We start from the raw sequence: 115,343 nt of genomic DNA on the forward strand, positions 1-115,343 counted from the left end.
CCTCCGCTTTATCGTGGTACTGTAAGTTAAATGAAACTTCTTAAAAATTAAAACACTTACTATATTTGAAAAACAAAAGTGTCAACCATTTTCAGGACGAGACCTCCTTTGGCATTACGATTTTGTCATGCCGGTCTGCCTCGGGCAGGCTCGATTTCCTGATCTCTTATTTGATAAGCCTCTCCCATAACCAAAAATAGGCTATCCTTGAATGAATTGCAAATGAATGCTGCCCGAGGGAATTGTTGATTAGGATGGGGTCTCAAATTTCAGTATAGTATTCAAAATTTTGTCCATTTGTTTACATAAAGGGGGACTTCAGAAGCCATTGCAAATGGCATATAAAAGATTTCGACTTCAAAGTAAGTTAGGAATAAAAGGGTGTAGAGGATTCTACACCCAGCCGGGGAAGTTATGAAGTGTCCCCGAAATGGTTTTTGATCTACGGAGTCTTTTGAGTTGAAAATCAAAGCCTGGTACATTTTCACAGGCTTTTTCAAGGATAGATTGCTTTTTTTTCATAGCTTAAAATGTTGAATATTAACGATAAGTCTAATGTAGTAAGAAACGGCACTAAAGCCGGCTTCCTGCTTTAGCAGGATTCGTTCAACAAAATGAATAGTAGCATACCCTTCGGGATGCTATGACACCATACATGAAACGTTTCATGCTTAGCAAACGATGGACAGCATACCTTCACCAAAAAAGATATAATAATATGGATATCCCAAGTCATAATTATCTATTTTACAATACCTTTTTTATGGTTCTTAAGTTAAAAAACACCCCAAAACAATTTGTCTGTATATTTTTTGTCACAGTTTTATTTTCATCCTCCGTTTTTTCACAGCAAAACATTGAAAGCAAGGACACATATACTATTTATAAGAACTTAAAATTCATAGAAACAAAAGATGATCCTTTGTCCCTGGATTTATTTATTCCAAATAATATCCCTAAAAATGTACCATGCATTGTTGTAATTCAGGGAGGTGGCTTTAAGTCCCAGGATGGACAGAGGTTTCGGTATGTAGCAGAATATATTGCAGAAAACCATTATGCAGCAGCATTGATATCCTATAGAGGAAGGCCTGAATATACTTATGAAACAACAATAGAGGACGTTAAATCGGCAGTTTGTTTTATTCGTTCTGTAAGCAATAAATATGCGATCAATCCCGACAAAATTGGTGCGACAGGGCGGTCTGCAGGAGGTACTTTGGCGGCTCTTTTAGCAGTAACGGGAAATTTATCTTATGAGAAAAAGAGCGATTGCGATTCAACTTCCATTTTGGCTGCAGTGGCATTTGCAGGCGTTTTTGATTTTGTTTCTAGGTTTACAGATAGCGCTCAAATTGATCTACAGCCAAATATAAATTCAAAAATTGCCTCAAATTCAGAATGGATTGGTTCTCATTTTTCAGAGCAAAACCAAAGCTGGGAAAAAGTTAGCGCAATTAATTATGTAGATAAAAATGATCCTCCGATTTTGTTTATGCATTGTAAAGATGACCAAGTGGTTCCATGGATTCAATCTCAGGATATGTTTGACAAAATGAACGATGTTGGTATCAATTCGGAAGTGTTGTATTTTGAAAAGGGTGGACACGGATTCCTAATAGGTGAAAATGAAGATTATTTAAGGCCAATGATTTCATTTTTTAAGAAGCAATTTGAATAAGCGCATTGTAGCTATTCCTTTCTAAATTGACTTAGAGGACTTTAATGCAATATTTATTGACCTACTACGAGGAAAGGAAAAGCACGAAAACACAACATTTTGTATAAGTAATGTCAGGGAAAGTACTAAATATCAAGGTTTGTAGGCTGCCCAAACTGCGCTGAGGTTTGACAAGAAAGTACCGCGCAATCTGCCACGACTCATACCAATGCCGAGAGTAACGAAAAGAGAAGAGAAAAAGGAAGACAGATTTATTCAGCTCAGTAAAATAGCAAAGTCACAGTTAGCAACGCTAGATGACAAAGATTTAATTAAATCCTTAAAAAAGCTCTTAGAGACAACATTTTGGGATGTAGGGAAAAAGAAATAAACAATAAAACGCTAACATCACCTTGGATACTGCGGGCGGTTTCGATTAAATATGAAAACCAATATCTTTAAAAAGTCAGGAGTAGGCTGGAAGAGTACAGTTCCGGGTACCCGCCGCCAAGCTGAAACCCCTTGGTTACAATTTTAAAATTAGCATAATTATAAAAAACGTTGGAATATTTTAAACCTAAATATTTTGAAACATACAATCAAAAAACCATCTATGAATATTTGGGAATAAAGCATTTCAAAAAATATTTGATTACTGATGGTGATTTAGTTAGAAAATGGAGAAACGTAAAGCAGATTAATTTAACTCGAAACAGTAGGATATTAGAATTACAGAAAGCAGAAAAGGAAACAAGAAAATATGAAATAATACACTTGATTTTCATTTTGGTTAGTGTCCTGATTGTTGTTTTTAAGTACGACCAGTTATCGGTCCTACAATGGTTATTGATAATTGCAATTAATTTATATGCAAATGTTTACCCAATATTTCTGCAACGATATAACAGAATTAGAATATTGAGAATTTTAGAAAAAAATAAAAGTGTTAGTGGAACTAAAGCGGAATTGAATATTGAAAACTAAAATCAAAGCAAAATTCTAAACCGAACTAAAAAATAAATCCGAACGGAACTGAAAAAAATGAAATTAAAAAACTGTAGCAACCTCACTTTGGATACAGCAGACGGTACCGAGTAACTATAAAAACCAGTATCTTTAAGAAGTTAGGAGTAGGCTTAAAGTGAACGTCTCCGAAAGCCCGCCGTCTTCAAGCTGAACCCCGATTGGAATCAGGCCCAGAGGAAGGACACGTAAAGGGGCCGACGTCAATCTGCCATAACCTTACAGGGAAGTTTAAGAAGAACCAAGTAGAATGGAAATCAGTTTTTTGATATAATTTCATATATTTATTAAAATTTAGGCTCTGACACATGCAGAATGCCATATTGTGGAAACCTATTCGGAGCTTTTTGAAGTTTGAGTTCGGTAAGCAAATTTGAGTTGCTGGAACGGCTCACAAAATCTATTAGGAAAGGAAGAAAGTCTAATGAAAAGGATTTATTTAGTTCCTTCGGAGGATTTTCTTCAGAAAATCCAGCCGAAGAAATCAGAAAAGATATTAGGGAAAGCAGGAAATTCAGATCAAAAGACTTGAAAATTTGATATGTGCAATATTTGCTTGGCACGAGTATATGTGCATTTTTTTTGAGAGGTAAACTCGATCTCGAGTAAATCATCAAGGAAAAAGGTCTTGCTTCGAAAAAATGGAACACCTATGCATGATAAATTTGACTTGATAATTGGTGTTACTGCACAAACAAATGAAATTATTTTAGTAACCGACAACATTAAAGACTTCCGGTACATCAAAACATAAAACTAGAAAACTGGGCAGAAAGAAAATAACCTCCCGGTAACAGCACCTAAGAAAACATGGGAAGGGCAGTGGTATCCGAAAGGTTTGTTCTCCGTAGCAACTTTCGTTTCGGTGGAAAGTTAATCGCTCCGAAATGCCCCAGTTTCATTTCCGAGGCCTTTGTAGCAAATAATAGATAATCATGAATTTCGACCAGATTAAAGAACGAACAAGACCATTAGTCAACAAAGTGTCTCCTGTATCGGAGGGGGCATTAGATCTGATGTGTGACTTGATTGTAGTTGAAGTTTATGAAAAAGGAGATGTGTTTATTGATAGAGGGAAAAAAAATAACAAGGAATACTTTGTTTACGAAGGTATCTGCCGGAGCTTTTTGCTAAGCCCGGAAGGTGAGGAAGTAACCATATCTTATTTTCTTGAAGGGGGTGTACTCTCTCCAAATAAAACGAGAACAGCGAACCAAATATCTCACCTCAACTTTCAAGCGCTTACAAAGGTTACCGTAGCCAGTTTAAACGCTGACAAGTTTGAGCAGCTGATGATAAATCACATTGACATACGCGAGTTTGGAAATATGGTTTTACAAAATGAACTCCTTGCAAAAGTCGAAAAAGAAATAGCACTTGCCTCCCTGAACGCTAAAGAAAGGCTTATTCTTTTTAGGGAAAAATATCACTTTCTGGAGAATCTAATTTCACATGTTGACATCGCCTCCTATTTGGGAATTACAAATATTTCCCTAAGCAGGCTCCGAAAAGGGCTCTTGGAGTAAAATGCCATCCTTTAACAAATGTTAATGGATTCGAAATTCGCATCATCAATCTTTGTAGTGAACTTAAAAACAAAGAAAGATGAAGAACTTCTCAAGTACCACCACACAAGGATTTAATGTAAATAAAATCAATCCACTTTGGTATCTCGCAATTGGAGTAGCTACCATGGCACTAACGCATATGACCTTTAGTATTGAGGTTATGGCTTGGGTTTCAAGTGTTCCATTTTTAATTTATCTAAGTCTTACACAAGGTTGGAAGTCAAGATTAACATTTTTCCTGGCTTTGGTTATGGCCTGGTCCTTTGTTGTAACGAAGATTATTAGCGATCCAATTCCACTAATGCTGGTCTTCCTCTACTCCATTCCAATAAGTTTATTTCATTTACCGGGATACTTGATTTGGAGTAAATTTAAAAACCAAAAATATGCACTGTTGCTATTTCCGGTCATCATGGTTATTATGGAATGGATTCAATACACCTTTACACCTCTTGCCAGTTGGGGAGTAGCTGCATATACCATGCATGATAATGTATCATTGATTCAAACAGTATCCTTGTTTGGCTTGGCCGGTCTAAGCTTTCTGATTTACTGGGTTAATGTATCAATTGCCAATATCATTATTGAACGAAAAACCACCATTCCCACATTTCAGCTCCCGTTAATTATGCTGTTCCTTTTAATTGCTTTTGGCTCCATCCGATACGATAGGAGTAAAGCCAATGGTAGTGACACTGTAACTGTTGCTGCAGTTGGAACAGACTCGGAGGCAAGTGGTTTACCATTGCCAACCAAGGAAAGAACTGAACAGACTAAAACTTCATTATTTAAACGAACCAGAACTGCCGCAGCCGGAGGTGCAAAAATAATTTCATGGAACGAAGCTGCCATATTTATTATGCCTGAAGATGAGAAGGAATGGATTAACTCCATCAGGGAACTAGCCGCTGAACTTAATATCACTTTGGTAGCTTCTTATGTGTCACCCATTTCACAAACTCCCTTGAGGTATGAGAACAAGTACCAATTTATCGATTCGTCAGGAAACATTACGCATACCTACCTCAAGCATGAACCCGTACCAGGAGAGCCAGCTGTGCAAGGTAAGTCGCCTTTAAAAGTGGCTGATATAAAAGGAACAAAAGTCGCAGCAGCAATTTGTTATGACTATGATTTTCCGTATCTGGCAAAAGGATATGGTGAATTAGGAGCAGATATGGTTATGCTACCGTCAAGTGATTGGAGAGGCATTGACCCTGTTCATACAGAAATGGCAGCCTTTAGAGCAGTTGAGCAAGGTCACTCGGTTCTTCGTTCAACGCGTTTTGGGCTCTCTGCAGCAATTACACCCTACGGTGAAATGGTTTCACAAATGAGCAGTTTTGATGATAATGATAAAATCATGTATTCACTGCTACCTACCAAAGGTGTCACTACATTATTCTCTCTTATTCAAGATAGCTTCGTCTACCTGTGTATAGGGTTCTTACTGTCGTTTATGGCTATTGTGTCTCGATCAAAAAATAAATCAAAACCCGGTACATTTTCACAGGCTTAACCCCTGACTATTGTCAGGGCGGAGAATGCTTATAACCTAATCCGGGTAAAAATAATTGTGGGACTAAGCATCCATAAAAAAAGTGCCGATTTAAAAACCGGCACTTTAAATATAGGTACTGTGTCTATGCTGATGGATCAGCAGTAGGCACTATAAATTCGCTTTCAAATCTTCCCAGTTCCAGTCATTGTTGATTTGAGCAATGGCATGGTGTGCCGTCATATCAAATTGACAAGGCACCACGGAGACATAATTGTTAGCGATGGCCCACTCATCATTGTCTTCTCCTTTGTCAAAATTGACGAAATTCCCTGCCATCCAAAAGTATTTCCGGCCATTGGGATCGTATCTTTCTTCAAAATCTTCCTGCCACTTGGCCCTGGCTTGCCGACAAATTTTAATGCCTTTTAAGGGTTCATTCCTTTTGGGTGGAAAGTTTACATTTAATGCTACCCCTTTAGGAATTCCATTTTCCAAGACTTGGCGGGCAATCTGTGCTACATATTCCTTAACATGGGAGAAATCTGCATTAGAACTGTAATCGCACAAACTAAAACCGATAGAAGGAATACCTTCAATGGCTCCCTCTATGGCAGCAGACATGGTGCCTGAATAAAGCACACTAATGGAGGTATTGCTTCCATGATTGATTCCACTGACCACCAAATCAGGCTGTTTGTCTTTCAAAACATAGTGCTTTGCAAGTTTTACACAATCCACAGGTGTGCCACTGGATTTATAGGCAACAACCTCAGGAAAAATCGTTTCTTCTGATAGCCTTAAAGTATTACCAATGGTGATGGCATGTCCCATGCCCGATTGAGGGCTGTCGGGGGCCACAACAATGACTTCCCCCAATTCCTTCATCACTTCTACCAACACGCGAATTCCTTTGGATGTTATGCCATCATCATTGGAAACTAAAATTAAAGGTTTTGACATTAAGAATTACTTTTTAATTGATTGTAATAGGCTGTGATTCTCAAAAGATCCCCTCTTTTGTCATGATGAAGCTTGTGTTTTCTCATGTACAATTTCATTTCGGAGGATTTGTCGTCCATAATCTCTTTGAGTAAAACACTTTTCTTTTGATTGTATTTATATATTTTTTGGTCTTGAAGGAAATAAAAGTTGAAGTCCAATCTACTGAAACCTCTACCCATCATTGGCATTCCCCACATGGGATTCATGTACATTCCTCTCATGCCATAGGAGTTATAACCTCGATTGTCTGTGGTAATAAACTCCCTACATAGCAGGGTGATTTCTTCTCCCTCAGTTAGCACCTCAAAGAATATTGGGGTTTTATAATCTGAATTTAATGCATAGGGCAGACTATAGAAAGTTCTGATTCCACCATATACTTCGTCAAAAATTTCGAAATAGGTGATAGAGGCAGAGCTAAAGGTTTCCACAGTATTAGTTTGTACCAATACAACATTTGCATCCAAATCATATTTCACCTTTCCTTCAAACATTTGCCCGGAGGTCAGGAAGACTTTTCCCGGATGCCAAACCTGGGAAGGGAATTCCTGCGCCATGGAAACACCGGTGATAAGAAACAAGCACAAAATTAAATTTATGGATCTTTTCATGACAGATTCTATTTTGATTCTACACTAATAACGAAAAAAAATCATTTTGTGTTGAATGACCTATGAAATAATATCACCAAAAACTATTTTTTCAGAATCTGATGCCCCATTTTATCTCTCTTGGTCATCAGGTATTTTTCATTATGTGGATTGGAATTAATCTCTAGAGGCACCGTATCCACAATTTCCAAACCATAACCTGAAAGGCCCACTCTTTTGGTTGGATTGTTGGTAATCAATTGGATTTTGCATACGCCTAAATCCCTAAGAATTTGAGCCCCTACACCATAATCCCGCTTGTCCATTGGGAAACCAAGTGCCAAATTTGCTTGCACGGTATCCATTCCTTCTTCTTGCAATTTATAGGCTTTTAACTTATTGATTAAACCGATGCCTCGTCCTTCCTGATTCATGTAAAGTACCAAACCTTTGCCGTTTTCTTCTACCATCTTCATGGCTTCATGCAACTGTGGTCCGCAGTCACAGCGGCAAGACCCAAAGATATCTCCTGTAATACAAGAAGAATGAACCCTTACCATCACCGTATCGCCCTCTTTCCATTCACCTTTGATTAAGGCCATATGGGTTTCATTGGTATTGGTTTGTTTGTAAGCAATCAATTTGAAATTGCCAAATTCGGTAGGCATTTCCACGCCTATCTCTCGCTTTATCAGGCTATCATTCTTCAGTCGATAAGCAATTAGGTCTTTTATGGATATCAGTTTTAAATCAAATTTTTTGGCCACATGCACCAAGTCAGAAAGACGGGCCATGGTGCCATCCTCATTCATGATTTCTACCAGTACCCCGGCAGGTTGTAAGCCGGCGAGACGGGCCAGATCAATGGCTGCTTCTGTATGCCCTGATCTTCTCAATACCCCACCTCTTTTTGCCTTCAATGGAAAAATATGTCCGGGTTTACCTAGCTCATCAGGATTAATCTCAGGATCGATCAAAGCCTTGATGGTCTTGGAACGGTCGCTTGCGGAAATGCCTGTGGTACAGCCATGTCCAATAAGGTCTACAGATACAGTAAAAGGGGTTTCGAAAGCTGCAGTATTGGTACCAACCATTAACTCCAAACCTAGCTCTTCACATCGGTCTTCTACCAAAGGAGCACAAATTAACCCACGACCATGAGTGGCCATAAAATTGATGATTTCCGGGGTAACTTTTTCTGCTGCACAAATAAAATCCCCTTCATTTTCGCGGTCATCGTCATCTACCACAATAATGATTTCACCGTTTTTTATTGCCGCAATCGCGTCTTCTATTGGATCAAGATAAACTGTATCTTTCATTTTATTCTTTAAAGTATTTAATATGTAATCACAAAATTACGATTATTTATTTACTAACCCTTTTTACAAAATATTAGTTTAATTTCTGGAAGGGATTACATTACCTAATTCACGATCTATTTTGGATTTTAACTGCGTAAGTTCCATATGCATGGTCAATAATTCCTCTAATTCCTCTTCTTTCCCTAACTTGATTTTTTCCTCAAGCTCATCACGCATCCTTTTTAAATAGGCACTTTTAAGCTTTAATGAGGTTTTATAGGTGGTTTCCGGAAGATCATCGGCTTCCCTTCTGGAAAAAATTTGATGCTTTGATTCCCAGTTTTGAGAAATTTCTCTGGTTGGGGCCACCATGTTTATCACTTCAGTCTTCAATTGAGGGTTTTGAATTTTTAAGAAATAATCGAATTTGGGTATGGTGCCTTCCCTCAAAGCATTTTTATAATGGTTGAGCAATTCTTGGTAAATGGGTGTACCAAAGTTCAGGTCTTTTATTTCCTCCAGCAGGTATTCACACACATGCATTTCCTCAGAAACCATCTCAAAACCATAGTTGATTAGAATCCTAACAAGTTCGCGCTCTTCCTTTATGGTTCTTGGTCCTGTTTTCTTCGTTTCTTCCGCCGGTGTGCCGGGAAGTAGCTGCTCAATAGGGCTGGATTCAGGCGCTTTCTGGAATTTTGATGGGCTTTTCTTTTGTTGATTTTTTAGTAATTGGCGATTGAGTTCTGTGAGTAAGATGTCCTCTTCCATACCCAGGAGCCTGGCGGATTCTTTTGCGTATACGGAACGAATAATCGGATCCGGAACCTTGGAAATACTTAATACCACCTGCCGAATGGCTTCTGCTTTTTTTATGGGATCATCTGCCGCCCCTTTGGTGAACAGGTCAATTTTAAAATGAATAAAATCTTTTTCTTCGGCTTCAAGAAACTTTTGGAAACCCTCTTTTCCGGCTTTTCGGGAAAAACTATCCGGATCTTCATTGGGGGGGAAGACCACCGCCTTCACGTTCAGCCCACCTTCCAACAACATGTCTATACCCCTCAAAGAAGCATTGATACCGGCATCATCTCCATCATACAATACAGTGACCTGATCAGAAAATCGCTTGATTAACTTTATTTGATTCTCAGTAAGTGAGGTGCCTGAAGAAGCAACCACATTTTCCACACCAGCCAAGTGCATGGAGATTACATCGGTATAGCCTTCTACGAGGTAGCAGTTTTCCTTTTGGCGAATGGCTTGTTTGGCCTGATAGATTCCATAGAGTACATCACTCTTATGGTAAATGGCCGTTTCAGGAGAGTTGATGTATTTGGGTTGCTTTTTGTCCTGAGTCATTATCCTCGCTCCAAAAGCAATGGCCTTTCCGCTCAGGTTATGAATAGGGAACATCACTCGCCCTCGAAACCTGTCATAATAATTGCCGGGCTTGTTCTCACGTTCGAGGATCAGCCCTGCCTTCAGGAGATTGGTCTCCTCAAAGCCCGAGGTTTTGGCTTTATTCAATAAATGATCCCAACCATCTAGTGAATAGCCCAGTTCAAATTTCTCTATGGTGGCGATATCAAACCCACGTTCTTTTAAATAACTAAGACCAATGGATTTTCCTTCCCCGGATTGAAGGTTTTCATGAAAAAAATCTTTAGCAAAATTTAGGGCAATGTAGAGGCTCTCTTTTTCATTGTATGCTTGAATATCTATGGGATCAATATTCTTGTCTTCCTCTATTTCAATGCCATACTTTGTGGCCAGATGCTTGATCGCTTCCGGAAAGCCCACCCCTTCAATGTCCATGATAAACTGTATAGGGTCCCCGGCTTTACCACAACCAAAGCATTTGTAAATTTGTTTGGCAGGGGAAACGGAAAAAGAAGGGGACTTTTCCTGGTGAAAAGGACAACAAGCCCAAAGGTTTTGTCCCTTTCTTTTCAGGGTGACATAGTCATTGACCACTTCTTCAATGTCTACCCGCTCTCTTACCTTGTCCGTTGTTTGATTAGATATGGCCATAGTTTTTTATCGAAGTGTAAAGATAAGCTTTATGAACGAGAATTCTTTGGACAGTACTCCTTCAAAATTAGAAACTATTTTGGCCTTTTAATAGTTGAGAAGTTAAGTGAATTTCGCTACAAAGGGTTAAAAGATCTTAAAACTAACACAATACAGGCACTTGCTGAAACGTCAACCTTTGGCTTGATACAAAAGCTGGCTATCTTCAAGACAAATTGTACTTTAAATAATAAAGGCATATTGTGACGGTGAAAAATTTCTCTGAAGTGATAACGGTAAAGGCAAGATCTTTTAAAAGTAAAGTAAGTTTAGCAAGGACAAATCCCGCCATAAAGCATGAAAATATTTTATTAACGGAGGATTAGCTATAAATTGCATAAAAATCAAAAATCAGGAATGAATATTTCTAAGGAAAAAGTTTTACAGGCCCTATCTACAGTGGAGGACCCTGATCTAAAAAAAGATTTGGTGACCCTCGGTATGATTCAGGATTTGGAAATTATTAGTGACCAAAAGATTTCTTTTAAGGTGGTGCTCACCACCCCGGCTTGTCCCTTAAAGGAGTTGATCAGGATGAACTGTGAAGAGGCATTAAAAAAAGCACTTGGCGAGGATGTAAAGGCAGATATCTTGATGACTTCAAATGTAACTACAGTCAGAAATGATGCACCCTTATTGCCAAATGTTAAAAATATCATTGCCATCGCCTCAGGCAAAGGCGGGGTAGGGAAAAGTACTTGTTCCTCTAATCTAGCCGTTGCCTTGGCCAAATCAGGGGCCAAAGTAGGTTTGATAGATGCAGATATTTTTGGTCCCTCTGTTCCTACAATGTTTAATGTAGAAGGGGAGCAACCTGCCATCAAAAAAGTGAATGGCAAAAACATTATCATTCCCATAGAGCAGTATGGTGTAAAATTGATGTCCATAGGTTTTTTGACTCCTGCAGAAAATGCAGTTGTTTGGAGAGGTCCGATGGCAAGTTCTGCTTTGAAGCAGTTTATTGGAGATGTGGAATGGGGAGAATTGGATTACCTGCTGATTGATCTGCCTCCGGGAACTTCAGATATCCACCTTACTATGGTTCAAACCTTACCCGTTACCGGTGCTGTAATTGTTACCACACCCCAGAAAGTGGCCTTGGCGGATGCTACCAAGGCGTTAACAATGTTTAAGCAAGCCCAGATCAATGTGCCTATATTGGGAGTTGTAGAAAATATGGCTTACTTTACACCTGCCGAACTACCTGACAATAAGTACTATATATTTGGACAAGGAGGCGGACGCAAACTTTCTGAAAAATATGACGTTACCTATTTGGGGGAAATTCCTTTGGTTCAAGGCATCAGAGAAAGTGGAGACAGTGGTTATCCGGCAGTGTTGAAGGAGGGAGTAATGGCAGAAGCTTTCGGCAACTTTGCAGAAGGTGTAGCAAGACAAGTAGCCATCAGAAATGCTGCTGCAAGTAAAACAGAAGTAGTACAGGTTAAAGTTTAAAGACAATGTTGGATCAATACAAAGATCAAATTGAAAAGGCGCTGGATACGATCAGGCCCTATTTAGAAGCAGATGGTGGAAATGTGAAGATCGTAGACCTTTCCAAAGATATGGTGCTTCAGTTGGAACTTACAGGGGCTTGTAGTTCTTGTCCCATGTCTACCATGACGCTTAAGGCCGGTGTAGAAGAAGCGATAAAAAAGGCAATACCTGAAATCATTAGGGTTGAAGCCGTAAATATTGAAGTAGCCTGACTTATTATTTAAAATATGATTAAATATTATAATGCACTGATATTATGTTTAGTATCAGTGCAATTCTTTTTTATAGGGGGTGGAAATATTGCTTTAGGTCAAAATGAAGCAATTACCGACAGTATAGGCCGATCATTGGAACAATGCGCCACCGTTTTTTTTGAAGAAAAGCAAGCACAGTCTCTGGGCTATTTTGGTTCCAAAGCTTATTTTGAAGGATGGGTAGCGGCCAAAGGAGAGCAATTAAGGTTGGAAAGTGAGGGGAACCGCACACTTGCCGATGAAATTAGACAGCTACCCGTGGTTATTCATGTGATCCATCATGGAGAAGCGATTGGTGTAGGGGCAAATATCTCTGATGCACAAATTTTAGATCAGATAAGAATATTGAATGAGGATTTTCAAATGCAAAATTCTGATTTCACTACCAATACCCCAACGGAATTTTTAGATGTTGCCTCAAGTGCAGGGATTGAATTTGTTTTGGCCAAACAAGATCCCCAAGGCATGCCGTCTAATGGGATCAATAGGGTGGAAGGACCAAAAGATACTTATGGATTAAATGATGCGGCTTTGGTAGGTCAACTTGCCTCTTGGGCACCTGAAGAATACATTAATATTTGGGTAATGCCGCTGACCCCACCCACAATAGGCTTTGCCAGTTTCCCTATTTCCAACGAATTGGAAGGTTTAAGCAACCCTACTGTGACCCGAGAGACCGATGGGGTTGCCATTGATTATAATTATTTCGGAAGCATTGGCAATGTTTCTCAAAACTCCAAAGGAAGGACCGCCACTCATGAAATGGGACATTTTTTAGGCCTCAGGCATACCTGGGGTGATGGAGGTTGTGAAGTTGACGATTATGTGGCTGATACTCCACTGCAAAGCCAATCTAACAATACTTGTATTGTTACTCCTAGATTTACTTGTGATTCCAGAGATATGGTGGAAAATTTCATGGATTATACACCGGATCGATGCATGAGCCTCTTTACTGTAGGGCAGGTGGAACGCATGGATGTAATATTGACCTATAGCCCCAGGAGAGCATCTTTGCTCAGTAGCAGGGCACTATCAGACCCACAAATTTATAGTTATGATATTGAACTTACTGAGATCATTTCACCGTCGAATTATCGCTGTAGCAATACCATTACTCCTGTCATCGAAGTAGTAAATGCAGGACAGGAAACGGTCACCAAAATTAAGGCTAGTATTCAGCTAAATGGGGCAGCGCAAGAAACGAAAGATTTTGAAGTAAACATTGCCTTGGGAGAATCTGCACAACTTGCCTTTGATGAAATTTTCTTAAGTGGCAGCAGCAATACATTTGGAGCAGAGATTTTATTGGTGAATGATGCCGAAGATGAAGACCAGTCAAATAATTTTCAAAGTATTACTACCAATTTGCCGGCCACGGCAGTTCTGCCTTATTCCTACCCCGGACACCGTGTGATTTCCGGTTGGGAATACATCAACGAGGACCAATCCTATACCTGGTCGCCAATTGATCTTCCGATCGACGGCAGCTCCAGCGAGGTGTTTCTGCTCAATGGTTTCGATTACAATGGTCAAGGTGAATTGGATTATTTGATTAGTCCGGTTTTTGACCTGTCCGGTTTACAAAATCCACAGCTGTCATTTGATTTGGCCTATTCACCTTTTTCAAATAGCGCCTACAGTGAGTCGCTTATTGTTGCTGTTTCCACTGATTGTGGCAATACATTTAATCTATTGACAGCTCCTTATAACAAGTCAGGCAATATTCTTGGAACAGTCGGTGTTTCCTCCAATGAATTTGTACCAAGTACTGAGGAACAGTTTAGAAAAGAATTGGTCAACCTCAGTGCCTATGCCGGAGAAAGTGATGTGCGCCTTGCTTTTGTGTCAATCAATGGATATGGAAATAATATTTTCATTAAAAACATCAACCTGAACACTGAGGAAAACTTAAATTACCAAGTAGAGATAGATGCTGTGGAAGAACCTTTGCCAGTAGTAAATGGAGCACAGGTATCGGATATATTGACCTTGTCCAATAATGGGAACCTATCCGTGTCCAGTTTTTATCTAAATAAAGGTGCAGGAGATTCCAATTTGATAGAAGGTGTCAGCCTTTCACCGGGATCCTCCATCTCCGTGGAATTGGACAATTCCTTTGATCCTGGTTTAAATCAGGTAACCTATGAGGTTTCAATGCCTAATTTTGACCAGAACGACGACTCCGGAGACCAAATGACCAGGTATTTTATTCAGAATGAGGTAAGTATATTAGCTCCTTGGCGTCAAAATTTTGATTCCGGCCAACTTGATGACTGGCTAAGCATCAATCCTGAAAATAATTTGCCTTCATGGCAAGTGTCTTCTATATCAGGAGAAAATCAAGCTGTATTGTCCGGAATGGAATCCAACAATGCCTATTGGTTGGTTTCACCTGAATTCTCACTTGATGGAACAAGTAGGGCCGGTTTAATATTTGATTATGGAGGAGATGGTTTTTCCACAGAGGGTATTTCCGGTTTTTCAATTTTGGTGAGCACAGATGGAGGTCAAACGGGACAAAAGGTGTGGGAGGTGACAGGTGAAGGGCTCAATAAGGAAATAGGTTCCAATGGATCGGATGAAGCAAGCCAACACAGCTTTGTCAACTTGAATGACTTTGCGGGGGAAGAAAAAGTTAGGATATATTTTAAAGTACAAAATGAAGAAGATTCTGAAGGAGTACTACAGGTAGACAATATTTCATTGTACTTGTCCGATAATCCTGACCCTGTAGTACCTGAAATAAACCAGAGCTTGATTTACCCAAATCCCGCTCAGGATGTATTCAATATTACCTTTAACCTACAGGATTATGAAGACATAACCATTCAATTCTTCAGTACATCCGGGCAGAAAGCTTACGATATTACCTTTCCCAATACATTGAATCAAACGTATAGTTTTGGGAAGGAACATTTGAGTAGCGGTTTGTTTATCGTAAAAATCATGGGAGAAGATTTTCTTCTGACAAAAAGATTGGTTTTACAATGATGATAATGAAATAGGAAGGGATAGTTCTTTTAGAAAAATTTGAGCTGTAATTTATAAGATATAAATTATAGCATTAATTTGCATAAGTATTCAAATGAAAAAAAGGTGACATCCTAAAAAGTTGGATCAAATCTTGCATTAGACAAATTATGAGTGATTTTAAAGTAGGTATTAAGAAAATAGGTATTCACCTGTTGATCATATTAGCCATTACCTTTGGGCTATTGTTTACCTTTTTCCAAATTTATTTACCGAGTTATACCCATCATGGGGAATCGGTTACTGTTCCGGATTTAGAGGGCTTTCATTATGATGAAGTTCAAGGATATTTAGAAGGAAGGAACCTTATTATGGAGGTTACTTTAGACAGTGGGTTTGTAGCTGAAGCTGAGCCTCTAGTGGTATTAAAGCAAAACCCAAAGCCGGGGGCAAAAGTAAAACAAGAGCGTAAAATATATGTTACCCTGAATGCAAAAAATGCACCTTTGATCAAGATGCCTAACTTGGTCAATACACCGCTGAAAAATGCCCAAGAAATAATAGCTAACTTTGGTTTGGTGAGGGGAGATATTGTATATGTTCCGGATATTGGCCACAATGCGGTATTAAAACAAAAATACAGGGGCAGAGAAATTAAGGAAGGTTTGGAGATTCCCAAAGGCTCCAAAATTGATTTAGTGGTAGGTGATGGCCTGGGCAATCAGGTATTGACCATGCCAAATATTATAGGAATGGATGATCTTGAAGCTGAGTTTTTAATATTAGGCTCTGGTCTTACCATGGGGGAAATCAATTATGTGGAAACAGATACTGTTCCTAAGGGTACAGTTATTAAGCAACTTCCTCCTTCCGGATTAAGCATGAGAACTGGAGAGCGTGTGGATGTATGGGTTTCTGAACTTGCCCAAGAAATAGATTTTTAGATGGAGAAATTCAAGGTATCGGTTCTGATTTGTGTTTTGTTGTTAGGGCTTTTATTAAGTTTTAATAGTCAAGCGCAGTTTCGGCAACTTCCGATACCTCCCCAACCGGTAGCTACAGAGGATGGATCAACCTATCACCTTAAGACCGCAGAAGAGGTGCTACAGCTTCCTTTTTGGGATGATTTCTCCTCCGGTGAATTTTCGGAATTATTGTGGGAAGCCAAGGGAGTAAATGCTTCCTTTACTACCGGAATTTCAGCCCCATCTTTAGGGGTTGTGGTGTTTGATGGGGTGGATGAAACCGGGCAACCATATAGCTCTACCAGATTGGAAGAAGGGGAGGGGGATCAATTGCTCTCCAAGCCCATTGATTTGACTTCCACAGTTGATACTTACCTTAGCTTTTATTGGCAGGCAGGAGGCAAAGCAGAACGCCCTGATGATTCAGATGCCCTTGAGTTGTATTTTTTAGATTCAGAGGGTAATTGGGAATTGGCGTGGAGCCAAAGTGGGGAGGCTGATTTGTCAACCGATGATTTTATTCAAGTTTTATTGCCTGTGGAAGATAAGTTTTTGCATGGTGCCTTTCAGTTTAAATTTCAACAATCCGGAAGGATTTCCGGGCCTTTTGATTCCTGGATTTTAGATTATATTTACCTGAACAAAGATAGGAGTATTATTGACAGGTTTCCAGAGGACAGGGCAATCACTCAAATTCCCGGCAGCCCTTTTGCACCTTATTTTGCCATACCCTATTTTGAAATTACCGAGGAAAAAATCACCGGCCCAATAAGCAACGAATTCAATAATTTTGCGAATAGGTTTAGGGCCATGGAGTATACTGTCAGCTTAAAAAATAATGCTACAGGTGAGCTTTTGGATGAACCCAATACCAACACTCCTTTTAACCCGGTTCCACAGGCCTTGGAGCGAAGAGCTTTTAGTAGCAGCAACTTAGATGTCAAAGAATTGGTGGAGGCGATTGATGAGCCTATGGATGTGGAAGTGTCCATGTACCTAATGGCAGGGGATACGTTTCTTGAGGAAGAAGAGGGAGATGGACAGGCTTCCAATGTGGATTTTAGGGTGAATGATACCAGTAAAATTGTCATCCCCTTTCGAGATTTTTATGCCTATGACAATGGAATGGCAGATTATGCGGCCGGAATTAACCAAAGAGGTGGTATTTTGGCCCTGTCTTTTGAGTTGACCAACCCTTCTTACCTTGCAGGAGTAAGCATTCAATTTGTCGACCCTGCCCAAAGGAATAATGCCATAGAATTGATGGTATGGGACACCGTTAGCCGTGAACCTTTATATCAAAAAGAGGTCTTGATACCGGCCGATGCCGGCTTGGGTGTTTATTCTTATTTTGAATTGGATTCCAATGTACTTGTTGAGGACCACTTTTTTGTTGGTTTCACTCAGTTTTCAAATGATTACCTACCGATCGGTTTAGACAAAAGTGGAGATTCCGGGGACCGGATTTTTTATAATGTGGTGGGAGCCTGGCAGCAAAATGAGCTTGTTAGAGGTAATTTAATGATGCGGGCACATTTGAGTTTAGACCCGGTGGTGGAAGAAACCGAAATACCGGATGAAGAATTGGTTTTTTACCCTAACCCGGTAACGGAAAGGTTGTATGTGGTAGGAGAGGTCACTGATATCAAAGTTTTTGATTTTCAGGGAAGATTGATAAATATACCACAGGAAGTGGATAAAGCAGGTAAAATGCTTAATTTTACAGAAAGTCAAAAAGGAATGTATCTGATCAAAATGGTAAAAAACGGTCAGATTTTAACTCATAGAATTATTGTTCAATAAGTAGCGATGAAAGACATAGAAGTAGAAGAATTAAAAGAAAGATTAGACAAAGAGGAACAGTTTGTTTTTTTAGATGTCCGAGAAGTTTATGAATATGAAGACGACAATCTAGGCGCTAAAAATATCCCTCTAGCCCAGCTTCCTAATAAGCTATCTGAAATAGAAATACACAAAGATGATGAAATCATTGTCCACTGTCGATCAGGTGCCAGAAGTGGTAATGCCAAACAGTATCTGGAAAGTCAAGGCTTTACAAAGGTCCGAAATGTTCTTGGAGGTATTTTGGCCTACAGAGAATTAGAAGAAGAGTAATTATAATTTTACTAGATTTTATTCTTCAAAAACGAATGGTTCAGGGGTAAAGCATAGGATAAAAATGACTATGGCTATCCATCCCAGAACGATTCGTTTTTGATTTAAATTTCTCCCATCAATTACTTCCGGGTGCTTGATACCTAAGATCCTGCCCACTAGGAAAGCAAAGAAAAGCCATCCGGAATAACCTTTAACATCCGGCCAAATACTTACCAGACTGTATTGAATGGAGGCAATCATAAGTGCCATTATCCATTTGTTGGTATTGGACAGGTCTGATTTTCTATAGCAGATGTACAGAAAACCTATATACAGGGGCAAGGCCAGTGCCAGATAGTTGATGTCCTCAAAAGGGCTGATTATCCCAAGTCCGGCATAAAATAAAAATGCAGTGTAGACCACTAAGGAGATAACCTTGTGTTTTTTGGGAAAAAGGCCAAAGACCACATGGCCTCCATCCAATTGCCCAATGGGTAAAAGGTTAATGGCTGTAAAAAACAAAGCCAAATATCCTGCAAATAGGTAAGGGTAATGGATTATTTCGGACATGGCCGGCATCCTCTCAGGATCTGCCAGTGTTTTTTCCATGGTCCAAAACAATAAATTATAGCCCAGTTCAAAATCCATAACTTCTTCATCCTCTCCCAGCACATAGTCCGGATCTGCATATTCAGGGTGGACCTCATAGATGTAGTCAGCTTCCGGCAAATTTGTGAAACCGAAGAACAAGACGGCCAAGGCTACCACAAAGCCGGCAATTGGGCCTGCAACACCAATGTCGAAGAATTTCTTTCTACTGCTAATTAGCCCTTTTATTTGTATAACGGCACCAAAGGTTCCTATGGAGGGTGAACCTAGGAAACCTAGCCAGGCAGGAATAAAGAAAGGTAAGGATGACCTTACTTTATGGTAAATGGAAGTAAACAAATGCCCCAACTCATGAATCAGTAGAATCCCTATAAAGGGAAGAGAAAACTGCAGAGAGAGGACAAAATATTCCCAGGTAAGCGGTTGCTCGGAGGAGAGTATGCTCCTTCCATAGAGCCATTCACCGCCTGCCAGGGTAGTTGCAACAATTGTTAATAGGAAAAGGGTACCGTGTTTTAAATATTCTTTGGTACTATACATTTTGAAAAAAATTGATTAATGCTTTTGGGTGGTCAATATGGTATGTTTGTATGCCAACTTTTTTCGCGCCCAAAAGGTTCTCTTTGAGGTCATCAAAAAATAAACATTTTTCCGGAGCTGCCCCAATGCCTTTGACCACCTCTTTGTAAATGGCTTCATCCGGCTTACGCAAACCCATTTCCTGGCTTAAGAACAAATGGTCAAAAAGCTGAGGCCAGGTGTCTTTGGGTAATTTTTGTTTAAAGGTTTCTTCCACCACCTTAAAATGTATGCTATTGGTATTGCTCAGCATAAACAAAGGGTATTTTTTCTTTAGCTCCATTAGCAGCTCCAATCTTTCCTGAGGAATATCCACCAAGATACTGTTCCAAACCTCATCGATCCATGCATCTTCCCAGTCTGAAGAAAAGAAATCCCTCACTCCATTTCTAAAAGTATTTTCGTCTGATTTCCCTGTTTCAAGGTCAAAGTGAATAGGGGAGACCATAAATTCTTTAATTAAATGATGTTGGTTTTCCGGCAGGCGACTATTTATTTTTTCAAAAGTCCGTTGGTAATCAATGTCATAGATAACATTGCCTAAATCAAAAATCAAAAATTCAATTTCTTGCCAATTTTTCATTACAAATTATGTTGTGATTTTAAAATCAAATATGTAACATTGCATTCCCAAAAGCAAGGTAAAAGCTTCAAAAGACTTTTAAACTTCATATGGGAGCCGAGTTGAATTTGAAATAATTTTGGACTTGGACGATTACTTTCTTTTATTTGTGGTCAAATAGAGGAGAGTATAAAATCTTAAAAATAGTGGGGCCTATAACTCAGCTGGTTAGAGTATCTGACTCATAATCAGAAAGTCCCTGGTTCGAGCCCAGGTGGGCCCACAAATTAGCCGAGAGCAATCTCGGCTTTTTTTATGCCTAATTTTTTATATTTGACACCGGTGGCTGAGCCTGTCGAAGCCATAGGTGTTTGAGACCTAAGCTATTGGTTAAGGTTGCTATATATGAAAAAATTTTACGCTCTAAATTTCGGCTAAAGCCGGTTAAATAGGTTATTGCTTTAATAAATGGGCTAAAGCCCATTCCTATTGAGAGGGATTTGTTTATAAAAAAACGTGGTGGATATTAGGGTGGGTTAAATGGATTTGATTGTTTCTATTTTCAATGGTGATGAATTTAAATTATCAATAGCCCCCAGCTTTAGCTGGGGGATCTCAATAATTTGTACGTTTATATGGCTTTAGCCAAATTTTTCAGGTTAAAAGCTTTCCACCTTGATTTAAGAGATGATAGCAAAATGAACCTATCCTACAAAAGTTGAAAGCTTTCCCATTTTAGGTCCAAGTTACGCTTCGCTAAACTTAGACCAGGTAGGGACATAGGATTTTAGGCATTTACCTTCGGGAAATTATGCTATAAACCCTTAACCGCTCTAAATTTCGGCTAAAGCCGGTTAAATAGGTTATTGCTTTAATAAATGGGCTAAAGCCCATTCCTATTGAGAGGATTGTTTAATGTAAAAATCTAATGGAATTTGGAATCTATTTATGGATTACGTTTCTCAATAGCCCCCAGCTTTAGCTGGGGGTTTTGAATATTATCTCATTTCCTTGGCTTTTGCCAAAAGATTGCCCGGTTATCGGTCATAAAACTTTTGAACTCGAATGCCGGGCTCAGCCCGTCTGTAAGCAAAAGTCCGTAGGAGTCATTTTTATTTAAGATCCTACATTGCCCAAAAGCAATAGAAGTGGTAAAGAGGAAAAGGCAAGTAAAAAAGTAAACGGATTTACCCTTGAATTAAGATATTGTTTAAATAGTGAAAATTGAAATTTCTCTTACAAGAACCTCAATCCACCTACTAAAAATAATTTGTAGCAAAAATACTTAGTTTATAATTAATATTTCCAACTAAGTCTTAATTATTTTCAACTGAATTTTAAGAAACTAAGAATTCTGATTTAACCTTTAATTGGTTTTTGTCTAGTCATTGATTACTTTAAATTCCCATAATTGATCCCTTCAAGGTTCAACTTAATGCTATTACATTGCTATGGTATTTTGTCTGATGGTTTGCAGGGGGTGTTTCCCTCAATTGGAGAGGATAAGATGCCTTAATTTAAGTAGGTTTTTTTACAAAGAAGTATTGGATGTCCACCATAATTAGTTACGGGAAAAATTAATTAAGCGGCCTTTAGCACAGACTTTGTTATGCTTGGCTGAATGGTTGATGATTCAATTGTCACTAATAATGTTTTATGCAAAAAATAATTTTAGGAAAACAAGTGAAGGAGTTAGATGCATTGTATGTCAATGAATCGGGTATTAGCTCCTATCAGTTGATGGAAAGGGCTGCCAATGAATTTTGTCATTGGTTTGAAGCCAAATATAAGAAAGCCAGTACAGTAAACATTTATTGTGGAACGGGTAATAACGGGGGAGATGGCCTAGCCATCTCAAGGATATTGTCCGGTATGGGGTATCAGGTAAATGTTGCTATAATAGGCAATCAAGAAAAAGGATCTGTAGATTTTACCAAAAACCTAAAGGTTTTACCGGAAAAAATAAGAGCAAGCAGCTGGAGCCAATTGAAGCCTTCTGACATCTGCATCGATGCTATTTTTGGTGTAGGAATAAACAGACCCCTGGAAGGGGAGTACGATGCCCTGGTGCAAATGCTAAATAATAGGGAAGGGGTAAAAATCAGCGTAGACATGCCTTCAGGACTTCCATCTGATGCTCAGGCAGAGGGGGAAGTTTTTCATGCGGATTATACCGTCAGCTTCCAATTTCCAAAATTGGCCTTACTATTTCCTGAGCATGCGACTTATGTAGGCAAGTTGGTGGTGAGAAAAATAGGGATGGAACCAAAGCATTTTAAACCTTTTTCTTCCGAATATTGGTTTTTTTCAGGAGAGAACATGGCTTCCTACCATAGGAAGTTTCCTGTTTTTAGCCATAAGGGCGATTTTGGTCGCATCATTTTGGCTGGAGGAAGTTATGGTAAAATGGGCTCTATTTGTCTGAGTACCATGGCTTCATTGCGAACAGGGTCAGGGCTTGTGTTTTGCAAAGTACCGAGATGTGGGGTAAATATTGTTCAATCTACTATCCCTGAGGCCATGGTATTGCCACCATCCTCGGAAAGGGAAGTTGATGCAGACCTAGATTTTTCAGGCATAGATGCGATTGGGCTGGGTCCCGGTCTGGGCAAAGGAAAAAATGCCAAGGAGCTGGTTCACCATGTTCTTAAAAATTATTCAGGGCCTACTGTACTGGATGCTGATGCCATCAATATCCTAGGGGAAAAACAAGAATGGATATCTTTATTACACCCGAATGTTATCCTTACACCGCATTTAAAAGAGTTTGAAAGATTAACGGGCAAGGCTTGTGACAATCACCTTAAGCGAATTAATTTGGCCAGAGATTTTTGCGAAGAAAATAATTGTAGTTTGGTTTTAAAGGGAGCATTTAGTCTGCTCACTTTTCCTGATGGAAGCCAAATATTTAACAATTCCGGGACGGTTTATATGGCCACAGGAGGTTCCGGAGATGTGCTTACAGGAGTACTCACCTCCTTTTTGGGTCAGGGGTATTCAATGAAAAATGCGGCCATATGCGGTGTTTTTCATCATGGACATGCCGGAGAACTTGCCGGAGAAAAAAATGGAAGGGGCACATTGCCTACAGATATCATCAACAGTATTCCACAAAGTTTATTGGCTTTTGGGATAGAATAAGTATACCGGCTTATTTCGGTAGCAGGAGAAAAGATTTTCTATGGTGAGGGCAAGGACCCAATGTCTGTATTCCTAGGCGGTGGGCTTTGGTTGGATAACCAACATTTTTCTCCCAACCATACCCCGGATATTCCAGTGCTAGCTTGGCCATTAATTCGTCTCTATGTGTTTTTGCCAAAATGGAGGCGGCGGCTATGCTTGCATATTTGGCATCTCCCTTCACGATACATTGGTAAGGAATATCGTAGACTGGGTTAAACCTGTTGCCATCAATCAATAAAAACTCAGGCGTGACTTTTAATGCATCAATCGCCCTGTTCATGGCTAGAAAGGATGCATTCAAAATATTGATTTCGTCTATTTCCTCGACTGAGGCACTAGCAATGGCCCAAGCCAAGGCATTTTCCTTTATCTCATTGTTAAGCCTTTCCCTGTTGCCCTTGGTTAACTTTTTTGAATCGTTGATCCACTCATTGGCATAGTCTTCCGGAAGAATGACTGCAGCGGCAGTCACAGGACCACAAAGGCAACCCCGGCCTACCTCATCACAGCCGGCTTCTAATCTATTAGGAGCTAAATTCGGTAGCAGCATTGGGGTAAAATTCCTGTTCTTTATGGTATTTATGAATCAATTCGGCAACCAAGCCTGTCCAGCCGGTTTGGTGGGAGGCGCCCAGTCCACGTCCATTGTCCCCGTGAAAATACTCGTAGAAAAGAATCAAATCTTGGAAATGAGGGTCTTTCTGCATTTTCTCATTTTCTGCATAGATGGGTCGATTCCCATCCTTGTCTTTCATAAAGATGTTGATCAATCTGAGAGACAATTCTTTTGCGATCAAATCCAGGGTAATGTATTTCCCTGAACCCGTTGGATATTCTATGGAGAATGTGCCGCCGTAATAGTAATCAAACTTTTTCAGTGACTCAATGATCAGGTAATTGATAGGAAACCAAATGGGGCCTCGCCAATTACTATTTCCACCAAACATAGAGGTTTCTGATTCTCCTGGAGCATACCTGATGGAAAATCGATTGCCATTGATTTGTATAGAGTAGGGGTGTTCCAGATGATACTTGGACAGGGAGCGAATGCCATATTCTGATAAAAACTCTTTTTCATCAAGCATTTTGTTAAGAATGCTTTTCATTCGATGTCCTCGCAGCAATGAAAAGAGTCGCCTTTTGTCTCGCCCTGGATGAATCCAGTTGGATACCAAAGCAGCCAATTTAGGTTTTTCCTTAAAGAAAAAATTCAATCGCTTTTTAAATTCAGGCAGGTCATCAAACAACTCTTCCCGAATAGGTTCTACAGCAAACATTGGAATGATGCCCACAATGGATTTTACTTTCATGAGCTTAGGTTCTTCTCCGGAAAGGTGCAGGACATCATAAAAGAAATTGTCCTCATCATCCCAAAGGCTGATGTTTTCTTTAGAAATATTGCTCATGGCACCTGCTATATTCAGGAAGTGCTCCAGAAATTTAATGGCTGTATGCTGATAAACTTTATTGAATTCACATAGATCCAAGGAGATCCTAAGCATATTGAGGCTAAACATGGCCATCCAAGAGGTGGCATCTGCTTGTTCAAGTTTACCAAAAAACTTGTCTACATGGCTTCTATCAAAAACACTGATATTGTCAAGCCCCAAAAAGCCACCTTCAAAAATATTCTTGCCTTCTTCATCTTTTTGATTGACCCACCATGTAAAGTTAAGAAGTAGCTTATGAAAGGCTCTTTCCAGAAATTCCTGATCTCCTACCTTGTTTTCGTTATTTTTTTTATCAATTTGATAGACACGCTGGACAGCCCAGGCATGGACAGGAGGGTTGACATCGTTAAAATTCCATTCATAGGCAGGCATTTGACCATTGGGGTGCATGTACCAATCATTTAGCAAGACAAGCAACTGATCCTTGGCAAAGTCCGGGTCTAAACGGGCAAGGGGGATGGTATGAAATGCCAGATCCCATGCCGCATACCATGGATATTCCCATTTGTCTGGCATTGAGATAATGTCATAATTCTGTAGGTGGCGCCAATTGCTATTTCTCCCGGATTTTCTCTCTTGTGGAGGTTGATACCTTCCCGGGTCACCTTCCAGCCAACGTTCTACATTGTAGTAATAAAATTGTTTGGTCCATAGCATACCTGCATAGGCTTGCCTTTGGATCATTTTCATTTCGTCGTCTTTAACCCTTTCTTGGATATTTTCATAGAAATTGTTGGTGTCTTCTATGCGGTTTTGAAGAATCCTTTCGGCATTTTCAATAGGGTTTTCAGTTTGCAACTTTTGCATCCTGAAGAGTACTTCGGACTTTCCTCCGGCAGGGATGGTCAGTTTATAAATGGCAGCTGACTTGGTGCCGGTGTTTTTAGGGTTTAGGTGAGTACTATCCCCATGAAGCACATAGTCATTAATGGCATCTTTAAGGTATTTTTTTTGATTGCCAATATGGTATAGCCTTTCCCGGTTGGTTTCATTGTCACAAAACTTAAGTTCAGGCTCCCCTTGAAAAATAAAGCTATAATTCCCTGATTTTGGAGAGTAGGCTTTAATTCTATTTTTGCCACTTTTTCTGAGGGTGGGCATAAAAGGCTCATCTCCTGTAAACCATGTTTTTCTAAACCAAATGGTAGGCATTACCCATATATCGGCTTCTTCCGAACCTCGGTTATGGATGGTGGCTTTGCAGACAATGTCCTCTATGTCTTCCTTCCCATATTCCAGGTAAATATCAAAATAAGCGTTGTTATCAAATATACCTGTATCTAATATCTCGTATTCTCTATCAGTTTTTCCTCTTCTTAGATTTTCATCCAGTATTTGCTGGTAGGGGAATTTGCTCTGTGGGTATTTATAGAGCATTTTCATATAACTATGCGTGGGAGAGGAATCCAGGTAATAATACAATTCCTTAACATCCTCACCGTGATTTCCTTGATTTCCTGTGAGACCAAACAGCCTTTCTTTAATCATTTCATCCTGACCGTTCCAGAATGCCCAAGAAACACATATTTTTTGTTTGTTGTCGCTGATACCGCCAATACCTTCTTCTCCCCAACGGTATGCTTTACTTCTGGCATCATCATGGGTTACATTCTCCCAGGCAGATCCATCTGGACTATAATCTTCTCGAACGGTACCCCATTGCCTTTCCGTAAGGTAAGGGCCCCATTTCTTCCAGTGCCGGGTATTTTCCCGGTCTTCCTTCAATCGCTTTAGCTCTATATTCATGGGTAGTTCTCGCCGAATTAATAAAGAGCGAATTTAAGCTATTTAGATTTCTTTATGCTAAAAATTCATGCTTCAATTTGATTTTTTTTCAATTTGTTTCAATATTATTATGGATTGAATCACCAACCTCTCTTTATAAAGCCTTAAATAAACCTTTATATGTATGGTTTTAACTTGGTGTAATGGGAAAAAGAGGTTCATTCGATATAGGCTGGCCTCAAAAGGCCATGGTCCATTATTGCGGAGGACTAGAGAAGATCAGGGCCTCAGGCTTAAACTTTAAGGCTTCTTTGACTCGATAGTTCTGCCACCATTTCCGTGATATGGTTGTCCAAAGTACTTTGCCAGTTTTTAAAAGTATAGCCCTTCTGAAAGTTTTTGGCTGGTTTTTGCATATAATCTTCCAAAACGGATAGATCAAATGTATCCGAGGCTTTGCCGGCACCGGCCATTTCTGCGTCCAGCGCATTGCAACGCTGTTCATACTGTCCCTTTACCGGAACCATAAGGATTGGTTTGCCCAGAAACATGGCCTCACCTATGGATTCGAAACCTGCTGTGGTAAGAAAACCTTTGCAAGTAGCCATTTTTTCTAAGAATAGTTGTTCATTTATCAGGTGAAAAGTAAGGTTTGGCAATGCCTGATAAGGGTTCTCAAAGGCAGTATTGTCCCAAAAAGCTTCAATTTTTGCCTCCGGGTTTTTCTTGGCAGAATCTATGATTTCTTGAGCATAGCCCGGGTTAACCACATAGGCCAGGTAAAAATCTTCTTGTGCAATTGCTGATTTTTTTATGCTTTCTTTAATTAGTGGGGGCCAAACTTTTAGTCCTCTACCTGGCGTTTCCGGTGAGGGTTGCCAAAGGGACAAAGCAATTTTCATTTGGGCACCATAACAAGTAAGCAGGGTGTTTAGCTTAAATAAATAACTGTTGATTTTTCCCTGTTTGGCAAAGATGAAATCAGGATGAAAGGTAAGGTACTGATGTCCTATGGCAATGAATTTTGCCTTAGGTTTATAAAGCAAGTTGTATAAGCCTCCCAAAATGTCATAAAAATTTATGATGCCATCCGGCTTATGGTATTTTACCCGTTGGTCTATTTGTTTTAATGTACGCATAAAAAGTGCAGACTTTTTCAAGTTCTCAATAATTGTTGCACTGATGCGGATAGATTTATTTTCTTTATCTGTGATAAAATTGGGACTGGGGAAACTGTAAATAGGGCAATTGAAAGTATTTAAAAAATAGGTGGGCACTTTCCTTCTTTGACTAGTTCCTAAAATCACTGCTTCTATGCTGTGTCCCTGCTTTTCTAAAATCCCTTTAAGCACCTGAGCTTGGGTCATGTGCCCCCTTCCTTCACCCTGAACGATAAATAAAAATTTCATTTTTCGCTTTTAATAAAAGTTCTTGGCCTGATTGATTGTAATGTCCTTCATCTTAACCACCTTGTTTTTATCGGTTTGGCTAAAATCCAGTTCATTGTAGTAAATCAGTTGCCAATTCCCTTCGTGATCCTCAGCAAGGGCACTAAGAGATTCCACCCAATCTCCGGAGTTATAATAGTCAATGCCATCAATATTTCTAATTTCTGCCTTATGAATATGGCCACAGATTATCCCATCACAATTCTTTGATTTGGCAATTTTACATAGCTCTTTTTCAAAGTCATCAATATAAGTAACAGCCGATTTAACTTTGGATTTTACATATTGGGAAAGGGAAAAGTATGGCAAGCCTTTTTTGCGACGATATAGGTTAACTTGAGTATTGAGCCACAGCAAAAAGGTGTAACCTATATCTCCCAAATAAGCTATCCAGCGAAGGTTGGTGGTGATATTGTCAAAGACATCCCCATGTGTGATGAAATACCTTCTACCATTGCTCTCATAAATCATGTCTTTCAGAATAGAAAGCCGACCGATTTCAAGGGGAAGGACCTGATCTAAAAAATCGTCATGATTGCCACGGAGATAATAAACCTTTGTTTTATTTGAATCTATCATTTTCAAGATTCTATTGAAAACCCTGGTATGTTTTCTCTTCCAGCTGCCTGACTTTTTTAGTTGCCATCCATCGATAATGTCGCCATTTAGGATCAAGTTTTCACATTCGTGCTGCTTTAAAAACCTGACCACTTCTTTGGCTTTGGAACCTTTGGTTCCAAGGTGGATGTCAGATAGAATAATCGTTTTAAAATTTGTCTCCAAAATGATTTTATTTTGGAAGCAATTTAATCATGCCAAATAAACTGGTAATGAAGCCCTTATTATTTAAATGCTAATTTGGAGGGAGGATCCTCTGTCTATATGAAGGAATTGTTAAAAACCGAATTATACCAAAGAGAAAAGTAGTGTTTGTGCTACAAAGAAGAATTATGCATTGAAAATTAATTTAAAAACAGTTCCTTCACCCACTTTTGATTTAACTTGAAGGTTGCCTTTGTGCCGACGCATGATTTGTTTAGAAAGGCTTAGCCCAATACCCGAGCCTTTTTGCTTGGTAGTGAAAAAAGGAATAAAGATTTTATTCAATGCCTCTTCTTCGATTCCTTTTCCGGAATCTTCCAGTTCAATGATTATCTTTCCATTGTCATCAATGAAAGCCCGCAAGGTTATTTTCTTGCTTGGTGTTTCTTCCACTGCATGGATGGCATTCTGAACCAGATTGATCAATACCTGTTCAATTAAGGAACAATCAGCAAATAAAAGCAGGTCGTTGGGATGAATTTCTTTATTAAACTGGATGGATTTTTCTTCATTTTGGTTTTGAAACAAGATGTCTAGCCTGTCAAAAAGCTCTTTTAATTTTATAGCAGTAAATTTTGGCAAAGGCACATGGGCCAGACTTCTAAAATCGCTAACAAAATTGATCAAGCCTTCACTTCTTTTCTCTATCGTGGAAATCCCCATTTGATAATCTTGTAAATCATCCTGTTCTACCTGTCCTTTATTTTTGATCTTGTCTTTTAAATCAGTGCTTATGGTGGCTGCTAAAGAGGAAATGGGGGCAATTGAATTCATGATTTCATGGGTAAGTACCCGGATAAGGTTTTGCCAGGCTTCCATTTCTTTTTCCTCTAGCTCACTTTGAATATTCTGTAAGGAAACCAATTTAAACTTCGTATCCCTCAATACCAGTTCTATGGCATAAACGGACAATTGCATGATTCCATCTGGATGGGCGATTTTTATAAGTTCACTTCCTCCTGTCCGTAGTTGGTCTATGGCTTGATACAATTCCTTATTGATACCTGAAATCTCTCGAATGTGATTGAGTTTATCAATGTTGAGCATCCGCTTGGCAGCCGTATTGAGTATCTGTACACTTCCATCCGCTTCAAAGGTGATTAGTCCGATGCTGAGGTGCTGAAATACTGTTCTGAAATATTGAAAGTTGGCTTCTTTTTCCAGTTGGTCTTCTTTGAGTTTTGCCAGGATGGCGTTGAACTCAATATGGAGGTCATCTGTTTCTGTGCCATCAAACTTCACCGGATATACTGTAGCATAATTGTTTTGCTTGATATTGTCCAGAAACTGTCTGACTTTTTTGAAACTGCTTTCTGCATAGCGGATAAGCAGTATCAATTGAACAAAAGTAAGAATGATAAATAATGAGATGGCAAATACTCCTGCATCATTGCCGATGATATATGCCAGAAAGAAAAGACTTAATGCAAGCACAAAGACCCTTCCCAGTAAACCTATTTTATAATCCATATTTTTCTAACCTTCTGTATAGGGAAGCCCTGGTCAACCCCAATTCTTTCGCTGCTTTAGAAATATTACCACTGTTTTTGTCGATTGCCTTTTGGATCATGTTTTTTTCCACTTCATCGAGATTTAAGGTGTTGGTACTTATTTTTTCGTTAGCAGGTTTTGCTGATAGAAAAAAGAAATCCCGACTGTCTAGTTCCTCTCCTTCGGCCATGATTATGGCCCTTTCTATGGCATGCTGAAGTTCTCTGATATTTCCCGGCCAACTGTACCTTTGCAGCAATTGATGTGCGCTATGTTTCAGACCTTTAAATTCTTTTCTGTATTTGCTTGCATAGACTTTAAGAAAATGTTCAGCCAATATAGGGATATCATCCTGTCGGTCTCTGAGTGGCGGAAGAAAAATTTCCACCGTATTAATCCTATACAATAGGTCTTGACGGAAAGTGCTTTCCATAATCATATTGTGAATGGGCATATTGGTCGCACATATCAGTCGAATATCTATGGGCAACGATTTGTTGGAACCAATTCTTGTAACCTCCCTTTTTTGAAGGGCTGTTAATAGTTTGGATTGTAAGGGCATGCTGAGGTTACCTATTTCGTCCAAGAATAAGGTGCCATTGTCTGCCACCTCAAATCGCCCTGCACGGTCTTCTTTTGCATCCGTATAAGCCCCTTTTTTGTGTCCAAATAATTCGCTTTCAAACAAGCTTTCTGTAATAGCCCCCATGTCTACCCCAACAAAAATCTCATCATTTCTCTCAGATTGGTCATGAATGGCACGCGCAATCAATTCCTTTCCTGTTCCATTTTCACCCAAGATCAAAACGTTGGCATCTGTTTTTGCCACTTTTTCAATTATAGAGAATACATTTTTCATGGAAGCACTGCGGCCAATAATTTCCGAAAACGGTTTTTTCAAGTCTGCTTGAAGTTGCTTCTGACGACTTGAAAGCTTGTCCACTTGATTGTAACTTTCTTTTAATTTGATGGCGGCTGATAAGGTAGCTAGCAATTTCTCATTTTGCCATGGCTTTAGGATGAAATCTGTGGCTCCTTCTTTAAGTGCTTGCACCGCCATTTCCACGTCTCCAAAAGCGGTTATCAGGATTACCACAGCCTTGGGATCGATTTCTTTTATTTTTTTAAGCCAATGAAACCCTTCCTTACCGGAGGTGGTGTCCTCCGTAAAATTCATGTCGAGAAGAATGACATCGTAAGTGTTATTGTTGATCAAAAAAGGAATTCTTCTTGGGTCTTTTTCAATGTTTACTTCTTTGGCATGTTTTTTCAATAACATTTTGGCTGCAAAAAGCAGGTCTTCATTGTCATCTACTATCAAAATTTTACCTAAATTTTTCTCCTCCATTGTTTTTGATTTTTAACTGCTGAAATTATGCCAAGCTTTAATACCCCAAAATAAGAAAAATTGTGTGTATTGGTAGAAAAAAATGTTCGAAAGTGAACAAATTCTTTTCGAATTTGAACACAATGACATTCGTGAGTTCTAATTTTTTAATAGCCTGATATTTCTGTTACCTTTGTGCATCAAACAAAAAAAACATAAATTATGTCTGTAGCAACTAAAGGAAATACCGTAAAGGTACACTACACAGGAAAACTTAAAGACGGAACAATATTCGATTCTTCTAAAGACAGAGAGCCTCTTGAGTTCGTTTTGGGAGATGGCAAAATGATAAAAGGATTTGACGTGGCCGTAGAAGGCATGAAGGTAGGCGACGATAAAAGTGTAACAATTCCAACTGACGAAGCTTATGGTCAGAAAAGAGAGGACATGATGTTAGACGTACCTTTGGATCAGGTGCCTGCAGAAATTAAACCTGAGGTTGGAATGGACCTATCCATTCAAAACCAACAAGGACAGCCCACTCCGGTAAAAGTGGTACATGTAGACGAAGCTAAAATCACACTTGATGCCAACCATCCTCTTGCAGGAGAAGATTTGGTATTTGATATCCAACTTGTTGAAGTAATCTAAATTTGGATCATATAATCTAACAATAAAAAAAGGACTTGTTATTCAAGTCCTTTTTTTTATTCCTTTGTTTTGGTTTGTTTATCAATTGTGCCAGGAGGGTTGGCATAAATACTTTTTGTTTTGTTGTATTTGGCATTGCCAACTTCCACAACAAATATTTTGCTGTTTAGATGGGTGAAGTCATAGTTTTTTTGAAGGCCTTCATCAGGTAAAAGCTGGTCTTGCAAAATAAGGTTACCTAAGATATCAAAGATTTTCACTTCCGTTGACTGGGTATTCGGTTTATCTAGGATAAGTTTAAACTTTTTATTTCCCAATGATTGCAAATTAAAGTTTACGGTAGGGGTGTTTAAATCCTTTGGAAATGAAATTTCTGTTTCAAAGGTTCTGCTAACGTTCTGAGCCTCTGCAGAAAATCTCCCCAATTGGAAAAGTGCTAAAAAAAGGAGTACAGATACTGTAAATTTTAAGGTGTATTTTTCTACATTCATTAATGTGCAAATAGCAAAGATCGATCCGAATAATTTTAAAAATTCAACTTTAATTAATATAATTTAACAAAATTATAACTAATAAACGAATTATTGGCCCTAAAGCAATAAATATTACTCTGTTTTATGTAAATGGTTGTATGGTGTTTTATTAGAAATTTTCAGGGCGTTTATAAACAGCCAGGATCTTTTCGTTGGCCAAACACAGTTGTAAGGAAGAAAGGCTTATTTTTTTAAAGTTTTTATTTTTAGGAATAGCAAATGATTGGGATTTTTTGGTCAAGTAATTGATCTTGATCAATTGGTCATCTTGAATCACATAAACATAATCTCCTTCTACTACCGACCTGTTTTCTGTGGTAAGAGAGATTTTCTCTATAAAATTGGCTTGATTGTCAAAAATATACAACCCATCTTCAGCAATTTGAAGAAACAACATATTATTTCTTTCAGTTAGCAAGATCACTTTCAGGTCATTCTGTTGAATCAGCGTATTTAAGGCCTGAGCTTGCAAAAGCTCATTGTTGATAAGGCTAAACTTAATTAAATTAAGAGCTGACTCATCGTACAGCCACAGGCTATTGTTGTTGCCGGGGCAGGCTTGACTTACCCAACCTGAGGAAATTGACGCATCGATGGAAAGTTTACTAATCGGGTTTAGAAACCTGTCCAAAAACTCAAATCGTTGCAGAGCTGAGCTAAAGAGAAAAACATTTACAGTATTGTAGGCATCCAAATTTGTGACGGGTGCACTTAATGATGTAGCCAATTGATTGATTAAACTTCCTTTTGAATCGTACTGAAAAAGATAACCTTGATTATCTGTCACAAAGATATCGCCTCTGTTATTGGTGGCCAGCTTATCTATTCCCGATAGGGAAAGCTCCCATAATTGGTTAAGGTCATCGTTTTGTCCATAAACATTTCCTCCCATACAAAGCAACAATAGGCTCGCTGAAAACGTCTTAATTAGCCTTAATTGCATAGCCATTGTACTGCTTAAGTTGAAAGCTTATTCCGTCAAATTCACCGTAATAACATTGATTCACCCATTCTCCCAGATTGAAATACACTGAAGTGTCATTGATGGGTAAATTTAAAGGTAAGTGTCTGTGGCCAAATATATAATAATCAAAATGAATTTTGTTTTCAATATCTCTGCTGTATTGAAAAAGCCATTCCTGTTCTTTACCTTTAAATTCATCTTCCTTCTTCAACTCGTTCGAGAGGCGACTGTTTTTGGACCAGGCTTGAGCTATTGCGATTCCAATATCCGGGTGTAGCCATTTGAACAGCCATTTACATAAGCTGCTGGTAAAAAACTTTTTGAGCAATTTGTATTTTCTATCTCCCGGCCCCAAGCCATCACCATGTCCAACGAGGAAACGTTTGTGATTTATTTCAATCTCTTGAGGGTGGTGAAATACGGGTATTCCCAATTCTTCGGAAAAGTAATCCTTCATCCATAAATCGTGATTACCCGTGAAAAAAAACATAGGTATTCCCTTGCTTCTCATCATGGTGATCTTGGCGAAGAATCTAAAAAATCCTTTAGGTATTACTTTTTCGTATTCAAACCAAAAATCGAATATATCCCCTACAAAAAAAATTGCAGCAGCATCTGCTTCAATTTCGCTTAGCCACTTAACTATTTTATCTTCTCTTTGTCTACTGCTAATGTCATCCGGGGTTCCAAGGTGAAAGTCTGAAACAAAATAGACCTTTTGAGATTGCTGTAATGTGATGTTCATAGAATTGTTGCTATTTGTAGCAATTTGAGATGGCGGCATGCTTTGGAAACGATCTGTTTTACTTACAAAATTACTGTTTATTTATAAAAATAGCTTATAGACCACCAATATATCAAAAAAGGAGGGTTTCCCCTCCTTTAATTATTGTGACTGTATCGTTTGACTTAGACCTTAGTCTTTGTTTTCCACTACATCTTCTTTTTTATCATCCGTATCTGTTCCATCGTTCTTTGGTGCTTCGATGGCTTTGTCATCGGTTTTTAACTTGGTAAACTTTTCGTAAGTTGTTTCCTTGTCAAAAGGCCGCTTACCAATAAGCTCCTCCAAGTCTGCTTGGAATAATATTTCCTTCTCCAAAAGCTCTTTGGCTATTTTAACCAATTCATTTTTCCTCTCCCTTAAAAGGTCAAGGGTCCTGGAATAAGCAAACTCAATAAGTTTGCGCACTTCTTCATCTATGGTCTGAGCCGTATTGTCAGAGTAAGGTTTGTCAAACTTGTATTCACCACCTTTGCTGTCATAGAAAGAAACATTACCTATTTTATCATTCATTCCATACACAGAGACAATGGAATAAGCCATTTTGGTGATTCTCTCAAGATCACTTAATGCTCCGGTTGAGATTTTACCGAAGATAATTTCTTCAGCAGCTCTTCCTCCCAATGCCATACACATTTCGTCGATAAGCTGTTCGGTTTGGTAAAGGAATTGTTCTTTTGGAAGGTACTGAGCATAGCCCAAAGCAGCAATTCCTCTAGGGACAATACTTACTTTAACCAATGGATCGGCATGTTCTAAGAACCAACCGGCTACAGCATGTCCTGCCTCGTGGTAGGCAACTATTTTTTTCTCCTCAGGAGAGATGATTTTATTTTTCTTTTCCAAACCACCAATTACCCGGTCCACTGCATCTTGGAAATCTTGCATGTCCACCGCGTTTTTGTTTCTTCTCGCCGCTATTAAAGCAGCTTCATTACAAACATTGGCAATTTCTGCACCTGCAAATCCCGGGGTTTGGGCAGCTAGTTTTTTCGGCTCTATATCATCTGAAGTTTTGATGGGCTCTAAGTGAACCTTAAAGATAGCTTCTCTACCAACAATATCGGGCTTGTCAATGCTTATCTGGCGATCAAAACGGCCTGCTCTTAGCAATGCGCTGTCGAGTACATCCGGGCGGTTGGTTGCCGCAAGGACAATTACTCCTGAATCCGTTCCGAACCCATCCATTTCTACCAAAAGGGAGTTAAGGGTGTTTTCTCTCTCGTCATTGGATCCGGGCATCTGTCCTTTTCCTCTGGATCTGCCTATGGCATCTATTTCATCAATAAATATAATACAAGGCGCTTTTTCTTTGGCTTGTTTGAATAGGTCACGAACCCTCGCAGCACCTACCCCTACAAACATCTCCACGAAGTCGGATCCGGAAAGTGTAAAGAAAGGAACACCTGCTTCCCCAGCCACTGCTTTGGCAAGTAAAGTTTTACCTGTACCCGGAGGGCCTATTAGTAAAGCTCCTTTTGGTATTTTACCCCCCAGTTTGGTGAACTTGGCAGGGGTTTTTAAAAATTCTACAATTTCTTCAACCTCTTCTTTTGCTTCGTCTAAACCTGCCACATTGTCAAACGTGATTTTAACTTTGTTTTCAGCATCAAACAGTTGGGCTTTTGACTTGCCTACATTAAAGATTTGTCCTCCCGGTCCACTTGGTCCGGACATCCTTCGCATCATCATCCAAAAAAGGAAGAAAATTAAAATCAAGAAGCCGAAACTTGAAATCCAGTTGCCCCAGCTCTCTTCTTCTTTAGCTGAATAACCTATTCTTTGCTCTTCAGGTAATTTTTCTTCCAGCTGTGAATAATTTTCTATAAAATTATCAACAGAGGCGATCTTAATTTTATAATGTGGTCCCGTAGGATTTGAAAACCTGTTCTGACTCTCCAGTTCATCTTTATACCTTTGGTTTTCGAGTGCCTCCTCTTTTAGAGTGACTTCAACATAATTTTGATTAAATATGACAGTTACTTTCTTTACGTCATTGCTTAAAACCATGTCCTCAAAACGCTTCATGGTAATTTCAACAGTGGCCGTGTTTTGATTAAACCAGGTGACGCCAATAAGGACAATGACCGCGGTTATGATCAACCAAAGTTGAAAATTCGGCTTTTGGGGAGGTTTTGGAACAAATTTTTTAGATTTATTATTACTCATGTCGGTATTTTATAATGCTTGAATTTTTTTAAAACGAATTAGATAAAAGAAAGTTTCTACCTAAGGTATTATTACGAACTGATTTTGGTAATCTTAGCATCCCCCCAAAGTTCCTCCAATTGGTAAAACTCCCGCGTGTCTTTTAAGAAAATATGAACAACAACATTTGCATAGTCAAGTAGGACCCATTGGCGCGTGTTTTTTCCCTCACTCATCCATGGTCTTTCCTTATTCGTTTTATAAACCTCTTCTTCGATTGCGTTGGAAATACCATCAACCTGTGTGTCGGATGTGGCTGAACAAATCACAAAAAAATCAGTCATCGTGCTAAAGATATCTCTCAAGTCCATCAATACGATGTTAGAAGCTTTTTTATCTTCCATTCCTTTTACAATAACCTTGCACAGCTCTTCTGCCGTCATATATTTATTTATCGTGTAATTTAAATTTATTTATTTTGTTATCCATAACTTGAGATGAAACATTAAATATCCAGATTATGGGGTGAAATAACTAATAATACATGCATAAAATCCTTGCCAATACTGTTTTTTTAGGAAAAGAAATTATAAACCTGACAGACTGTCACTCTACCAACGACGTTGCGCTTTCGATGGTTCGGTCAGGACTAATTAATGATGGCGCAGTTGTCATTGCACACAATCAAAGTAGGGGCAAAGGGCAAAGAGGGAGCCAGTGGGAATCATTGCCAGGGCTAAACCTGACTTTCTCCTTGGTCTTATTTCCTTCCTTTTTATCTATCAATGATCAATTTATCTTGAACATGGCCATTGCCATTGGGGTTAAGCAAGGCCTCAATCGATATGTAAATGACGTAGCAGTGAAATGGCCGAATGATTTTTATTATCAAGGCAAAAAGCTGGGAGGGATGTTGCTTGAAAATCGTTTAAAAAGTCAATATCTGGACCACTCTATTATTGGTTTAGGTATCAATGTCAATCAGACAGCATTTAAGACGAAAGGAGCCATCTCATTAAAAGGCATTTTAGGAACTGATTTGGATTTGAATGAAGTCCTGAGCGAAATTTTAAAGAATATTGAAAAATGGTACCTTCATTTGAAAACCGAATCATTTAAATCCATTAAAGAAACCTATCAAAACAGCCTTTATTTGTTTGATAAGTGGGCTACCTATGATGATGGAGAGATTTTTTCAGGTAAAATTACCGGAGTGGGGAATTTTGGCCATTTGGAAATGCTTAAACAAAATGGAAAACATATTCGTTATGAGCTAAAACAAATTAGGCTAATTAGAAATGACTAATTTTCATTTGTGTTCACTTATACCTAAATTTGACAAAATTTTCCTAGAAACTATATAATTTCAAATATGTCAGCAACGAAATCACAGGAATACGTTCAATATAAAGTAAAGGATATTTCTCTTGCCGATTACGGTCGAAAAGAAATAAGACTTGCTGAAAGTGAAATGCCCGGATTAATGTCCCTTAGAGAAGAGTTTGGAGATTCCCAACCTTTGAAGGGGGCAAGAATTGCGGGTTGTCTTCACATGACAATTCAAACTGCAGTATTGATCGAAACTTTGGTCGCTTTAGGGGCTGAGGTTACCTGGTCTTCTTGTAATATTTTTTCCACCCAGGATCATGCTGCAGCAGCAGTGGCGGCAGCAGGTGTGAGCGTATATGCATGGAAAGGGCTTTCCGAAAAAGACTTTGATTGGTGCATAGAGCAAACCCTATTCTTCGGTGAAGAAAAAGAGCCTTTGAATATGATTTTGGATGATGGCGGAGACTTGACCAATATGGTATTGGACAAGTACCCTGAATTGGTAGGCAATATCAAGGGGCTTTCTGAAGAAACCACCACAGGGGTGCATAGGCTTTATGAAAGGATGAAGAATGGAACCTTGCCAATTCCTGCGATTAATGTAAATGACTCTGTAACCAAGTCTAAGTTTGATAATAAGTACGGTTGTAAGGAGTCTTTGGTGGATGCCATTAGACGTGCAACAGATGTAATGATGGCCGGGAAAGTAGCCGCCGTAGCAGGTTATGGTGATGTTGGAAAAGGGTCTGCAGCCTCTCTTCGTGGAGCCGGTGCTAGAGTCATTGTTTCGGAAGTGGATCCAATTTGTGCTTTACAGGCGGCCATGGACGGTTTTGAAGTTAAGAAAATGATTGACGCAGTTAAAGAAGCGGATATCGTAGTTACAGCCACCGGAAATAAAGACATTATTACAGAAGCACACTTCAGGGCACTTAAAGACAAGGCCATTGTTTGTAATATTGGTCATTTCGACAATGAAATTGATATGGCCTGGTTGAATGGAACTTATGGCAATACCAAAGACGAAATCAAACCTCAGGTAGATCTATACAATGTAGATGGTAACGACATCATCGTTTTGGCTGAAGGAAGACTAGTGAATTTGGGCTGTGCTACAGGTCACCCTTCTTTTGTGATGTCCAATTCATTTGCTAACCAAACTTTGGCCCAGCTAGAATTGTGGAACAATACCGACCAATACAAGCCGGGAGTCTATATGTTGCCTAAACATTTGGATGAAAAGGTAGCTGAATTGCACCTTAAGAAATTAGGCGTTGAATTGGATCAATTGTCAGAAGACCAAGCAGAATATATTGGAGTGGCTCCTCAGGGACCATTTAAGCCTGATTACTACAGGTATTAATAGATCCTATTTTTCTCATTAAGAAAACCTCAACCATTGTATTATGGTTGAGGTTTTTTGTTTTAATGATTGCTAAAGCATGGAAGAATGTAGCAAAGCCTTAAGTAGCTAGTACTAAAATAAGATAGCATGCTTTACCTGAATAAGGTAAGCCTTTATTATTTTTAGATGCTTTCTGCCAATATTTATTTATTCTCCTTAAGAATTACTTAATATTAGATGAGAAAAGATTGGTGCTGTATTTTGGCCAACTATTTTTAGACGGTTTCGTGAAAAATGTAGCATTATTAGTCTTTCTTTAAAGCCAAAGAAAAAAAATACAACTTAGGGGACTGATTAGAAGTAAAACTTTGTTAATTACACTTCATAGATTAAATAATACAGGCAATATGAAATCAGTATCTTATTTTATGGTTAGGTTAGGCATTGGCATTAGTATGCTGGGCCATGGCTTGGTAAGGATTCCTAAACTTAAGGCTTTTAGCGAAGGGATGATCAATAATTTTCAGGACTCCTTACTTCCCGAGTTCTTACTTATCCCTTTTAGTTATGCGCTTCCATTTGTGGAACTTTTACTGGGTGTACTTCTAGTTATCGGATGGCAAACGAAAAGAGCAGCGATAGTAGGGGGATTTTTAATGCTGGCATTAATTACAGGCACATCATTGATTGAAAATTGGTCGGCTTTGCCTTCTCAGATGATTCATTTATTGTTTTTTGTTGTGGTTTATGAATTCAATAAAGCCAATGCTTTTGCATTGGATACTTCAAAGGAATAAGTAAAGAGAAATGATTACAAAAGAAAACTTAAACAGTTACTTGACATTTTTTTCTGATTCTAAACTTTTAGCTGCTTTGGGTAGTGAAGGGAGAATTTTAGAAGTTAAAAGCGGGGAGGCAATAATTGAACCCGGCCAATTCATCAAGATGGTTCCAATTTTATTAAGTGGAAGCATTAAGGTTTTGCGCTTGGATGAAGAGGGGAGGGAGTTATTATTGTACTATATAGATCCGGGAGAAACTTGTGCCTTATCTCTAACTTGTTGCTCATCTTATAGGCCTAGTGAGATCAGGGCGGTGGCAGAGGAGGATTGTATAATTCTTAGTGTGCCGGTGGATAAGCACGAAAAATGGACAGAAGAGTTCAGACAATGGAAAGATTATGTGACAGATTCTTATCGAATAAAATTTCAGGAATTGCTTAGGACCCTTGATGCAGTTGCTTTCAAACGCATGGATGAAAGATTGATGCGGTATTTGGTTGCCAAGATGAAACAATTAAAAACCAACGAACTTTCAACAACCCATCAGGAAATAGCCAATGAATTGGGGACTTCCAGAGAGGTGGTTTCAAGATTGCTTAAACAGCTGGAGAAAAAGAAATGGATTGAATTGGGTAGGAATGTCATTTATATCAGGGATGACTTTGAGGAATTGATTACTCATATGAATTGATCAATTGAAGCGCTTTTTTTTTGAGTAAATCCTTCTGAAACGGATGCAAAGGATATTATAAATCCAACGGAAAGGCCCCGGCTATAAATGGTTGTAAATAGTCAGGGGCTATATCGGTTTCGGTGATTTTTATTTTACTTTATAGTCATTATCTTAGTTTTATGATTCGATGGCATCTATTGCTCTTTGCTGTATGTTCTGCATTTTCAAATCTTTTGGCGCAAGAGTATAATTTAAGAAAACTTCAAACGGAACAAAAGCTATCTAACGATCATGTACAGGCGATTTTTAAAGATTCTGATGGATATATGTGGTTTGGGACCAATAATGGGTTAAACCGATATGATGGATCCACCATAAAAACCTTTTTTGCAGATCAGAGTGATTCAAGTGCATTATATCGCAATGATATTTATGATATTTTTGAGGGGATTGGAGGGGACCTTTGGTTAAAGAATGAAGATTCTATTTTTAATGTTTATAGTAAAAACAAAGGTGTTTTTATTAGAGATTTTAAGGTTATCAAAGATCGGTACAAATTAAAAAGTCAGGAGGTTAGTAAAATATATGCGGATTCACAAAAGAGGTTATGGTTTTTGCACCCTTTTGATGGAATGACATTGTATTTTCCGGAAAAGGATGAGTCAAAATTTATAATAAGTAAGCCTTCAGAAACGGCTAGTTTGAGTCACAATAATGTTTCGGATATTCAAGAAGATTTAAACGGTAGTATCTGGTTGGTTTATGACAATGGTTCAGTAGACATTCTGTCAGGAGAGTCATTGAAAATCACAGGTCATTTTGAAATAGCGGATGTAATTGGTCAAAACCAGAGATTTAATTTTAAAATTAAGCTTGATAAGCAAGGAGATGCTTGGGTTTACTGTCCTAATTTTGCCTTGGGTGTCTTTTATATAAACCATAAAGCAAAGACAATAGAGGCAATCAATGAAAATTCCCATGGTTTGAAATTGAATAATTCATTGGTGAAGGCAGTCATGCCCCATTCCAATGGTGAGGTTTGGATTGGGACAGACCATGGAGGAATTAATATAATCAATGCAGATAAAACTAAAGTTCGTTACCTGTTAAATCAGCCTGATAATCCCTACTCCCTATCCCATAATGCGGTCTATGCATTGTTTGAAGATGATCAGGGCATTGTTTGGATAGGCACCCACAAAAAAGGTGTAGAGTTATACCATCCGGATTTTAGCAGATTTGGACTGGTAAAAAGAGAAATAGATCTTAGTAAGCCCTACCCCATGAACGATGTCAATGCCTTTGAAGAAGATGGCGAAGGAAACATTTTTATCGGAACCAATGGGGGAGGCCTATGGCAATATTCTCCCGAAAATGGTGCAATTACAGATGTTGTAAAACTAGGCAAAACCTTGCTTCCTAAAGATTTGGTGGTCGTTGACTTATTGACAGATAGTGAAGGAGTGTTATGGATAGGTACTTATCAAAATGGTTTGTATGCTTATGATGGTGAATCCTTGAAACACTTTGATCCGGGTATGGAGAGAAATGCCGGGAAATTGAAAGACAATAATGTTTGGAATATCTTTGAAGACAGCAAAAAGCGATTGTGGATAGGTACACTTAGGGAGGGGCTATTTTTATACGACAAAGAGAAGAATAGCTTTTTACAGTTTACTGAAGCAGGAGAAGGTATGGCGTTGGAAAACCTCTACATTACCGGAATAACTGAAGATGAGCATGGTAATATTTGGTCTGCGGGTATTAAAGGAATTGATGTCTTTAGCCCTGAAACCGGGTATTACCGGTATTTCCCAGGAGGCATAGGAGACGATTCAGGCTTAAGTAGCAATGAGGTTTCAGACCTTATCAAAGATAAGTACGGAAAGATTTGGGTAAGTACCCACAAAGGTCTTTGCTATTACGATGAACAGGCTTCCCAATTTGTCGTTTTTGATCAGTCAGACGGTTTAAAAAATGAATTCTTGGTTAGCTTGGTAGCAGATTACCTGGGAGACTTATGGTTAAGCTCCCAAGACGGAATCATTCACGCGATGATCGATAGGTCGGAGGCTAAGCTGAAAGCTGATTTTAGACTATTTAATGCAAGGGATGGTCTTCAAGGAGATTATTTCAATAAAAATGCAATGTTCATTGCTGAAAAAGGAAACATTTATTTTGGGGGTTCAGATGGTTTCAATTTTGTAGATCCCTCTACTTTTTCATTCCATGAGGATGAACCCAAGGTGGTCTTTTCAGCTTTTTCGTTGTTCAACCGATCGATATCCGTCAATGAGGATGTAAATGGCCGAATTTTAATGAAAGAACCTCTGGATAAATCTCGGAGCATCCAATTGAACCATGATGAGAACATTTTTTCTGTTTCATTTTCTTCAATGAATTACCTTAATCCGGAAAAAAGTAGCTTTCAATATAAATTAGAAGGGTTTAGTAATGATTGGACCAATCTTTCCGAACCTCCATTTGAGGTAACCTTTACAAATTTGGATCCCGGTAAATACCAATTATTGGTAAAAGCTTCCAGCATAGATGGCATTCCGGGTTCAGAGGCAGCATCCTTAGCTATTGAGGTTTTGGCTCCCTTCTGGAAAACCGGTGTAGCCTATCTTATTTATTTAATTTCATTGTTCCTGTTAATGGTTGTCTTATGGCGGTGGTTTGTTAACAAAGAAAGGCTAAGGCTTAGAAGACAGGGTGAAATCAAAGAGATCCAAAGACGGGCCGAGTTAGATCAAATGAAAAGTAAGTTTTTCACCAATGTAAGCCACGAATTTAGAACCCCGCTCACCTTAATTTTGGCCCCTTTAGATAAATTAAAAGAAGAGTATGGTGAAGGTCCTACCAATTTTCATCTGAAAACAATTCAGCAAAATGCCCATAAATTATTGACGCTTGTTAATCAATTAATGGACCTAAGAAATATTGAAACGCAGACCCTGCAAATGGTAAAGGCAGAAGGTGATATTATTGCTTTGATTGGGGAGCAGGTACTTGCTTTCCAAAGCCTAGCTATTAATTCCAATATTGAATTGTCTTTTAGTACTGAGATTGAAAAATTACCTTGTTCTTTTGATTCAGATAAAGTTGAAAAAATCATCAATAACCTATTGTCTAATGCCTTTAAATTTACTTGTGAAGGGGGGAGAATTGAGGTGAAATTAAGTTTTAAGCAGGAAGAATCCCATCAAGGAGTTTTGACAATGCTTGTAAAAGATTCCGGAATTGGTATACCCAAACATCTACAAAAAAGGGTCTTTGAGAGATACTATACCACCAATGCCAACCAAAATCAGGGAACAGGAATTGGTCTATCTTTGGTAGATGAATTTACCAAAATGCATGGTGGCAGTGTTTGTTTAGATAGTGAAATAGGATATGGAACAACGTTTACAGTAAGGCTTCCTTTAGAGCTAATGAAAGGTTTCAAACCACCGGGCGATGAACCTTTTCTTAACGATAGGGAAGAGCCGGAAGAAAAAACACAGAAAGAGCTGTTAGAACAAAAGCCAAGACTTCTTCTGGTGGAAGACAATGCAGACCTTCGCCAATACCTCTATGAGGTTTTAAAGGAGGATTATTTAATTGACCAAGCAGCCAATGGTGAAAAAGCTTTAAAAATAGCGCAAGAAAAATATCCGGATATTGTTCTTTCCGACATTATGATGCCTGAAATGGATGGTGTAACCTTGTGTAGGCATATCAAAAATAACCTCAAAACCTCGCATATACCTGTGGTTTTATTGACCGCCAAAACTGCTGAAGAAGCCCATTTATCGGGAATGGCCTCCGGATGCAATTTATACCTTGAAAAACCATTTAACCTGGCACTCCTTCGTTCGGGTTTACAAAATCTTCTGAAGGAAAAAAGTAGACTACAGCAACATTACCAGAAAGTCATATCCGTACAAACCAGTGAACCGGAGTTGGAGTCACTGGATGATAAGCTGATACAAAGAGCCATAGCTTTGGTAGAAAAAGAAATAGAAAATCCTGATTTTTCTGTGGAGACCCTTAGCCGAGAGCTAGGGATGAGCAGAATGCATTTGTATAAAAAGTGCAATGCGCTAATCGGGCAAAGCCCCTTGGAATTTATTCGATCCATTCGCCTGCAAAGGGCTGCTCAACTGCTAAAACAAAACCAATTTTCGGTTTCAGAGGTGGCTTATCAGGTTGGGTTTAATAATGCTAAATATTTTTCTAAACACTTTAAAAGTTATTTTGGTACTTTACCTTCTCAATTTCAAAAACAATATAAAAATGATGCGTAACCAATTACTATTTGTTCTTGCTCTTGTGCTTTTGGTCGGCTGTCGCCAAGGTGAAACTGAGCCCATTTCTCCCGTCCATCCTATTCCGGATGAAAGGCAACTGGCTTGGCAGGATTTGGAATTTTATGCCTTTGCACATTTCAACATGAATACTTTTACCAATATGGAGTGGGGCATGGGGGATGAAGATCCTTCTTTGTTTAATCCCACAGATTTTGATCCAAAGCAATGGGCGAAGGTATGCAAGGAAGCAGGGATGAAAGGGATAATCATTACGGCAAAGCATCATGATGGTTTTTGCCTTTGGCCTACAGCTACCACGGAGCATTCGGTAAAAAATGCAGCATGGAAAGATGGTAAAGGGGATATTATCAAGGAGGTGTCTGAAGCATTCAGGGCTGAAGGGCTAAAATTTGGAGTGTATCTTTCCCCTTGGGACAGGAATCACCCTGCTTATGGAACTCCGGAATATGTAACAGTATTTAGGGAGCAACTGAGAGAACTTTTGACCAATTATGGGGAAATTTTCGAAGTCTGGTTCGATGGTGCCAACGGAGGTACCGGCTATTACGGTGGGGCCAATGAGGAGCGAAGGGTAAATAAAAAGAATTATTACGATTGGCCCGGAACGATAGAAATTGTAAGAGAACTTCAGCCCAATGCCGTAATCTTCGGAGATGCCGGGCCGGATGTTAGGTGGGTCGGCAATGAGCATGGCTTTGCATATCCTACCACCTGGTCAAATCTTATGAGGGACTCTATCTATGGCGGGATGCCCGAATACGCAAAGAAGTATTCTTCCGGACAAGAGAATGGCACCCATTGGGTACCTGCAGAAGCCGATGTTTCCATCCGTCCCGGCTGGTATTACCACCCCTATGAAGATCATAAAGTAAGGTCACTTCCTGAATTGTTGGACATATATTATAATAGTATAGGTAGGAATAGCTCCTTATTATTGAATTTCCCTGTGGATAAAACAGGACAAATCCACGAAAACGATGTGCGACAGCTTAATAAATTGGTGGCAAAAGTTAAAGAGGATTTTAGCCGGAAGATTGCTTTAAGTGGAAGCAATTTATCCGCATCTTCTGAAAATGGGGAGTACCTAGTAGACAATTTGCTTCAACCGGAAATGGAAACATTTTGGAATCCCAAATCGGGTGAACTGCCGGCTACAGTAACCATAGATTTTGGTGCCGAACAAACATTTAATCGCTTTTTGGTGCAAGAGAATATTTCTCTAGGGCAAAGGGTAAAATCTTTTGCGCTTGAAATCAAAAATGAGAATGGCCAATGGGAAACTTTAGCCAAGGAGACCACCATAGGTTATAAAAGAATTCTTAGGCTTCCGGATACCAAAACATCAGCAGTAAAATTTACCATTCATGATGCCAAGGACAGCCCGGTTATCAGTCACCTAGCCTTTTATAATGCCCCCAAATTATTATTACCCCCTACAATTGCCAGAGATAAAAATGGTCAGGTAAGTTTTGACCTTAGTGAGGAAGGATTGCAGGCCTTTTATAGTTTGGATGGGAGTGACCCCAAATCCGGAGGTATTGCTTATAAAGAAAGCTTTGAACTCCTTCAGCCCGCTACATTAAAGGCAGTCTCCAAAGATCCGGTAACAGGAGAATTTAGTGAGCCGATCACCATCGCTTTTCCTTTGGCCAAGAAAAAGTGGAAGGTAATTGATCCCGAAAAAGATGCCAATCAGCTTATAGACGATGATCCTTACACCAATTATACCAGCAAACAAAACAGAGCAAGCATAGATCTGGGAGAAAATCAGGAAGTTTCAGGCTTTACTTATTATCCCATACAAAACAGGTACATGTCCGGATTGATCAAGGATTTTGAATTTCATACCAGTATAGATGGCAAAAACTGGCAAAAAGCAGTGTCCGGGGAGTTTGGAAATATAGCCAATAGTCCCATCGAACAGCAGGTGGAATTCGAACCCCGAACCGCAAGGTATATTCGATTGATTGCAAAAAGTACGACTGATGGTCAATCCGCTACTTTTGCTGAAATAGGAGTGTTATTGACTGAATAAATCAAAAAAATAGCTTAATCGCACAAAATATGCCGCAATAAGGGCTTAGCTGGTGTTACCCGGTTTAATGGATTGGTTTTTGTAATGAGTTGATTAAATAAATTTTAAACCAAAAACCACTGATATTATGTTGACATGGGTAATTACATTTCTTGTTGTAGCTTTAATCGCTGCGGTATTGGGTTTTGGAGGAATAGCCTCCGGACTGGCCTCAATTGCTAAAGTAATCTTTTATATTTTTGTCGTTTTATTATTGATAAGCCTTGTGGCTGGCGGCGTGAATGGCTTTTAAATATTTATCTCACCCGTGAAATTTTTCCGGGTGGGATTTTTTTTATGCTGTTGGGAGAATGGGTAGATAGTAGAAAGTTTCGGCTTTTAATTTTTTATTACATCACATACTCTTCAAATAATTGCTGAAGGGTTTTGTTAAGGTCTTTACTCAGTCCGGGATGGGGTCTGGAAGTCTGAATTACTGAACTTCTTACAGCCGTAAGCCATCTAAACCTGGAAGCAAGGTCCATATTGGCTATTGGGCCACCATCGTTTTCCCCTTTACAAATCTTCTCAAAAGATTTTAAATTTTCATTAATCATTTCCAAATCTGCATCTGGATCCAAAGCCCTTATTTTTTCTTGGCAAAGGTGGATTTTCACTCCCAGAAAATCACTTTTGTGGTCGCACAAAATGACTCCGACATTTACAAATTCCTCCCGCTCCACTCTTGGGACAACCCGAAGGATGGCATATTCATATAAGTGATTTTCTTGCATCATTGGCTTCTTTGGTGAATTGATCTGCATACGACAATCTTAACTTTAGAAAATCGGCATAAACTGTTCTTAATTCCGCTGCATTGTCCCCATCTCTTCCGGCCAGCAGCCATTCCTCAGGAATCAGAGAAACGATGGCATCTATTTTCTCCTCACTTAAGAGAGCGGATAATTCTTCATTGACCTGATCCAGATTTTCTGCTTGCTGGAGCAAAACATGATTGGCAATAATAGGAAAAGGTTTGGTTGCATTTTCTTTCCATCTCGTCCATCCATGCTGAAATAAAAATGCAGCCCCATGGTCAATGAGCCAAAGCTCTCTGTTCCACATCAGCATATTTGTGTTTCTAAAGGTCCGGTCTACATTGGTGATAAACAGATCTAACCATACAATTTTGGAGGCTAAGAGCGTCTCAACTTTTGATGCTACCGGATCATAGTTTATCGCTCCGGATAAATAATGCAAAGCTAAATTTAATCCTTGGCTTCCTTTTAGCAAATCCTGGATTTCCTCGTCTCCTTCAGATCGACCAAAAGCAGGATCCAAATTAGCAAAAACTAATTCAGGTACTTTAAGCCCTAAAGTTCGGGCAATTTCCCCGCCAAGTAACTCGGCGATCAGGGCCTTTTCGCGTTGACCTGCCCCACGAAACTTAAGCACATATTTGAAGCCGTCATCTGCAGCAGCAAGGGCAGGAAGTGAACCACCTTCCCTGAGTGCTTGCATGTATCTGGTTACATTGACCGTTCGCAATTGAAGTTTTTGTTCCATAAATTTTGAATAGCTGGGATTTTAAAAATTAATCCCTTTAACCATGCAATTTCGGAAATTTAACAGAACTTTAATTAGTACTTAGAAATAAAAAAAATAGCGGATTTCATTGAATCGCATCAATAGCTATTAAATTTGCTTGAATCAGTATTTTACTATCCAATAGATTTATATGAACCTTTTTGACTTTTTAAAAGCCTTGGTGCCGTTTACTAAAGAAGAATTAGAGGACATTCTAAGACACTTTAAGAAAGAGACGGTTGCTAAGAACCAAATCCTTGTCCGACAAGGAGAAGTGTCCAAATCCTTGTATTTTATTGAGAGTGGCTTGGGTAGGAGTTATTATCTTAATCAAGCAGGAAAAGAGATTACCCAATGGTTTTTTGGTAGTGGGAAGTTTATGGCCAGTGCAGATAGCTTTTTTCAGCAATGCCCAAGCTTGTATTATATAGAGATCTTGGAAGATGCTGTGATATATAGTATAACAAAAGAGAAGTTGGATGAATTATTCGATACCTATCCCAAAATGGAAAAGTTGGGCCGGCTTGTCACTACAGAAATGCTTACCAAGGTAGTGAATAAATTGAATGCCATTCAGTTTCAAACAGCCAAAGAGCGGTATGAATACATGTTGGCTGAGTTTCCTGACATTGCTTATCAGGTTCCCTTAGGACATATCGCATCTTATTTGGGAATGACCCAAGAAACCTTAAGCCGTATCAGGAAAAGCAATTCGAGTAAATAGGTTATAATTGAAAAGCTTTTATCCAAATCGGTCACTCTTGACAAAATAAAATACCAGGCTTTTTCGGGCCTTCAAAGGTTATGGTTTTTGGAGCAGGGTGGAAGGCGTTAAAAAAAAGAGTTAGCTCCTTAAAGAGATCCACTCTTTTTTAGCCTGTAATCCTGCTCCAAAAATCAAATGATGGAAACGTAAATGGACTTTAATCCTCATTTTTATCCATCATTTGAAATAAGATTTGACAGCCTTGATTTTTTTGGTTCGTTTTTTCATCATAGCCTGCCCTGAAGCGTAACAACTCAGGGGAAAAAATGAACAGGTCAAACAAGCTTTAACTGCATGTTTGACCTGTTGATTAATAGTTAATAAAGAAAAGATACAATTTTAGAATATTCGCCCGACATAATTTAAATTTCACTTTTTGATATAGGTCAAAAGAAAGCTGCTTCTGTTCCAAGATCTTTGTATGGTAATTATTAAACGATTTACCATGAAACCATACAAAGGAGCATTAGTAATGCTATTGATATTGCTTGTAGCGGTCTTGCCTTCGGTAACCAAGGGCCAGCAGTTAGATCCTATCTTGAAAGATTTGATCAATAAAGGGCTTGATAAAAGCCATGGTCTCAATAGCAATGGATTTGATGTGGAACAAGCGAAGGTGGATCAGCAATTGGCGAAATCGGTATTCTTGCCTAAAATCACTTTGAATGGAAGTTATACCCACCTAAATGATGACATTACTTTTGATGAAAATACCAAAACTTTATTGACCGAAACCCAAAAGCTGGTTATCAAAGATGCCATAGGACTACCTTTTAATTCAACTTTTCCAAATACCATTCCACTTCAAGAAGTCCCTGTTTTACAGAATCAAAATATTTTGAGGTCTTCTGTTGATTTAGATTGGGTTTTGTTTAGCGGTTTAGAAGCGAGCAATGCCCTGCAGGCGAGCAAACACAAGGAAGCATCTTTGAATTATGCAGGAATGGCAGAAGAAGATAAAATTGCCTTAAAGATCATCGAGACCTATGATAAACTTGCCTTAGTAAAGGCTTCTAAAAAAGTACTTGAAAGCTCTGAAGATTACCTAGATGAGCAAGTACTATATGTCAATAAAGCCATTGAAAATGGTCTGGCAACACCTATTAGCAGGAATAAAATAGCCTTGGAAAAGCAACAATTGGAGGGTAAAAAGCTTGAGTTTGAACATAATAATACACTGTTGATCGAAGCCCTTCACCAGCTTACGGGTGAAAGCAGAGGGGATTTGCAAATGCTGAATCCACAGTTGTATTCTTTTGCTGTGGATGCTGAAGTGAGGGGTGAAAAACGCAATGAAATCAAAGCTTTGGAAGAAGCTGAAAAGGCCACCCAATACCAGGCAAAAATGCTGAAGAGCAACTTTATTCCTAAGGTTGCTTTAAAAGGACATTATGAATTTTTAGAAGAGAATTTATCGCTGCTAGACCCCAAATGGTATGTGGGTGTAGGACTTAAATGGAATGTGTTTGATGGCAATCAATCCCGGTTAAAAAGAAGAAAAGTTCAACTGGAGTCTGCTAAGTATAGGGAACAAATAGCAGAAGCAAATGAAATGGTTTCTTTAGGCATATCCAAAGCTGAAATAAGCTACGAATCGGCCTTAATGAATACCAAAATAGTTCAAAAGGAAGTTGACCTGGCCAATGAAAACTATGAGATGGTGAATACGCAATACAAAAACAACTTGGCTTCAATCAATGATGTGTTGGATGCTTTGAATGATGTAGAAAAAGCCAATTTCAAGTTACAAGAGTCCTACTTTAAGGAGAGAAGAGCAGTAGCAGATCTGCTTCATGCCAAAGGAATACTTAATTACTAACCCTTCAAAAAACAAAAAAATGATTAATTATAAAAATACAATATTAGGCTGTTTTGCACTCCTCGCATTAAGTTCTTGCCAAAAGGAAGAGATCACTCCAAATAGAGGAAAAGTTAAATTTGAAACCATTTCAGTAAGCAGCAAACTTGCGGGAAGAATTGATAAAATTTTAGTAAAGGAAGGTCAAACCGTCCAGAAGGGCGATACTTTGGCTATTATAGATATTCCTGAAGTGCAGGCTAAAATGCTTCAGGCAGAAGGGGCCATTATGGCTGCCAAAGGTCAATTAAATATGGCCTTTAATGGGGCAACTGCAGAACAATTGAATCAGATTAATGAGCAATTGAATGCTGGAAAAGCACAGCTGGATTTTGCCCAGGAATCGTATAATCGATTGGAAGCCATGTACAAGGATTCATTGGTTACCCAACAACAATTTGATGTGGTGAAAATGAAATTAAACATGGCCAAAGCCCAAGTGGCCGCTTTGTCTGCCAAACGGGACGAGGTGAGAAAAGGCGCCAGAGAAGAGCAAATAGAACAAGCCAAAGGACAGCTTGACAGAGCTAAAGGAGCCAAAGAAGAGGTTGTTTCTGCCTCTAGGGAACAGTTTGTTATAGCTCCTGCCGACATGTCAATAGAAACCATCAGTTTGGACAAAGGAGAATTGCTTAGTCCAGGATTTACCCTTTTTAATGGGTATAAAACCAACAGCCTTTATTTTAGATTTACAATTCCTGAATCAAAGATTTATGATTTTCAATTGGGAGAAACCTTGACTCTGGTAAACCCTTATACAAAGGAAGAGGTAATGGCAAAAATTGTTGCCATAAAACAACTCGCCAAGTATGCGGACATTACAAGTACAGCACCTTTGTACGAATTGTCTGAGGCTATATACGAATTAAAGGTAGTGCCCACTTCAGATGTGTCCGCACAAAAATTATACATCAATGCGACATTCCTTATAAAATAAAAAAGATGAAAAAATTCATAGGTTTATTGAAGCTGGAATTTAAGCGTATTTTTTCCAACAGTGTCTTAATGGCCATCTTCTTTGGGGCACCCATAGGCTACGGTATCTTGTTTGGTTATGTGTATCAACAAGCCAAAGTTAAGGATTTGCCCATTGTTATTGTGGATCAGGATCAAAGTCCGGCTACGGATAAGATAATTGATGCTTTTGAAGACAATGAGGGATTGCATGTGAAAGATGTGCGACCGGTGCCGGGAAATATTAAAAGCGAAATGCCAACCAATCAGTATATCGCTGTCATTACTTTTCCAAATGGTTTTGAGAAAGACCTTTTGCAAAAAAAACATCCTGAAGTTCGGGTTGACCTAAATATGGCAAATATTTTAAATGCCAATACGGCGAGCAACCAAATCAATACCGTATTGATGACCATCAATGCCGGAATTGAAATTGAGGGGCTTAAAAAACAGGGACTACATCCGGATCAAGCAAAAGATACATATGAAAGTTTTAAAATAAATTTCAACAAGCTTTACAATTCTACGGGTAATTACGTGACATTCATGCTGCCGGGATTACTTGCGGCCATTATGCAACAAATCATCTTTTTGGCAATGGCCTTGGTGTTTTCCAGAGACTTTGAAGATGGGTATTTTGGTAAACTAGTAAAAGAAAGCAAATCTTCAATTTACTACATCCTCTTAAAAGCAACGCCATTTTTGCTAATGCTTCCTTTTATGTGGTTGACTATAAGTTTGTTATTGTCTTTTTTTAATGTTGGAGTGGATATTTTAAATCTTCCCATGCTGGTGTTGACCATTTTGTTAACTTTTGCTTCCATGTTTATTGGTATGTTATTTTCCATAGCTATTCCAAGCCAGTTGAAAGCGACAGAGTTGTTAATGGTGATTTCTACACCGGCATTTATCTTGAGTGGATTTACCTGGCCTACCTCAGCGATTCCAGAGTTAATTACCAATTTAGCCCATTTTATTCCCGTAACTCAATATTTGAGTGGCTTTAGAAAAGTGGCCTTTTATGGAGGGGACTTAGTTTCAATTGGCCCTGAAATAAGGGTGTTGGTAGGTATAATTATAGTGGCCATTGTAGCCATGGCTGTGCTCTTGCAGGTTAAAATAAACCGATTGGCGAAAATCAGCAATAATCAATTGGATTAATTGACCGTTTTTTGAATTCCAGCCTAGGAAAAAGAAATGGGGGTATCGGCGCATTTTGCAACAATACCCCCAATGGCTTATTACTGCATACTGCTAAATTTTTCATGCTTTTCTAAATTCTTTAATTGGTCTTCCCTTTTGAGCCACACCTTTCTAAGCTTCTTTTTTGAAAACAGCTCTAATTGGTCACCTACATGTGGGTTGCCGGGTTGAGTAGCATTGCCATAGGACATAAGGGCCTTGGCGGTAATCTCATCACCAAATTCAGTTGCGCAAACGTAGGTCTCACCATGGGCGGCAAAGAATTGTCCATTTCCCTTCGGGGAAAAATTCATGGTTCTAAAAATCCCTAAACTTCCTGCGCCACCGTTGGCACCAAAGCTATGTTTTCCCACTTCCAGACGGTAAACCTCTCCATAACTTACGGCCAAGGATCCGTAAACGTCCTGATGCTTTGCTGCAGCTATTTTAAGTGAAGAAATAACATAAGGTAAATTTTTAAGTTTTGCAGGAGTGTTGAGGGGATCATTAAAATCCCATTCTTCAGCGAAAACGCCTTTGCTTCCAAGTTCCTTTGCGAACATGCTAAACAATACCGGTCCGGTACTACTTGCCTCGAAAGCACCATCCCAACTGAGCAATATTTCTAAAGCTTTCTTCGTCAAGCTATCCAGCTCACTGGGATCGATTTTGCTTAAATCTTCTTTTAGCCTTAAAAAATATTCTGATTTTGTATCGTGTTTCAACGCTATAAACTCGTCTAAACTGAGGTTTTCAGCATCTTTAATCAATAAAGCTGAACGCTGGGGTCTGAATCCCATGGCGTTTGGAGCCATATGAGAAGGGTAATCCTTAGGGCTAATGGCGGCAGGAATGGTGCTGGTATAGGGAGGGTCATTGGCATTTTGAATCCAGCCACTTTTTGGGTTAAGGTAGGAAGGAACTTCTTTTGAGGAATAGTAGCCCTGCCACAAGTCATCGCTGGAAGTACTGGAAACGATGTTTTGCCATTTTCCCCAATCTCCATTTTTCTTAGGGGCATTTCCACCAAAATGATAAAGGATATTGTTTTCCTTGTCGCTATAAATCACATTAAACAGTGGGAGGCCATTCATTTTTAGTGCTTCTTGAAATTGCCCGAGAGATTGAGCCTCTCCCATAGCAAGCCACTGCCCAATGATATTGAGTTTTCCGTCACTATTTGGCCACTTCATGGCAATCGCTTTGTTTTCGCCTTCCTTCACCACCATACCAAACTCAGACTGCTTCCTTACCACTACAATTTCCCTACTTCCTGTCTCTGTTTTTTCAGTTATTAGGAGACTGTCTATGGTGAAATCGTGAAATTTATTATCGAGTTGATACTGCCCATTTTTAAGGGTAAGTTCATATAGATCCACATTGTCCAAGGTGTTGACGGTATGGGTCCAGCCCAGGTTTTTATTGAAGCCTATACCAATGGTTGGTAGGCCCACTAGGGTGGTTCCATATAAATCATTGGTACCGGAAATTAAATGTGCTTCAAAAAACAACCAGAAATCATTCCAGTTTAGGTGTGGATTGGCCATTAGCATGCTGTTTCCTGAAGCAGTTTTACTTCCATTGATGGCCCAACCATTTGATCCAGGGGTCCAATTATTGGCTTTTCGAATATTGCGGTTGACGAGAAATTCAAGGTAAAATACCCTAAAGGTATGTTGAAGGATGTCCTCAGGTTTTACCGGGAGAACAACTTTGAATTTTTCCTCCAGCTCATTGAGATTTTTTTGGGCATAGGCATTAATCCCGTTGGCAAAGGCAATTAAAACGTCTTTTTCCTTTTGTGGTAATTGGGCAAAAGATCGTCTGGAAGCAGCCAATACCCCTAACTGATGCAATAGCTTGTCTCGTTCAATATTTTCACCCCAGTATTCCCCAGATTTTGCCCGGCCTTCTCCATATAGTTTTAGCATCAAATTGCCATGGTTGTGCATTTGAGCCCAGCCCATCATATAATAAAGGTTGTTGTCCGTGCTGGCATAAATATGAGGGATACCCCATTTGTCCCAAAGAATCTCATCACTTTGCGGTTTTGAGCCGGTTAAAGCTGTACCTATAACAAATGGAACAATTAGAATAAGGAGTTTCTTGTACATGAAAATTTAGCGTTTATAATAATTAGATTCTTGTCAATATTCTTTCACTAATGGAACCAATCTATATAAGAATTGACTGCTGCTTAATCGAATTTTACTGAAGTCATAGACAAGGAGCCCCCCACGGGTTGGTCATTAAACAAGCTTGTATTGTCTCGATTATGTTTGAGTGCTAAAGTATAGAGCAAAGGCAAATAATGTTCTGGAGTTGGTATAGCCAGATCAAAAGCTGTTCCCTGTTTTTTAAAATTTATCAACTTTTGAAAATCTCCATTTAAAATCCAGGTTTTCATTTTTTCATTGGCTTCCATGGCCCAATCGAAGGCATATGGCTCTCCCTGTAGTTTGTCCCATGCAACCTTACCTAAATTATGAACCATATTCCCACTACCAATGATTAATACACCTTTTTGACGCAACTGAGACAACTCCTGCGCCAATTTGAAATGGTATTTTGGCGACTTGGAATAATCCAAACTCATTTGAATGGTGGGTATTTCTGCATTGGGGTAAAGGTGTTTAACGACACTCCATGTGCCATGATCTAGTCCCCAGTTTTTGTCCAGTCCTATTTTAGTTTTTGTGATTAAATCTTTTGTTTCCCGTGCAAGGGAAGGGCTTCCGGGGGCCGGGTATTGTACGTCAAATAATGCCTGAGGAAAACCGCCAAAATCATGAATGGTTTTAGGCTTCTTCATGGCAGTCACATAGGTGCCTTTGGTTTCCCAGTGGGCAGAAATACATAAAATAGCCTTTGGCTTAGGGATTTCTTCTCCGATTTTTTTAAAGTTTGCGACAAAGATGTTTTCTTCTATGGCATTCAGAGGGCTGCCGTGTCCTAAAAATAAGACAGGCATTTTTTGCGCATTGGAAAACGAGCCGGAGAGTTTGTTTAAAGCTTTTAAGTGCATTGATTGAATGATTATTGGGTGGCATTTAAGTATTCATCGGGGTGAGGATTGCTTTGAAAAAGAGCTCCCCTATAAATATACTCCTAGTTTCCAATAATGGGTTACTTGGGTTTTGGAATATGTAGAAATAGTAAGATAAAAAATGATAAATATGAAGCTTTTTTTGTTTAAGGTAGTGTTAAGATTTTGTCAGTATTGTTGCAGAAAAAAAAAGCAACAATACAGCCAAAATCAGTTGGCGTACTTACCATTTTGCAGGGGCTATTGCCCCTGCCTACAAAAATGTCACCCCTGACCGGGGTTTTATGCTTTCATGTATTTAAAGAGTAGGTTAATAAGAAAGCAACAGTTTTCCAAAAAAAAATAATGTGGAGGAAAAGAAGTAATTTCTAGTTTGAATTTTAGGTGGTCGAAGTTTTGTCAGTAATGTTGCAGAAAAAGGCAACAATACCGCCAAAATCAATTTTCGTTAAAACATTTAGCCAGGGGTTATTTACCCCTAGCTAAATAAATTACCTATGAACGTAATTTTATGCATTGAATAAGGCTCAATATTAAGCGCATTCAAAAGGTTGGAATGAATAGTAGTGAGCATGAAATAGAATTTCCCCTGATTCTTCAGGGGAAATTACACAGGGTTTTATTTTTTCTTTGTCTTCATAAGCGAATAATTACAGACTCCTTTGCGCTCGTATTTGATTTTATTTTCGGATAGGAGCAAAGCCAATATAGCTTGGGTTTCTTGCTCATCAAGACCAATTTGTTCTCCCAAATCTATTTCATTGTGCTTTCCTCTGTTTGCTGACAATGCTTGGAAGTATTGTACTTTATTTTTCATAGGGCGATTTTTTTTTAATTGCGATCATCATGTGTGGACTAAAAGGCAGTAGGTTGCCATCCTTTTCAGTGAGCTGAATAAGTTCTAACAATGTTTTTCTTCTTTCACTATTTTCCATGTTGGCAAAATAATTCTTGTCTAACCAGGCCATACCTTCCACTGCATAAGTATTCAAATGGATAAATCCCTGACTCAAAAACTCTTCTTTGAGCTGCGGGGGATTGTGATAATAAGCTTCGGCCAATAACCATGGTAAATCAAGGGGTGGGTTGTGTATTCCTGAAGTTAATTCTTCTTTGCACATTTCGAAAAATGATTTTTTGTGAATCAAACCATTTAGTAGGCCTACTAAAGTTGAGGCCGTATAGTTGATTGCAAAACCCAAAACAATACCGTTGTTTTTTAAAACCCGTTTTGCTTCACGAACCGTTAATTCCCTGTCTTCCTTTTTTTGAAGGTGGTAAAGTGGTCCGTGGAGAATGATTAGGTCAGCGAAATTATTTGGGAATTCTAATTTTCGAGATTCTCCTTGATGTACATGAAATTTATTGCCCCGTTTATTGGCTCTTTTTAAGGCGATTTCAATGTGCTTATCAACCGGTTCTACCATATGAACTTTATGTTCTTTTTGCGCAAGCCATGCTGAATACTTTCCGGTACCGCCACCTATATCTAGGATACGGGAAGGGGTTGAAGTCAGGTATTTGGCTATAAGTGATTTTGTTCTTTCAAATTCAAATAAGCCCATACCTTTGTCCAGCCGGGTTTCTTCAGAAGCTTTGGTGTAGAAATGGTTGATGCTTTTATTGATGAACTGTTTACTTTTCATTTTAAATATAAATGTCCTGCAGATCTATAAATGTTGAAAACATTTAAAATCAATGCGACAATTGATTAAATAATTAAAAAGGGTGTGATTATCATCTGTTCATAGGAGGTCAGGAGATTCCCATGGAGCAATTACTCGTTAGATGAGTTTGCCTTTTAAAAAAGATACAGATGATATGTTGATTTCAGTAAAACAGATGATAAAGGTAGGGGATTAGATTTAATTTTTCCTGATTTTCCTGGTTTTTTTAAGATGGCGTTACTATTCGATTTAGGTTAAGATTTTGTCAGCATTGTTGCAGAAAAAAGAAGCAACAATACCGCCAAAATCAGCTGGCCTACAGACCATATTGCAGGTCCTATTGCCCCTGCCTACAAAAATGTCACCCCTGACCGGGGTTTTATGTTTATTCGAAATTATAGGCTATCAATAGTTAAATTGGCTGAGTTAAAAAAAGAAAACCAAGTCCCTTGACAATATTCAAGGGACTTGGTTTGTTGATTTTTTTTTCTTCGAGATAGCTTTACGCTTTGTAAGTAAATTGATTTTAGATAACCTCAGGGATGACATTCCTGTTTTTTATGTCCATATAAAATTTAGCCAGGGTCACATTGGCAAAGGGGATAAACCACAAAAATCCAATTCCCAAGGTAAGGATACAAAGCAAAGCCATACCAAGAAACATCAAGAACATAAGGAAAAGCTTCATTTTGTAACCATTCATCATTTGCTTGCTTTTGTCAATGGCATCCAGTGGGCCGATGTTTGGGTCATCAGCGATGATATAGAAAGTCATGGCATAGGAAAGGGCCGCAATGATTCCGGGTATTATCAGCAAAAGCATCCATAGAAGTATAAAAATGAACATCAATAAATAGGCCCCTAAAGCTGTACCAAAGTTATTGAAGCCATCAAATATTTGTTGCAATTGGGCATTTTGGTCTCGGGCAATACTCAAGGAGAAATAGGCCAAACCTAGTGTCATAGGTCCTGTAATTAACAAGGTCCCCAAGGCTATCATAGGATAGTAATCTGCCATTCCTTGTAAAAAGCCCATGATAAACATATATAAAAGAAAAGTACCTATGGCCAATCCCCAATTTCCTTTTAAAGAGGCTTTTGCCATTTTCATCAATTCTACATTCTCAGTTCCCATATTTTATTTTGTTCAGGTTTTAAGTGGCTAGGTAGCATTTGTTCTTTTATAATAGTTGAAATCCTATCACAGGGCTAAGCCCTTAGGATTGAATATAGGTTAAATTTTAGACGAGACCAATAGTTTGAAATATTATTTTCGATTTTGGTGCGTTTTGATATCATACCGGATCCTGAGCGGAGTCGAGTAGGTAATACGGATACATCACCCTTTGGCTTCGGCTCCGCTCAGCCGCCGGGTTTTCTATTTGCTTAATAGTTTTTGAAATTCATGATTAGGATTAAATAACTTTGTTTTTAGTTTTATTATTATTATTATTATGAATAATTAAAATAATCCTAAAGAAAATTGAAAAGAATAGTATTCATACTGACAATGTTTGTTTGCTCCTGCTCAGAAAAAGTTGCGTCAGATCAAGAGCTTGTAACAATAGAGATAGATCTGGATCAATCGGTTGAAGGGAAATTATCAAATCATTTTGAAAAACCCGAATATATTATTTTGGATTACCCGGACAGCAACCCTGTAATTAACCTCTATAATGTTGTTTTTAGAGATGGGTTGATATTTATTAGAGACAATAGATCCCATAATTTATTTGTCTTTGATGAAGAAGGCCAAGTTGTCAATACGATTAACGCCAATGGTATGGGGCCGGGAGAGTATATCCAAATGGATGACTTTCAGGTTACTGAAGATCGGATTTTTATTCAAGACACTCATTTACAAAAACAACTTGAATTTGATAGAAATGGCGAATTCATTAAAGAAATAAAAAATAGCTACCAAAACACCAACTTTTATGTAGCAGATACTTATTCTATTTACTTTATGTCCTATAAAGCTGATTTCCAAGGATATAATTTTGTTAGAAGGGATAACTCAACAGATGTAGAAGAATTTTTTTATAAGATAGACAAACCATTAGAGTACATTGTAAGGGTCGATAACTTAAACGGATTTAAAGAAATAGAATCAAAAGGTCTTCTATATTTTTCAATGCCACACGCTACAAAGGTTGTGTTTATAGATAAATTTTCAGGGTTTTTGAAGGATACTTATTTTTTTGATTTTGGAAAACACAATGTAGCTGATGAAAAAAGAGGATTTGAAAAAAGAGAAGAATTAAAAATTTTAGTCAGAGACCGAAAATTGGTTAGTAGGATTGATTTAATTCATTCGTATTTGGATAAATATGTATTGTTTATTAGGCAAGGTCTTGATCAAAGACATTATATTTTTATGGACCATGATTTTAATATTCTTAATCAATGGAAAAATCTAGAAAATGATATAGATGGAATGCCATATGTTTTCCCTTGGACAGGAACAGATGATCATTTAGTATTTAGGTTTCATTCATCTAACTTCTTTAATAAATATGTGGAGTTGTATGGAAATAAAAAAATTAAAATAATGAAAGGAAATATTCATGCCTTTTTTCAAATGAATAAACAAAGACTAAAAGAGGATACATGGGTTTTGGTTAAATTAAAGTTTAAATGAGCTTTTTAAAATTTTGTAAACTATTAAGTACCCTTAATTGCTTGTGAGAATGAGAATATTTTTTCCGTTATTGATATTGATAGCTACCGGATGTAATGGTTCGGTAGAAGAGAAGACAATTGATTTTAAGACCAATCTTCTTGAAATTAAGCTTTTAGAAACCACTCCGGTTAATCCTCGATATACCCAGTTGATTGCCTCTGACTCGGGTGAATACCTTTTACTATTAAACCACTTTAAGGATAAATTCCAATCTCTTGAACTTCCCTCAGGAAAGATAGCGCATGAAATAACAATTCAGCGAGAGGGAGAAAATGGGATTTCAGGGTTAAATGCCGGAACAGTTACCGGATGGGATTCTCTTTGGGTAACCAACAGGCCTCCAAGCTTAGTTTTAACTAACTTTAGCGGAGAAGTATTAAAAAAGGTGACTATTATTGACGATCAAACACCACTTACCGTAATAAGGTCTGACTTTGATCGGCGAATGCATCAATATGGAAACAAAATTTTCGGCTCACAGCCACTATTCATGGATCATCATGGGATGAATAAAGATGCCATTCAAAAGCAAAGATTGGTCTTTAGTTTAGATATTAATACAGGAGATGTGGAGTGGTACGATGTATTTTACAGAGAAGACTATTGGGATAAGGGCAAAAAACCTTCCGGTTACTCATGGACAGAAAAGGATGGAAAGCTATACATTGCACCTTGGCATGACCATGAGATTCAGGTTTTTGATTTGGCCTCAGGTACAGTTACAAATCGAAAGGAGGTTAAATCATTCCATGTCAACAAATTTAATTATGTTAACGAAATTCCTCCTATTGAAAAAGCTTGGCTTAATAGGTTTTCCTCAGACCGTTATGAGAACTTTCTTTATGATAAGTACAGGGACGTTTTTTACCGAATATTTTTACCTTCCTTTGATCCTGAAAACTTGGAGGAAGAATACAACCATAGAGAGCTCGAATTCTCAAGACCCTATTCGGGTGTGATGGTTTTGGATAGCGAACTGAATATTATCGGAGAACATATTTTTGATAAATTTCAGGTTTATACCACAAACAACCATTTTGTGGGTGAGAAAGGTTTGTACATTTCTGCAAACAATCCCTTTAACCCTGAATATAATGAGGATATGTTAAGGTACTTGATATTTACCCCGGAGTTGGGGGAGAGATAAGTTTATCAGAATTATCGCAAAGAATATTGCAAGTCCTCTAAATGGTGTCACCTTAATAATTAAAATACTTTAGTGGGTTTACAGTTATGTAAAAAATCCCAATTTGAATTTCCAATTATAGCAACCTTATATTTTAGAATGTTTACGTTAGAAATCCCCCTTAGTCCCCCTTTGGAAAAAGGGGGATTTTGATATTTCCCCAATTGACGATTGCGTAACTGACTTTTATTTATTCCTCCATCACTTCCATACTTTCCGCCGGGCTTAGCTGGACTACTTCTTCCAGAAACTTTATGCTTTCCCCTAGCACCTTGTCCCAACTTTCCGTTTTCAAACTTGAAGCAATCACATGGTCACCGGCCTCAGGGAAAGCTACTTTCCGCTTTTTGTTGTCAGAAGTACTTACACTGGCATACATGTCCAGCATGGCTGGAACGGATACCACCTTGTCCTGCTCTTCCTCATTTTTGTAATAATAGGCCAGAAACAGTGGTTGTTTTACCTTTTCAAAGGTTTCCTTGTTCATTTTACTTTTTAGCAGCACAGCCAGACTTGTGTAAGCATTGATATGATAATTTGTTGCCCAATATTTTCCTTCTTCGGGTTCTCTTTCTACCACCTGCACCCCATTTTCATTGGTCATGGTCATTTCCATTAATTGCTTCATCCAAGGCTGAAACAAGGGATCAAGTCGATCACCATAGATTCCGATACAGGGGGAGTACAAAACCAAGGAATGAATTTCCGGTCTTTCTTCCGCCAGAATCAATGATAAGGCACCCCCCATAGAGGTCCCTATTACAATTACACTATCCCCCAATTGCCTGCTGATCATATAGGCCCTTCTTGCCCCATCCACCAGACTTTTGGCATCCAAGTGTTCAAAGGCATTTGCTCGCTCTATGCCATGTTCCGGTAGCCTGGCCAAGTAGAGGTTGGCACCAAAATGTTTGGCCAATTGCTGATGTACAGGATCACCTTCCATCTGGCTGGCACCAAAACCGTGTACGTAGAGAATGCTGAAATTCGTTTTTTCCTTTTTTTCAGGGTCAGCCCAGACTATCCTGGCTTCATTGTTAGGTTTAAGGCCTTGCACAGTGTCTTCACCCTGCTGTATATAGGCTTCCAGTTCATTGAGATTTGATGGCACTTCAGGATAGGTACCGGATAGGTCCTGAATGCTTTCTTTTGGTCCGAGCATATAAAAGATGACAATAAAAATGGCTGAACCCATCAGCCAGGGAAGGACTCTTTTCATGGTTTTATTTTTTGATGTCTTCGTAAGAGGCAACTACTCCTCGAACCATAGCAGAACTGAAGCCATGGTGCTCCATTTCATTCAAGCCCTTGATGGTAGAGCCTTTTGGCGTTGTTACCTTATCTATGGCTGCTTCAGGGTGAATCCCTTTTTGCATCACCAATTCGGCTGCACCTTTTACGGTTTGTGTTACAATTTTATTGGCGGTTTTGGCATCAAAACCTATTTGGATACCTCCTTGTGTCATGGCGCGCATAAAACGCAAAACAAATGCAGTGCCGCAAGCCCCCAATACCGTAGCGGCTTCCATCAAGTGTTCTTCTATCGTTATGCTTATGCCTACACTATTGAATATTTCCTTGACTGTATTCTCGGTTTCCGGGTTAAAATCATCACCACAAATACATGTGATAGATTCTTTAATATCTGCAGCTATATTGGGCATAACCCTGAAAACAGTAGTGCCGGGTTCGAGTTCAGCCTTGATGGCCTGGAGGGTGATGCCAGCCGCTAGTGAAGCAATAACTTGCTTGTCTCTCTTTAAAAATGGCTTAATTTCCTGTAAAATAGGCTGAATATTGTAAGGTTTTACACCTAAAATCACAAAATCTGCATCTCTTACAGCTTCCTTATTATCAGCCAAAACGGTGACTCCTCGCGATTTAAGATAAACCAAGCTTTCCGGATGCCTTTTGGTAACGATAAGTCTTTTTCCGTCAAAACCCTCAGTACTTAATAAGCCATTGGCTATAGATAACCCTAGGTTTCCGCAGCCTATAATGGCTATTTTTTTATTATTGTCCATTGATATAGTCCTTATTTAAAATCAAGCGATAAATTTACTCATAATTTATGAGATTTCGGGAATGACCATTTATTTGATGGCCTGGATTTGTTGTACATAAATATAGAAATTAGGATCTACTTCAATGGCTACATTTGCTCCTAATTTTTCAGAACTTTTCCAGCCTTTCTCCGGATCAATCCAATGTGTCTTTTCATTTTGATTGATTTTAAGCGGCATGGCAAAATCGGCAACGCTGTTTTCCCACCGGTAATACAATTTATCCCCTTTCCAGTAATATTGAAAAATAGGAACCTTTTCTGTACGAAGATATTGGTCAAAGAAAGCCTGAAGATTCAAACCACTTTCTTCAGCCAAAAAAGTCTCTATTTCAACAGATGTTACCGTCTGATGATAAAAAACCTTGTTCATTTTCCTTAAAATGCCTCTCCATTTCTCATCATTGTCAATCCATTGCCGTAGGGTATGGAGGATATTGGCTCCTTTGAAATACATGTCCCCGGAACCCCTTTGATTTACTTCATAATCCCCGATTATAGGCCCATCGTTTCTGATAATTCTCCTTGCTCCTTGAAGGTATTCATTTCCGGCAATGACTCCATAGTGATAGTCCAAGAAAAGACTTTCCGAATAGGTGGTAAAGCTTTCATGAATCCACATGTCGGCAATGTCTTTATAGGTAATATTATTGGCAAACCACTCATGTCCCGCTTCATGAATGATGATATAATCAAAGGTTAGTCCCCAGCCTGTTTCACTAAAATCCTTGCCCTTATAGCCATTGGAATAGCCATTTCCATAGGTTACAGCAGATTGGTGTTCCATGCCAAGATAGGGGACTTCGATCAGCTTAAAACCATCCTCATAAAAAGGGTAGGGGCCAAACCAGTGTTCGAAGGCCCTCATCAGCCTTGGAGCATCCCTAAATTGGACCTTTGCTTTTTCGAGGTTTTCCTTGAGTACATAATAGTCCAAAGTCAAGGGGCCTTTTTCACCCTGATACATTTCAGAAAAATGTGCATAATCTGCTATGCTTAAGTTTACCCCATAATTGGCTATCGGATTGCTTACAAACCAATGGTAAGTACTTTTCCCATCCTGGTGTTTTTCTATATTACGAAGCCTTCCATTGGATACATTCATAAGCGGATCGGGTACTTTTACACTGATGAGCATACTGTCAGGTTCGTCGTACATATGGTCCTTACATGGCCACCAAAGGCTTGCCCCATCCCCTTGGTTGGAATTGGCGATAAAAGGTTTTCCCTTTTTGTCTTCTTCCCAAGTCAGGCCGCCAGACCATGGAGGATTGGGGCTTATTTTTGGCTTCCCTTCATAGCTAACCTTTAGGGTATGAACAGTCCCGGTTTGCTGGTCGGCCTCCAATTGGATGAAATAAGCGCTTCCTTCCTTTTTATATTGAAGATTTTGTCCATCTTGGTTGAAACTCAAGACTTCCATTGGCTGTTGCAAGTCTATTTGCATGACCTTCCCTGGCTTCAATACCTTATAATAAATGGTATTGCTTCCTTCAATGGACTTTTGTTTGGGCTTGACCTCGATGTCGAGGTGATAATAAATCAGGTCCCACCATTCTCTCTCAGAAGTGATACTCCCACGCAAGCTGTCCTGTCTGGAATAAGATTGTTTTGTATGTTGTGCCATGCCTGAGCTTATGGACAACATGGTTAAAAAAAGCAGGCCTAGGCCATAGGTTATTGTTCGCAAAGGTTTTTTCATTAATTGTTACGGGTTTATTCGTACCTGTCATTGATATCCAACTTGGCCAGGTCAATCATTAATTCGGCAATTTTCTCACTAGTATCTTTAAGGAAACGTTCGCCTTTTTCCGGTGAACTCGCTTTAGGGTTTCCAATTCCTGTATCTTCCGTGACCATGGACCACTTTCTTTCTGCCCATGCCCAGCCTTCTCGAATGGCTTTTACTTTTGATTTCTTGTCTTTTCCGTCACCGGCTTCTTCGAGAGGTAAAACTAAATGACTATGCAAATGCATAATCAGGCTGGTTTCCATTTCGTCTGCATGGTCTCCCATATGTTCGAAATACTTGGGTTTGTCCATGGCCTGAAACCAATTGCAGGTGCTGAAGAACATATCAGGAAATAACAGGCCTATTTCTCTCAGTATGGTTTTAAAATCATTGCCGCCGTGACTGTTTAAAATAAGCAGTTTAGGAATACCTTGCCGATGTAAAACCGTAACAAGATCTTTCAAGATTGCCAGTTGTGTGCTTGGGTTTAGGTTCATGTCCAGATAGATGTCTGATTGTCCGGTGTTTACGCCAAAAGGTATGGTTGGCAGTATCATCACTTTCGCACCGGCTTCCCAAGCAATCTTTCCGGCCGCTGCTCCAAAGGCATCGGCTTCATAGACATCTGTTCCATAAGGCAGGTGGTAATTATGGGCTTCTGTGGCCCCCCAAGGCAGTACCGCCAACTCAATTTTTTCTTCTTTAAGTGCTTTCCAGTTCGTTTCAGCCAGGATATAAGGTCTCATTGATAAAAGGTTTTGGATGAGGCAAATTTTCTAAAAATGTAAATAAACCATAAATTTTTAGAATTCCCATCCCTAAAATTCCTTACTTCCCTTTATATTGCGGGAATAAAATGTCACGCTGCCAATAAACAATAGAATAAAATAAACCATCTTATCATGTCACAAACACAAAACAATAGAAGAGACTTTGTCAAAAAAAGTATCTTAGGAACAATGGGAGGAGTCGTTCTAGCCGGATCTAACCTAAAAGCAGCTCCTGCAACTTTGGCCAAGCCATCAGATCTTAAATTGGCATTTGCGGGCTATACTTTTAAAAATTTCGATCTTGATGAAACCATAAAAATGATACAAAAAGTAGATGTAAACTACCTTTGTATCAAGGATTTTCATTTGCCTTTGGAAAGTACAGATGCAGAAATTGCAGCTTTTCACAAGAAATTGGCAGATGCAAACATAAAAGGTTATGCAGTAGGCCCTATCTATTCTAAAACGCAAGTGGCCTTAGACATAGCGTTTGATTATGCCAAAAAGGTTGGTGTAGATATGATTGTAGGTATTCCAAGTATAGAAGATTTACCTTACCTAGATGGAAAAGTAAAAGAATACAATATTAGGTTTGCCATACATAATCATGGCCCTGAAGATAAATTGTATCCAAATGCCACCGTTATCATGAGCCATATAAAAGATTTGGATGATCGAATCGGGATGTGTTTTGATATTGGACACAATATGCGTGACGGACATGATCCTGTAGCAGACATTAAAAAATACAAAAGCCGCATCTTTGATTTGCACCTGAAAAATGTTTCTAAGGCAGAGGCTGATGGCAAAACAGTTGAGCTTGGAAGAGGTGTTATTGATATTCCAGGGGTGGTGAAAATGCTTGCCAAAACCAATTATGAAGGACATTTAGCCATGGAATATGAAAAAGACATGAAAGCACCAATGGCCGGTATTGCAGAATCTGTAGGGTATTACCGTGGAATCGTCGATACTTTAGGTTAATTTATAGCTTAATTTTTATCCCAAATAGCCCGCATTAAGTGGGCTATTTGTTTTTTTTGGCGATTTGCTTGAGTTTCTCTTTGATCATTTCTTCACTTATCCATTGCCCCCTAGCCATCACGCCCAGTGGGTTTTTCATGTGACTTAAATCTTCCAAAGGGTTTTTCCTAAGCAGTACCAGGTCTGCTTCCAATCCTTCTTCAATAGATCCGAAGTTGCCATCAAAAAATACTGCCGGATTAATTGTACCTGTTTGTAATATTTCCAATGGTCTCAAGCCTGCAGCCAGCATTCCTTTCATTTCATGATGAATAGAAAACCCGGGTACATTGAATACTTGGGGTGCATCAGAACCCAATAGTAAACCTTGTCCATCTTCATGCAAGGCCTTGATCAATTGATATCGGATTTGATTGAATTGCTTCCATTTTGCTTCATCGAAATTGTCAGCTTTGGTCAAGTTGGTTTTACTATTTACCCAGTTTTCTCTGGTTTTGGGGCTCATGTATTGCATTTCTTCCTGACTGACCAATTCCTCTGCAGGAATAGGAGAAAACCAACGCTCAAAAAGAGACTGTGTAGGCACTACCCAAACCTTGTTTTTTTTGCTTAAGTCAACCAATTCCGGAATGGTGTTTGGGTCGGCTAATTCCGTGAAATTGTAACCAAAGAAACCATTCTCTGTAGGATTTACACCTGCCTCTTTTGGTACCAGCCCTTCAATAAAACCATCTACATGGTCTATGGTCTGGTAGCCATTTTTTAAGGCATGCCTGATACCTACTAAATTAGAGACGTGGCCGGCGAATGGGATCCCATATTTATTTGCTGCTGCCACAATGCTGTCAAAAACATGCTTTCGGATGCCCGGGTGAAGTTTTAGAAAATCGTAACCTGATTCTGCATAATTTTTAACTTTTTCGGTTGCTTCCTCGGTTGTGCTTACAGTATTTCCATTTAAAGAAGGACTGGAGGTAAAGATTCTTGGAGAGAGGATTTCCTGAGTGGCAGCTTTCTCCCTCAGTGGAAGATGAGCTTCGTTACCTAGCATTCCTCTTATTGTGGTTACACCATTTGACAGGTATAAAAACAATGTTTCTTGCACCAGAGGGTCATCCCAGGGCTTATCCGGAATATGGGCGTGCATTTCTGCTAAGCCCGGAATTAGGTAATTTCCCTTTCCATCAATTACTTTCGCCTTGGCAAAATCAACTTCTTCATCCGGAGAAAGGATTTTTTCAATGGTTTTCCCTTTGACGATTACGTGCGCTTTATTTATAGCTCCTGTTGATACATCTACGATGTTTACTTCCCTAAAAACTGTCTGATCAGCCGTTAAACTTTGTTTAGCTTTTTTTGCGGTGCAACTAAATGCGATTCCTATAAGAATAAAAATGAATAAATGATTTTTCATGATCTTGTTGGTTTGGTTGACCTGAAAACAAATGAGACATTAAACCAATAGTAAAATTTTACCAATATGCTTGGAACTCTCTAATAACCTGTGTGCTTCAGCAGCTTCTGCCATAGGGAAAGCTGTATGGATAACGGGTTTTATTTTATCCGGAAATAACGGCCAGATTTCTTCCATCAACTGGGTGGCAATATGCCCTTTGTATTCCTTTGATTGAGGCCTTAAAGTGGATCCGGTTATTACCAGCTGATGCGTCATTATTCTAAGCAGATCCACTTCTCCCATTCTATTTTCCATGGCATTGATCATGATCAACCTTCCTTTTCTATTCAATAAGCGAAGATTTTTCATGGTATAAGAACCACCTACCATATCCAAGACTATGTCAACTCTTTTGGATCCCAAGTGCTCTTTGATTTTGGTCTCAAAATCTTGCTTTTTGTAATTGATAGCCAGGCTTGCTCCAAGCTCCAGGCAGGTTTCACACTTTTCTTCAGAACCTGCAGTAGCAATCACTTGTCCATCCATGGCTTTTACCATCTGAATGGCTGCAACACCAATCCCACTGCTACCACCATGGACAAGGACGGTTTCATCTTTGATGAATTTTCCTATTTGAAAAATATTGTTCCAAACGGTAAAAAAGGTTTCGGGAAGAGAAGCTGCTTCCTCCAGACTCAGCCCCTCAGGAATCGTTAGACATTGTTCTTTGGGTGCAGCCACATACTCAGCATATCCACCACCTGCCAATAAGGCACATATTTTATCCCCAATTTCCCAAGTTTTAACGTCTTCACCCAGTTCGGCTACCCATCCTGAAACTTCCAGTCCCGGAATATCCTTAGGGACACCTTCGGGAGCGGGGTATTTTCCTTCTCTTTGAGCGATATCAGGTCTGTTGATTCCAATGGCCCGGACTTTAATTAAAATTTCATTCTTTCCAATTTTAGGTTTACTTCTTTCTTTAATTTTTAAAACATCCGGTGCACCTGCTTCGGTAATTACTACTGCTTTCATATGCTATTTGATAACCAATAGAGGAATATGTGTATGATAGACCATTTTTGCACTGTGGCTATGTTTGAAAATAAAATCAAGAAAACCCCGGTCTTTCGAAAACATCACTAATAAGCTATCTGATTTGTTTTTCACATAATTTTCCAGCCCTTTGTCAGTATTTATTTCCTGAAGCATCTCAAAACTAAAATCGCAATCAGGAAAATTTTCAGTTAAGTAGGATTCGAGTCCTTTAAAAATGATTTTTTTACTGAAATTAGGTTTGTTTTCTATATGAATAATTTCATAAGGTAGGTTCCAAGTTTCAGTGAGTTTAATCAATTTCCTAAAAATGCCTTCTTTATCATGTTGAAGATCTACAGCAACTTTAATTTTTTCAATGCTTTCAAATGATGAACCAAAAGGCACTGCAATTACCGGAATGCTACTTTCCTTGATAACTTTAGCAGTGTTGGAACCAATAAGGTTTTTTTTAATCCCACTGGCCCCTTGGGTTCCCATAATGATCAGGTCATAATCATCATTATTGGCCGTAGAAAATATAGCATTGGCCACTGTGCCTTGAATAATTTTATAATCTATCTCTACCTCCCTACCTACTTTGCTAATTATTTTATTTAACTCAGTTTTGGCATTGTTCTCAATTGTTTGTGCCATTCTTACAGCTTCTGCAGCGAAATCATATACTGCAAAATAGGAAAAAATTAATGTTATGGTAGCACATTGCTGCTGGGCATAGGCCACTGCGAAATTTAGTGCCTGGTCAGCATTGTCAGATAGGTCAGTTGGAACAAGTATCTTCATATTAGGCCTTTTAGTTTCTTTAAATTAATGAATATTTATCTAAATTACACAATGATTTATATCATATATCTTTGAAGAATATAGGTATCAAACTCAAAAATTATGTTCGAATATAATAAAGACAAGCACTATCCGAAAGAGACAGAAAGTAGGGTAGTCATCAGGTTTCAGGATTGTGATCCATTGCAGCATCTCAATAATGCGAAGTATTTCGATTATTTCTTCAATGCCAGAGAAGATCAGGTGCCGAAATTGTATGGGGTGGAAATGATGGATTTTATCCGTAAATACCAGGCCGCCTGGGTGGTATATAATCATAGTATTTCCTATGTCAGGCCTGCCAGAGTTGGAGAATGGGTGAGAATCATGAGCAGGGTGATTTGGCATGATCACCATTCAGTAATTGTAGAGTATTATATGACTGATGATAATAAAGAGGAACTGAAAACATTGATGTGGACCACCATGCGTTATGTGGATATGAAATATGGGAAGTCTAAGGACCATGAAGGTGCGGTCAAAGATTTCTTATTGGCTACAACAGATGAGGTTAACATGGCTGAAACTACCCTACAATCCAGGATTAAGGATATCAAAGCAAGCCTGTTAAAACCTTAATTTTACATACGATTTAATTCGGTATTGAAGAAATAATAAGCATCTTCCCTCCAAAATCGTGTTCTTTTTATTGTGTAAAATCAAGAATTTTCTTTCTGAGCCATTGAAATTGATCTGGTGGGATTAGCTGAATAAATTGTAGCGAATAATCAACTTATCATTTGATTTCCATTTTATCCATCCTTGACCAAGGTTAAAGAATTCTTTGTCAGTCAGGTTTACCTTTAGCCAATCCCCCTGCACAGCAATGGGTTGCAAAAAAACATATGAGATACTGTTTACCGCAGCATTTTCTAAGGGTTTAATCAATACTTTTTGTGGAAACGCTTCCATAATTTCTACACTATTGGTATTGAGAATAAATTCCGGCCAGTAGATAAGGTTGCCACTAAATTTGTCTACAAGTACGGATTGCCCAGTTTCTTGATTGATCTCAACCTCCAGCATATATTTACCGGAGATAATGACCTTTATCATCAACCACTCATAATCCATTTTAACTATTTCAGGAAAAAAATAGGGGGGAGCATATTGGATATCGTATTGCCCATTCCGGTTTTTATAAAACACCAAACTGTCTATAGCTTCTCCAACACCATTCCAAGCATTTGGATCAGAAGGGGAATAAAAATACAATTTGTCATTTTCTACAAAGTTAGGGCTAAAGAAGCCCTGGCCCATTCCATTTTCAAATTGTATATTGTGAATGGGCTGGGCCGGGGCGGTAGGTTTCGGAGAAATTAACCTTTCTTGGGCAGGAACCTTGTTTTTCTCCATTTCCAAGTGTCGCCGGTACCCAAGAAAGATAAATAGGGTCAACACAATGAAGAGAATAAAATTGGTATAAACGATGATTTTTGTTTTCAATTTACCTGCCAAAATTATGGCTACGATTAAGGCTCCGAAAGCATACATGAGGGCATAGCCTAATACGATGGCCCCACCGGCTAGTCCTTGATTTTTTCCTACCTCCATGTAATTTGAAAAGAGTCCTCCCGAAATAAAAAACACAACGATGGTAAGAAAGTAGAATAAGAAACTGGATCCTTTAAGTGCTTTTTTCATGGATCAATTTATTATTTAACCTGAAGATGTAAATGACTTTTTTAGCAAGTACAGTAGCTGGTTGGCGCAATAATAACCAATCTGATCAGCGTAATTACAACTAAGCAATGGTTGACAATTACTGAACTGGAAAGGTAGTGTTGGATTTGTCCTTATAAAATTAAATATATTTAATAAAAAACAAAATAAATGACCAATTTATATTAATATATGGTAAATGTATTTTGAATTGAGGCAGGCAGTAAGTGATTGTTTAAAATTAAGGTTATTAAGAAGCCTTGAATTTACACCCATTGGTTTCATTGAATTACAAAAGTTTGATTTCCAATTTTACATCAGTTAATAATGTGTATTTGTTCGTTTACTACCTCCTTTAAAATGGTGTCTGACCATTGGTAGGCTGGAGGGATTTCACCCAGAAAATAGGTTTTTGTTGGATGAATCAAGGCCGGAAGCTGATAGGTGTCGGTAATCCGAAGTACATTCAATAATTCTAAAGCGAAATCCCTTCCATTTTTTGGGCTGGGTTGGTCATGCGTTTCCGGTGGATTGCTCAGGTAAATACCTTCACATTTTTCATCCATCAATGCTGCATACATGGCTATGGAAGCCATTCCATCCCTTCCAAGAACGCTTATTTTACTTGGAGCTACCTCAGGCAATGTTCTACAGAATTCCAAAGCCCGCATGGTGTCATAAATTTGCATGGAAGCAATGGTTTTGCCTAGCCAAGCTGCTGAACGCCTCACATGCCAATTGAGCTCTGGAGCCCAGCCGGCTTCCCCCACACCTCTTACTTCCAGATAGGCGATGTTATGTATTCCGGGTACTTTATTTGCATAGCCTTCACTTTCCCATCTTTCCTCTCCCGGGGTTCTTAGTACCAAGAGCAGAGGCGATTTCTCATCTTGAGGCTGTCGGTAAAAGAAATTTACTTTGAGTTCCCAGCCCTCTTCACTGTTAAAACTGTAGGTTTTATTGCCATGTTTGGCCAGGTCGGCTGTTCTATAAATCATTTTGCCTCCCAAATCAATCGCAGAATCCGGAAATGCCCCAAAAGTTCTCGATTTAAGGTATTCTTTCACCTTGTTTTGATGGTTTTTTAGGGCTTCTCGGCTATTGATATCCGGTATTTTAGCGGTTTTGATAAAGGAGTGCTGTATTGTTTTGGTAATGTCTGTAGGAGGGGGTGTGCCATTATAAACATTAAGGCTGTCAGCAGGAAGCAATTTTTCTTTGTTGGATTCTATATCCATTATTTCTTCAGCGGGAACCTCTTTGCCCATTAAATGCTGAAGGAAAAATGAAAAAATGGCTTTTCTGGATTTTGGATGGTAAGAGTGTCCTCCGGGGGTTTCTACCAGTGAAATATTATTTTCTGCATCAAATTTTTTGTAGAAGTTGCTCAAGGTCTGGTAAAACTGCCGGGTGGACTCGATGCCATAAAGTTCATCTCTATCGGACTGGGCAATAAGCAGGGGTTTGGGTGCAATTAAAGCTCCGATATCTGTGTAATCCATTTGGAAGCCATTGTTGACCATCATGCAATCACAGTGGCCATCTATTCTTCTTTCACCCACCTGAGAGTCCATGGTTCCTGCGCCACAAACTGGGGCTGCAGCTTTTACCCTTGGGTCGGCCGCGGCAAAATACCAACTTTGGGAGCCGCCTCCGGAAATCCCGGTGATGCCTATATTTTCCTTGTCTACGTCATTTCTTGTTTCCAGGTAATCCAGTCCTCTAATGGCATTCCATAATTCTACAGCTGCGGGGTTGTAGCCCCGGGAGTACCAATTGAACCAACCCTTATTATAAGGTCCCCAATGGTGTCCCCAAACTTCCCCAAATTGGATGGTATCAAATATTAGAGTGATAAACCCAAGTTCTGCCAATCTTCTTGCATGCGCTTGGTAATTTACCTTTTGCCCATGAGAATGACCGGAAAGATAAATTACAGTTGCCCGAGGCTTAGAAATATTGTCGGGTACATAGAGGTTTGCAGGAACAAATAAATTGGGAAGGGATTCATAGTAAAATTTTTCAATGTGAAATCCTTCTTGTTGCAATGTACCTTGGAAGTAAGTTTTGGGAGGGTTTCTTTCTTCCTCCAAATTGAAACCCATCATTTCTATAAATTGATGGTATTTTTCAGGGCGAATTGTGTTCCATTCTTCCAATGAAAGGGAGTTTGAAGAAAAATTTTTAGTCAATTTCTTGGCCTCTTGGTTAAGGTAATGCATGATATTGTTAGAAGGAGTAGGTTCTTTGACAGTCTTTGCTACATCTTCATTACATGAACAGGTTAGTATAATAAGAAGTCCTAGAGACAGAAAGTTTAAATTTTTCATTTTTCTAATTTTAATGACGAAGTAAGATAATCATAGGATTTTTTTTAAGCCAATGGTTTTTAATATTGATTAGAATTTGAGAGGAAAAACCAGTCAATATTTACATTTTACTTGATTATGAAGCGAAATAAAGGGATATTGATAAAGGTTTTGTTGGCTTTAGTGGTAGTATTTTTTTACTTGACCACCTAAGTGTATGGAATTTAGTTGGGAAATGATTAACCCTCAGCGTTAATTAAACTGACTAGAGGCCAATTTGAAATCTAATATAATCATAAGCATATAATTGTTGATAATCCTATGAAATTGACTGATGAACAAATTGCCCAATACCATAAAGATGGCTATGTACTTGTAAAAGGATTTTGTACTCAGCAAGAGACCGATAAGCTTTATAAAGTTGCTATAGAGGATGAGGCAATGGGCAAAAATGCCATGGACCTGAATGACCAATCGGGCATGAAAACCAAGCTTTCTTTATGGTTTAAGCCGGGGAATGATGTGTTTGGCTATTTGACTAGGAGTAAAAAAATGGTAAATGCTGTGGCGCAATTGCTGGAAGGAGAAGCGCCCGTATGCCATTTTCATTCCAAGTTAATGCAAAAAGAGCCCAAAGTAGGAGGGGCATGGGAATGGCATCAAGACTATGGCTATTGGTATAAAAATCAATTTATGTTTCCTGATCAGTTAATTAGTGTAATGGTTGCCTTAACAGAGGCGAATAAGCAAAATGGCTGTTTGCAGGTGATTAAAGGCTCTCATAAACTTGGCAGAGTAAACCATGGATTTGCCGGTGAGCAAGTTGGGGCTGATATGGTGATGGTAGAAAATGCCTTAAAAACCATGGAACTTGTCTATTGTGAAATAGATCCAGGAGATGCACTGTTTTTCCATAGCAATTTATTACACAGGTCTGCGGCCAATCTTTCGGACAAACCCAGGTGGTCCATCATATCCTGTTTCAATTCCCAATCCAATATTGCCTACAGTGAGACTTCAACCGCTTGGAAAGAGGCCATAGATCCTATACCAGATGAAGCCATATTAAATTGGGAAGCGGATTCTTTATCTCAGGCAGACTTCCTTAAAAAGGAAGATGACCCGGCATTAAAAGACACAGGCTGGGAATAATTGATTCTTAGGGGGGGGAATTGATTCAATCAGTTGGCCACTTCCATTTTTACTTTCAGCTTTTTTAATTTCTGATTTTGGGTATTGTTAAGTAGGTCGTCTACTCTTTCTGTAGGGATGGCTACGTAACTGGCATTATCAAGGATATTGATCATGCCTATTTCATTGCCTTTCAAGCCTCCTTTTTTGGTGAAGAACCCAACGATATCTCCCTTACTCACTTTGTTTTTCTTCCCTACACTCACATAAATACAAGTCAAAGGGGAAGGTTCAGGGGTTTTTAATTCTTGCGGAAGTTCGTATTCCGGTAAATTACTGTCTACATAATCCGGGAAGGTTTCCTCATGAGCAAGCAGCAGATAGCTTTGTCCTTCGGCCATCATTCGCGCCGTTCTACCATTTCTATGAACAAAGGCATCTTTTTTTGGAGGCAATTGATAATGGACAATATGCTTGATTTCAGGTATGTCCAGACCTCGAGAGGCAAGATCAGTGGCAATCAATAAGGAGTGTGTGCCGCTTCTGAATTTTATCAGGTTTTTTTCTCTATCAATTTGTTCCATGCCTCCATGCAATACCACATGCTCAAAGCCAAAATCAGTTAAGAGTAGACTGATGCGGTCTACAGCATCCCTATGGTTACAAAATACCAATGTGCTTTCCTGACCAAAATCTGAAACAAGACGCATAAGACTGTCTATTTTTTCTACACTTGAGGTCCTTACCAGTTGTAACAATAAAGTCAATACTTCACCTTCTTTCAGAAAATTTACTTTCTCGTAAGTCTTAAAAGGCAGGAATTCTGGTAGGGTATTGAGGGTAGTTGCAGAAGTAAGAAAATACTTTTGTTCCTCTGAAAGGTCTTTGAAAATCACGCTTAATTGCTCATGAAAACCAAACTGTAAGGATTTGTCAAATTCATCCAAAATGACCAAGTCTATGTTTAAATTTGATAGATTACCTTTCTGAGCATGCTCTGAGAGCCGTCCCGGGGTGCCTATAATCACTTTTGGCTTTTCCATTAATCTGTTCTCTTCCGTTCGCATGGAATGACCTCCATAGCAAACACAAGCATGAAAGCTTGTCTTCAAGGATTTGAAAACGTCAGTGATCTGCAGAGCCAATTCTCTAGAAGGAATGATGATCAATGCAGTAGCATCCGAGGTGGAGCCCTCCAAGTGTTGGACCATTGGAATAAGGTAAGCAAGGGTTTTTCCGGAGCCTGTAGGGGCCAATAGCATGATGGGAGCATCTTCAGAGGCCTTCTCCATAAATTCCAATTGCATTTTATTGAAATTTTTTAATGAAAGCCTTTCCAAAAAGGTTTCCTTACTTGTCTGCTTATTCTTATCCATGCTACAAAGATAGGGATAGGCAGTGAGACAAGAGTGTTTTATACGAAGAATTTAAAAAATGACAGTCTGTAGATGATAAATACAGGCAGACTGTCATTGCTTATTTTGACAGCGTAAGCAAATAAAAGGCTCGCAATTAGCGGTTAATTTCTTGTCAATATCTTGAACTGATCCATTACCTTATAGGTGGCACGGGTTAGATCAATGTGGATATTTGGTGAGTTGTAATCAAAATAGGCTGAAGTATATCCTTGCCAAATGGTGTTTCCTTTTTTATGGTCAATTACCAAAACAACTAGCATTCCGTCATTTTGCGTATACTTAATGGCATTGTAATTTTCACCCCTTTTTTGTCTTTCAAGACTATCCAAAACAGATTCCTCAACCAACTCTATTCCCTGCTTTTTTAACCAATAGTCAAAATTTGGTTGGTTGTATCCTCTGTACCTCACTTCACTCATGTAGAGTTTGTGGATGATTAAAAGATCCGGATTTTTATCCCTTTCCCTAAACCCTTGAGATCCCAAACGTGAAGAAATGGATTTTTCAATAATTCCCGTAAAATCTCTGTCGTTTTTCCCTTCTTCAGCTACAAATCCAAAAGTTTTGTACTTTTTGAAAGCTCCTTTGTAGTTGTAATCGTATTCGGCAATAAAGTCTCTTTGTGACAAGCATGCTGAGTTAATAATCAGTATGGCGAAGATTAAGTAATTGAAGTTTTTCATACATTTTTCTTGAAAAGAGGTGAAGCAATAGGTTTGTGTTTTAGTGAAACAAGTGAGTTTTATTTTTCAAAACATAAAACTGGAATTTTAAAATAAACTTCAGAATAGGATTTTTGTTTAGGGTTTTATTGCTAAAAACTGAATTAATGTTAATGAATTTCAATATAAAATGCAAGCTTTTTGTTTCATATTGCTTAAACTTATCTGGTTGAATGTTAATGATCTATACAATCCCATTTTCAAGATAAATCCTAGGTGAAAATGGTGCTTAGCGAAATCGTCAATAGAAAAAATAGGTAGAAACAAAAAATGGCAAGCCCAAAGGCTTACCATTTTTAATATACAGGAATTGAATACGTTTTTACTTATTAGCTATGTTTTTCAATAAAGTCACCCAAAGACAGGTACTTTTCATATTTAGTTTGATAAATAGCAACTTTTTCCGGATTTGGCTTATAAACTTTATCAAAACCATTGCCCATAGCTGCTATGGCTTCGGTTACGCTTGGATATATGCCCGCTGCAGTAGCTGCATAAATGGCAGCACCCAAGGCCGGAGCTTGTTCTGATTTAGCTTCTTTAATGGGCATATTCAGCACGTCTGCCAAGGTTTGCATGACCAAAGATGATTTTTTTGCAACTCCCCCTAAGCCAACTACTTGTTCAATTTTCACCCCTTCTTGCCTAAACCTTTCGATAATCCTTTTTGATCCAAAGCAAATACTGTCCACTAAAGCCTTGAATACATGGGCAGCACCTGAGCCCATGTCAAGACCTTGAATCGCTCCTTTCAAATTCTGATTGGCATCGGGTGTTCGTCTACCATTGATCCAGTCCATTGCGATTACATCTGTATCTTCAGGAGCTATTTTCTGAGCTTCATTGGACAGGGTTATGATTAAATTCTTTTCCAAAAGGTTTATCGTTTCCTCTTTTACGGCCTCTTCCATAGTAGCATTTTTTATAGTAGTGCTGGCAGGTTTAAGCAATAACTGGACAAACCATGCAAGGACATCTCCAAAGGCTGATTGCCCGGCTTCTAAGCCAATTTTTCCCGGGATAACAGATCCATCTACCTGTCCGCAAATTCCTTTTACCAACTTATCTTCCAGTGCTTCATAAGGACTCACCATGATGTCACAGGTGGAGGTGCCCATTACTTTGACAAGGGTACCTTCATCTACTTCTCCTCCGATGGCGCCCGCATGGGCATCGAATGTTCCAACAGCTACGGGTATACCCTCTTCTAAGCCTAGATTTGAAGCCCATTCTTTTGTCAATTCCCCGGCAACCTGATCAGATGTATAGGTTTCTTGGTAAAGCCTGCTCTTAAGTTTTTTCAAGCTTGGGTCAAGTTTTTCTAAAAATTGTTCCTCCGGCAATCCTCCCCAGCTCTCATGCCACAAAGCTTTGTGGCCTGCAGCGCAGCGACTCCTCTTAAAATTGACAGGGTCAACGCCGCCAACCAGGGTGTAGGTTAGGTAGTCACAATGCTCCATCCATGAATAGGCAGCTTTTGCTACTTCTTTGTCCGCTCTGACAATATGTAAAATCTTTGCCCAAAACCATTCTGAAGAATAAATTCCTCCTTCATATTTGGTGAAATCTTCTCCTCCCCATGTCCTTGCCAAATGATTGATTTCATCCGCTTCATTGATAGCCGTGTGGTCCTTCCAAAGAATCATTTGGGCATTGGGGTTTTCTGAAAATTTATCGGAAAGTGCCAATGCACGGCCGGAACGATCCACAGGAAGGGGTGATGATCCTGTTGTGTCTACGCAAATACCTTTGACCTGAGTTTTGGGTATGCCGGACTTTTTCATAACCGCATTTACAGTATATGAAAGCCCTTCAAGATGATCTAAAGGATGTTGTCTAAACTGGTTTTTTACCGGATTGCAGTATTTACCTGCTTTCCAGCGCGGATAGATGTATACTTCAGAGGCAAGGGTTACACCATCACGGGTGTTGACCAAAATGGACCTGACAGAATCTGTTCCATAGTCTACACCCAATACGTAATTGTCCATAGTGATTATTTTGGATTGTTAAATAGCGAGAATCTAATGAAGACTTGAAATAGAAGATAGAATTGTTTAAGAGTGCTTGAAATACTTCTGAATGTAACATTCAAGGACCAATAAAGCGAAGGCCTTTTTTAAATTTAATAATTCATAAAAAAAGTATTCTTGACAAATTCCATAACCCGTTTCAAGTTTGATGTAAAAATATACGGAAAAAATGGATAACGGCCCATTCAAACTTATAAAAAAAGAGTACTTTGGCCACAATTTTGGATCAGCTGATTAAACGTCTTCAGCTTCATGCCAAGTCTGGATTTCTAATATTTTATTATCTACGGTTTTGATGGCCATATGGTATTCGTAAGTTATAGATTTCAATGTTTTGCTATCCAATGCAGAGAATATTGTCCAAACCAGTGTCCAGTCTCCCTTCAAAATACCTCGATTTACGCGTACACTGGTAAGTTTAGGATCACTAAATGAAAGGTGGTTTAAGTGGTTGTGCTTTGATTTCCAATGAGAAATCTCTTCAATAGAATCGTGAATAGAATCCGTATTGGTATTTATACACTTAAAGTCAGGATGGATAATTTCATTGATATAATCATAACTTTCCAATTGAAGCCCTTTAAGGTATTTTCTAATCAATTCCTGATCATTTTGTTCTTCGGGATTTTTAGTTACCGGAGGGTTTCGACCTTCCACATTCTTTCTCACCTGCTCTTCGTATTTGCTTGAATACAAATAGCCGGGTAGAAATGCAAGTGCTAAAGAGTTTTTTATGTTGGTCATCTTAGGTTATCAATTTTAAAAGGGTTATTTAAATTGATATTTTTATAGGTGATAGTAGAAACTTCCCCCTATTTATTATTCTAGTTACAATAATACGAATAAAAAATTCAATTTTTATGGTTTGTAAGATGATTTTTAGTATTAGAGTAATGGATTATCTCAAACTTAATCAGTACTTTAGTTAGTATTTTATTCCTAACGAAGAAATATTGAATTCCTTTTATGGAATGATTAGGGAAAAGGGAAGGTTGTGCCTTTCTCAACATTATAGATTGGGAGAGGGGTATAAAAAACACCTCTTATTAAATCCAAAATAGGCATTAGCCTTCTATGACCTGCTGAATTCGCTTCAATATCAGCCACTTCTTTTCGGTTTTGAATTTCACCATAGCGTTGCTATTCTAAAATCTCAAATAACCTGAATTTATTGCGATTGCAACCCCTGTCAAGAATTATATTGCATAATGCGGTAAATAAGAGGTGTAGTAGAGGTAATTATGATTAGATGAATCTATTTTGTTGCTGCCATTTCATTAATTAATAAAGCGTTCCATTTATGGATCAAAGGCCATTCTCCCGATAAATCAGAATTTTTTTCACCGTCAAAAAAACACAAATGGGACTTTTTTACAGCTGTCTCCTTTTGATGGACTATTAATACTAAACTATCGATTACTTCCACTCTATTTGAACCTTTTCCTATATGATGATTTTGTTTTTGAAGGTCAATATGAGAAATATAATCCGTTGAAATCAATTTAAATTTTATCTCAGCTTCCAAATTCATATAGAGCAACTTTTGCTTTCCGGTGTCAAGACCGATGGCATAAGTTCCACGCCAATAATCTAAATTGTCCATTACCAAGTCTTGCCTATTGGCTTCATCCATAAACTTTTGTTGCTTGGACAATTAAATTATTATTTTCGGCTGTTGGAAATGAGTTTGAGTTGCTTTTATTTTTATTAAATACCATATAAAAGAGTTAAGATTTATTTGTTGGAGACCTATTGGAAGAAGTGTAAGCTTAGTTTGTTGAAAGAATAATCCACATGTACTTTAATTGCTTGGGCTCAGAAGTAATGGTTTTGCTTTTACGGGGTAAATAGCTATTTTACCAATATGAATTTTGGTAAAGGAGTTAAAATATTCTGGATTTCGCCCATTTCAGTTGGGGTAATTTGCATGGTGCTGATCCTTGGATGTAAAGAAAGCGGGAGCCAAAATGTTTTGGAATTTCCTGACCAAATCAGTTATAACCTCCATGTCAGACCAATCTTATCAGAAAACTGCTTCACCTGTCATGGCCCTGATGCCAATAAAAGGGAAGCAGGGCTTCGATTAGATATTGCTTCAGAAGCGTATGCAGCTTTAAAAGAAAGTCCCGGAAAACATGCCATTATACCCGGTTCTTCTGCAGAATCTTTGGCATTTAGCAGAATGATTTCATCAGACCCGGAAGAGAAAATGCCTCCTCCAACATCCAATTTGAAACTAAGTGATCAGCAGATCAAATTAATCGAAAAATGGATAGATGGGGGAGCGGTTTATGAGCCTCACTGGGCCTTTGTTTCTCCCCAAAAAGCCCCTCTTCCGAAAGTGAAAAATGAGGATTGGGCACAGAATGAAATAGATTACTTTGTATTAAGCAAGATGGAGGAGGTAGGATTGGATCCTTCCGTAATGTCGGATGACTTAACCCTCTTGAGAAGGCTTTATTTTGATTTAACTGGCTTGCCGCCAAGTCCTGAAGAATTGGATGATTTGGAAGAAAATGGCATGGTGCCGGAAGCTGTAATAGACCAATTGTTTCAGTCAGCGGCTTATGGAGAGAAAATGGCCGTTGCCTGGATGGATGTTTCTCGTTATGCCGATAGCCATGGTTACCAGGATGATTATTACAGAACGCAATGGCCGTGGCGGGATTGGGTCATCCATGCATATAACAAAAACATGCCCTATGATCAATTCATAACATGGCAGCTGGCAGGGGATTTGATTCCCAATGCAGGCAAGGAGCAGTTATTGGCCACAGGTTTTAACCGCAACCATAAAATTACAGAGGAGTCCGGTGCCATCGACGAAGAGTACCGCGTAATGTATGCGATAGACCGAACGAACACCTTAGGTAAAGCCATTCTCGGGGTTACTCTGGAATGTGCACAGTGTCACGATCATAAATACGACCCCATTTCTCAAAAAGAATATTTTCAGACCTATGCATTTTTTAATAATGTTGCTGAATGGGGGATAGAGGAAAAAAAACCTGGTTTCTCCAAGAAAAGCCCGGCAAAATACCCTTTAATGGAAATCAGTGATAAAGATGTCGAAGAATTGCTCCAATTTATTAATATGCCCGATAGTGCTTCTCGCGTAAATAGGTTGATGACAGGAATGACCAAAGGAGCCAATTACAATTCTTTACTTGATGAAGCCAAAGTGCTGAAGGTTGCAGTAATGGGAGAACCGGACAGTATCCGAAATACTTATATTTTGGAGAGAGGTGCCTATGATGCTCACGGAGAAAAAGTTGAACCCGGGCTCCCGGCTTCTATTCTTCCTTTTCCTGATAGTCTTCCAAAAAACAGGTTAGGATTATCGAAATGGCTCTTTGATGAGGGTAACCCATTGACTGCAAGGGTTTTTGTAAACAGGGTTTGGCAAGAAATTTTTGGTGTAGGAATCGTGGATACTCCCGGAGATTTTGGTTTGCAAGGTAATTTACCTACCAACCAGGAATTACTTGATTGGCTGGCTGTTGACTTTATAGCACATGGCTGGGATATACAGTATCTATTAAAGAAGATCATGCTTTCCTCTACTTACCAGCAATCTTCAATGGTCAAAAAGCAGCATTTAACACTTGATCCGGAAAATAAGTATTTGGCCAGATTTCCAAGGCGCCGACTAAAAGCAGAGGAGATTAGGGATTTAATATTGGCCAGCAGTGGGCTATTGAATAAAGAAATTGGAGGGCCTTCTGTAAAAACCTACCAACCTGAAGGCCTTTGGGAGGCAGCCACCTCGGGTAGAGGTAATCTATCCAAGTTTCAATTGGATACCGGAAAGTACCTATATAGAAGGGGGTTGTATACTTTTATCAAGAGAACTGTCCCGCCTCCCAATATGATATTATTTGATGCCAGTAACAGGGATGCCTGTGAGGTGGAAAGGTTGAAAACCAGTACCCCTTTACAGGCTTTGGTCATGATGAATGACCCTGTGGTATTGGAGGCTTCCAGGGTGTTTGCCTCCAGATTATTAAAAATGGATCCAAAACCTGAAAGAGGAATAGCCTATGCTTTCTATAGTATTATTGGCAGAAAACCTGATGAGACAGAACGCGAGATTTTGAGCAATCATTTGACAAGCTTTTTGGGAGAGTATAGTGATGATAAAGAAAAAGCCAAAAAGATAGTAGATGTAGGAAAATTTCCTTTAATGGATGATATACCTGTAGAAAAACATGCCGCTTTGGCACAGGTAATCACGCTTATTTATAATTTGGAAGCCAGCATTACGAAAGCTTAAATTATGGAAAAAGAAATATTGGATCATGGGTTGAACCTTAATAGAAGGCATTTTCTTTCCAAGCTAAGCTTGGGTCTGGGAAGTGCAGCTTTAGGCTCTCTTTTAATCCCGGATTTATTCATGGGCAATAATTTGGGGGGAATTGATGACTTGAGTAAAGGATTGCCCCATTTTGCTCCTAAAGCCAAAAGAGTGATATATTTGTTCCAAAATGGCGCCCCATCTCAATTAGAATCGTTTGACTTTAAACCCAAGCTTCGAGATTTATGGGGGCAGGAGTTGCCGGAATCTATTAGACAAGGACAAAGGCTAACAGGAATGACTGCCAGCCAAAGTAGTTTTCCAATGGTTGGCTCATTTTGTGATTTTCAGCAATACGGTCAAGCCAGGGCTTGGATAAGTTCCTTATTCCCACATACAGCAAAGATTGTAGATGACATTTGCATCATAAAATCCATGCACACTGAAGCCATCAATCATGATCCAGCCCTAACATTTTTCCAAACCGGAGCCCAGCAAGGGAACCGTCCTAGTATGGGGGCTTGGTTAAGTTATGGTCTTGGTAGTGAAAATAATAATCTACCGGCATTTACCGTATTATTATCAAAAGGTGAAGGAAATGGGCAAGGGGTATACTCCAAACTTTGGAGCAATGGTTTCTTACCCTCTGCACATCAGGGTGTGCAATTTAGCAACGGGGAAGATCCCGTACTTTATCTCAGTGATCAGGATGGGATGACCAAGGCAGACAGGAGAAAAATGCTCGACAACTTAGCAGCTTTGAATCACCATGCCTATGAAAAAATTGGAGACCCGGAGATTCAGGCCAAAGTAGCCCAATATGAACTGGCCTATAGAATGCAGACAGCTGTTCCTGAAGCTACTGACTTGACCAAGGAGCCGGATAGTGTTTTTGAAATGTATGGTGAAAACAGCCGTAAACCGGGGACTTTTGCGGCCAATTGTTTGTTGGCACGTAAGCTTTCAGAGTCTGGCGTGCGATTTGTACAGCTTTATCACCAAGGTTGGGATCAACATGGAAACCTTCCCAATGAAATGACCGTTCAGGCAAAAGATGTGGATCAAGCTTCTGCAGCTTTGGTAAAAGACTTAAAACAGCGAGGACTGCTTGACGAAACCTTGGTGATATGGGGAGGAGAATTTGGTCGGACAAACTATTCACAAGGTCGATTAACCCAAGACAATTACGGGAGAGACCACCATCCCAGGTGTTTTAGCATTTGGATGGCCGGTGGAGGAATAAAACCTGGTATCGTTTATGGAGAAACAGATGAATTGGGTTACAATATCACAGAAAATCCGGTGCACGTACACGATTTTCAAGCCACAGTATTGCATCAGCTTGGGTTGGATCATGAGCGGTTGACCTATAGGCATCTAGGACGAAAATTCAGGCTTACTGATGTCTCCGGTCGCGTAATCAAAGAATTATTGGTTTGATCAATTGCCCTTAAATCCTGTAAAAGACGCAGTGTTTTTTAACTTTGCTTGATGAAAACCAATTTAAAGAGGTGAGATCAAGAGGTCAATCATCTGCTACCAAAATATAATTTATTAAAATGAAAAACTTAATATTTGAAAACGGGGACAAAATGCCAACCCTCGGGCTCGGAACTTGGAAATCCAAACCAAATGAAGTCTATAAAGCAGTGTTGCATGCCATAAAGGTAGGGTATCGGCACATTGATTGTGCCTATGTTTATAAAAATGAAATTGAAATAGGTCAAGCTATCAGCGACGCCATTGCTAAAGGGATGGTAAAAAGAGAAGACTTATGGATCACTTCCAAATTATGGAATGATGCTCACCTGCCTCAAGATGTGCTACCTGCCATTCAAAATAGCTTAAAGGATTTACAATTGGATTACCTTGATTTGTATTTGGTTCACTGGCCAGTGGCATTAAAAAAAGGTGTGGGCTTACCCTCTGATCCTGATGATTTTCTAACCAAAGAAGAGGCCCCTTTGGCAGATACTTGGGCTGAAATGGAAAAGTTGCACAACCAAGGTTTAACCCGCCAAATTGGAGTTTCCAACTTCAATTCCGCAAAAATTGAATCATTGAAGAAAAATGCTTCCATTATGCCTACGGTGAATCAAATTGAGTTTCATCCTTATTTGCCTCAAGAGAAGCTAAAAGAATATTGTGACAAAAATGGTATCTACATTACAGGGTATGGCCCTCTTGGAGCTGCCTATAGGGTTGCGGATAATGAAGTGGATCACCCTATTTTGCTTGAAAACAAAACATTGCAAGAGATCGCCAAGAAACATTCAGCGACAGTGGCTCAGGTAGTACTTGCCTGGGCCATAGAGAAAGGAGTATCGGTAGTGCCCAAATCTGTTAATTTTAAGCGAATAGAAGAGAATTTTTCTGCTGGCAATTTGACTCTGGACCAAGAAGATATGAAAATGATTAGTAATCTAGGCGGCCCGTATCGTTATACGCATGGCAGTGCTTGGGTTGGGGAAATCAGTCCTTATGATTTTTCTGACATTTGGGAAGAATGTCTATAATTTAAACCTTCATTTTAATTAAAAAATAACGCATGAAATACATTACATTTAAAAACCAAGATAAAATGCCCATGCTGGGCTTGGGAACCTGGAAATCCGGACCCGGTGAAGTTTATCAAGCTGTGCTCTGGGCTATTGAGGCAGGTTATAGGCATATTGATTGTGCAGCTATCTACCAAAATGAAAAAGAGGTGGGAGATGCTTTACAGAAAGCCTTTAAAGAGGGGCTTGTCAAAAGAGAAGAGCTTTGGATAACCTCCAAGCTTTGGAACAATGCCCATGAGTTGGCCAAAGTGGAAGGAGGTATTCAGCAGACTTTGGCAGATTTGCAGTTGGATTATCTGGACCTTTACTTAATCCACTGGCCGATATCCTTAAAGGCGGGGGTAACTTTCCCTAGTAGTGGAGAAGATTTTCTTGATTACAAAACCGTTCCCCTTTCTGAAACCTGGAAGGGAATGGAAGCATTAAAGGAAAAAGGCCTAACCAGACATATTGGGGTGTCCAACTTTAATATAGCAAAACTTAAAGAAGTTCAACTCAATTGCAGCATCACACCTGAGATGAATCAGATAGAGCTTCATCCTTATTTACCCCAAAATGGACTGGTGGATTATTGCAAGCAAAATGGGATAAATGTTACGGCTTATTCTCCTTTAGGCTCAGCAGACAGACCAAAGGCCAGACAAAAAGATAGTGATCCAATATTAATGGAGCATAATGTTTTTAAAGAACTGGCCGAAAAGTACACTTGTTCTGTAGCACAAATTCTTATCGCTTGGTCATTGCATAGAGACATTGCTGTGATTCCAAAATCAGCAAATAAGGAAAGAATTACGGCCAACCTAAAATCAAAGGATATTGAGCTCTCTGCAGATGATTTAAAAAGTATAGAATCCATCGAAGGGCGCCACAGATATATAGATGGTACATTTTTTACGGAGGTCCCCGGTAGTCCTTTTGAACAATCGGACCTTTGGGAGAGTTAAAGCAACAACCTTATTAAAATCAACACAATTAAAAAGATGATTTTGTTTTAACTTGATTAATATCAACATGGGCGGGTGATATAAATCCCGCTCATTTATTTTCTGAAATAACAAAAACTATCTTTTGATGATTGCTAAAGTATTTGGAAAATATTCGATACTTTGCAGAAAAATTAAAAGAATAACCACTCAAAATCATAAATTTTTAATTTAAATAGAAAGGTTTTAATTTGTGGTTAATTTAGGCCCACAATCTAACAGTAAAGGTTAGTTATTTAAATTATCGTTCAAAACATCATTTGAATAAGGTGGTGGTGTTTAAATACTTATTCAGATAAATTGTAACTGAAATAAATCTTTCTTTACTAAAACAAATACAAGTAGGTGATTTCCTAAAACAGGAAGAAAAATTACGCTATTGATTGATTTTAAACAAACCTGTTAGGGTAAATTCCTACACCCGAAAAATAGTAAATAAGAATTGGGGATATTTATATTTTAATACAATAGATACAATGAAATCAGCACATATTTTATTGGTAGAAGACAATGAAGGTGATATTTTTTTAACGCTAGAAGCATTAAATGAAAGTGATTTAAATAACAAAATAAGTATTGCACGTGATGGACAAGAGGCTTTGGATTTTGTTTTTAAAACCAATGGTTTTGAGCAAGAAAACACCCCTGATTTGATTATTCTTGATATAAACCTTCCAAGAAAAAGTGGTCATGAAGTGCTGTATGAACTTAAACAACACCATAGCTATAGAAAAATCCCTGTTGTAATTCTGTCAACTTCAAGTTCCAAAACGGATATTGATTTATCTTATGAGAATTATGCCAATTGCTACATTACTAAACCTGCGGAGGTTGCTGATTTTTTAAAGGTCATTGCATCCATACAGAATTATTGGTTTGAGACCGCTTCCTTACCTGTAAATTAATTTTTGAGTTTTTTTACTTTAAGATTAAATTAAACGAAAAGCTGCTCTTTTCTTACCTTAAGATAGACTAGAATTACATAATTCTTATTTGTTAAATGCATGGATATAGGTATATTCTGTCCGAAATAAATTGGATAAGAATGTATACACACTTTATGAAGCCATTTGTTAGAATAGAAATTTTATTTATCGCATGTATAGTTGTTACAATTGCTAGTTGTACAAGCAACAGTCCTGTAAAAAAAGAGCAGCAGCCTGCGCCAAACCTACCCAATATTGTAATTATTTTCACAGATGACCAGGGTTATGAAGATGTAGGGGTTTTTGGTGCGAAAAATATTGAGACACCAAACTTGGACCTTATGGCAAAAAATGGGGTTCAGTTTACCAACTTTCATGTATCCAATGCAGTATGTTCTGCCTCTAGGGCTTCTATCCTTACCGGTTGTTACTCCAATCGCCTAGGTATTTTTGGAGCCCTTTCAGATCGCAGCAAGCATGGTTTGTCACCGGAGGAGACCACCATTGCAGAGGTACTCAAACCTAAAGGGTATGCCACCGGAATAGTAGGCAAGTGGCATTTGGGACACCTTGAACCATTTTTACCCACTAAGCAGGGTTTTGATGAGTTTTTCGGGCTTCCTTATTCTAATGATATGTGGCCTTACCACCCCGAAAGACCGGATAATTATCCTCCGCTTCCATTGTATCAAAATGAAACAATTATAGATACCTTGACAGAACAGCGCATGCTGACAACCTGGTATACAGAAAAGGCTGTTGATTTTATTGACAGGAATAGCCATCAACCATTCTTTCTTTATTTGGCTCACAATATGCCTCATGTACCCCTATATGTATCTGATAAATTTAAAGGGAAGTCTGAGGCAGGAATTTATGGAGATGTAATCATGGAAATAGACTGGTCAGTAGGACAGGTTATGGAAGCATTAAAGAAAAATGGCTTGGAAGAAAATACCTTGGTCGTCTTTACTTCAGACAATGGCCCATGGCTTTCTTATGGAACCCATGCGGGTAGTACAGGTATTTATAAAGAAGGAAAAGGAACTTCTTGGGAAGGAGGAATACGTGTTCCGGCATTAATGCAATGGAAAGGGAAAATTCCTAAAGGGCAAGTTCAAGATAAAATAGCCATGACCATAGACCTATTACCTACCATTGCTCATATTGTGGGTGCTCCTTTGCCTGAGAAAATTATTGATGGAAAAAATATTTGGCCTTTGATAAGTATGGAAGAGGGAGCTGAATCACCTCAGGAGGCCTATTATATTTATTATAACAAAAACGAATTGCAAGCCGTTATCTCTGGTAAATGGAAGTTGTATTTCCCGCACAGGTACCGGACGCTTCCTGATGATTTTGTAAAGCCTACCAATGGAATACCCGGTAAATACGAGATGTTAACATTGGAAGAAATGGAGTTGTATGATTTAGAAAATGATCCATCAGAGCGTAATAATGTTATTGAAGACCATGCTGAGGTGGTAGATAAGTTGCAAGCTTTGGCTGAAAAAGCAAGGGAGGATATGGGAGACGCATTGCAACAAAGAGTGGGACTAAATGTTCGCTTGGCAAAGAATTTCGATTCTTATAAGTAATAATTATCAATGGATTCTTTAATAATGTAGCAATGATGGGGGGTACATGATTAACGGATCATTAGCTTGTCATTTTAGGCATAGACCTTGCGGTCAGGTATCTGAAAATTTTGTTTAAAAGAATAAATACTAGGTTTATGAATGCAAAAGCAGAATACAGTCTATTTGATGATGTAAATAAAGTGGTAGATCATGCAGCCAGCCATATGGACATACACCCGGGCTTGTTGGACCAGATAAAATTATGCAATAGCATTTATAAATTTAATTTTCCGCTTAGGAATGGTGATGGGACCTATCAAGTTATAGAAGGGTATAGGGTTCAGCATTCCCATCATAAATTGCCTGTAAAAGGTGGTATTCGGTATAGCAGTTTTGTGAACGAAGAAGAGGTCAAAGGACTTGCAGCATTGATGACCTATAAGTGTGCCTTGGTAAATATTCCTTATGGTGGGGCCAAAGGTGGTGTGAGGATAGACCACAAGAAGTATACACGTGACCAATTGGAAAAAATTACTAGAAGGTATACTTCTGAGTTAATTAAAAAGAAGTTTATCGGCCCAGCCATAGATGTACCTGCCCCCGATTATGGCACAAGCAGTCAAGAGATGGCTTGGATAGTAGATACTTTTGAAGCTTTTAACCCTGAAGTGATTAATGCCAAGGGTTGTGTTACCGGTAAACCGCTCTCTCAGCATGGTATAGAAGGTAGAACAGAAGCCACAGGTATGGGAGTTTACATAGGGATTCGAGAGGCTGTGAGTGTCAGAGAAGACATGGATGAACTGGGATTACAAGTTGGTTTGAAAGGAAAGACCGTTGTATTGCAGGGCTTGGGGAATGTAGGCTTTTATTCCGCCAAATATCTTTCAGAAGCCGGTGCTAAGATTATTGGTATAGCGGAATATAATGGTGGAATTTGGGATGAAAATGGCATAGATATCGATCAAATTAAAGCCTATCAATTAGAAAATAAAAGTTTTAAAGGGTATGATAAAGGTGAATTTATTGAGAATGCCAATTCTCTTTTAACCAAACCTTGTGATATTTTGATCCCTGCAGCTTTGGAAAACCAAATCACTTCAGAAAATGCCCATGAGATTCAAGCCAAACTAATAGCTGAGGCTGCGAATGGCCCCGTAACACAAGAGGCCAATACCATATTGCTGGAGAAAGGAATCATGATTATTCCAGACATGTACCTCAATGCAGGAGGAGTTACTGTCTCTTATTTTGAGTGGTTGAAAAACCTTTCAAGGGTATCTTTTGGGAAATTGGAGAAAAGGTACGATATGAAAAAGTATGATGAACTCCTAGAAGGCATTGAAAAGGCAACCGGAGATTCATTCAGTGATGAGCAGAAAAGAGTAATAATCAAAGGAGCAAGTGAGCGGGATTTGGTTAACTCAGGACTCGAAGAAACAATGGTAACCGCTTACCACCATATGAACAGTGTGCGTAAGGAAAAAGGGATCAAAGACCTAAGAACAGCAGGATTTATTGTGGCCCTCGAAAGAATAGCCATTTCTTATACCGACTTGGGTATTTTTCCTTAAGTACAAGTCGATGCGAAAATTGGAATGTGAGCTCTTATGGGCAAGGCCTTAAGTTGGCGCTTCAAATAAGCCCCTATATTCTTTATGGGAGTGATTCATAAAAAATGGGGCTCGGTTTTTTTAATCCGAGCCCCATTTTATTTTAATTAGATGCAAGCTTATCAAGGCTCGAAAGGCGTAATCAGCTCAAAAATTTCCAGCGATTGCCTATTGCTTAACCTTAACCTATTGATTATCGGCAGCTTTCAATTGATTCAATACCTTTTTAAGCGTTTGGGAATCGTCTTTATAAGGACTCAGGTCAAAGATTTTCACACTTTTAAAATCTATCGGGTGGCTTTCACTCTGTAGGCTAATATAACCTTCAGAGATAAGCTGGCCATCTTTCTTGACTTCCGGATTATGGTTGCTTACATTGCCACCACCCATTTGAGGCTGTAAGTAAGTAAGTACAGTGTCACCTTCTATGATATGGTGAATTATTGAATCACCCAAAACCAGAAAGTCGGCAGTTACCCACTGATCACCATGGTAGGTTTTTGAAGAGGAGTTTACACAATGAGGTGTGAAAAGTTCATCTCCCATCACCACATTGGTTCCGGGGGTACATAAGTTACTGGTGGTTCTGGGGTTTTCGCCATCTCCTCCCAGAAGTTGGCCTTCTATGGAAATGGGGAAGTCTTGATCTTTCAGCATGGTTTCCGGGTCTTGGCCATGGAGCATTACACCGGAATTTCTCAGGGCCCATCCTTCGCCACCCGGGGCTTGTTCTCCAACAAACCTGTACTCAACCCTGTATAGGTAATATGAAAAAGGCTCATCATAAAAGATATGCCCATACTGCTGGTCAAAGTCTTCATAACCGTCATACCTTACTTTTAGTAAGCCATCTTCCACAGAAAAGGTGTTGGCATAATTCTCGTCAAGTTCATGTTTGGCTATTTTTATGCGCCAATTGTCCATGTCTCTGCCATTAAATAAAGTGCGCCATCCATCTTTGATATTTACAGATTCACTTTTGTTGGATCCTGAACAGGAGGCCAGTAATGTAGCAAGGATGATTAGTAATGGCAGGACTTTCAGTAGTTGTGTTTTCATCAGGTTATCGGAGTATATTGTTTTTTAATTTTTTGCTAATTGAAGTTTAAGTACTTGGGCTTGATTACTACCCAGAGGTACTGTCTTGGGGTTTGTCAAACCGTAAAAAGCCTGTCCTTCTTGCTCAAAATTTAGCAGGAAGAGTAAGTTAAAGGGCAGTTCAATTGGGTTTGACCAACCGGTCTCATCATTGTAAACCTGTAATTGTTTGCCCGGAATCTTTTTATCTAGGCTTGGTTCTTTTAATAAGCCGTCTATATAAACCACGGCAAAGCCATTTTTAAGTGCAAAAAGATTGGTAATTTCACCTTCTACTAATACAGAACCATCATTACCCAGAGGAAGTTTCTGGCCTTTGATTTGTACAAAGTCCTCTGATTCTAAAGGTACACTGTTTACCCATGCGCCTTTATTTGCCAGATTATATTTACTGATCAGAGGTTCTTTATTGAAAACAAAATACAGCGAATTTCCTGAAATACTAATTAATGCTGTAGGTGGTTCAAAGTGAAGGCTCTCTTGATATTGGCTTTCCGGAGAAAGTTTAAGAAAAGGAGTAGCCTCTCCGGTGCTGGGGTTTAATTTTTCCAGTAAAAAGTTGTCTCTGTAATAGCCTAAATCATAGGGGCTTTTGTTGTCTCTTCCCGGGTAAAACAACAATAACTCATCCTTATAGATGTTAATTGCATTTTGGTTTCTTTTGAGGTCAAGCGATCCATTGGGAAAGGGCATATTTGCTTTTTTTATCAAATTCAATTGATCGTCAAGTAAGCCAATTTCACCTCTAATAGATTTGGCGAGGATGTTTCCATTTTCTATTATTTTCAAACCATTAACATAGTACAAACCGCTGTCCCCCTTTATAGGGATTTTGTTATTGGCCAATACATTTCCTGAACTGTCAAATTTCAGGTATTCACCGGTTTGATAATTGTAAATTAAGCCTGTATGGTGAGCATAGGTGCCTGCATGAATATCACCAGCAAATGGAATGTTTAGGGTGTCTAAAACCACCAATTCATACTGATCACCACTACTTTGAAATAGATTGCATGAGCCACTTAAAAGGGCAATAACTAAAATAGGAAATAGGTAGGTTTTAACTTTCATCCTGAAATTTAAGGGCAATTTTCAGCCTTTTCAAGTTTTTTGTTTAAAGTAATTTTTAAAATTCATCAAAAATATAGACTTTACCTTTATCTTCAAATTTATGTTTCTATAAAAAGACCTTTCTACTATCTTTAGCTTTGCTTAGCAAAATAAGTTTGATACTTTATCGATCAATTAACAATTAATAATGAATAACCAAAGAAGACATTTTATTAAGTCCAGTGCTTTGGGTGCAGCAGGTATATCTTTAATACCTTCGTTTGTCCTTGGAAACCAGACCGGACATGTTGCACCAAGCGAAAAAGTAAACCTGGCCTGCTGTGGCATTGGTCATAGGGGAGGAGAGGTTGTCAAATCTTTACATGCCACCGGTTTGGCAAATGTAGTGGCACTATGTGATGTGGATATGGGTGCCGAACATACAGTGGAGGTAATGAAAATGTTTCCGGACGTCCCTAGATTTAAGGATTTTAGGGAGATGTTTGATAAGATGGGCAAAGATATAGAGGCTGTTTCTGTTGGAACCCCGGATTTTTCTCATTTCCCAATCACCATGTTGGCCATGTCTATGGGAATTCATGTGTATGTGGAGAAACCCATGGCCAGGACTTTTAATGAAGTTCAGCTGATGATGGATGGTGCGAAAAAGTACAATGTAGTTACTCAAATGGGTAATCAAGGCCACTCAGAAGCCAACTATTTCCAATTCAAAGCTTGGAAAGAAGCAGGAATTATCAAGGATGTTACTGCCATGACTGCTCATATGAATGGGCGAAGAAGGTGGCACGGATGGGATCCTAATATTCATTCATTCCCTCCAAAACAACCGATACCATCTACTATGGATTGGGATACATGGTTGGGAACTTCTCATCATCACGATTACCATGAAGATTTGGTCAATGGCCAATGGAGATGTTGGTATGACTTCGGTATGGGAGCTTTAGGTGATTGGGGCGCTCATATTATGGATACTGCACATGAGTTTCTGGAGCTGGGCTTGCCTGAGGAAATCGTTCCTGTGAGATTGGATGACCACAATACTTTCTTTTTTCCAATGGAATCAACCCTGGAATTTAAATTCCCCAAAAGGGGTGATATGCCGGCAATGACCATTACCTGGTATGATGGGCAGAATAATATCCCTCCGGTTCCGGAAGGTTATGGTGTTTCTGAGCTTGATCCCAATATTCCACCTCCAAGTAATGGCCAGTTGCAGCCTGCAAAACTGAATCCTGGAAAAATTATTTATGGTGGAGACCTTACCTTTAAAGGTGGGTCACATGGAAGCACCCTTTCCATAATACCTGAGGAAAAGGCAAAAGATATGGCCGGCCAATTACCAGAAGTTCCGGAAAGCCCTTCCAATCACTTTGCCAATTTCCTGAAAGCGTGTAAAGGTGAAGAGAAAGCCAGATCTTCTTTTGATATTGCAGGCCCCTTGAGTCAAGTATTTTCTTTAGGAGTGCTCTCCCAAAGATTAGGTGCCAAATTGGAGTTTGACAGAAAAACCAAGCAAGTCACCAATCACGCCCTGGCCAATGAGTTGTTGGCAGGAGTTCCTCCTAGAAAAGGATGGGAAGAGTTTTATAAACTTTAGAAGCCACTTTAAGCAAGAGATTCTTGGAAAAGAATTTTAACTTTTAAATTTGATTCTGATAAGAAAGCAATTTAATTGCTACTTATCAGAATCATTTTTCTTTTGTAAGAAAAAAAAGATGCTTAGGGTGAGCGATAGGGTATTGCCCGGAACCAATGTTAAAGTAAAAAGACCATTTCATGTTTAAGTTTTTAGACCAAGTCAAAAAGTATTTCGGAATGCGGGAGGGCTATTCGTTCATTTTATTTGGAATCGCCTCCATGCTTATTGTTGTTCTGCTATTGGGATTTTCCGGTCGACAATCTTCAATGGTCAAGAAACCAAATGTCGTGATTATTTTTGCAGATGATATGGGTTATGGGGATATACAATCTTTAAATCCCTTGTCCAGGATAAAAACACCCGCAATTGATGAGCTGGTAAATTCTGGGATTACATTTGAGAATGCCCATGCCAGCGCATCTGTATGTACCCCTTCAAGGTATGGTTTGCTTACCGGAAGGTATGCATTTAGAACACCGGCAGCCGCAGGTGGGATTGGTGGTTTTACACCTTCAGTTATAGAAAAAGAAAGGCTTACCCTTGCCAGTATTTTAAATAATGCGGGCTATAATACAGCCATTACAGGCAAATGGCATTTAGGTTTAAATTGGGCTACCAAAGATCAAAATATAGCCCAAATAGATGCTACTACGGGCTTTTCCAATGTAGATTATTCTTCTCCGGTAAAGTCCGGGCCAAATGATTATGGCTTTGATTATTCTTTTATTCATCCAGCTTCATTGGATATCCCACCTTATGTTTTTCTTGAAAATGGAAAGGTGGTGGATCCTAATATTATTTTGACAACAGACGTTTACCCCATAAGGAAAGAAAATACTGAGTTTTCTTGGGACAAAAAACACAGTGACGACAAAGCTGTTTATTGGGAAAAAGGTGTTTGGTGGAGGTTAGGAGAGATGTCCGCCTCATTTAAGGTAGAAGATTGTCTGGAGAATATTGTAGCACAGGGAGAAAAATTTATTGGAAAACAAAGTGCTGAGAGGCCATTTTTACTTTATATGCCATTGACCGGTCCACATACCCCTTGGTTGCCCTCTGAAGAAAACAAAGGAAAATCTGGTGCCGGATTGTATGGTGATTTTGTCATGGATATTGATCAGGTTGTAGGCAGAATTAAATCAAAATTGAAAGAAGAAGGTTTATTGGACAATACCCTTATCATATTTAGTAGCGATAATGGCGCTTATTGGCCGGAGGAAGAAGTTCTTTTGCATGGACATGATTCCAATAAAGGGAGTAGGGGGCAAAAAGGAGATGTTTGGAACGGGGGTCACAGAGTGCCTTTGGTAATTTCTTGGCCAAATGGCATTAAAAAGAGCAATACCTATAAGGGGTTGGTGAGCCTAACCGACATCTATGCAACCTTGGCAAGTTTATCCGGTGAGAAGATACCGGCAGGCGAGGGTATTGACAGTAAAGATTTTGGAGATGTTTTGACGGGGGACATGTCTTTTACCAGCCGAAATAATATGGTACACCATTCGTCTGCTGGAATGTTTGCCATTCGTGAAGGCGATTGGAAATACATTGATGGCCTGGGTTCGGGAGGTTTCACTTATCCGGTTCGATTAAACCCCGATGAGAAGGGGCCCGTAGGCCAATTGTACCAATTGAATAAAGATCCGTTGGAAAGCACCAACTTATTTGAAGCATTCCCGGAGAAGGTTGATCGGATGAAGCAAAATTTGGAAGAAATTAAAAGAGCAGGGGAGTAGGTTTATTCCCGCTCTTGTTCAAAGACAAAAACCCCTTTTTTATTGGCCACGATAATGTCCATGAGGCCTTGCCCAAAAAAGTCTGCTACAGTTACTTGTACTCCCACGCCTGAATCCAGGTCGATGGTATGCTTTATCCACTTGGCTTGTGTGCCGGGTTGAAACTCAAACCAAGCCAGTACCGGTGGTTCATTGCCTCCCGGGTCTTTTCCCATATGGGCATAATACCGCTTGCCTGTCACCAGATCCAAATGCCCATCCCTGTTGATGTCAACCAGTTCCAAGGCATGGGTTTGGGAAAAGCTATCGTCAATTAAATGTGTTTTCCATGCGCCGGTTTGGTCTTGTTTATGCCACCAAATACCAAGTTCATGCGCAGCAGAAGAAAGTATTTCAGGTTTATGGTCTCCATTAATATCATGGGAATACATTTGCGCCGAAGGCTCTCCAAAAGTAGCAGGTTGAAATTTCCAGGGACCTTTTTTTGGATCCTCTGGTGATTTCCACCAGCCTTCAGTAATGATAAGATCCTTGTTTCCATCCTGATCAATATCCCCCATGCCTAAACCGTGCGCATAGCGCGCAGTGCCGGGGCTTTCCTTACCACTAATTGTAAATTTTTCCCAACTTAAATTGCGAGGGCTTGTAGGAGCACGGTACCACACCATTTCACCGCTTTCAGGAATGCTTCCTACCAAATCCATTCGGCCATCACTGTCTACATCGTAAAAGCCGGCAGACTCATTGCCTAATGCCGGACATATGGTGTGAATTTCCCACAAACCGGCTTGGTTTTTAGGGTTTTCAAACCATAGTACAGCTTCTCCAGGAAATCCTATCCTTACAAAGTCTACCCACCCATCCATGTTCACGTCCATCCCATGACTAATGAATGCATTGCTATACCCTTTATCGTATTCAAAAATTTTAGGTTTCTCCAATTCATGAGGCTTCCAGTTTGGTGCTTCAAACCAATAAGCTCCTGCCATAACATCCATCAATCCGTCCTGATTAACATCTCCTATGGCAGCACCCTCAGCAAGAAATTGGGTACTCAAAACATGTTTTTTGAAAGTAACGGGGGAGGAGGTTTGGGACAAGGCAGGACTGAGGCCTGCAAATATAACTAAGGCAAAAAGAAAGGGTTGAATTGGCTGGTACATCTTAGCGAAGATTTAGTAAATAGGTCATTAAACCATTGAATTGGGATTGATCAAATGTGCTTCCAAAATGATCTGGCATTAGGGTGAGGGTAGAGGGTGTTTGCTTTGCTATGTCTTTTTTGGAGATGGTAAATTCATTTCCGGATTGGTCTGCCATTACCAGCACCTGCCCATCTTCTCTTCTAAACAAACCGGATTTGGTTTGTCCATCTTTTAAGTGGATGGTGTAGGTACGGAAGTTTTCTGAAATATTTCTATTGGGATCCAATACTTTGGTGGCCAAAGCTTCCACACCCCAATTGCCCACACCGTCTAACTGAGGCCCAATCATTCCCCCTTTATCACTCACTCGATGGCATATGCCACAATTTTCTTCAAAAAGCGCCTTCCCGGCAACCAATTGTTCAGGCTTGTATTGAAAAGCTTCGGTTCGCTGAACGATTAAGGCTTGTTTTTCATCGCTGATTGGAGGCAAATTCAAGGTTAATTCCTCATAAGTTGATTTTTGTGCTTTATTGACTCCTGACAGAAACCGTTCCTCCACTTGCCTTGCTTTGAGCACCCTTGCCGGGGCATGCCCTTCTTTTATTAATTTTAAAAGCCGGCTTTTCCCTTTTCCAGAAGTTGAAAGTTGTGCGGCAATATGTTCCTGCAATTCCATTGGGGTATTTTTCAAGCCATTTCCTAAGGCGTCCAAAGCTTGATCAGAAGTGGATTTCCCTATTGCTTCTGCTATTATTTTCCGGAAACTTATACTACTATTGCCATCTCTTAACCATTTTTCCAAGAAAAAGATTTGATTTTTTGGGTCAATTTCCATTAAAGCATTTACACTTAATTCTCTCAACTCTGTCACTTCCTCTGAATCTTTTATTAAGGCTTTAATTGATGGCATGTTTTCATCACTTTTTAATTGACCGGACAGTTGAATGGCATATTTTAATGCTTCCAATTCTCGTTCAGTTTTATTTGCTTTACCGGTAGAGTATGTTTTAAAAACCGCTTGACAAATTTGTAAATTCCAAGCATTGAGTAATGCTGGAAAAGTCATTCCTTGTTGTCTTGCTCCATTGTTTAAAGCCATTGCTTTTTTGAAAGCAGGAATAAGGGGCATTTTGGTTTTTGCAAGCTCAATAATACCTGCCATCTTAGCTACAGGAAGGCTTCTGGATATAGCGGTTAAATAGGCCAGAAACTTTTCTTCTGAAATCTTGGTGTTTTTTAAGTATTCCATTAGGAATTCCCCTGCTATTCTTGATCTTGTATCTGAAAAAATCAAAGCCACTACCTCTTTTTCATCGGCTGACCAGTTTTTTGCAGCCATTTCAGTTAGAATTTCGGGATTTTGAGCATGTTGAAAAAGTGCATATTTTAATGCATATATTAAATGGCTGTCTTCCTCTTTGGTTTTTTGTAGGGTTTGTAGGATGGGCGAAACCATGACCATACTATGATGTCTGATTAAAGCTTCAGCTGCAACTCTCCTCACATGGGCACTAGCGTCTGCCAAGCCATTTTTAATCCATTCAAATTCCTGCTGGTTTAGGCTTTGGTATTCACCTAAAATCCGAAAAGCATGAACTCGAACGAGTTCCTTATTACTAGTGAGGGCGGTTATTAAGTTTTGATCTGTTAATGCATCCAATCTAAATAAAGCCCATAAAACCTGAACCTGTTGAATCTCCGGCATTCCCCCGTTCGCTACAAGCTTTTTTAAAACAGGGATAGCAGTAGTTGAAAACCTATCTACAAGCTCATCTGTTGCCATCATTCTAGTTTGTAAGATCGGATCCCCTAATTTTTCTATGAGAAAGTCAAGATTAGCTACAGACCAATCGATCGGTGATTTTTGTGACCCTTTATAGGTGATTTTCCAAATCCTACCACTGTTTCTATCCCTTTCAGGATGATCTAAGGGTACCTCATAATGACCAATGATACTATTGTAAAAATCTGCAATATACATGGCTCCATCGGGCCCAATCTTTATATCCACAGGCCTAAACCAGGGGTCTTTGCTTACCAAAAAATCTGCTTTTCTGTTAGCTTTAGGGGTTGATCCGGTAAATGCCATGGTGCTTCTACTGATCCTGCAGGTAACCACATCGCCGGAGTAAAAGCTGTTTTGGTATTCTTCCGGAAATTGATTGTCGGTATAATATACAAGTCCCGACAAGGCAGTGGAGTTAAGTCCATAATCCATCATGGTGGGGGCATGTCCAATATTGGGTACCATTTTACCCCACTGGGTGTAGTTGCCATTTCTTATGATTTGATAAATCGGCAGGGTATGACAATCAGCGGAATAATGGTAACCCCATTTGTCCAGGTCAGATCCAAATGGGTTGATTCTTCCATCACTGGTTTTCTCCACATGTTGGCCATCCATCGTGAAACGGAAGGTGTTACCGGAGGTCATTGTAACAGAATTGCCATCTTTTCCTGAAACAGTTGAGACATTGCTAAAACCATGGGAGGCATGAATCCATCCATCTAAGCCTCTGAAAAGATTGTTGATCATACCATGGGTATCTTTGGTTTCGAAAGGCCCTAGTAAGATCTCTTTCTTGTCTGCGACATCATCTCCATTGGTGTCATAAAATCGATAGATATTGGGTATACTAAAGGCGATGGCACCGTCTTTTACAGGTTGGATGCCTATGGGGATGTTTAAGTCATTGGCAAAATCGGTTATTTTATCTGCTTGTCCGTCCTTATCGGTATCTTCCAAAATACTTATACGGTCTGTACCCAAGCCAGGGCCGGCTTTGATAGGGTACTCCGAGGATTGTGTTATCCATAATCTGCCTTTTTCATCAAATGCCATATTGATTGGCTTTGTGATTTCCGGCTCGGAAGCAAAAAGTGTTATCTCAAAGCCCGGGGGTAAGGTGAAATCCTTGAGTTCTTCAGCAGGACTCTGGAAGGAAGAGGTCCTGACATGTTCCGCATAAATAGGGTCAGGCTTTTCATCAATATAGGCTGTGGGATCTTGTAACCTTTTGTCAGCTTCAGCGCCATCGTTCTGCCTTTTACAAGAAAGCAAAGAAAGTGCAATGAGGCAATAGATTAATTGGAGGCTTTTCATTAATTGGAAGGAAATAGTTAATAATTAACCTCGTTAACTTAAGGTTTATTCCCTAAACAATCAATGAATTATGGTTTTGATTATATGAAAGGTGAAATTTTAGTTCAAAATTAATGGGTAAAACAAGATATTGATCCCTTTGTTGTAGGTTTTGTAAATTATTATTAGGACAGATTGTGTACCTTACTATTGTTTAACTGTGAATTTTCAGTTTTTGTCCTTTAGGGTTTTTAATAGGCCCAAACCGGAGCTAAAAAAGATAAAACCCAAAACCAGGCACACGGTAATAATCTTCCAATCACCTTCTTCAGGTACTAAAAATAAGTAAGCGCCATATATTAGTGCCCCTAATCCTAAAATTGATAAAAAGGGACCAAATATCTTTTTAAAGTTCATAATGTTTTTTTACCAAACTTTGAGGCAAATATATTGCCAAAATTCAGTAAAGAGTAAGAAATAAAACATTTGCCTGATAGCGTTGGAGGGCCTGAGTGGAAAAATCAAATTTTTTGTAATAGCGTGTATAGGGTATTTTCACCTTAATTTAACTTTTAATAATTCGGTATTAAAGATTGATAGGGCTATAAATAAAACGCATTTTCCGATAATTTCGGAAAATGCGTTTATCCAGTGATTACAGTGTTTGCTAAAGCAATTAAGACCTTATCGTTGATCTAAAAATCGGTATCTGCTTTTTCTAATTTTAATCTTTCAATCCATATATTTCGAAATAGTACTTCGTGACCTTCCGCTTGTAGTTTAATTCCTCCAGGTCGGTTTGTAATTCCTTCACCACCGTTTCGTCCACCATCCAATCCGGAATTGGGTCCACCCCAAACTTTTTGGATAGAGACATTTTCATGGATTTTTTTACCGTTAAAATAAATGGTGGTCATCGCTTTTTCGGTCAGTTTACCATGTTCATCAAATCTTGCAGCCCTAAATTGAATGTCATAAGCATTCCATTTACCAAGGCCATTGTACACCTCATAGGGAGCAGCTTGTTCATTGATTATGGCTGCCATTCCATGCGTAGTGCTGTCACCATCGAGAATTTGAATTTCGTAGCGATTCTGTAAATAAACTCCACTATTGCCACCTTCATTTTTTATTAAGAATTCCACATGAAGTCTAAAGTCTGTGTATTTCTTTTTTGTAACAATATCTGCAGCTCCATATTTACCTCCGGCAGCAGCGGGATCATTGGCACTAACTGCCTGGCCCTTATCTACAGGATCATCCACAATTTCCCATTTAATGGGAAGTGATGCAGCTATTCTTGGCCCTTCCCAATAGGTCCAATTTCTTTTTAGTGAGCCTTTTTTTCCATTAAACAATTGATCAGCACCTTTAGGAGCTTCAGTGCCCACACCAACTTGCGCCAATAATGGAATTTGAAACATAAGGCTTAGAAGAAATAAGGTCAGGGTTTTGTTCTTGTTGTATAAATTCATATTCACATGGTGAAAATAGTGTAAGACAATGTATAAATGTGCCTTTTGTTATTGATGTACGTCTCTTAACAAATCATTGATGGTTTTGACAGGATTAAAAGTGATCAATGGTACAACCACAAATATTGAATTCCAATTGGCCATGGATCCGTTCCAAAGCCCGGGAAGCTCTTGGGCTTTAAGGTCTCTTCCACTTTTTGATTTTTGTGTGATAAATCCGGTTTTAGGGTCCCTGTATTTCATAAGGTCAAAGGCATTACCCTGATAATCACGGATGCCACATACCAAATCGGTGGGGTTAAAATGAGTAGAAGATTTGAAGTGAGCTTCTTGTGCTTCGTCTTCTAGATTTAACTGGGCAGTTTCTCCTATTTGAAGGGACAAACTTCCATCCGTATCTTTTACCCAAAAAGGGCCACCTCCGGGTTCACCTGTATTCTCCACCATGCCACAAACGCGCATTGGTCGGTTTAGTTTTTCTATCAGATAGGCTGCTTTATCTTCCAGGTTCTTTGAATCATATGAGGGAGCTAATTTTCCTCCAATTACACTTGTAAAGACCTCTTCAGCCTGTTTAACTGAGGAATCGGTGATGGATTCATCCATTTGTTTTAAGGCTGCGAAGGTTTTTTCCTGAGCAGTTATAAGTAACCCTCCAATAGCTTGTTTGTAATCGGTTGTGGTTTCCTTTAACCTGTCCGGCACAACATTGTCAATGTTTTTTATAAATACCAGATCTGCATCTATTTCATTCAAATTTTCTAACAGAGCACCATGACCTGCAGGTCTAAATAAAGGTTCTCCATTTTCTTCAATGAAGGGCTGATTTTCAAGATCTACAGCAATGGTATTTGTAGCTTTCTTTTGTTGGGAAAAGCTTATTTCAAACTTCACTCCAAAAGCACTTTCCATTTTGGGTTGAACCTCTGCCACTTTTTCCTCAAACTTTTTTTGATGTTCAGGTGAAACTGTAAAATGAAGTCTTACCGTGTTGTTTTTTCCAACACCATATTGCGCTCCCTCTACGAAATGTTCCTCTACAGGTGTTCGGCTTTCGTTAGCATACTTATGAAACTTCAATAAGCCTTTTGGTAAACTTCCATAGGAGAGGTAGTCGTCATCAAGTAAGTGCTTTACTATAAGGGTAAAATCTTTGTTTTCGATGGCTTTAGAAATACTTGAGCCTACTTTTTTTAAGCTATTGTCAAGGTCTTCGTAAAAAGCAAATGAGCTAATATTTGCAATAAAAGTTTGTGTAAAGGCATCGTCTTCTAGATCATTGTCATTCTTTTCTAAAAAACTGAAAAGGTTTTTAAACATCCTACTTGCCGCACCACTGGCCGGCACAAATTTAACAATCGTTTTTTCCTTTGATTTGTCTGAATAATCCGTGATGGATTTTTGAAGGTCAGCATCTGATAATTTCAAAATACCATCATCAATTTTAGCAGCATGATCAATGTCTAGAAAAGGAAATCCTTCCCTAAAGTTTTTAATTTGTTCTTCAACTATTTCCAAGGACATCCCTTGGGTTTCTATTTTTTTCTTGAGTTCGTTAGATAACATGGTTTGAAAATGTGGTTATGGATTTTTTTAGACAGTCCAATATAATAATTCATTTTATGAAAGTACCATTTATGAAAGGGAATATAAAAGGAGGCCATGTCTCCAAGCCAATACCCATTTACCATATGATTAGTCCTTTCAGCGTGTATGGTAGCATTTTGTTTTATTTTCAAGGATTCAGCTTAAGACCCAAAGCCTAAAGAGAAGCCCATATGGACATCGGCCCTATTATTGCCATTCATGACATTGGTAATTATGGATTGACTACCCACAAAAAATCCGCCAATTTGAAAACCTAAGCCTCCGGTAAGACCTGAAATTTGGTGTTGCATCCAAGGTGAGTACAGTTCAAATTTACCCAAGACCAAACGGGGTGTTAGCACAAGCAGGTCTGCGGAACTTAGGTTGAAATTGCCATTTTCATTGCTTACTCTTTTTTGGCCATATAATGAAACTTGAAAGATTTTGACAGGGCTAAATTCCGCATAAGCGGACAAAGTTCTTGGCATATTAATTCTGGCATCAGCATCATTATTGGTAATATTGAAGTAGCCGGAATCTACAAGCTGCTGTTCTATTTCTTCTATACTTCCTTCCAAATCATCCGTTCTAAAGTATTCATTTTGTGGGATATTCATGCTGTAGTACTTGTTTATCTGGTTGTTACCCATGCCCATGCTTCCTAGATTTTTCAAGGACAATCCTAGATTTAAAAAAGCTTTATTGTCTCTTTTTAACAAATAATTGACTCCTAAGTCAATGCCCAGGCCTGAAGGGCTTAATCCTCTCCACAAATCATCTTCAACGTTAAAGTCATCGTCATTTTCTAGTCTCTCGTCGTAAGAAAGGTTTAGACTTCCTTGTGCATCAGTTAATAAAACTTCATCCTCAGAATAAATAATGGTAGCATTAATATTGTCCATACCAAAATTGGTGTAACTTCCCGGTAGAAGTAATTTGAAATTGGCTCCAACTGAAAGGGTATGTAGATCTGTATCAAAAATTTTCCTACCCGCCAATATGCCTATTTCCATCCAACCTGTAGCATTTACTCTTTGGTTATCAGGAATGTTTATTATAGTTTGATTGTTGTCATTATTTGCTGATTCAATAATCGAACTACCCAGGTCAGGATTGAAATCTATAATATCTGCCTTTGCTTTGATTTCTGTAGTAAGACCAAAAGACCATTTATTAAACCTTAAGCCCAGAGCAGGGCCCATCACAGAAACATCAGTCCTAAGGTTGACCGGCCCCTCAATGTCTTCAAAAATATTTTCTAAAACATCCGGATTGTCAATAATGTCTTGAACAGATAAAACATTATTGTCAAGTCCGAGGTTAAATGAAAAAAGAGAAACTTCAACCTTTTTGGTCAGATTGTTAATTTCTGCGGGATTCATCATAGCATTAATCATTCCCTTTCTTTTGCTATTTTGGACCCCATAGTAATTTTGCTGGGCAATGGAATCATTACAGATGATTACAAACAAAACAGCTAATAAAATTAAATTTTTCATCGTGAAGTTTTAAAAGATTTAGCAAAAAGTTATGTCCAAAAATAAAACTTTTCTGAGTATTAACCTCTTTTGAGAATGATTAGATGAACGAATTTGAAATAAAATGCTAATTTGGACGATTAATAGTTTAAATTAACCCTGAATGCGAAAGATATTTTGTAACCTTTTAATCTTATTCTCTTGTGTTCTGTTTGTTACAAAAAGTTCAGCACAAACGAAAGGAGATATTTTTCTGTCTACTGGTATTCAGTTTTTTGCCGGGCGTGATGAAGGTTTTTCATCGATGAATTACCGTGGAAATAAATCTACGAGTACCCTGGGCTTTGTATTGACACGTAAAAATAAAACCCTTTACTTTCAGGGAGATTTTTCCTATGGTGTATTGGCAAATTCAGCTGGGGCGACTATTAATGAACTGGGGTTAAATTATAGTAATTTTACTTTTTACCACAAAAACAAAACGAAAGACAAGGGCTTTTTATGGGGATGGTCCAATAAAAACGCTTTCCATATTAGGAGGCATAATAATTTTAGTAATTATAATTTCCGTTATGATTATTATAGCACCTTAGGTCCTGCAGCTCAGTATAATTTACCTTTTCAGTGGAAAAATAAAATGTTTACCTGGAAAAGCATGGCTAGTTGGCAGTTGATTGGCTTGCAGATAAAGTCAGGCTATATAGGTGCTGAACCTGAAAATTACCAGGAAGAAAGCACTCTTTTTAACAATTTTTTTAATACGGTCAAACCATTTATCCTATTTAAGGATGTAGACCTTGGTTTCTCTTCTGCACTTTATTGGGAATTGCCTACCAGCAATGCCTTAGGTTTGAGGTATCAATTTAATTATGGCAAGCTTTCAGGAATCAAGAAAGTATATAGGGTGGATCATTCCATTGATCTGTTGCTAAAAGTCAGGCTATGGTAAGAAAAAAATATTTCTATGTGACTTTAATTTTTGTTCTGTCCTCTTGTGACAATTGGCTTTTGCCGGAGGAGCCAACTACAGAACCACTTGTGGTATTTGATAAACTGTGGGAAGACGTTAATGAGCGGTATTCTTTTTTTGAACATAAGGACATTGACTGGGAGGAAATAAGAAATACTTATAGAACAAAGGTATCCAGAACCATTAGTACCAAAGGTTTATTCGATGTGTTGGCAGAGATGCTGTTCGAATTACGAGATGGGCATGTCAATCTGAATGCAGGCTTTGACAACAGCCGAAACTGGGAGTGGTACCAGGATTTTCCAGACAATTATGATCAAAATCTTATAGATAAAAATTACTTGGGACGGGATTTTTGGATCAGCGGCCCCTTTAGGCATCAATTTATTAATGATGTGCTCTACGTCAATTACAGATCCTTTTCTCAAGATATTTCTGAAGGAAACCTTCAGGTAATATTGGAAAGGGCCAGACAGGGTAGAGGAATGATTATTGATGTAAGAAGCAATGGAGGAGGTAGTCTTGGCAATGCCTATACCCTTGCTTCAGGTTTTACTGATACTGAGGTAGTGGTGGCAAAGAAACGGATAAAAAATGGCCCTGAGATGGACGACTTTTCTTCTTGGGAAAATATAAGTATTCCTGCCGGGGAAAATATTTACGAAGGACCTGTAGTCGTGCTGACGAACCGTAGGTCTTACAGTGCAACCACTTTTTTTGCTCAGATGATGAAAGAATTACCCCAAGTGATCCTTATTGGTGACCAAACCGGAGGAGGTGGTGGTATTCCCGCGTATGGTGAATTGCCCAATGGGTGGACTTATAGATTTTCAACGACTCAGACCGTAGATTTGGAAGGTAGACAACTGGAGGACGGGGTGCTGGTTGATATTAGCATTGACCAAAGTCCCATAAGTACATTGAGAGGAGAGGATAATATTATCACCACTGCATTACAAGTACTTATGGGGAACTATGACGGATAGAAGGAAGTTTTTAATTTCCTTTTAAATAGGCCAATAAATCTGCCAATTCCTGCTTGCTCATGTTTTGCTCCAGTCCATTCGGCATTAGAGACAAACCGGGATTGTCTATGTTTCTGATTTGGGTTCGCAGTATGTTTTCCTCTGTACCATAGGCTGTTTTTAAGCTCAAGGAATTGGAAGACTCTGCAGCAATTCTACCTGTGATTTGTTTGCCTTCATTTGTAGTCACTGTGATTGCCTGGAAGCCGGGGTATACTTCATAATTAGGCACAATGGTATGCAGGAGCACCGCCAATGAAGGTTGGTTGCTTATACCTGATAAATCCGGCCCGACATTTCCACCTTCACCGGCAAAGGCATGGCAGGTAGCACAATTGGTCCTAAAAATCCCTTGCCCATTATCCGCTATTCCTTCTAAATCCAGTACGGATTTAAGATCCTCATAAACTTTCATTCTTCCCTCGGATTCTAATTCTTTGAACAGGTTTTCAGCTCGCATTTTCACCTTTTCGTCTCTTGCTTTCATTAAAGATTGCCTGGTGGAAGAAGGGATCTCAGCTGGTTTGATCTTTTCATTCTCTATGGATTTCAACAATTGATCCCGCAAAATGGGTCTGGATACCAAGATGGCAATCACCGCCCCTTTTGTTTTGGGGGTATAGGCTTTCCAGGCAGTGGGTTCCGTGAGTATTTCACCTGCCTCAGCACTATTCAGATTCCCTAGGGACTGGATGGCTGCCAGTTGAATTTCAGGAGGATTGTTTGGAGAAATCAGGCCTTTCAAGGTAGCTTCGGTGTTTCCCGGAGAAAAATAACTGAGTAAGGCTGTTGCCTGAATTCGAGAGGTAAGGCTATCTTCAGAAGAAGATGCCCGATCAGCTGTTTCTTGAATAAGGGCCTGCAATTGGTCTTTGGATCTTGTATAGGAGTCTAAATAGTTTTTTCCCTTTACTTTATGCTGCCCTCTTTCACTTCCTTTTAACAGGCCAAGCAAAAGAGAAAAAGTTGGATTGTCCCATTCGCTATTGATTCCGGCATCTATCAAAGCTTTTAATTCTTGCGGGTGAACTGAACTGCCTATTAGTTCTCCTAATTCTGACCACATTGGCAATTGATGGTAGTTGACTGCTGTTTTTTCGGCTTCTAAAATCTTTAAGAATTTGCTCTCCTGTCCATTTAAAGCAGTCATTACAGCAGCTCTTACCCAAGGGTCTGCCGCATCTTGCTGGGCGATCTTTGCCAGGTAGGGTAGCCATTGTGATTTGGTGTCTGAACCAAATGCAGCTGCGGTTAGGAACCTGACCCTAGGATTGGTAGCTGTTGCCCCTTTTATTAAGTTTTCGGCCAATTCGCTTGAAATATTTTTTTTCAACCCGATGATGGTGATGACTTGTTCCTTTACTTCCGGTCCGTTTTCATTATATATTGTGGTCAATAATTTCTCGTCCAAGGCATCAAAATGATGCAACAACCAAATGGCCTTGGCTTTTCCTTCATCGATAGTATTGGACAAAACCAGTTCTTTAAGGCTATTAACAATATCTAGGGGCAGCTTTTCTAAAATTAACCTAAAAGCGGTGCTTCTTTCCCATTCATCTGTAGAGGAAAGGGCTGCAATCAGGGTTTTATTTTCTACCTTGGAAGTTTTTGGAAATAAGCTCTCCACCTGAGTATATTGCGCATCTTCATTGCTGATTCTATAAATTTTTCCTTTTCCCTTACCACTTACAAAGTCTAAGGCCCCTCTGGTTTCTTCAGGGACATAGGAAGGGTGATCAATTACTTTTCTATACATGTCGGCCAAATACATGGCTCCTTTAGGGCCGTGAGCTAAAAATACTGGGTTAAACCAAGAGTCTGAAGAAGCAAGAAATTCCCAATCTTCATGAACCCTTTCGGAAATGAAAGTAGCTCCATTGTTTTTGATCGATTGCCTTTGAACCAAGTTTTGGGCGGGTTCACAGATAAATGCATCACCTTTGTGACTTATGTCCAGACCTTCACTTTCATAGATTAATGTGCCGCAAGCAGAGGTAAAAGTACCTTGATGGGATTTGCCCATCAATTTAGGAATGTATTCCGCAGTGGTTACGCTTTTACTAATGGGATATACATAGCCTTCAGCCTCAGCAGGGGATACGTTTTCTATAGTTTTGTTAAAGAGTAAGTTCGGATTATTGTTTAATTGATCAGACTCCATCACTATATGCTGCAATGGGTGCCGATTGCTTGAACCAAACCTTCTACCAAAAGCATCAAAGGCCAGTCCAAATTGACTTTTCCCTCCTCGGGTCTGGAATTCCAAAGTTTCAGGATGAAATCTTCCATCAGCACCATTAAAAGAAACTGGTTTTCTTTCCGGGTGAGCCGGGGAGTATACCTCTCCTCCATTGAGCCCACTGGTAACATATATCCACCCGTCCAGAGCCAGGGTAGGGTGGCTGGTTCGAATTTGAGCGGTCCTATTGGCATTGAATCCTGTTAGGACAATTTCTTTAATATCTGCCAAACCATCACCATCAGTATCTTTGAAATAATAAATATGTGGAGCGCAAGTCACAAATACTCCACCTTTCCAGGCCATGATGCCATTGGGGTAGGTCAGACCTTCTACAAAGACAGTTCTTTGATCGTATTTCCCATCACCATCACTGTCTATTAATCTCGAAATCTTTCCAAGGGTATCAGGTTTTTTTCCATCCATTGGATCAGGATACCCTGTATTTTCAGCTACATAGAGTACTCCTTTTTCATCAAAAGTGAAGGCAGAAGGATCTGCCACCAAGGGGTCTGCTGCTATCAGGTCAATCTGTAAACCGGGTTCCAATTGGAAGGCTGCCATTGAGGTCTTTAGCTCTGCTGAGTCTTTATAAGTGTAGGCCGGAGAGTTTACGAAATTGGCTTGTGTTTTAAATTCCGGAGAGGTATCTGTTGCTACCGGTACTTTCTCTTGATTACAAGCTATGAATAATAAGAGCCAGGACAGGATTGACCAATTTCTTGGAAATAAAATAATGTTTAGCAATTTGTGGTTTTTTTTAAGTTCGCGATACATGAGGGGTAGTTTATCGTATTTCCGGTGGTACGTTTCCATAAGTCCAGGGGGCGCCTTTAAAGGTCGGTGCTTTTTGGAAGGTCGGCATGGGCCCGGGGGTAAGAGTGGCAATAAGATTTAAACTTTTGTCAACAATTTGATTGCCTGCAGTGATGTCTAAATTGCTGTAGGAAGTTAACCTGGTTTCATAACCTCCACCCGTATTTTCAGAGAAAGCTTCCAAGGTAGGTACATAACCTACACAATCATTGGCCATACTTACAGGAAATGTAAGCGGGAACTGACTTCCACTTTTTATACGAAGGCCTAGTTCACAGAAAAATTCTGCCGGATTACTAATAAGTACCACAGGTCCCAGTTGGATGGCTTGAATTTCAACCTTATGGCTTGGCTTCTGCCTTCCATAACTATCAAGCATAACCGTTTCCTTGGCAAATACCCAAGCTGTCCGACCTACATTTTCCGGGCTTTGTTTGACCAAGCTTAGGCTTTTCTTTACTTTTTCCGGCGAGGGCATCCTTCTTTTAATTTCTATAAAATCTCTAGAGGTCGCAATTGGGAAAATGTTACCTCTTGGCATGGACAATAATGTTTTGACGGCTTCTGCACCTACATTGGCGCCAACAAATCTAGCCCATTCTTCACCTGAGCGGTGTTTGTAGGGGTTGCGGTTATCGACTTGGGTCACATCTCCACTAGCTCCTTGAAGAAATACTACCACGCAGTCTTGACCCATGGCCCCTTTTATGGTTTGTTCCATATAGTAAATCCAGTTGGCTGAAATTCCTTGGGGGTTGGTAGTAGAATGACAGGCAAAATTTACTATGCAACCGGTGCACTCTCCCGCTTCATTCCAGGCACCAATGACTCCAACCTCAGGGTCTATTGGCCCGGCAACCTTTGATATTTCCGGGTTTAGTTGTCCGGGATGAGTGTAGGTCATCCCATTTTTCATAAAAAATCGACGGTTAAACGCCACTTTTTCTTCTTTGCCACTTCCTGCTCCAACTTGTACCTTTTCAAGTTTTTCCAATGCTTGGAGGGCAGTATTGATAGTGATTTTTTTGGTGCTTTCCAGGTATTTGGGATCAGCACAGGAAGATTTATTATAAGCCAGTTCCTGTATGAAATCTGGAGCATGGTCATATTGACCCGGCATTACCATGGCGGTGGGGCCTGAAGAGTGGGAATGAGAAGCTGAAATCATTATTTCATCTTTAGCTATGGCATGTTTTGTTGCAATGCCTTCCTTGATTTCATCTACCCATGGTTGGTAGATGGCCAATGCATCAAAACCAATGACCAAAGCCTTTTTAGTACCGGTTTGGAATGCAGAAATCCGAACTTTGCACGGGTCATGGAAAACCTTATGATAAGCTTTACCATAGTTTCCGGGTTTCTCCATCCCTATTTCTGGAGAAATATCTGCATCAGCAAAGGCCGCTAAAGTTGAATTTTCTGTTGAATTGCGGCTATTACTTTCTTTTTCCTGGGCATGTAGGTTGCCCAAGGGTAGGCCTATGCCTGCTGAGATGATTGTTGATTGCTTTAAAAATTTTCTTCGTGATGATAAATCAACAAAAGTATTTTTTATCATAATGAATAAAATATTAGGTTTCTATAGTGGTTTAAGTGTACGTTACCAAATATAGTAAAAAAACACATTTAAGATACGGTAGATGGTGAATAGTTCCATCGATATTATTTGAATTGATTGAGTAGCCAACTTTTGGAAGCTTTTTTTTATAATTCTATTGCATAAAGTTTTTTGAAAAAAAACATTGTTGGGGAGTTACAAGTTTAGAGCAGGTTTTTTCTGTTAATTGTCTATAATTTAGTCTAAATACTGCGAGGTATAAGGTATTTATGTAACTTTCCGCTCTTAAGAATCAATAGTTTGGTTTGCTTTATTATTAATGGATTATGATTTCTAAACAACAGAATATTTCTCTTTTCAATGATTTGCAATTAGATAAGCTTTCGATGAAAGCTTATTTCGATCGGATTGGGTATAGGGGTGAGGCAGAATTAAATTTGGAAACGGTAAAGGACCTTCATGCCCTTCATCCGGAAGCTATCCCATTTGAAAATATTGATCCATTAATAGGGGTGCCTGTTGACTTGTCTTTGGATCGAGTGTTTAATAAGCTGGTTGAGCAGGGAAGAGGAGGGTTTTGCTTTGAACAGAATATTCTTTTTGGTGCAGTTTTGAGGACTTTAGGCTTCAATATTGTTGGGCTTTCAGCCAGGGTTTTTTGGGAAATTGAGGAAGGAGAGATTAGACCAAGGGATCATATGTTGTTATTGTTGGATCTCAATGGTGTAAGTTTTTTATTGGATGTGGGTTTTGGTTCTGCCTCATTTTCTGCCCCATTGGTATTGAATCATAAAGACATACAAGATACCGGATATAACCAATATAGAATAAGCTTGGTTTCAGGGTTTTATTACCTGGAAATTTTAATCAAAGATTCTTGGAGATTAATGCATCGTTTCGGTTTAGAACACCAAATGCTGGCGGATTATGAGGTGGTTAGTTGGTATTTGTGTACCCATCCCCAATCTCTTTTTATCAAAGATCTAATGGTGGCCAAAAGTTTCTCTGAGGGAAGGTATGCTTTGCACAACAATCAATTTACTGTGCACAAGAAGGAAGGGGAAAGTGTCAAGCAAAAACTGCAATCCGTGAAGGAGATTATCGATATTTTGGAGGATAAATTTGCAATTAAGCTTCCGAAGGGAGAGAAATTGGCATTGAATCTCCAGCGTTATATCCATGCTAAGAAATAAAAAAAAGCCTCTTATAGAAGAGGCTTAAAAAAAAATATAGCTGTTAATTAAATTCCACAGAATTAAAAAAAGGTACCACAGGAATTTTACTGTCAATTAAAAAAAAATTAGTTTAAATACATTTGATGGTATTCACTTTCAACTGGTATTGATTCGAAATGTAAAGTGTTTTTATTGGTTTGATTATCAGGCATTCTACCAACCTTCCAATTGGCAGGTTTGTGAAATCTACCTTCGTTTTTAAACCGATCAAAAGTTTCAGGATCATCTTCAGCATTTCTTATAGCTTTTATAATAAATAAAAGTCCTAAAACCACTCCGATTACTGAGTATAATAATAAGTATGAATTCATGATTTCATTGGTTTTATCTAAGCTTTCAACCTTCCGGAAATTACTTTCTATTAAATTAGAACTTTTCCTCATTCAGAATGATTGATTAACAATTCAAATTTAGGAAAATTTTATTACAAAATTCAATTAAAAACACTTGTTTTTTTGCTTAAAATTTTGTAAATATAAAATAGTATTTTGTTGTATTATTTTTGTATTTCATACTAAAGTTTTAAAGTGTATGGTTTTGGTTTTTATATTTAAAATCGGATTTTAAAGAAAATGGCTTCCTTTTTTTGTTCTTTTCACTTTTGTTTTACGCGGTTATTCTTGGGGAAATCTTTATTCAGTAAGTGTGAAGATGATGAGATTCCAAGGAATTAAGGTAGGTAAACCTGTTTTGCCAAGGGATGTATGGATCTGGCATAGCGGTGCTTTATTCCATATGGGCGATTGCACACAGTCTTCAGGGTTTCCATTAAAAGGTTGATTTGACTTTTAGATTGGATAAGGTTTTTCCTTAAAGGTTAGAAATTGAAATGGCACCAAAAGGCTAGATGGCTATAATTTGACTTAGGGTAAATGAATTTGAAACTGTCTGAAGGACCAAATAATATTTTTGAAGATTCCATTTTCCCATTTATTTATCCAATTGAATAATTACTCTAGT

Annotated in this window: 90 protein-coding genes and 1 tRNA gene; 42 read left to right on the plus strand and 49 right to left on the minus strand. The window is 38.9% G+C overall.

Going from position 1 to position 115,343, the window contains the following annotated elements:
- Positions 1 to 393: 393 nt before the first annotated feature.
- Positions 394 to 522 (minus strand): hypothetical protein, encoded by a 129-nt coding sequence (locus ACYVHJ_RS00005; RefSeq protein WP_460511434.1) that lies wholly within the window; start codon positions 520 to 522, stop codon positions 394 to 396.
- A gap of 133 nt (positions 523 to 655) precedes the next feature.
- Between ACYVHJ_RS00005 and ACYVHJ_RS00010 the strand changes: the two genes are divergently transcribed.
- The 5 genes from ACYVHJ_RS00010 to ACYVHJ_RS00030 all read left to right on the plus strand — a co-directional run bounded on the left by ACYVHJ_RS00010 (position 656) and on the right by ACYVHJ_RS00030 (position 5,770).
- Entirely contained in the window at positions 656 to 1,681 is a 1,026-nt protein-coding gene (locus ACYVHJ_RS00010) for a prolyl oligopeptidase family serine peptidase (RefSeq protein ID WP_460511436.1), read from the plus strand.
- 208 nt (positions 1,682 to 1,889) lie between these two features.
- A complete protein-coding gene (locus ACYVHJ_RS00015; protein ID WP_460511438.1) occupies positions 1,890 to 2,051 on the plus strand; it encodes a hypothetical protein in 162 nt (53 codons plus the stop codon).
- A gap of 170 nt (positions 2,052 to 2,221) precedes the next feature.
- Positions 2,222 to 2,644 (plus strand): glycosyl-4,4'-diaponeurosporenoate acyltransferase CrtO family protein, encoded by a 423-nt coding sequence (locus ACYVHJ_RS00020; protein ID WP_460511440.1) that lies wholly within the window; start codon positions 2,222 to 2,224, stop codon positions 2,642 to 2,644.
- A gap of 974 nt (positions 2,645 to 3,618) precedes the next feature.
- A complete protein-coding gene (locus ACYVHJ_RS00025; protein WP_460511442.1) occupies positions 3,619 to 4,209 on the plus strand; it encodes a Crp/Fnr family transcriptional regulator in 591 nt (196 codons plus the stop codon).
- Between the two features lie 79 nt (positions 4,210 to 4,288).
- Positions 4,289 to 5,770 carry a nitrilase-related carbon-nitrogen hydrolase gene (locus ACYVHJ_RS00030; RefSeq protein ID WP_460511445.1) on the plus strand — a complete coding sequence of 494 codons (1,482 nt, stop codon included), beginning with the start codon at positions 4,289 to 4,291 and terminating at the stop codon, positions 5,768 to 5,770.
- Between the two features lie 150 nt (positions 5,771 to 5,920).
- Here ACYVHJ_RS00030 and surE read toward each other — a convergent pair whose 3' ends face one another.
- The 4 genes from surE to dnaG all read right to left on the minus strand — a co-directional run bounded on the left by surE (position 5,921) and on the right by dnaG (position 10,682).
- Positions 5,921 to 6,712, minus strand: a complete 792-nt coding sequence (gene surE / locus ACYVHJ_RS00035; protein ID WP_460511447.1) for a 5'/3'-nucleotidase SurE — start codon at positions 6,710 to 6,712, stop codon at positions 5,921 to 5,923.
- On the minus strand, positions 6,712 to 7,365 hold the full coding sequence (locus ACYVHJ_RS00040; protein ID WP_460511450.1) for a hypothetical protein: 654 nt from the start codon (positions 7,363 to 7,365) through the stop codon (positions 6,712 to 6,714). The genes surE and ACYVHJ_RS00040 overlap by 1 nt, the downstream gene beginning before the upstream one ends.
- Positions 7,366 to 7,448: 83 nt before the next feature.
- On the minus strand, positions 7,449 to 8,666 hold the full coding sequence (locus ACYVHJ_RS00045) for a bifunctional 3,4-dihydroxy-2-butanone-4-phosphate synthase/GTP cyclohydrolase II (RefSeq protein ID WP_460511452.1): 1,218 nt from the start codon (positions 8,664 to 8,666) through the stop codon (positions 7,449 to 7,451).
- 78 nt (positions 8,667 to 8,744) lie between these two features.
- Complete coding sequence (dnaG, locus tag ACYVHJ_RS00050) at positions 8,745 to 10,682, minus strand: DNA primase (protein WP_460511454.1); 1,938 nt, start codon at positions 10,680 to 10,682, stop codon at positions 8,745 to 8,747.
- 396 nt (positions 10,683 to 11,078) lie between these two features.
- Between dnaG and ACYVHJ_RS00055 the strand changes: the two genes are divergently transcribed.
- From ACYVHJ_RS00055 to ACYVHJ_RS00080, 6 genes are all read left to right on the plus strand, one after another.
- Positions 11,079 to 12,176, plus strand: coding sequence for an Mrp/NBP35 family ATP-binding protein (locus ACYVHJ_RS00055; RefSeq protein ID WP_339903271.1), 1,098 nt, complete (start codon positions 11,079 to 11,081; stop codon positions 12,174 to 12,176).
- A 5-nt stretch (positions 12,177 to 12,181) separates the two neighbouring features.
- Positions 12,182 to 12,430 carry a NifU family protein gene (locus ACYVHJ_RS00060; protein WP_460511456.1) on the plus strand — a complete coding sequence of 83 codons (249 nt, stop codon included), beginning with the start codon at positions 12,182 to 12,184 and terminating at the stop codon, positions 12,428 to 12,430.
- A 15-nt stretch (positions 12,431 to 12,445) separates the two neighbouring features.
- Positions 12,446 to 15,466 carry a choice-of-anchor J domain-containing protein gene (locus ACYVHJ_RS00065; RefSeq protein WP_460511458.1) on the plus strand — a complete coding sequence of 1,007 codons (3,021 nt, stop codon included), beginning with the start codon at positions 12,446 to 12,448 and terminating at the stop codon, positions 15,464 to 15,466.
- Positions 15,467 to 15,615: 149 nt separating this feature from the next.
- Entirely contained in the window at positions 15,616 to 16,389 is a 774-nt protein-coding gene (locus tag ACYVHJ_RS00070) for a PASTA domain-containing protein (RefSeq protein ID WP_460511460.1), read from the plus strand.
- A complete protein-coding gene (locus ACYVHJ_RS00075; protein ID WP_460511462.1) occupies positions 16,390 to 18,213 on the plus strand; it encodes a T9SS type A sorting domain-containing protein in 1,824 nt (607 codons plus the stop codon).
- 6 nt (positions 18,214 to 18,219) lie between these two features.
- Positions 18,220 to 18,525, plus strand: coding sequence for a rhodanese-like domain-containing protein (locus tag ACYVHJ_RS00080; protein WP_460511464.1), 306 nt, complete (start codon positions 18,220 to 18,222; stop codon positions 18,523 to 18,525).
- Positions 18,526 to 18,543: 18 nt separating this feature from the next.
- On the opposite strand, the gene ACYVHJ_RS00085 is transcribed toward ACYVHJ_RS00080, so the two are convergent.
- Positions 18,544 to 19,656, minus strand: a complete 1,113-nt coding sequence (locus tag ACYVHJ_RS00085; RefSeq protein WP_460511466.1) for a site-2 protease family protein — start codon at positions 19,654 to 19,656, stop codon at positions 18,544 to 18,546.
- Positions 19,649 to 20,278 carry an HAD family hydrolase gene (locus ACYVHJ_RS00090; RefSeq protein WP_339903537.1) on the minus strand — a complete coding sequence of 210 codons (630 nt, stop codon included), beginning with the start codon at positions 20,276 to 20,278 and terminating at the stop codon, positions 19,649 to 19,651. The genes ACYVHJ_RS00085 and ACYVHJ_RS00090 overlap by 8 nt, the downstream gene beginning before the upstream one ends.
- Positions 20,279 to 20,466: 188 nt before the next feature.
- On the opposite strand from ACYVHJ_RS00090, the gene ACYVHJ_RS00095 reads away from it, so the two are divergent.
- Positions 20,467 to 20,540, plus strand: a tRNA-Ile gene (locus ACYVHJ_RS00095).
- A 1,373-nt stretch (positions 20,541 to 21,913) separates the two neighbouring features.
- Positions 21,914 to 23,398: an NAD(P)H-hydrate epimerase gene (locus ACYVHJ_RS00100; RefSeq protein WP_460511469.1), complete on the plus strand. Its 1,485-nt coding sequence runs from the start codon at positions 21,914 to 21,916 to the stop codon at positions 23,396 to 23,398.
- 10 nt (positions 23,399 to 23,408) lie between these two features.
- Here the strand turns inward: ACYVHJ_RS00100 and ACYVHJ_RS00105 are convergent, their stop codons facing one another.
- The 6 genes from ACYVHJ_RS00105 to ACYVHJ_RS00130 all read right to left on the minus strand — a co-directional run bounded on the left by ACYVHJ_RS00105 (position 23,409) and on the right by ACYVHJ_RS00130 (position 31,725).
- Positions 23,409 to 23,990, minus strand: a complete 582-nt coding sequence (locus tag ACYVHJ_RS00105; RefSeq protein ID WP_460511471.1) for a ribonuclease HII — start codon at positions 23,988 to 23,990, stop codon at positions 23,409 to 23,411.
- Positions 23,965 to 26,637, minus strand: a complete 2,673-nt coding sequence (locus ACYVHJ_RS00110; RefSeq protein WP_460511473.1) for a glucosidase family protein — start codon at positions 26,635 to 26,637, stop codon at positions 23,965 to 23,967. Before ACYVHJ_RS00110 ends, ACYVHJ_RS00105 begins: the two co-directional genes overlap by 26 nt.
- Before the next feature lie 272 nt (positions 26,638 to 26,909).
- Positions 26,910 to 28,025: a glycosyltransferase family protein gene (locus tag ACYVHJ_RS00115; protein WP_460511475.1), complete on the minus strand. Its 1,116-nt coding sequence runs from the start codon at positions 28,023 to 28,025 to the stop codon at positions 26,910 to 26,912.
- A gap of 9 nt (positions 28,026 to 28,034) precedes the next feature.
- Positions 28,035 to 28,847, minus strand: coding sequence for a UDP-2,3-diacylglucosamine diphosphatase (locus ACYVHJ_RS00120; protein ID WP_303612670.1), 813 nt, complete (start codon positions 28,845 to 28,847; stop codon positions 28,035 to 28,037).
- A 165-nt stretch (positions 28,848 to 29,012) separates the two neighbouring features.
- Positions 29,013 to 30,356 (minus strand): sensor histidine kinase, encoded by a 1,344-nt coding sequence (locus ACYVHJ_RS00125; protein ID WP_339902645.1) that lies wholly within the window; start codon positions 30,354 to 30,356, stop codon positions 29,013 to 29,015.
- Entirely contained in the window at positions 30,346 to 31,725 is a 1,380-nt protein-coding gene (locus ACYVHJ_RS00130; RefSeq protein WP_339902644.1) for a sigma-54-dependent transcriptional regulator, read from the minus strand. Before ACYVHJ_RS00130 ends, ACYVHJ_RS00125 begins: the two co-directional genes overlap by 11 nt.
- Before the next feature lie 201 nt (positions 31,726 to 31,926).
- Here ACYVHJ_RS00130 and ACYVHJ_RS00135 point away from each other — a divergent pair, with 201 nt between their 5' ends.
- Positions 31,927 to 32,355, plus strand: coding sequence for an FKBP-type peptidyl-prolyl cis-trans isomerase (locus ACYVHJ_RS00135; RefSeq protein ID WP_339902643.1), 429 nt, complete (start codon positions 31,927 to 31,929; stop codon positions 32,353 to 32,355).
- A 56-nt stretch (positions 32,356 to 32,411) separates the two neighbouring features.
- Here ACYVHJ_RS00135 and ACYVHJ_RS00140 read toward each other — a convergent pair whose 3' ends face one another.
- The 5 genes from ACYVHJ_RS00140 to rsfS form a co-directional block, all read right to left on the minus strand.
- Complete coding sequence (locus ACYVHJ_RS00140) at positions 32,412 to 32,846, minus strand: hypothetical protein (RefSeq protein ID WP_339902642.1); 435 nt, start codon at positions 32,844 to 32,846, stop codon at positions 32,412 to 32,414.
- Between the two features lie 151 nt (positions 32,847 to 32,997).
- Positions 32,998 to 33,831: a hypothetical protein gene (locus tag ACYVHJ_RS00145; RefSeq protein WP_339902641.1), complete on the minus strand. Its 834-nt coding sequence runs from the start codon at positions 33,829 to 33,831 to the stop codon at positions 32,998 to 33,000.
- Positions 33,812 to 34,597, minus strand: coding sequence for a UDP-2,3-diacylglucosamine diphosphatase (locus tag ACYVHJ_RS00150; protein ID WP_339902640.1), 786 nt, complete (start codon positions 34,595 to 34,597; stop codon positions 33,812 to 33,814). Before ACYVHJ_RS00150 ends, ACYVHJ_RS00145 begins: the two co-directional genes overlap by 20 nt.
- A gap of 171 nt (positions 34,598 to 34,768) precedes the next feature.
- Positions 34,769 to 36,805, minus strand: coding sequence for an ATP-dependent zinc metalloprotease FtsH (ftsH, locus tag ACYVHJ_RS00155; RefSeq protein WP_339902639.1), 2,037 nt, complete (start codon positions 36,803 to 36,805; stop codon positions 34,769 to 34,771).
- A gap of 71 nt (positions 36,806 to 36,876) precedes the next feature.
- Positions 36,877 to 37,227 carry a ribosome silencing factor gene (gene rsfS, locus ACYVHJ_RS00160; protein ID WP_339902638.1) on the minus strand — a complete coding sequence of 117 codons (351 nt, stop codon included), beginning with the start codon at positions 37,225 to 37,227 and terminating at the stop codon, positions 36,877 to 36,879.
- 101 nt (positions 37,228 to 37,328) lie between these two features.
- Here rsfS and ACYVHJ_RS00165 point away from each other — a divergent pair, with 101 nt between their 5' ends.
- The 7 genes from ACYVHJ_RS00165 to ACYVHJ_RS00195 all read left to right on the plus strand — a co-directional run bounded on the left by ACYVHJ_RS00165 (position 37,329) and on the right by ACYVHJ_RS00195 (position 47,553).
- Complete coding sequence (locus ACYVHJ_RS00165; RefSeq protein ID WP_460511481.1) at positions 37,329 to 38,090, plus strand: biotin--[acetyl-CoA-carboxylase] ligase; 762 nt, start codon at positions 37,329 to 37,331, stop codon at positions 38,088 to 38,090.
- A 66-nt stretch (positions 38,091 to 38,156) separates the two neighbouring features.
- Positions 38,157 to 39,476, plus strand: a complete 1,320-nt coding sequence (ahcY, locus tag ACYVHJ_RS00170; RefSeq protein WP_339902636.1) for an adenosylhomocysteinase — start codon at positions 38,157 to 38,159, stop codon at positions 39,474 to 39,476.
- 389 nt (positions 39,477 to 39,865) lie between these two features.
- The gene (locus tag ACYVHJ_RS00175) at positions 39,866 to 40,255 is read left to right on the plus strand and encodes a DoxX family membrane protein (protein ID WP_460511483.1); all 390 of its coding nucleotides are present in this window, start codon (positions 39,866 to 39,868) and stop codon (positions 40,253 to 40,255) included.
- A gap of 10 nt (positions 40,256 to 40,265) precedes the next feature.
- Complete coding sequence (locus ACYVHJ_RS00180) at positions 40,266 to 40,931, plus strand: Crp/Fnr family transcriptional regulator (RefSeq protein WP_460511485.1); 666 nt, start codon at positions 40,266 to 40,268, stop codon at positions 40,929 to 40,931.
- Between the two features lie 161 nt (positions 40,932 to 41,092).
- Positions 41,093 to 45,202 carry a hybrid sensor histidine kinase/response regulator transcription factor gene (locus tag ACYVHJ_RS00185; RefSeq protein ID WP_460511487.1) on the plus strand — a complete coding sequence of 1,370 codons (4,110 nt, stop codon included), beginning with the start codon at positions 41,093 to 41,095 and terminating at the stop codon, positions 45,200 to 45,202.
- A complete protein-coding gene (locus ACYVHJ_RS00190) occupies positions 45,192 to 47,261 on the plus strand; it encodes an alpha-L-fucosidase (RefSeq protein WP_460511489.1) in 2,070 nt (689 codons plus the stop codon). The genes ACYVHJ_RS00185 and ACYVHJ_RS00190 overlap by 11 nt, the downstream gene beginning before the upstream one ends.
- A 127-nt stretch (positions 47,262 to 47,388) precedes the next feature.
- The gene (locus tag ACYVHJ_RS00195; RefSeq protein ID WP_339903567.1) at positions 47,389 to 47,553 is read left to right on the plus strand and encodes a DUF1328 domain-containing protein; all 165 of its coding nucleotides are present in this window, start codon (positions 47,389 to 47,391) and stop codon (positions 47,551 to 47,553) included.
- Positions 47,554 to 47,650: 97 nt separating this feature from the next.
- Here the strand turns inward: ACYVHJ_RS00195 and ACYVHJ_RS00200 are convergent, their stop codons facing one another.
- Positions 47,651 to 48,034 carry a DUF3037 domain-containing protein gene (locus ACYVHJ_RS00200; protein ID WP_339903570.1) on the minus strand — a complete coding sequence of 128 codons (384 nt, stop codon included), beginning with the start codon at positions 48,032 to 48,034 and terminating at the stop codon, positions 47,651 to 47,653.
- Complete coding sequence (locus ACYVHJ_RS00205) at positions 48,012 to 48,806, minus strand: HipA family kinase (protein WP_460511491.1); 795 nt, start codon at positions 48,804 to 48,806, stop codon at positions 48,012 to 48,014. Before ACYVHJ_RS00205 ends, ACYVHJ_RS00200 begins: the two co-directional genes overlap by 23 nt.
- A gap of 172 nt (positions 48,807 to 48,978) precedes the next feature.
- On the opposite strand from ACYVHJ_RS00205, the gene ACYVHJ_RS00210 reads away from it, so the two are divergent.
- The 4 genes from ACYVHJ_RS00210 to ACYVHJ_RS00225 all read left to right on the plus strand — a co-directional run bounded on the left by ACYVHJ_RS00210 (position 48,979) and on the right by ACYVHJ_RS00225 (position 53,566).
- The gene (locus ACYVHJ_RS00210; RefSeq protein WP_460511493.1) at positions 48,979 to 49,551 is read left to right on the plus strand and encodes a Crp/Fnr family transcriptional regulator; all 573 of its coding nucleotides are present in this window, start codon (positions 48,979 to 48,981) and stop codon (positions 49,549 to 49,551) included.
- 487 nt (positions 49,552 to 50,038) lie between these two features.
- Entirely contained in the window at positions 50,039 to 51,412 is a 1,374-nt protein-coding gene (locus ACYVHJ_RS00215) for a TolC family protein (RefSeq protein WP_460511495.1), read from the plus strand.
- Positions 51,413 to 51,431: 19 nt separating this feature from the next.
- Positions 51,432 to 52,388 (plus strand): HlyD family secretion protein, encoded by a 957-nt coding sequence (locus tag ACYVHJ_RS00220; RefSeq protein ID WP_460511497.1) that lies wholly within the window; start codon positions 51,432 to 51,434, stop codon positions 52,386 to 52,388.
- A gap of 5 nt (positions 52,389 to 52,393) precedes the next feature.
- Positions 52,394 to 53,566: an ABC transporter permease gene (locus tag ACYVHJ_RS00225; RefSeq protein ID WP_460511499.1), complete on the plus strand. Its 1,173-nt coding sequence runs from the start codon at positions 52,394 to 52,396 to the stop codon at positions 53,564 to 53,566.
- Between the two features lie 80 nt (positions 53,567 to 53,646).
- Here the strand turns inward: ACYVHJ_RS00225 and ACYVHJ_RS00230 are convergent, their stop codons facing one another.
- From ACYVHJ_RS00230 to ACYVHJ_RS00250, 5 genes are all read right to left on the minus strand, one after another.
- Complete coding sequence (locus tag ACYVHJ_RS00230; protein ID WP_460511501.1) at positions 53,647 to 55,701, minus strand: Ntn hydrolase family protein; 2,055 nt, start codon at positions 55,699 to 55,701, stop codon at positions 53,647 to 53,649.
- An 83-nt stretch (positions 55,702 to 55,784) separates the two neighbouring features.
- On the minus strand, positions 55,785 to 56,612 hold the full coding sequence (gene ygiD / locus ACYVHJ_RS00235; protein WP_460511503.1) for a dioxygenase family protein: 828 nt from the start codon (positions 56,610 to 56,612) through the stop codon (positions 55,785 to 55,787).
- Positions 56,613 to 57,252: 640 nt separating this feature from the next.
- Entirely contained in the window at positions 57,253 to 57,450 is a 198-nt protein-coding gene (locus ACYVHJ_RS00240) for a hypothetical protein (protein ID WP_460511505.1), read from the minus strand.
- On the minus strand, positions 57,440 to 58,279 hold the full coding sequence (locus ACYVHJ_RS00245; protein WP_460511507.1) for a class I SAM-dependent methyltransferase: 840 nt from the start codon (positions 58,277 to 58,279) through the stop codon (positions 57,440 to 57,442). The genes ACYVHJ_RS00240 and ACYVHJ_RS00245 overlap by 11 nt, the downstream gene beginning before the upstream one ends.
- 547 nt (positions 58,280 to 58,826) lie before the next feature.
- Positions 58,827 to 59,435, minus strand: a complete 609-nt coding sequence (locus ACYVHJ_RS00250) for a DUF975 family protein (RefSeq protein WP_460511509.1) — start codon at positions 59,433 to 59,435, stop codon at positions 58,827 to 58,829.
- A 348-nt stretch (positions 59,436 to 59,783) separates the two neighbouring features.
- Here ACYVHJ_RS00250 and ACYVHJ_RS00255 point away from each other — a divergent pair, with 348 nt between their 5' ends.
- Positions 59,784 to 60,941, plus strand: coding sequence for a 6-bladed beta-propeller (locus tag ACYVHJ_RS00255; protein WP_460511511.1), 1,158 nt, complete (start codon positions 59,784 to 59,786; stop codon positions 60,939 to 60,941).
- 49 nt (positions 60,942 to 60,990) lie between these two features.
- Complete coding sequence (locus ACYVHJ_RS00260; protein WP_460511513.1) at positions 60,991 to 62,130, plus strand: DUF4221 family protein; 1,140 nt, start codon at positions 60,991 to 60,993, stop codon at positions 62,128 to 62,130.
- 229 nt (positions 62,131 to 62,359) lie between these two features.
- Here ACYVHJ_RS00260 and ACYVHJ_RS00265 read toward each other — a convergent pair whose 3' ends face one another.
- The 4 genes from ACYVHJ_RS00265 to ACYVHJ_RS00280 all read right to left on the minus strand — a co-directional run bounded on the left by ACYVHJ_RS00265 (position 62,360) and on the right by ACYVHJ_RS00280 (position 66,709).
- Complete coding sequence (locus ACYVHJ_RS00265) at positions 62,360 to 63,388, minus strand: alpha/beta hydrolase (RefSeq protein ID WP_460511515.1); 1,029 nt, start codon at positions 63,386 to 63,388, stop codon at positions 62,360 to 62,362.
- A gap of 4 nt (positions 63,389 to 63,392) precedes the next feature.
- Positions 63,393 to 64,193: a pyrroline-5-carboxylate reductase family protein gene (proC, locus tag ACYVHJ_RS00270; RefSeq protein WP_460511517.1), complete on the minus strand. Its 801-nt coding sequence runs from the start codon at positions 64,191 to 64,193 to the stop codon at positions 63,393 to 63,395.
- A gap of 69 nt (positions 64,194 to 64,262) precedes the next feature.
- Entirely contained in the window at positions 64,263 to 65,933 is a 1,671-nt protein-coding gene (locus ACYVHJ_RS00275) for a M1 family metallopeptidase (protein ID WP_460511519.1), read from the minus strand.
- A gap of 14 nt (positions 65,934 to 65,947) precedes the next feature.
- Positions 65,948 to 66,709, minus strand: a complete 762-nt coding sequence (locus ACYVHJ_RS00280) for a creatininase family protein (protein WP_460511522.1) — start codon at positions 66,707 to 66,709, stop codon at positions 65,948 to 65,950.
- A 156-nt stretch (positions 66,710 to 66,865) separates the two neighbouring features.
- Between ACYVHJ_RS00280 and ACYVHJ_RS00285 the strand changes: the two genes are divergently transcribed.
- Positions 66,866 to 67,717: a sugar phosphate isomerase/epimerase family protein gene (locus ACYVHJ_RS00285; protein ID WP_460511524.1), complete on the plus strand. Its 852-nt coding sequence runs from the start codon at positions 66,866 to 66,868 to the stop codon at positions 67,715 to 67,717.
- 43 nt (positions 67,718 to 67,760) lie between these two features.
- Here the strand turns inward: ACYVHJ_RS00285 and ACYVHJ_RS00290 are convergent, their stop codons facing one another.
- Genes ACYVHJ_RS00290 through ACYVHJ_RS00300 form a run of 3 tightly spaced genes read right to left on the minus strand, consistent with a single transcriptional unit; the run spans position 67,761 to position 70,952 of the window.
- Positions 67,761 to 69,131: an amidohydrolase family protein gene (locus ACYVHJ_RS00290; protein WP_460511526.1), complete on the minus strand. Its 1,371-nt coding sequence runs from the start codon at positions 69,129 to 69,131 to the stop codon at positions 67,761 to 67,763.
- A 39-nt stretch (positions 69,132 to 69,170) separates the two neighbouring features.
- A complete protein-coding gene (locus tag ACYVHJ_RS00295) occupies positions 69,171 to 70,148 on the minus strand; it encodes an NAD(P)H-quinone oxidoreductase (RefSeq protein ID WP_339903282.1) in 978 nt (325 codons plus the stop codon).
- Positions 70,149 to 70,151: 3 nt separating this feature from the next.
- Positions 70,152 to 70,952, minus strand: a complete 801-nt coding sequence (locus ACYVHJ_RS00300; protein WP_303612704.1) for a universal stress protein — start codon at positions 70,950 to 70,952, stop codon at positions 70,152 to 70,154.
- Between the two features lie 102 nt (positions 70,953 to 71,054).
- Here ACYVHJ_RS00300 and ACYVHJ_RS00305 point away from each other — a divergent pair, with 102 nt between their 5' ends.
- Positions 71,055 to 71,570 carry an acyl-CoA thioesterase gene (locus ACYVHJ_RS00305; RefSeq protein ID WP_460511529.1) on the plus strand — a complete coding sequence of 172 codons (516 nt, stop codon included), beginning with the start codon at positions 71,055 to 71,057 and terminating at the stop codon, positions 71,568 to 71,570.
- 123 nt (positions 71,571 to 71,693) lie between these two features.
- On the opposite strand, the gene ACYVHJ_RS00310 is transcribed toward ACYVHJ_RS00305, so the two are convergent.
- Both ACYVHJ_RS00310 and ACYVHJ_RS00315 read right to left on the minus strand, forming a co-directional pair.
- The gene (locus ACYVHJ_RS00310; RefSeq protein WP_460511531.1) at positions 71,694 to 72,635 is read right to left on the minus strand and encodes a hypothetical protein; all 942 of its coding nucleotides are present in this window, start codon (positions 72,633 to 72,635) and stop codon (positions 71,694 to 71,696) included.
- A 335-nt stretch (positions 72,636 to 72,970) separates the two neighbouring features.
- Positions 72,971 to 74,983: an alpha/beta hydrolase gene (locus tag ACYVHJ_RS00315; RefSeq protein WP_460511533.1), complete on the minus strand. Its 2,013-nt coding sequence runs from the start codon at positions 74,981 to 74,983 to the stop codon at positions 72,971 to 72,973.
- 300 nt (positions 74,984 to 75,283) lie between these two features.
- Between ACYVHJ_RS00315 and ACYVHJ_RS00320 the strand changes: the two genes are divergently transcribed.
- Entirely contained in the window at positions 75,284 to 76,114 is an 831-nt protein-coding gene (locus ACYVHJ_RS00320; protein ID WP_339903737.1) for a phytanoyl-CoA dioxygenase family protein, read from the plus strand.
- Positions 76,115 to 76,143: 29 nt separating this feature from the next.
- Here the strand turns inward: ACYVHJ_RS00320 and ACYVHJ_RS00325 are convergent, their stop codons facing one another.
- The 5 genes from ACYVHJ_RS00325 to ACYVHJ_RS00345 form a co-directional block, all read right to left on the minus strand.
- Positions 76,144 to 77,469, minus strand: a complete 1,326-nt coding sequence (locus ACYVHJ_RS00325; protein WP_460511537.1) for a DEAD/DEAH box helicase — start codon at positions 77,467 to 77,469, stop codon at positions 76,144 to 76,146.
- 143 nt (positions 77,470 to 77,612) lie between these two features.
- The gene (locus tag ACYVHJ_RS00330) at positions 77,613 to 78,194 is read right to left on the minus strand and encodes a DUF4136 domain-containing protein (RefSeq protein ID WP_339903739.1); all 582 of its coding nucleotides are present in this window, start codon (positions 78,192 to 78,194) and stop codon (positions 77,613 to 77,615) included.
- A gap of 368 nt (positions 78,195 to 78,562) precedes the next feature.
- Positions 78,563 to 80,224, minus strand: a complete 1,662-nt coding sequence (locus ACYVHJ_RS00335) for a ribulokinase (RefSeq protein WP_460511539.1) — start codon at positions 80,222 to 80,224, stop codon at positions 78,563 to 78,565.
- Positions 80,225 to 80,500: 276 nt separating this feature from the next.
- On the minus strand, positions 80,501 to 81,010 hold the full coding sequence (locus tag ACYVHJ_RS00340) for a hypothetical protein (RefSeq protein ID WP_460511541.1): 510 nt from the start codon (positions 81,008 to 81,010) through the stop codon (positions 80,501 to 80,503).
- Positions 81,011 to 81,521: 511 nt separating this feature from the next.
- Complete coding sequence (locus ACYVHJ_RS00345) at positions 81,522 to 81,920, minus strand: hypothetical protein (protein WP_460511543.1); 399 nt, start codon at positions 81,918 to 81,920, stop codon at positions 81,522 to 81,524.
- 210 nt (positions 81,921 to 82,130) lie between these two features.
- Here ACYVHJ_RS00345 and ACYVHJ_RS00350 point away from each other — a divergent pair, with 210 nt between their 5' ends.
- The 7 genes from ACYVHJ_RS00350 (at position 82,131) to ACYVHJ_RS00380 (ending at position 92,184) form a co-directional block, all read left to right on the plus strand.
- On the plus strand, positions 82,131 to 84,539 hold the full coding sequence (locus ACYVHJ_RS00350) for a PSD1 and planctomycete cytochrome C domain-containing protein (protein WP_460511545.1): 2,409 nt from the start codon (positions 82,131 to 82,133) through the stop codon (positions 84,537 to 84,539).
- 3 nt (positions 84,540 to 84,542) lie between these two features.
- Positions 84,543 to 86,000 carry a DUF1501 domain-containing protein gene (locus tag ACYVHJ_RS00355; RefSeq protein WP_460511547.1) on the plus strand — a complete coding sequence of 486 codons (1,458 nt, stop codon included), beginning with the start codon at positions 84,543 to 84,545 and terminating at the stop codon, positions 85,998 to 86,000.
- A gap of 119 nt (positions 86,001 to 86,119) precedes the next feature.
- Positions 86,120 to 87,076, plus strand: coding sequence for an aldo-keto reductase family protein (locus tag ACYVHJ_RS00360; RefSeq protein WP_460511549.1), 957 nt, complete (start codon positions 86,120 to 86,122; stop codon positions 87,074 to 87,076).
- Between the two features lie 32 nt (positions 87,077 to 87,108).
- Positions 87,109 to 88,065: an aldo/keto reductase gene (locus tag ACYVHJ_RS00365; protein ID WP_339903954.1), complete on the plus strand. Its 957-nt coding sequence runs from the start codon at positions 87,109 to 87,111 to the stop codon at positions 88,063 to 88,065.
- Between the two features lie 515 nt (positions 88,066 to 88,580).
- Complete coding sequence (locus tag ACYVHJ_RS00370; protein ID WP_339903955.1) at positions 88,581 to 89,009, plus strand: response regulator; 429 nt, start codon at positions 88,581 to 88,583, stop codon at positions 89,007 to 89,009.
- A gap of 140 nt (positions 89,010 to 89,149) precedes the next feature.
- A complete protein-coding gene (locus tag ACYVHJ_RS00375) occupies positions 89,150 to 90,628 on the plus strand; it encodes a sulfatase family protein (RefSeq protein WP_460511552.1) in 1,479 nt (492 codons plus the stop codon).
- Between the two features lie 137 nt (positions 90,629 to 90,765).
- Positions 90,766 to 92,184, plus strand: a complete 1,419-nt coding sequence (locus ACYVHJ_RS00380; protein WP_339903959.1) for a Glu/Leu/Phe/Val family dehydrogenase — start codon at positions 90,766 to 90,768, stop codon at positions 92,182 to 92,184.
- A gap of 225 nt (positions 92,185 to 92,409) precedes the next feature.
- Here ACYVHJ_RS00380 and ACYVHJ_RS00385 read toward each other — a convergent pair whose 3' ends face one another.
- Positions 92,410 to 93,282 (minus strand): 3-keto-disaccharide hydrolase, encoded by an 873-nt coding sequence (locus ACYVHJ_RS00385; RefSeq protein ID WP_460511554.1) that lies wholly within the window; start codon positions 93,280 to 93,282, stop codon positions 92,410 to 92,412.
- Positions 93,283 to 93,306: 24 nt separating this feature from the next.
- Positions 93,307 to 94,392 (minus strand): hypothetical protein, encoded by a 1,086-nt coding sequence (locus ACYVHJ_RS00390; RefSeq protein WP_460511556.1) that lies wholly within the window; start codon positions 94,390 to 94,392, stop codon positions 93,307 to 93,309.
- Between the two features lie 187 nt (positions 94,393 to 94,579).
- Here ACYVHJ_RS00390 and ACYVHJ_RS00395 point away from each other — a divergent pair, with 187 nt between their 5' ends.
- Entirely contained in the window at positions 94,580 to 95,992 is a 1,413-nt protein-coding gene (locus ACYVHJ_RS00395; protein ID WP_339903761.1) for a Gfo/Idh/MocA family protein, read from the plus strand.
- A gap of 179 nt (positions 95,993 to 96,171) precedes the next feature.
- A complete protein-coding gene (locus ACYVHJ_RS00400; RefSeq protein ID WP_460511559.1) occupies positions 96,172 to 97,770 on the plus strand; it encodes a sulfatase family protein in 1,599 nt (532 codons plus the stop codon).
- Between the two features lie 2 nt (positions 97,771 to 97,772).
- On the opposite strand, the gene ACYVHJ_RS00405 is transcribed toward ACYVHJ_RS00400, so the two are convergent.
- The 5 genes from ACYVHJ_RS00405 to ACYVHJ_RS00425 form a co-directional block, all read right to left on the minus strand.
- A complete protein-coding gene (locus ACYVHJ_RS00405; protein WP_460511561.1) occupies positions 97,773 to 98,933 on the minus strand; it encodes an FG-GAP repeat domain-containing protein in 1,161 nt (386 codons plus the stop codon).
- A 1-nt stretch (position 98,934) separates the two neighbouring features.
- The gene (locus ACYVHJ_RS00410) at positions 98,935 to 102,021 is read right to left on the minus strand and encodes a PVC-type heme-binding CxxCH protein (RefSeq protein WP_460511563.1); all 3,087 of its coding nucleotides are present in this window, start codon (positions 102,019 to 102,021) and stop codon (positions 98,935 to 98,937) included.
- Positions 102,022 to 102,695: 674 nt separating this feature from the next.
- The gene (locus ACYVHJ_RS00415; RefSeq protein WP_339902278.1) at positions 102,696 to 103,475 is read right to left on the minus strand and encodes a 3-keto-disaccharide hydrolase; all 780 of its coding nucleotides are present in this window, start codon (positions 103,473 to 103,475) and stop codon (positions 102,696 to 102,698) included.
- 48 nt (positions 103,476 to 103,523) lie between these two features.
- On the minus strand, positions 103,524 to 105,041 hold the full coding sequence (locus tag ACYVHJ_RS00420) for a DUF4301 family protein (protein ID WP_460511566.1): 1,518 nt from the start codon (positions 105,039 to 105,041) through the stop codon (positions 103,524 to 103,526).
- Positions 105,042 to 105,223: 182 nt separating this feature from the next.
- Positions 105,224 to 106,561: a DUF5723 family protein gene (locus ACYVHJ_RS00425; RefSeq protein ID WP_460511568.1), complete on the minus strand. Its 1,338-nt coding sequence runs from the start codon at positions 106,559 to 106,561 to the stop codon at positions 105,224 to 105,226.
- 142 nt (positions 106,562 to 106,703) lie between these two features.
- Between ACYVHJ_RS00425 and ACYVHJ_RS00430 the strand changes: the two genes are divergently transcribed.
- The gene (locus tag ACYVHJ_RS00430) at positions 106,704 to 107,489 is read left to right on the plus strand and encodes a hypothetical protein (protein WP_460511570.1); all 786 of its coding nucleotides are present in this window, start codon (positions 106,704 to 106,706) and stop codon (positions 107,487 to 107,489) included.
- Positions 107,483 to 108,496, plus strand: coding sequence for a S41 family peptidase (locus ACYVHJ_RS00435; protein WP_460511572.1), 1,014 nt, complete (start codon positions 107,483 to 107,485; stop codon positions 108,494 to 108,496). Before ACYVHJ_RS00430 ends, ACYVHJ_RS00435 begins: the two co-directional genes overlap by 7 nt.
- A 10-nt stretch (positions 108,497 to 108,506) precedes the next feature.
- Here the strand turns inward: ACYVHJ_RS00435 and ACYVHJ_RS00440 are convergent, their stop codons facing one another.
- Positions 108,507 to 111,551, minus strand: coding sequence for a PVC-type heme-binding CxxCH protein (locus tag ACYVHJ_RS00440; RefSeq protein ID WP_460511574.1), 3,045 nt, complete (start codon positions 111,549 to 111,551; stop codon positions 108,507 to 108,509).
- A 10-nt stretch (positions 111,552 to 111,561) separates the two neighbouring features.
- The gene (locus ACYVHJ_RS00445) at positions 111,562 to 113,148 is read right to left on the minus strand and encodes a hypothetical protein (protein WP_339902284.1); all 1,587 of its coding nucleotides are present in this window, start codon (positions 113,146 to 113,148) and stop codon (positions 111,562 to 111,564) included.
- Positions 113,149 to 113,474: 326 nt separating this feature from the next.
- Between ACYVHJ_RS00445 and ACYVHJ_RS00450 the strand changes: the two genes are divergently transcribed.
- Positions 113,475 to 114,341, plus strand: a complete 867-nt coding sequence (locus ACYVHJ_RS00450; protein WP_460511576.1) for an arylamine N-acetyltransferase family protein — start codon at positions 113,475 to 113,477, stop codon at positions 114,339 to 114,341.
- 107 nt (positions 114,342 to 114,448) lie between these two features.
- Here the strand turns inward: ACYVHJ_RS00450 and ACYVHJ_RS00455 are convergent, their stop codons facing one another.
- Complete coding sequence (locus ACYVHJ_RS00455) at positions 114,449 to 114,694, minus strand: hypothetical protein (RefSeq protein ID WP_339902286.1); 246 nt, start codon at positions 114,692 to 114,694, stop codon at positions 114,449 to 114,451.
- Positions 114,695 to 115,343 lie beyond the last annotated feature (649 nt).

It is taken from the genome of Cyclobacterium sediminis, assembly GCF_054781075.1.

Excerpts from the sequence above, each read along its gene's own strand:
- ACYVHJ_RS00060 (WP_460511456.1), top strand. The coding sequence starts at position 12,182 with ATGTTGGATCAATACAAAGATCAAATTGAAAAGGCGCTGGATACGATC.
- ACYVHJ_RS00265 (WP_460511515.1), bottom strand. The coding sequence starts at position 63,388 with ATGAAAAGAGTCCTTCCCTGGCTGATGGGTTCAGCCATTTTTATTGTC.
- ACYVHJ_RS00450 (WP_460511576.1), top strand. The coding sequence starts at position 113,475 with ATGATTTCTAAACAACAGAATATTTCTCTTTTCAATGATTTGCAATTA.
- ygiD (WP_460511503.1), bottom strand. The coding sequence starts at position 56,612 with ATGCACTTAAAAGCTTTAAACAAACTCTCCGGCTCGTTTTCCAATGCG.
- ACYVHJ_RS00290 (WP_460511526.1), bottom strand. The coding sequence starts at position 69,131 with ATGAAAAATCATTTATTCATTTTTATTCTTATAGGAATCGCATTTAGT.
- ACYVHJ_RS00310 (WP_460511531.1), bottom strand. The coding sequence starts at position 72,635 with ATGAAAAAAGCACTTAAAGGATCCAGTTTCTTATTCTACTTTCTTACC.
- ACYVHJ_RS00200 (WP_339903570.1), bottom strand. The coding sequence starts at position 48,034 with ATGCAAGAAAATCACTTATATGAATATGCCATCCTTCGGGTTGTCCCA.
- ACYVHJ_RS00350 (WP_460511545.1), top strand. The coding sequence starts at position 82,131 with ATGAATTTTGGTAAAGGAGTTAAAATATTCTGGATTTCGCCCATTTCA.
- ACYVHJ_RS00250 (WP_460511509.1), bottom strand. The coding sequence starts at position 59,435 with ATGGGAACTGAGAATGTAGAATTGATGAAAATGGCAAAAGCCTCTTTA.
- ACYVHJ_RS00315 (WP_460511533.1), bottom strand. The coding sequence starts at position 74,983 with ATGAAAAATTTAAACTTTCTGTCTCTAGGACTTCTTATTATACTAACC.
- ACYVHJ_RS00320 (WP_339903737.1), top strand. The coding sequence starts at position 75,284 with ATGAAATTGACTGATGAACAAATTGCCCAATACCATAAAGATGGCTAT.
- ACYVHJ_RS00205 (WP_460511491.1), bottom strand. The coding sequence starts at position 48,806 with ATGGAACAAAAACTTCAATTGCGAACGGTCAATGTAACCAGATACATG.
- ACYVHJ_RS00425 (WP_460511568.1), bottom strand. The coding sequence starts at position 106,561 with ATGAAAAATTTAATTTTATTAGCTGTTTTGTTTGTAATCATCTGTAAT.
- ACYVHJ_RS00360 (WP_460511549.1), top strand. The coding sequence starts at position 86,120 with ATGAAAAACTTAATATTTGAAAACGGGGACAAAATGCCAACCCTCGGG.
- ACYVHJ_RS00380 (WP_339903959.1), top strand. The coding sequence starts at position 90,766 with ATGAATGCAAAAGCAGAATACAGTCTATTTGATGATGTAAATAAAGTG.
- ACYVHJ_RS00135 (WP_339902643.1), top strand. The coding sequence starts at position 31,927 with ATGTCTGTAGCAACTAAAGGAAATACCGTAAAGGTACACTACACAGGA.
- ACYVHJ_RS00075 (WP_460511462.1), top strand. The coding sequence starts at position 16,390 with ATGGAGAAATTCAAGGTATCGGTTCTGATTTGTGTTTTGTTGTTAGGG.
- ACYVHJ_RS00010 (WP_460511436.1), top strand. The coding sequence starts at position 656 with ATGAAACGTTTCATGCTTAGCAAACGATGGACAGCATACCTTCACCAA.
- ACYVHJ_RS00145 (WP_339902641.1), bottom strand. The coding sequence starts at position 33,831 with ATGCAATTAAGGCTAATTAAGACGTTTTCAGCGAGCCTATTGTTGCTT.
- ACYVHJ_RS00005 (WP_460511434.1), bottom strand. The coding sequence starts at position 522 with ATGAAAAAAAAGCAATCTATCCTTGAAAAAGCCTGTGAAAATGTACCA.
- ACYVHJ_RS00445 (WP_339902284.1), bottom strand. The coding sequence starts at position 113,148 with ATGATAAAAAATACTTTTGTTGATTTATCATCACGAAGAAAATTTTTA.
- ACYVHJ_RS00435 (WP_460511572.1), top strand. The coding sequence starts at position 107,483 with ATGGTAAGAAAAAAATATTTCTATGTGACTTTAATTTTTGTTCTGTCC.
- ACYVHJ_RS00275 (WP_460511519.1), bottom strand. The coding sequence starts at position 65,933 with ATGAAAAAACCTTTGCGAACAATAACCTATGGCCTAGGCCTGCTTTTT.
- ACYVHJ_RS00280 (WP_460511522.1), bottom strand. The coding sequence starts at position 66,709 with ATGAGACCTTATATCCTGGCTGAAACGAACTGGAAAGCACTTAAAGAA.
- ACYVHJ_RS00030 (WP_460511445.1), top strand. The coding sequence starts at position 4,289 with ATGAAGAACTTCTCAAGTACCACCACACAAGGATTTAATGTAAATAAA.
- ACYVHJ_RS00385 (WP_460511554.1), bottom strand. The coding sequence starts at position 93,282 with ATGAAAACACAACTACTGAAAGTCCTGCCATTACTAATCATCCTTGCT.
- ACYVHJ_RS00455 (WP_339902286.1), bottom strand. The coding sequence starts at position 114,694 with ATGAATTCATACTTATTATTATACTCAGTAATCGGAGTGGTTTTAGGA.
- ACYVHJ_RS00230 (WP_460511501.1), bottom strand. The coding sequence starts at position 55,701 with ATGTACAAGAAACTCCTTATTCTAATTGTTCCATTTGTTATAGGTACA.
- ACYVHJ_RS00285 (WP_460511524.1), top strand. The coding sequence starts at position 66,866 with ATGTCACAAACACAAAACAATAGAAGAGACTTTGTCAAAAAAAGTATC.
- ACYVHJ_RS00105 (WP_460511471.1), bottom strand. The coding sequence starts at position 23,990 with ATGCTGCTACCGAATTTAGCTCCTAATAGATTAGAAGCCGGCTGTGAT.
- ftsH (WP_339902639.1), bottom strand. The coding sequence starts at position 36,805 with ATGAGTAATAATAAATCTAAAAAATTTGTTCCAAAACCTCCCCAAAAG.
- ACYVHJ_RS00185 (WP_460511487.1), top strand. The coding sequence starts at position 41,093 with ATGATTCGATGGCATCTATTGCTCTTTGCTGTATGTTCTGCATTTTCA.
- ACYVHJ_RS00240 (WP_460511505.1), bottom strand. The coding sequence starts at position 57,450 with ATGAAAAATAAAGTACAATACTTCCAAGCATTGTCAGCAAACAGAGGA.
- ACYVHJ_RS00025 (WP_460511442.1), top strand. The coding sequence starts at position 3,619 with ATGAATTTCGACCAGATTAAAGAACGAACAAGACCATTAGTCAACAAA.
- ACYVHJ_RS00410 (WP_460511563.1), bottom strand. The coding sequence starts at position 102,021 with ATGAAAAGCCTCCAATTAATCTATTGCCTCATTGCACTTTCTTTGCTT.
- ACYVHJ_RS00330 (WP_339903739.1), bottom strand. The coding sequence starts at position 78,194 with ATGAAAAACTTCAATTACTTAATCTTCGCCATACTGATTATTAACTCA.
- ACYVHJ_RS00400 (WP_460511559.1), top strand. The coding sequence starts at position 96,172 with ATGTTTAAGTTTTTAGACCAAGTCAAAAAGTATTTCGGAATGCGGGAG.
- ACYVHJ_RS00070 (WP_460511460.1), top strand. The coding sequence starts at position 15,616 with ATGAGTGATTTTAAAGTAGGTATTAAGAAAATAGGTATTCACCTGTTG.
- ACYVHJ_RS00195 (WP_339903567.1), top strand. The coding sequence starts at position 47,389 with ATGTTGACATGGGTAATTACATTTCTTGTTGTAGCTTTAATCGCTGCG.
- ACYVHJ_RS00300 (WP_303612704.1), bottom strand. The coding sequence starts at position 70,952 with ATGAAGATACTTGTTCCAACTGACCTATCTGACAATGCTGACCAGGCA.
- ACYVHJ_RS00430 (WP_460511570.1), top strand. The coding sequence starts at position 106,704 with ATGCGAAAGATATTTTGTAACCTTTTAATCTTATTCTCTTGTGTTCTG.
- ACYVHJ_RS00065 (WP_460511458.1), top strand. The coding sequence starts at position 12,446 with ATGATTAAATATTATAATGCACTGATATTATGTTTAGTATCAGTGCAA.
- ACYVHJ_RS00370 (WP_339903955.1), top strand. The coding sequence starts at position 88,581 with ATGAAATCAGCACATATTTTATTGGTAGAAGACAATGAAGGTGATATT.
- ACYVHJ_RS00390 (WP_460511556.1), bottom strand. The coding sequence starts at position 94,392 with ATGAAAGTTAAAACCTACCTATTTCCTATTTTAGTTATTGCCCTTTTA.
- ACYVHJ_RS00325 (WP_460511537.1), bottom strand. The coding sequence starts at position 77,469 with ATGGATAAGAATAAGCAGACAAGTAAGGAAACCTTTTTGGAAAGGCTT.
- ACYVHJ_RS00110 (WP_460511473.1), bottom strand. The coding sequence starts at position 26,637 with ATGAATATAGAGCTAAAGCGATTGAAGGAAGACCGGGAAAATACCCGG.
- dnaG (WP_460511454.1), bottom strand. The coding sequence starts at position 10,682 with ATGGCCATATCTAATCAAACAACGGACAAGGTAAGAGAGCGGGTAGAC.
- ACYVHJ_RS00090 (WP_339903537.1), bottom strand. The coding sequence starts at position 20,278 with ATGAAAAATTGGCAAGAAATTGAATTTTTGATTTTTGATTTAGGCAAT.
- ACYVHJ_RS00375 (WP_460511552.1), top strand. The coding sequence starts at position 89,150 with ATGTATACACACTTTATGAAGCCATTTGTTAGAATAGAAATTTTATTT.
- ACYVHJ_RS00045 (WP_460511452.1), bottom strand. The coding sequence starts at position 8,666 with ATGAAAGATACAGTTTATCTTGATCCAATAGAAGACGCGATTGCGGCA.
- surE (WP_460511447.1), bottom strand. The coding sequence starts at position 6,712 with ATGTCAAAACCTTTAATTTTAGTTTCCAATGATGATGGCATAACATCC.
- ACYVHJ_RS00210 (WP_460511493.1), top strand. The coding sequence starts at position 48,979 with ATGAACCTTTTTGACTTTTTAAAAGCCTTGGTGCCGTTTACTAAAGAA.
- ACYVHJ_RS00305 (WP_460511529.1), top strand. The coding sequence starts at position 71,055 with ATGTTCGAATATAATAAAGACAAGCACTATCCGAAAGAGACAGAAAGT.
- ACYVHJ_RS00085 (WP_460511466.1), bottom strand. The coding sequence starts at position 19,656 with ATGTATAGTACCAAAGAATATTTAAAACACGGTACCCTTTTCCTATTA.
- ACYVHJ_RS00215 (WP_460511495.1), top strand. The coding sequence starts at position 50,039 with ATGAAACCATACAAAGGAGCATTAGTAATGCTATTGATATTGCTTGTA.
- ACYVHJ_RS00115 (WP_460511475.1), bottom strand. The coding sequence starts at position 28,025 with ATGAAATTTTTATTTATCGTTCAGGGTGAAGGAAGGGGGCACATGACC.
- ACYVHJ_RS00415 (WP_339902278.1), bottom strand. The coding sequence starts at position 103,475 with ATGAATTTATACAACAAGAACAAAACCCTGACCTTATTTCTTCTAAGC.
- ACYVHJ_RS00440 (WP_460511574.1), bottom strand. The coding sequence starts at position 111,551 with ATGTATCGCGAACTTAAAAAAAACCACAAATTGCTAAACATTATTTTA.
- ACYVHJ_RS00405 (WP_460511561.1), bottom strand. The coding sequence starts at position 98,933 with ATGTACCAGCCAATTCAACCCTTTCTTTTTGCCTTAGTTATATTTGCA.
- ACYVHJ_RS00225 (WP_460511499.1), top strand. The coding sequence starts at position 52,394 with ATGAAAAAATTCATAGGTTTATTGAAGCTGGAATTTAAGCGTATTTTT.
- ACYVHJ_RS00245 (WP_460511507.1), bottom strand. The coding sequence starts at position 58,279 with ATGAAAAGTAAACAGTTCATCAATAAAAGCATCAACCATTTCTACACC.
- ACYVHJ_RS00180 (WP_460511485.1), top strand. The coding sequence starts at position 40,266 with ATGATTACAAAAGAAAACTTAAACAGTTACTTGACATTTTTTTCTGAT.
- ACYVHJ_RS00150 (WP_339902640.1), bottom strand. The coding sequence starts at position 34,597 with ATGAACATCACATTACAGCAATCTCAAAAGGTCTATTTTGTTTCAGAC.
- ACYVHJ_RS00220 (WP_460511497.1), top strand. The coding sequence starts at position 51,432 with ATGATTAATTATAAAAATACAATATTAGGCTGTTTTGCACTCCTCGCA.
- ACYVHJ_RS00140 (WP_339902642.1), bottom strand. The coding sequence starts at position 32,846 with ATGAATGTAGAAAAATACACCTTAAAATTTACAGTATCTGTACTCCTT.
- ACYVHJ_RS00395 (WP_339903761.1), top strand. The coding sequence starts at position 94,580 with ATGAATAACCAAAGAAGACATTTTATTAAGTCCAGTGCTTTGGGTGCA.
- ACYVHJ_RS00100 (WP_460511469.1), top strand. The coding sequence starts at position 21,914 with ATGCAAAAAATAATTTTAGGAAAACAAGTGAAGGAGTTAGATGCATTG.
- ACYVHJ_RS00260 (WP_460511513.1), top strand. The coding sequence starts at position 60,991 with ATGAGAATATTTTTTCCGTTATTGATATTGATAGCTACCGGATGTAAT.
- ACYVHJ_RS00080 (WP_460511464.1), top strand. The coding sequence starts at position 18,220 with ATGAAAGACATAGAAGTAGAAGAATTAAAAGAAAGATTAGACAAAGAG.
- rsfS (WP_339902638.1), bottom strand. The coding sequence starts at position 37,227 with ATGACGGCAGAAGAGCTGTGCAAGGTTATTGTAAAAGGAATGGAAGAT.
- ACYVHJ_RS00335 (WP_460511539.1), bottom strand. The coding sequence starts at position 80,224 with ATGGACAATTACGTATTGGGTGTAGACTATGGAACAGATTCTGTCAGG.
- ACYVHJ_RS00040 (WP_460511450.1), bottom strand. The coding sequence starts at position 7,365 with ATGAAAAGATCCATAAATTTAATTTTGTGCTTGTTTCTTATCACCGGT.
- proC (WP_460511517.1), bottom strand. The coding sequence starts at position 64,193 with ATGGACAATAATAAAAAAATAGCCATTATAGGCTGCGGAAACCTAGGG.
- ACYVHJ_RS00125 (WP_339902645.1), bottom strand. The coding sequence starts at position 30,356 with ATGGATTATAAAATAGGTTTACTGGGAAGGGTCTTTGTGCTTGCATTA.
- ACYVHJ_RS00365 (WP_339903954.1), top strand. The coding sequence starts at position 87,109 with ATGAAATACATTACATTTAAAAACCAAGATAAAATGCCCATGCTGGGC.
- ahcY (WP_339902636.1), top strand. The coding sequence starts at position 38,157 with ATGTCAGCAACGAAATCACAGGAATACGTTCAATATAAAGTAAAGGAT.
- ACYVHJ_RS00175 (WP_460511483.1), top strand. The coding sequence starts at position 39,866 with ATGAAATCAGTATCTTATTTTATGGTTAGGTTAGGCATTGGCATTAGT.
- ACYVHJ_RS00165 (WP_460511481.1), top strand. The coding sequence starts at position 37,329 with ATGCATAAAATCCTTGCCAATACTGTTTTTTTAGGAAAAGAAATTATA.
- ACYVHJ_RS00015 (WP_460511438.1), top strand. The coding sequence starts at position 1,890 with ATGCCGAGAGTAACGAAAAGAGAAGAGAAAAAGGAAGACAGATTTATT.
- ACYVHJ_RS00340 (WP_460511541.1), bottom strand. The coding sequence starts at position 81,010 with ATGACCAACATAAAAAACTCTTTAGCACTTGCATTTCTACCCGGCTAT.
- ACYVHJ_RS00420 (WP_460511566.1), bottom strand. The coding sequence starts at position 105,041 with ATGTTATCTAACGAACTCAAGAAAAAAATAGAAACCCAAGGGATGTCC.
- ACYVHJ_RS00295 (WP_339903282.1), bottom strand. The coding sequence starts at position 70,148 with ATGAAAGCAGTAGTAATTACCGAAGCAGGTGCACCGGATGTTTTAAAA.
- ACYVHJ_RS00055 (WP_339903271.1), top strand. The coding sequence starts at position 11,079 with ATGAATATTTCTAAGGAAAAAGTTTTACAGGCCCTATCTACAGTGGAG.
- ACYVHJ_RS00130 (WP_339902644.1), bottom strand. The coding sequence starts at position 31,725 with ATGGAGGAGAAAAATTTAGGTAAAATTTTGATAGTAGATGACAATGAA.
- ACYVHJ_RS00190 (WP_460511489.1), top strand. The coding sequence starts at position 45,192 with ATGATGCGTAACCAATTACTATTTGTTCTTGCTCTTGTGCTTTTGGTC.
- ACYVHJ_RS00355 (WP_460511547.1), top strand. The coding sequence starts at position 84,543 with ATGGAAAAAGAAATATTGGATCATGGGTTGAACCTTAATAGAAGGCAT.